102 protein-coding genes and 1 riboswitch (2 of these 103 running past the window's edge) are annotated in these 115,343 nt (G+C 56.9%); of the genes, 65 read left to right on the plus strand and 37 right to left on the minus strand.

Annotation, left to right across the window (positions count from 1 at the left end; genetic code table 11):
- The 10 genes from RVM24_RS20660 to RVM24_RS20705 form a co-directional block, all read left to right on the plus strand.
- Positions 1–20: the 3' end of a GspE/PulE family protein gene (locus RVM24_RS20660; protein ID WP_286921624.1), read on the plus strand. Its footprint begins 1,747 nt before the window's first position; the window shows 20 of its 1,767 coding nt (coding positions 1,748–1,767); its start codon lies beyond the left edge, outside the window; the stop codon is at positions 18–20.
- The gene (locus tag RVM24_RS20665; protein WP_058090017.1) at positions 20–1,249 is read left to right on the plus strand and encodes a type II secretion system F family protein; all 1,230 of its coding nucleotides are present in this window, start codon (positions 20–22) and stop codon (positions 1,247–1,249) included. The genes RVM24_RS20660 and RVM24_RS20665 overlap by 1 nt, the downstream gene beginning before the upstream one ends.
- Positions 1,249–1,830, plus strand: a complete 582-nt coding sequence (locus tag RVM24_RS20670; protein WP_374787329.1) for a hypothetical protein — start codon at positions 1,249–1,251, stop codon at positions 1,828–1,830. Before RVM24_RS20665 ends, RVM24_RS20670 begins: the two co-directional genes overlap by 1 nt.
- A 37-nt stretch (positions 1,831–1,867) precedes the next feature.
- Positions 1,868–2,389 (plus strand): prepilin-type N-terminal cleavage/methylation domain-containing protein, encoded by a 522-nt coding sequence (locus RVM24_RS20675; protein ID WP_431474669.1) that lies wholly within the window; start codon positions 1,868–1,870, stop codon positions 2,387–2,389.
- Positions 2,390–2,436: 47 nt separating this feature from the next.
- A complete protein-coding gene (locus RVM24_RS20680; RefSeq protein WP_431475423.1) occupies positions 2,437–2,883 on the plus strand; it encodes a pilus assembly FimT family protein in 447 nt (148 codons plus the stop codon).
- Between the two features lie 70 nt (positions 2,884–2,953).
- On the plus strand, positions 2,954–3,400 hold the full coding sequence (locus RVM24_RS20685; protein ID WP_431474670.1) for a prepilin-type N-terminal cleavage/methylation domain-containing protein: 447 nt from the start codon (positions 2,954–2,956) through the stop codon (positions 3,398–3,400).
- Positions 3,397–3,915, plus strand: a complete 519-nt coding sequence (locus RVM24_RS20690) for a type IV pilus modification PilV family protein (RefSeq protein WP_286921629.1) — start codon at positions 3,397–3,399, stop codon at positions 3,913–3,915. Before RVM24_RS20685 ends, RVM24_RS20690 begins: the two co-directional genes overlap by 4 nt.
- Positions 3,915–4,700 (plus strand): PulJ/GspJ family protein, encoded by a 786-nt coding sequence (locus RVM24_RS20695; protein ID WP_106693326.1) that lies wholly within the window; start codon positions 3,915–3,917, stop codon positions 4,698–4,700. Before RVM24_RS20690 ends, RVM24_RS20695 begins: the two co-directional genes overlap by 1 nt.
- Positions 4,690–5,106, plus strand: coding sequence for a hypothetical protein (locus tag RVM24_RS20700; protein WP_106693325.1), 417 nt, complete (start codon positions 4,690–4,692; stop codon positions 5,104–5,106). The genes RVM24_RS20695 and RVM24_RS20700 overlap by 11 nt, the downstream gene beginning before the upstream one ends.
- A complete protein-coding gene (locus tag RVM24_RS20705) occupies positions 5,103–8,798 on the plus strand; it encodes a DUF6701 domain-containing protein (RefSeq protein WP_431474671.1) in 3,696 nt (1,231 codons plus the stop codon). The genes RVM24_RS20700 and RVM24_RS20705 overlap by 4 nt, the downstream gene beginning before the upstream one ends.
- A gap of 13 nt (positions 8,799–8,811) precedes the next feature.
- Here the strand turns inward: RVM24_RS20705 and RVM24_RS20710 are convergent, their stop codons facing one another.
- Positions 8,812–9,258: a hypothetical protein gene (locus RVM24_RS20710; RefSeq protein ID WP_072678380.1), complete on the minus strand. Its 447-nt coding sequence runs from the start codon at positions 9,256–9,258 to the stop codon at positions 8,812–8,814.
- Positions 9,259–9,438: 180 nt separating this feature from the next.
- On the opposite strand from RVM24_RS20710, the gene RVM24_RS20715 reads away from it, so the two are divergent.
- From RVM24_RS20715 to RVM24_RS20740, 6 genes are all read left to right on the plus strand, one after another.
- Positions 9,439–10,182 (plus strand): MotA/TolQ/ExbB proton channel family protein, encoded by a 744-nt coding sequence (locus tag RVM24_RS20715; protein ID WP_286253742.1) that lies wholly within the window; start codon positions 9,439–9,441, stop codon positions 10,180–10,182.
- A complete protein-coding gene (locus tag RVM24_RS20720) occupies positions 10,172–10,570 on the plus strand; it encodes an ExbD/TolR family protein (RefSeq protein WP_431474672.1) in 399 nt (132 codons plus the stop codon). Before RVM24_RS20715 ends, RVM24_RS20720 begins: the two co-directional genes overlap by 11 nt.
- Positions 10,567–10,986, plus strand: a complete 420-nt coding sequence (locus RVM24_RS20725) for an ExbD/TolR family protein (RefSeq protein ID WP_431474673.1) — start codon at positions 10,567–10,569, stop codon at positions 10,984–10,986. Before RVM24_RS20720 ends, RVM24_RS20725 begins: the two co-directional genes overlap by 4 nt.
- Positions 10,986–11,795 carry a TonB family protein gene (locus RVM24_RS20730; protein WP_431474674.1) on the plus strand — a complete coding sequence of 270 codons (810 nt, stop codon included), beginning with the start codon at positions 10,986–10,988 and terminating at the stop codon, positions 11,793–11,795. The genes RVM24_RS20725 and RVM24_RS20730 overlap by 1 nt, the downstream gene beginning before the upstream one ends.
- A gap of 141 nt (positions 11,796–11,936) precedes the next feature.
- Complete coding sequence (locus RVM24_RS20735) at positions 11,937–14,051, plus strand: TonB-dependent receptor family protein (protein ID WP_171040092.1); 2,115 nt, start codon at positions 11,937–11,939, stop codon at positions 14,049–14,051.
- A 175-nt stretch (positions 14,052–14,226) separates the two neighbouring features.
- On the plus strand, positions 14,227–14,889 hold the full coding sequence (locus RVM24_RS20740; protein WP_138438189.1) for a response regulator transcription factor: 663 nt from the start codon (positions 14,227–14,229) through the stop codon (positions 14,887–14,889).
- 7 nt (positions 14,890–14,896) lie between these two features.
- Here RVM24_RS20740 and ntrC read toward each other — a convergent pair whose 3' ends face one another.
- The 4 genes from ntrC to glnA all read right to left on the minus strand — a co-directional run bounded on the left by ntrC (position 14,897) and on the right by glnA (position 19,794).
- Positions 14,897–16,330: a nitrogen regulation protein NR(I) gene (gene ntrC, locus RVM24_RS20745; protein WP_286921634.1), complete on the minus strand. Its 1,434-nt coding sequence runs from the start codon at positions 16,328–16,330 to the stop codon at positions 14,897–14,899.
- Positions 16,330–17,427 (minus strand): nitrogen regulation protein NR(II), encoded by a 1,098-nt coding sequence (gene glnL, locus RVM24_RS20750; RefSeq protein ID WP_286921635.1) that lies wholly within the window; start codon positions 17,425–17,427, stop codon positions 16,330–16,332. Before glnL ends, ntrC begins: the two co-directional genes overlap by 1 nt.
- A 240-nt stretch (positions 17,428–17,667) precedes the next feature.
- Positions 17,668–18,192: a DUF4124 domain-containing protein gene (locus RVM24_RS20755; RefSeq protein WP_138438186.1), complete on the minus strand. Its 525-nt coding sequence runs from the start codon at positions 18,190–18,192 to the stop codon at positions 17,668–17,670.
- A 198-nt stretch (positions 18,193–18,390) separates the two neighbouring features.
- Positions 18,391–19,794, minus strand: a complete 1,404-nt coding sequence (glnA, locus tag RVM24_RS20760; RefSeq protein WP_138438185.1) for a glutamate--ammonia ligase — start codon at positions 19,792–19,794, stop codon at positions 18,391–18,393.
- Positions 19,795–20,185: 391 nt separating this feature from the next.
- Between glnA and typA the strand changes: the two genes are divergently transcribed.
- The 5 genes from typA (at position 20,186) to RVM24_RS20785 (ending at position 26,142) form a co-directional block, all read left to right on the plus strand.
- Positions 20,186–21,997 carry a translational GTPase TypA gene (gene typA, locus RVM24_RS20765; RefSeq protein ID WP_072678372.1) on the plus strand — a complete coding sequence of 604 codons (1,812 nt, stop codon included), beginning with the start codon at positions 20,186–20,188 and terminating at the stop codon, positions 21,995–21,997.
- A 153-nt stretch (positions 21,998–22,150) separates the two neighbouring features.
- The gene (gene pip / locus RVM24_RS20770; protein ID WP_431474675.1) at positions 22,151–23,113 is read left to right on the plus strand and encodes a prolyl aminopeptidase; all 963 of its coding nucleotides are present in this window, start codon (positions 22,151–22,153) and stop codon (positions 23,111–23,113) included.
- 106 nt (positions 23,114–23,219) lie between these two features.
- Positions 23,220–23,675, plus strand: coding sequence for a D-aminoacyl-tRNA deacylase (gene dtd / locus RVM24_RS20775; protein ID WP_431474676.1), 456 nt, complete (start codon positions 23,220–23,222; stop codon positions 23,673–23,675).
- A 492-nt stretch (positions 23,676–24,167) separates the two neighbouring features.
- Positions 24,168–25,190: a porin gene (locus tag RVM24_RS20780; protein ID WP_431474677.1), complete on the plus strand. Its 1,023-nt coding sequence runs from the start codon at positions 24,168–24,170 to the stop codon at positions 25,188–25,190.
- 94 nt (positions 25,191–25,284) lie between these two features.
- Complete coding sequence (locus tag RVM24_RS20785) at positions 25,285–26,142, plus strand: CYTH domain-containing protein (protein WP_431474678.1); 858 nt, start codon at positions 25,285–25,287, stop codon at positions 26,140–26,142.
- A 76-nt stretch (positions 26,143–26,218) separates the two neighbouring features.
- Here RVM24_RS20785 and RVM24_RS20790 read toward each other — a convergent pair whose 3' ends face one another.
- The 3 genes from RVM24_RS20790 to RVM24_RS20800 all read right to left on the minus strand — a co-directional run bounded on the left by RVM24_RS20790 (position 26,219) and on the right by RVM24_RS20800 (position 29,676).
- On the minus strand, positions 26,219–26,947 hold the full coding sequence (locus RVM24_RS20790; RefSeq protein WP_431474679.1) for a TorF family putative porin: 729 nt from the start codon (positions 26,945–26,947) through the stop codon (positions 26,219–26,221).
- A gap of 195 nt (positions 26,948–27,142) precedes the next feature.
- Positions 27,143–28,498, minus strand: a complete 1,356-nt coding sequence (mgtE, locus tag RVM24_RS20795; RefSeq protein ID WP_431474680.1) for a magnesium transporter — start codon at positions 28,496–28,498, stop codon at positions 27,143–27,145.
- Between the two features lie 8 nt (positions 28,499–28,506).
- Positions 28,507–29,676, minus strand: coding sequence for a potassium channel protein (locus RVM24_RS20800; RefSeq protein ID WP_374787311.1), 1,170 nt, complete (start codon positions 29,674–29,676; stop codon positions 28,507–28,509).
- Between the two features lie 80 nt (positions 29,677–29,756).
- Here RVM24_RS20800 and glnE point away from each other — a divergent pair, with 80 nt between their 5' ends.
- The 3 genes from glnE to RVM24_RS20815 all read left to right on the plus strand — a co-directional run bounded on the left by glnE (position 29,757) and on the right by RVM24_RS20815 (position 34,494).
- Positions 29,757–32,663: a bifunctional [glutamate--ammonia ligase]-adenylyl-L-tyrosine phosphorylase/[glutamate--ammonia-ligase] adenylyltransferase gene (gene glnE / locus RVM24_RS20805; RefSeq protein ID WP_431474681.1), complete on the plus strand. Its 2,907-nt coding sequence runs from the start codon at positions 29,757–29,759 to the stop codon at positions 32,661–32,663.
- 76 nt (positions 32,664–32,739) lie between these two features.
- Complete coding sequence (locus tag RVM24_RS20810) at positions 32,740–33,663, plus strand: branched-chain amino acid transaminase (protein WP_072678366.1); 924 nt, start codon at positions 32,740–32,742, stop codon at positions 33,661–33,663.
- Positions 33,664–33,738: 75 nt separating this feature from the next.
- Positions 33,739–34,494, plus strand: coding sequence for a 3-deoxy-D-manno-octulosonic acid kinase (locus tag RVM24_RS20815; protein WP_431474682.1), 756 nt, complete (start codon positions 33,739–33,741; stop codon positions 34,492–34,494).
- Here the strand turns inward: RVM24_RS20815 and RVM24_RS20820 are convergent.
- The 8 genes from RVM24_RS20820 to RVM24_RS20855 form a co-directional block, all read right to left on the minus strand.
- Positions 34,482–35,744 carry an O-antigen ligase family protein gene (locus tag RVM24_RS20820; protein WP_431474683.1) on the minus strand — a complete coding sequence of 421 codons (1,263 nt, stop codon included), beginning with the start codon at positions 35,742–35,744 and terminating at the stop codon, positions 34,482–34,484. The genes RVM24_RS20815 and RVM24_RS20820 overlap by 13 nt on opposite strands.
- A 26-nt stretch (positions 35,745–35,770) precedes the next feature.
- On the minus strand, positions 35,771–36,781 hold the full coding sequence (locus RVM24_RS20825; RefSeq protein WP_431474684.1) for a WavE lipopolysaccharide synthesis family protein: 1,011 nt from the start codon (positions 36,779–36,781) through the stop codon (positions 35,771–35,773).
- A 20-nt stretch (positions 36,782–36,801) separates the two neighbouring features.
- Positions 36,802–37,791, minus strand: a complete 990-nt coding sequence (locus tag RVM24_RS20830; RefSeq protein WP_228715488.1) for a hypothetical protein — start codon at positions 37,789–37,791, stop codon at positions 36,802–36,804.
- An 87-nt stretch (positions 37,792–37,878) separates the two neighbouring features.
- Positions 37,879–38,742, minus strand: coding sequence for an aminoglycoside phosphotransferase family protein (locus tag RVM24_RS20835; protein ID WP_152437283.1), 864 nt, complete (start codon positions 38,740–38,742; stop codon positions 37,879–37,881).
- Between the two features lie 40 nt (positions 38,743–38,782).
- Positions 38,783–39,337 (minus strand): D-glycero-beta-D-manno-heptose 1,7-bisphosphate 7-phosphatase, encoded by a 555-nt coding sequence (gmhB, locus tag RVM24_RS20840; protein WP_431474685.1) that lies wholly within the window; start codon positions 39,335–39,337, stop codon positions 38,783–38,785.
- Positions 39,334–40,377: a glycosyltransferase family 9 protein gene (locus tag RVM24_RS20845; RefSeq protein WP_431474686.1), complete on the minus strand. Its 1,044-nt coding sequence runs from the start codon at positions 40,375–40,377 to the stop codon at positions 39,334–39,336. Before RVM24_RS20845 ends, gmhB begins: the two co-directional genes overlap by 4 nt.
- 1 nt (position 40,378) lies before the next feature.
- Positions 40,379–41,827 carry a bifunctional D-glycero-beta-D-manno-heptose-7-phosphate kinase/D-glycero-beta-D-manno-heptose 1-phosphate adenylyltransferase HldE gene (hldE, locus tag RVM24_RS20850; protein ID WP_431475424.1) on the minus strand — a complete coding sequence of 483 codons (1,449 nt, stop codon included), beginning with the start codon at positions 41,825–41,827 and terminating at the stop codon, positions 40,379–40,381.
- On the minus strand, positions 41,824–42,408 hold the full coding sequence (locus tag RVM24_RS20855; protein WP_286253784.1) for a D-sedoheptulose-7-phosphate isomerase: 585 nt from the start codon (positions 42,406–42,408) through the stop codon (positions 41,824–41,826). Before RVM24_RS20855 ends, hldE begins: the two co-directional genes overlap by 4 nt.
- 262 nt (positions 42,409–42,670) lie before the next feature.
- Here RVM24_RS20855 and rfaD point away from each other — a divergent pair, with 262 nt between their 5' ends.
- From rfaD to RVM24_RS20870, 3 genes are read left to right on the plus strand one after another with little or no spacing between them, the layout of a single operon-like run.
- Positions 42,671–43,612: an ADP-glyceromanno-heptose 6-epimerase gene (gene rfaD / locus RVM24_RS20860; protein WP_286253786.1), complete on the plus strand. Its 942-nt coding sequence runs from the start codon at positions 42,671–42,673 to the stop codon at positions 43,610–43,612.
- The gene (gene waaF, locus RVM24_RS20865) at positions 43,609–44,616 is read left to right on the plus strand and encodes a lipopolysaccharide heptosyltransferase II (protein WP_286253788.1); all 1,008 of its coding nucleotides are present in this window, start codon (positions 43,609–43,611) and stop codon (positions 44,614–44,616) included. The genes rfaD and waaF overlap by 4 nt, the downstream gene beginning before the upstream one ends.
- On the plus strand, positions 44,613–45,362 hold the full coding sequence (locus tag RVM24_RS20870) for a glycosyltransferase family 2 protein (RefSeq protein ID WP_374815284.1): 750 nt from the start codon (positions 44,613–44,615) through the stop codon (positions 45,360–45,362). Before waaF ends, RVM24_RS20870 begins: the two co-directional genes overlap by 4 nt.
- On the opposite strand, the gene RVM24_RS20875 is transcribed toward RVM24_RS20870, so the two are convergent.
- Positions 45,346–46,440 carry a glycosyltransferase family 4 protein gene (locus tag RVM24_RS20875; RefSeq protein WP_431474687.1) on the minus strand — a complete coding sequence of 365 codons (1,095 nt, stop codon included), beginning with the start codon at positions 46,438–46,440 and terminating at the stop codon, positions 45,346–45,348. The genes RVM24_RS20870 and RVM24_RS20875 overlap by 17 nt on opposite strands.
- A 70-nt stretch (positions 46,441–46,510) precedes the next feature.
- Here RVM24_RS20875 and RVM24_RS20880 point away from each other — a divergent pair, with 70 nt between their 5' ends.
- On the plus strand, positions 46,511–47,539 hold the full coding sequence (locus RVM24_RS20880; protein ID WP_431474688.1) for a glycosyltransferase family 4 protein: 1,029 nt from the start codon (positions 46,511–46,513) through the stop codon (positions 47,537–47,539).
- Positions 47,540–47,562: 23 nt separating this feature from the next.
- On the opposite strand, the gene RVM24_RS20885 is transcribed toward RVM24_RS20880, so the two are convergent.
- Together RVM24_RS20885 and RVM24_RS20890 are read right to left on the minus strand one after the other, a co-directional pair.
- On the minus strand, positions 47,563–48,471 hold the full coding sequence (locus RVM24_RS20885; protein ID WP_420195140.1) for a lysophospholipid acyltransferase family protein: 909 nt from the start codon (positions 48,469–48,471) through the stop codon (positions 47,563–47,565).
- Positions 48,468–49,886 carry a mannose-1-phosphate guanylyltransferase/mannose-6-phosphate isomerase gene (locus RVM24_RS20890; protein ID WP_138438165.1) on the minus strand — a complete coding sequence of 473 codons (1,419 nt, stop codon included), beginning with the start codon at positions 49,884–49,886 and terminating at the stop codon, positions 48,468–48,470. The genes RVM24_RS20885 and RVM24_RS20890 overlap by 4 nt, the downstream gene beginning before the upstream one ends.
- Positions 49,887–50,008: 122 nt before the next feature.
- Here RVM24_RS20890 and RVM24_RS20895 point away from each other — a divergent pair, with 122 nt between their 5' ends.
- Positions 50,009–50,809, plus strand: coding sequence for a glycosyltransferase family 2 protein (locus tag RVM24_RS20895; RefSeq protein WP_230714962.1), 801 nt, complete (start codon positions 50,009–50,011; stop codon positions 50,807–50,809).
- Positions 50,810–50,825: 16 nt separating this feature from the next.
- Here RVM24_RS20895 and RVM24_RS20900 read toward each other — a convergent pair whose 3' ends face one another.
- Genes RVM24_RS20900 through lpxL form a run of 4 tightly spaced genes read right to left on the minus strand, consistent with a single transcriptional unit; the run spans position 50,826 to position 54,858 of the window.
- On the minus strand, positions 50,826–51,785 hold the full coding sequence (locus RVM24_RS20900; protein WP_431474689.1) for a glycosyltransferase: 960 nt from the start codon (positions 51,783–51,785) through the stop codon (positions 50,826–50,828).
- A gap of 44 nt (positions 51,786–51,829) precedes the next feature.
- Positions 51,830–52,939, minus strand: a complete 1,110-nt coding sequence (locus tag RVM24_RS20905; RefSeq protein WP_431474690.1) for a glycosyltransferase family 4 protein — start codon at positions 52,937–52,939, stop codon at positions 51,830–51,832.
- The gene (locus RVM24_RS20910) at positions 52,936–53,898 is read right to left on the minus strand and encodes a mitochondrial fission ELM1 family protein (RefSeq protein ID WP_431474691.1); all 963 of its coding nucleotides are present in this window, start codon (positions 53,896–53,898) and stop codon (positions 52,936–52,938) included. The genes RVM24_RS20905 and RVM24_RS20910 overlap by 4 nt, the downstream gene beginning before the upstream one ends.
- A gap of 3 nt (positions 53,899–53,901) precedes the next feature.
- Positions 53,902–54,858, minus strand: coding sequence for an LpxL/LpxP family Kdo(2)-lipid IV(A) lauroyl/palmitoleoyl acyltransferase (lpxL, locus tag RVM24_RS20915; RefSeq protein WP_286253805.1), 957 nt, complete (start codon positions 54,856–54,858; stop codon positions 53,902–53,904).
- Positions 54,859–54,960: 102 nt separating this feature from the next.
- Here lpxL and waaA point away from each other — a divergent pair, with 102 nt between their 5' ends.
- The gene (gene waaA, locus RVM24_RS20920; protein WP_431474692.1) at positions 54,961–56,214 is read left to right on the plus strand and encodes a lipid IV(A) 3-deoxy-D-manno-octulosonic acid transferase; all 1,254 of its coding nucleotides are present in this window, start codon (positions 54,961–54,963) and stop codon (positions 56,212–56,214) included.
- Positions 56,215–56,257: 43 nt separating this feature from the next.
- Here the strand turns inward: waaA and RVM24_RS20925 are convergent, their stop codons facing one another.
- The gene (locus tag RVM24_RS20925) at positions 56,258–57,661 is read right to left on the minus strand and encodes a TolC family outer membrane protein (RefSeq protein ID WP_431474693.1); all 1,404 of its coding nucleotides are present in this window, start codon (positions 57,659–57,661) and stop codon (positions 56,258–56,260) included.
- Positions 57,662–57,799: 138 nt separating this feature from the next.
- Positions 57,800–57,913: riboswitch (TPP riboswitch) on the plus strand.
- Positions 57,914–57,994: 81 nt separating this feature from the next.
- On the opposite strand from RVM24_RS20925, the gene thiC reads away from it, so the two are divergent.
- The 6 genes from thiC (at position 57,995) to RVM24_RS20955 (ending at position 64,174) form a co-directional block, all read left to right on the plus strand.
- Positions 57,995–59,872, plus strand: a complete 1,878-nt coding sequence (thiC, locus tag RVM24_RS20930) for a phosphomethylpyrimidine synthase ThiC (protein ID WP_431474694.1) — start codon at positions 57,995–57,997, stop codon at positions 59,870–59,872.
- 458 nt (positions 59,873–60,330) lie between these two features.
- Positions 60,331–60,951 (plus strand): NUDIX domain-containing protein, encoded by a 621-nt coding sequence (locus RVM24_RS20935; RefSeq protein ID WP_152437301.1) that lies wholly within the window; start codon positions 60,331–60,333, stop codon positions 60,949–60,951.
- Positions 60,948–61,433: a DUF1249 domain-containing protein gene (locus RVM24_RS20940; protein WP_152437302.1), complete on the plus strand. Its 486-nt coding sequence runs from the start codon at positions 60,948–60,950 to the stop codon at positions 61,431–61,433. The genes RVM24_RS20935 and RVM24_RS20940 overlap by 4 nt, the downstream gene beginning before the upstream one ends.
- 214 nt (positions 61,434–61,647) lie before the next feature.
- Positions 61,648–62,454 (plus strand): 3',5'-cyclic-AMP phosphodiesterase, encoded by an 807-nt coding sequence (gene cpdA / locus RVM24_RS20945; RefSeq protein ID WP_152437303.1) that lies wholly within the window; start codon positions 61,648–61,650, stop codon positions 62,452–62,454.
- 224 nt (positions 62,455–62,678) lie between these two features.
- The gene (locus RVM24_RS20950) at positions 62,679–62,942 is read left to right on the plus strand and encodes a helix-turn-helix domain-containing protein (protein WP_152437304.1); all 264 of its coding nucleotides are present in this window, start codon (positions 62,679–62,681) and stop codon (positions 62,940–62,942) included.
- Positions 62,939–64,174 (plus strand): type II toxin-antitoxin system HipA family toxin, encoded by a 1,236-nt coding sequence (locus RVM24_RS20955; protein ID WP_431474695.1) that lies wholly within the window; start codon positions 62,939–62,941, stop codon positions 64,172–64,174. The genes RVM24_RS20950 and RVM24_RS20955 overlap by 4 nt, the downstream gene beginning before the upstream one ends.
- Before the next feature lie 16 nt (positions 64,175–64,190).
- On the opposite strand, the gene metE is transcribed toward RVM24_RS20955, so the two are convergent.
- Positions 64,191–66,461: a 5-methyltetrahydropteroyltriglutamate--homocysteine S-methyltransferase gene (gene metE / locus RVM24_RS20960; protein WP_431474696.1), complete on the minus strand. Its 2,271-nt coding sequence runs from the start codon at positions 66,459–66,461 to the stop codon at positions 64,191–64,193.
- Between the two features lie 114 nt (positions 66,462–66,575).
- Between metE and RVM24_RS20965 the strand changes: the two genes are divergently transcribed.
- The 3 genes from RVM24_RS20965 (at position 66,576) to RVM24_RS20975 (ending at position 69,281) form a co-directional block, all read left to right on the plus strand.
- Positions 66,576–67,466: a LysR family transcriptional regulator gene (locus RVM24_RS20965; protein WP_431474697.1), complete on the plus strand. Its 891-nt coding sequence runs from the start codon at positions 66,576–66,578 to the stop codon at positions 67,464–67,466.
- A 48-nt stretch (positions 67,467–67,514) separates the two neighbouring features.
- Positions 67,515–67,907: a glycine cleavage system protein GcvH gene (gene gcvH, locus RVM24_RS20970; protein WP_072678341.1), complete on the plus strand. Its 393-nt coding sequence runs from the start codon at positions 67,515–67,517 to the stop codon at positions 67,905–67,907.
- A gap of 177 nt (positions 67,908–68,084) precedes the next feature.
- Positions 68,085–69,281 (plus strand): class I SAM-dependent rRNA methyltransferase, encoded by a 1,197-nt coding sequence (locus RVM24_RS20975; RefSeq protein ID WP_152437308.1) that lies wholly within the window; start codon positions 68,085–68,087, stop codon positions 69,279–69,281.
- Positions 69,282–69,437: 156 nt separating this feature from the next.
- On the opposite strand, the gene RVM24_RS20980 is transcribed toward RVM24_RS20975, so the two are convergent.
- Complete coding sequence (locus RVM24_RS20980; protein WP_152437309.1) at positions 69,438–70,094, minus strand: HAD family hydrolase; 657 nt, start codon at positions 70,092–70,094, stop codon at positions 69,438–69,440.
- Between the two features lie 170 nt (positions 70,095–70,264).
- Here RVM24_RS20980 and RVM24_RS20985 point away from each other — a divergent pair, with 170 nt between their 5' ends.
- From RVM24_RS20985 to RVM24_RS20995, 3 genes are all read left to right on the plus strand, one after another.
- On the plus strand, positions 70,265–70,795 hold the full coding sequence (locus RVM24_RS20985) for an RNA pyrophosphohydrolase (protein ID WP_061332397.1): 531 nt from the start codon (positions 70,265–70,267) through the stop codon (positions 70,793–70,795).
- A gap of 12 nt (positions 70,796–70,807) precedes the next feature.
- The gene (gene ptsP / locus RVM24_RS20990; protein ID WP_058090072.1) at positions 70,808–73,114 is read left to right on the plus strand and encodes a phosphoenolpyruvate--protein phosphotransferase; all 2,307 of its coding nucleotides are present in this window, start codon (positions 70,808–70,810) and stop codon (positions 73,112–73,114) included.
- Between the two features lie 90 nt (positions 73,115–73,204).
- A complete protein-coding gene (locus RVM24_RS20995) occupies positions 73,205–74,446 on the plus strand; it encodes a patatin-like phospholipase family protein (protein ID WP_431474698.1) in 1,242 nt (413 codons plus the stop codon).
- A gap of 44 nt (positions 74,447–74,490) precedes the next feature.
- Here the strand turns inward: RVM24_RS20995 and RVM24_RS21000 are convergent, their stop codons facing one another.
- From RVM24_RS21000 to RVM24_RS21025, 6 genes are all read right to left on the minus strand, one after another.
- Positions 74,491–75,696 (minus strand): Fic family protein, encoded by a 1,206-nt coding sequence (locus tag RVM24_RS21000; RefSeq protein ID WP_431474699.1) that lies wholly within the window; start codon positions 75,694–75,696, stop codon positions 74,491–74,493.
- A 248-nt stretch (positions 75,697–75,944) separates the two neighbouring features.
- On the minus strand, positions 75,945–77,276 hold the full coding sequence (hslU, locus tag RVM24_RS21005; RefSeq protein WP_431474700.1) for an HslU--HslV peptidase ATPase subunit: 1,332 nt from the start codon (positions 77,274–77,276) through the stop codon (positions 75,945–75,947).
- A gap of 11 nt (positions 77,277–77,287) precedes the next feature.
- Positions 77,288–77,818 carry an ATP-dependent protease subunit HslV gene (hslV, locus tag RVM24_RS21010; RefSeq protein WP_058090075.1) on the minus strand — a complete coding sequence of 177 codons (531 nt, stop codon included), beginning with the start codon at positions 77,816–77,818 and terminating at the stop codon, positions 77,288–77,290.
- Positions 77,819–78,058: 240 nt separating this feature from the next.
- Positions 78,059–78,706 (minus strand): SPOR domain-containing protein, encoded by a 648-nt coding sequence (locus RVM24_RS21015; protein WP_286920901.1) that lies wholly within the window; start codon positions 78,704–78,706, stop codon positions 78,059–78,061.
- A 7-nt stretch (positions 78,707–78,713) separates the two neighbouring features.
- Positions 78,714–80,399 carry an arginine--tRNA ligase gene (argS, locus tag RVM24_RS21020; protein WP_431474701.1) on the minus strand — a complete coding sequence of 562 codons (1,686 nt, stop codon included), beginning with the start codon at positions 80,397–80,399 and terminating at the stop codon, positions 78,714–78,716.
- Positions 80,400–80,519: 120 nt separating this feature from the next.
- Positions 80,520–82,685: a primosomal protein N' gene (locus tag RVM24_RS21025; protein ID WP_431474702.1), complete on the minus strand. Its 2,166-nt coding sequence runs from the start codon at positions 82,683–82,685 to the stop codon at positions 80,520–80,522.
- A 233-nt stretch (positions 82,686–82,918) separates the two neighbouring features.
- Between RVM24_RS21025 and rpmE the strand changes: the two genes are divergently transcribed.
- On the plus strand, positions 82,919–83,140 hold the full coding sequence (gene rpmE, locus RVM24_RS21030; protein ID WP_058090079.1) for a 50S ribosomal protein L31: 222 nt from the start codon (positions 82,919–82,921) through the stop codon (positions 83,138–83,140).
- A 217-nt stretch (positions 83,141–83,357) separates the two neighbouring features.
- On the plus strand, positions 83,358–84,623 hold the full coding sequence (locus RVM24_RS21035) for a malic enzyme-like NAD(P)-binding protein (protein WP_061332389.1): 1,266 nt from the start codon (positions 83,358–83,360) through the stop codon (positions 84,621–84,623).
- A 92-nt stretch (positions 84,624–84,715) separates the two neighbouring features.
- Here RVM24_RS21035 and RVM24_RS21040 read toward each other — a convergent pair whose 3' ends face one another.
- Entirely contained in the window at positions 84,716–87,244 is a 2,529-nt protein-coding gene (locus tag RVM24_RS21040) for a penicillin-binding protein 1A (RefSeq protein WP_374787275.1), read from the minus strand.
- A 238-nt stretch (positions 87,245–87,482) separates the two neighbouring features.
- Between RVM24_RS21040 and RVM24_RS21045 the strand changes: the two genes are divergently transcribed.
- From RVM24_RS21045 to RVM24_RS21100, 12 genes are all read left to right on the plus strand, one after another.
- Entirely contained in the window at positions 87,483–88,547 is a 1,065-nt protein-coding gene (locus RVM24_RS21045) for a pilus assembly protein PilM (RefSeq protein WP_431474703.1), read from the plus strand.
- Positions 88,547–89,110 (plus strand): PilN domain-containing protein, encoded by a 564-nt coding sequence (locus RVM24_RS21050; RefSeq protein WP_431474704.1) that lies wholly within the window; start codon positions 88,547–88,549, stop codon positions 89,108–89,110. The genes RVM24_RS21045 and RVM24_RS21050 overlap by 1 nt, the downstream gene beginning before the upstream one ends.
- Entirely contained in the window at positions 89,110–89,721 is a 612-nt protein-coding gene (locus RVM24_RS21055; RefSeq protein ID WP_431474705.1) for a type 4a pilus biogenesis protein PilO, read from the plus strand. Before RVM24_RS21050 ends, RVM24_RS21055 begins: the two co-directional genes overlap by 1 nt.
- 2 nt (positions 89,722–89,723) lie before the next feature.
- Entirely contained in the window at positions 89,724–90,266 is a 543-nt protein-coding gene (locus RVM24_RS21060; RefSeq protein ID WP_058090085.1) for a pilus assembly protein PilP, read from the plus strand.
- An 18-nt stretch (positions 90,267–90,284) separates the two neighbouring features.
- A complete protein-coding gene (gene pilQ, locus RVM24_RS21065; RefSeq protein WP_374787272.1) occupies positions 90,285–92,387 on the plus strand; it encodes a type IV pilus secretin PilQ in 2,103 nt (700 codons plus the stop codon).
- A gap of 123 nt (positions 92,388–92,510) precedes the next feature.
- A complete protein-coding gene (gene aroK / locus RVM24_RS21070; RefSeq protein ID WP_374787609.1) occupies positions 92,511–93,095 on the plus strand; it encodes a shikimate kinase AroK in 585 nt (194 codons plus the stop codon).
- A complete protein-coding gene (aroB, locus tag RVM24_RS21075) occupies positions 93,070–94,158 on the plus strand; it encodes a 3-dehydroquinate synthase (RefSeq protein WP_374787610.1) in 1,089 nt (362 codons plus the stop codon). The genes aroK and aroB overlap by 26 nt, the downstream gene beginning before the upstream one ends.
- Positions 94,159–94,201: 43 nt before the next feature.
- The gene (locus RVM24_RS21080; RefSeq protein WP_431474706.1) at positions 94,202–95,605 is read left to right on the plus strand and encodes an AAA family ATPase; all 1,404 of its coding nucleotides are present in this window, start codon (positions 94,202–94,204) and stop codon (positions 95,603–95,605) included.
- A gap of 178 nt (positions 95,606–95,783) precedes the next feature.
- On the plus strand, positions 95,784–100,232 hold the full coding sequence (gene gltB, locus RVM24_RS21085; RefSeq protein WP_431474707.1) for a glutamate synthase large subunit: 4,449 nt from the start codon (positions 95,784–95,786) through the stop codon (positions 100,230–100,232).
- A 78-nt stretch (positions 100,233–100,310) separates the two neighbouring features.
- Positions 100,311–101,729: an FAD-dependent oxidoreductase gene (locus RVM24_RS21090; RefSeq protein ID WP_431474708.1), complete on the plus strand. Its 1,419-nt coding sequence runs from the start codon at positions 100,311–100,313 to the stop codon at positions 101,727–101,729.
- A 125-nt stretch (positions 101,730–101,854) separates the two neighbouring features.
- Positions 101,855–102,919 (plus strand): uroporphyrinogen decarboxylase, encoded by a 1,065-nt coding sequence (gene hemE / locus RVM24_RS21095; RefSeq protein WP_431474709.1) that lies wholly within the window; start codon positions 101,855–101,857, stop codon positions 102,917–102,919.
- Positions 102,920–103,205: 286 nt separating this feature from the next.
- Positions 103,206–103,574 carry a PilZ domain-containing protein gene (locus RVM24_RS21100; protein WP_072678321.1) on the plus strand — a complete coding sequence of 123 codons (369 nt, stop codon included), beginning with the start codon at positions 103,206–103,208 and terminating at the stop codon, positions 103,572–103,574.
- A 197-nt stretch (positions 103,575–103,771) separates the two neighbouring features.
- Here the strand turns inward: RVM24_RS21100 and radA are convergent, their stop codons facing one another.
- Both radA and ettA read right to left on the minus strand, forming a co-directional pair.
- Complete coding sequence (gene radA, locus RVM24_RS21105) at positions 103,772–105,148, minus strand: DNA repair protein RadA (protein ID WP_072678320.1); 1,377 nt, start codon at positions 105,146–105,148, stop codon at positions 103,772–103,774.
- 69 nt (positions 105,149–105,217) lie between these two features.
- Positions 105,218–106,879 carry an energy-dependent translational throttle protein EttA gene (gene ettA, locus RVM24_RS21110; RefSeq protein WP_342631849.1) on the minus strand — a complete coding sequence of 554 codons (1,662 nt, stop codon included), beginning with the start codon at positions 106,877–106,879 and terminating at the stop codon, positions 105,218–105,220.
- 396 nt (positions 106,880–107,275) lie between these two features.
- Between ettA and glyA the strand changes: the two genes are divergently transcribed.
- The 8 genes from glyA to RVM24_RS21150 all read left to right on the plus strand — a co-directional run bounded on the left by glyA (position 107,276) and on the right by RVM24_RS21150 (position 113,891).
- Positions 107,276–108,529 (plus strand): serine hydroxymethyltransferase, encoded by a 1,254-nt coding sequence (glyA, locus tag RVM24_RS21115; protein ID WP_431474710.1) that lies wholly within the window; start codon positions 107,276–107,278, stop codon positions 108,527–108,529.
- A gap of 73 nt (positions 108,530–108,602) precedes the next feature.
- Positions 108,603–109,121, plus strand: coding sequence for a transcriptional regulator NrdR (gene nrdR, locus RVM24_RS21120; RefSeq protein ID WP_058091276.1), 519 nt, complete (start codon positions 108,603–108,605; stop codon positions 109,119–109,121).
- Entirely contained in the window at positions 109,118–110,233 is a 1,116-nt protein-coding gene (ribD, locus tag RVM24_RS21125; protein ID WP_152437326.1) for a bifunctional diaminohydroxyphosphoribosylaminopyrimidine deaminase/5-amino-6-(5-phosphoribosylamino)uracil reductase RibD, read from the plus strand. Before nrdR ends, ribD begins: the two co-directional genes overlap by 4 nt.
- A 63-nt stretch (positions 110,234–110,296) precedes the next feature.
- Positions 110,297–111,412: a bifunctional 3,4-dihydroxy-2-butanone-4-phosphate synthase/GTP cyclohydrolase II gene (ribBA, locus tag RVM24_RS21130; RefSeq protein WP_072678407.1), complete on the plus strand. Its 1,116-nt coding sequence runs from the start codon at positions 110,297–110,299 to the stop codon at positions 111,410–111,412.
- 48 nt (positions 111,413–111,460) lie between these two features.
- Positions 111,461–111,937, plus strand: coding sequence for a 6,7-dimethyl-8-ribityllumazine synthase (gene ribH, locus RVM24_RS21135; protein ID WP_431474711.1), 477 nt, complete (start codon positions 111,461–111,463; stop codon positions 111,935–111,937).
- The gene (gene nusB / locus RVM24_RS21140) at positions 111,937–112,413 is read left to right on the plus strand and encodes a transcription antitermination factor NusB (protein ID WP_072678316.1); all 477 of its coding nucleotides are present in this window, start codon (positions 111,937–111,939) and stop codon (positions 112,411–112,413) included. The genes ribH and nusB overlap by 1 nt, the downstream gene beginning before the upstream one ends.
- 3 nt (positions 112,414–112,416) lie before the next feature.
- A complete protein-coding gene (thiL, locus tag RVM24_RS21145) occupies positions 112,417–113,367 on the plus strand; it encodes a thiamine-phosphate kinase (RefSeq protein ID WP_061332372.1) in 951 nt (316 codons plus the stop codon).
- A 14-nt stretch (positions 113,368–113,381) separates the two neighbouring features.
- Positions 113,382–113,891: a phosphatidylglycerophosphatase A family protein gene (locus RVM24_RS21150; RefSeq protein WP_061332431.1), complete on the plus strand. Its 510-nt coding sequence runs from the start codon at positions 113,382–113,384 to the stop codon at positions 113,889–113,891.
- A 49-nt stretch (positions 113,892–113,940) separates the two neighbouring features.
- On the opposite strand, the gene RVM24_RS21155 is transcribed toward RVM24_RS21150, so the two are convergent.
- Positions 113,941–114,144, minus strand: coding sequence for a DUF6316 family protein (locus RVM24_RS21155; protein WP_431474712.1), 204 nt, complete (start codon positions 114,142–114,144; stop codon positions 113,941–113,943).
- A gap of 262 nt (positions 114,145–114,406) precedes the next feature.
- Between RVM24_RS21155 and RVM24_RS21160 the strand changes: the two genes are divergently transcribed.
- The gene (locus tag RVM24_RS21160) at positions 114,407–115,057 is read left to right on the plus strand and encodes a DUF2057 family protein (protein WP_431474713.1); all 651 of its coding nucleotides are present in this window, start codon (positions 114,407–114,409) and stop codon (positions 115,055–115,057) included.
- A gap of 39 nt (positions 115,058–115,096) precedes the next feature.
- On the opposite strand, the gene RVM24_RS21165 is transcribed toward RVM24_RS21160, so the two are convergent.
- Positions 115,097–115,343, minus strand: partial view of a WS/DGAT/MGAT family O-acyltransferase gene (locus tag RVM24_RS21165; protein ID WP_431474714.1) — the end only. Its footprint extends 1,280 nt past the window's final position; only the last 247 of its 1,527 coding nucleotides appear in the window; the start codon falls outside the window, past its right edge; the stop codon is at positions 115,097–115,099.

The following is a 115,343-nucleotide window of genomic DNA, read 5'->3' on the forward strand; positions in this document are numbered from 1 at the left end:
CCATAGGGGTAGATGACTGATGCAGTTCAGCTACCGGGGTAAAGACAACCGTGGTGTTGTCCAGCAAGGTTCACTGACCGCCGCCAATGTGGATGCGGCGGCCAGTGAACTGATGCGCCGCGGTATTACCCCGCTGGCCATTCAGGAACAGGTGCAAACGCAATCCGGCATGGACCGGGTAAACAACCTGGCCATCTTCCGCAAAAAAGTAACGCTGGATGAACTGATTGTGTTCTGCCGGCAAATGCACGCGCTCACCAAAGCGGGCATCCCGCTGATCCGCACCATGCGCGGGTTGGCGGAAACCTCCCGTTCACCGGTGCTGGCGGAGGTACTGGAAGATATCACCAATCGCCTCGAAGGCGGTAACACCATGGCAACGGCCATGCAGGCGCACCCGAAAGTATTCTCCGACCTGTTCATCGCCATGATCCACGTGGGCGAAAATACGGGCATGCTGGATGACGCGTTCAAGCGCCTGTCGGAAATCCTGGAACTGGAACGGGACACCAAACGCCGGGTAAAACAGGCTCTGCGATACCCCACCTTTGTGGTGGTGGCCCTGCTGGCGGCCCTGATGGTGGTGAACTTTCTGGTTATTCCCAGGTTTGCCTCGGTGTTCAGCCGCATGGGGGCCGACTTGCCCTTCCTTACCCAGGTCTTGGTGGGCACGTCTAATTTTCTGCTCAATTACTGGTATGTGATGTTGTTTGGTTTCGCCGCTGCCGGTGTGCTCGTGCGCCAGTGGAAGCAGACAGAACAGGGGCGGGAAATCTGGGACCGCTACAAACTGAAGCTCCCGATTATCGGCCCCCTGCTGGAGCTGATTACCCTCAGCCGGTTTGCCCGGAACTTCGCCACCATGTTGAAAGCCGGTATGCCGGTGACCCATGCCTTGACCGTGGTCGCCGATGCCACAGACAACGCCTGGATAGCGCACCACATCAAGGATATGCGCCTGGGCATCGAGCGCGGCGAAAGCCTGCTGCGCACCGCCCGCGCCAGCGAAATGTTCACCCCGCTGATTTTGCAGATGATCGCCGTGGGCGAGGAAACCGGCTCGGTGGATGACATGCTCAACAACGTGGCGGATTTCTACGACGAAGACGTGGACTACGGCCTGAAACGGCTGGCGGAATCCATAGAGCCGATTCTGATTGTGGCCATGGGCATCCTGGTACTGATATTGGCGCTGGGCGTGTTCCTGCCCATATGGGACCTGGGAGCCGCCGCCATGGGGCGCGGCTAGTGCGCGAGCCGCTCTGGTCTGCCGCCAGTGGGCTGGCTAGCGCCCGGCGCATGCGGCTGTTTGTTGCCCTGCTGGTGCTGTTCACCCTCTGGTGGGTGTTGCTGGGCAAACTGGAAGGCGAGCTGCAGCGGGCGGAACAACAGAGCGTGAACATGGTGTTGAGCCAATTACGGGCGGCATTGGTGGTGAAAGGGGCCGAAACCATGCTGAGCCGGCAGGGCAGTCTGGAAGAACTGGAAGGGCGTAACCCCTTTGACTGGCTGGACCACCAATGGCCCATGTACTCGGGCGAATGCAGCGAAGGGGAGCCGAAGCAAGGTGGCTGGTGCTTTCGCCCCGGGCAACAAAAAGAAACAGGCGAAGATGGCAAGGGTTGGTTGATTTATAACCCAAAGCAGCCGATAACCATTGAAGGGCAGCTCGCAGAACCCGGCCACCCCTTCGCCTGGACAGTGACAACCGAATTTGCAAACCGCAGCCGGAACAACCTGCGGGTGCAAGCACAGCGGCCAACCGGCCTGAAACTGGCACCGGTGCCGTTGACAGAAACCACAGTGAGCGGGCAGGACGCCAGCCGCTGACGGGATAACACGACAGATCACAGGCAAGAGGCTACGAATGATGCAGTACAACAGCAAGCAAAAACAAAAGGGTTTTACCCTGATCGAGCTGGTGGTGGTGATTGCCATCCTGGCGATACTGGCGGCGTTTGCGCTGCCGAGGTTTGCGCAGCTTTCGGAGCAGGCGCATCAGGCGAGTATCAAAGGTACCGCTGGTGCGTTGAGCGCGGGTGTGGCCTTGGCTAAGGCTCAGTGGGTGGCGAATGGTCAGACTGGAGCCGTGAGTGCTGTTGATGGTTTTGGCGACGGCGATGTAGCAGTTAATGAAGATGGTTGGGCCACCTCAACTGACGGAACGACCACTGCACCAAACCAGGCGCGCTGCGTACAGATCTGGCGAGGTCTGATGCAGTCCAACGCTCCGACCATCGACCAGCGCTCGGCCGCTAACGCCAACGCGGAGTACTGGGCCGCTGTGTCCAACACAACCGCATGTGAGTACGAGTACCAGCTTGATGGCCAGAACAGCACGATCACCTACGACACCGCTGACGGCTCCATAGTGACCGTCATCAACTGATATCGAAAAACGAGTTTGAGTAGACCCCAGAAGAGGTAATGACAATGATGAATGCAATTCAGACAAGAAAGCAGAAAGGTTTCACCCTGATCGAACTGGTTATGGTGATTGTGATTTTGGGTATTCTGGCGGCGTTTGCTTTGCCGCGGTTTGCGGATTTGGGTGGGGATGCTCGGGCTGCGGTATTCCAGGGTGCCGTAGGTTCAGCAAGATCCTCGATCAGTATTGTTCGGTCAACTGCATTGGCGCGTGGAGTTGCGAACGAGGCAACCTCAAGCGTTGCGATTGATGGTGAGCCAACACTTGCCATCGCATATGGTTTCCCAACTTTGGCGTCCTTACCTGTCGCAGCTCAGTTTGATGGAGACGAAATCGTCTACGATGATACTGCTGGGACCATAACCGTAGGAACATGCGTTGCAACTTACACGGAAGCAACAGCTTCAGCTGCGGCATCACTCACTGTGACGACGGCACCTAGTCCGGGTTGCTAATGGGTTTGCTATAAGCGCAGAGTCGCTACTTCAGTAATAAGGCCCAATTTCTTCCGAAAGAGTAAGCTTTATGTGGGTGGCTAGAGCAACGACAGGGTTTACCTTAGTCGAGTTAATTATGGTGATTCTCCTGGTAGGCGTTCTATCTGTGTTGGGAGTCGGCCTATTCACCAGAAGTTCAGCCTTCTCCCCGTTGCTAGCCACCCAACAAGCAGCGCTGGCGGGCAATCCCTCCAATTCCGTAACCATCCGCCAAACCTCGAATGCTTTTGAGTTCGAGGCGGCGGATTCCCTGTTTTCCATCCGCCGTGAGGGCGCCAGTGTGGCGTATCAGGTAGCCGGTCAATCCGGGCTCACTCCGATTCCTGGCGGCGGGTTTACCATCAACTTTGACCGAATGGGGCGCCTGGCGGCACCGTTCAGCGGTCAAAGTCTCCAATTCCAGATCTCAGGAGACAGTGACTTTACCCTGTGTCTGAGCTCCCTTGGCGCCGTGTATCAGGGGCCTTGTTCATGAGGTCTTGCCGGCGCCCCGGTGTTCGCCAGCAGGGCGCAACCTTGGTGGAGCTGGTGATGACCATTGTCATTATCAGTATTGCCATCGCCGGCGTTGTTGGTGCCTTTGCCTTGATCACCGGCCGAAGCGCTGATCCCTTGAATCAGACCCGTGCGGTGGCATTGTCGCAACTCTACATGGACGAAATCCTCTCCAAATCCTTTGCCCATGATTCCCCTGTGGGCGGCGGAGCGGTGGATGCCGGCGACGCGGATTGCAACAACCTTGGGCCGGATGGCGAAACACGGCGTACCTTCAACGATGTGGACGATTATCACACTCTGAATAACGCGCCGCCCGAGAACAGCGAGGAGGAATCGTTATCGGGCTACAACAATTTTCAGGTGTCTATTTCGGTGGCCTGTGCCGGCACCGAAGTGGGCCTGAGCAATCATGAAGCCAAACGCATCGATATCACCGTTACCGACCCGTCCGGCAATGCCTACCTGTTCAGCGCCTACCGGGGGAATTTCTGATGCGCCGGCAACAGGGGTTCACCCTGGTCGAGCTGGTGATGGTCATCGTGCTGTTGGGCATTGTGGCCACCATCTCGGTGCAGTTTGTTGCCCTGTCCACGCGTGGTGCGCTGGACGTTAGCGAACGGCAACAGCGTGCGCTGCAAGGCGTGGTGATCAGTGAGCAAATCACCCGGGAGGTGCGCGAAGCGTTTCCCCTGTCCGTTCGCGAGAACGGCGAATGTCTGGAATGGCTGCCGGTAATCGCCGGCACCGGCTATGAATCCCTGACAACAGGCCCAGGCTTTGATGAAGTGAGCATAGTACCCTTCGGCCGAGCAGTCCCCGCCGGTGCCCGGCTGGTGGTGTACGGCTACGGCTCGGCCCAGTCCAATCTCTACGGCACCTCCAATCCTGGGCCGGTTTCACCGGCCATTAATGCGGTCGCGGATAGTGATACAACCATTGAACTGTCCGCCAGTCATCGTTTTCGCGAGCGCTCACCGGAAAAACGCGTTTACGCCATCACTAGCCCGGTCAGTGTCTGTCAGGTTGGGCAATGGCTTTATCGATTCAGCGGGTACTCTCCAGGCTCTACTCAGCCTTCTGCTGCTGCCCTGAACGGAGCCGGTGGAACTCGGGAGGTTATGAGTGCCAACCTGGTCGGCGGTTCGTTCAATCTAAAAGTAACGCCACCCTCGTTGCAACGGGCGGCGGTTGTGAATTTTGAATTTGAGTTGGCAAACCTGAATGGTGACGAGACCACTCGAATGAGCCAGGAGGTGCAAATTCGCAATGTACCCTGAGCAATCGATTCACAATCAGGCCGGTGCCGGTTTGCCGGTCGCACTGTTTGTTATCACCGTGCTGGCGCTGCTGGTCATCGGGATGGCTCAGTTGCAACAAAGTTCCAGCAACGCTGTAAGTCTGCAAATCCAGTCTCAGCGTGCCTTTTTCTCCGCAGAAAGCGGTGCTCAGCTCGCGGTTGCTGACGTCCTCTATGGAGGGCGGTCCTGTCCGGCTTCCTGGGTGCTGAATTTCACCGAGGCATCCCTTTCAAGCTGCTCGGCGTTGCTGGCTTGTTCCGCAGAGGATCCATCCGGGGGTACGGGGGGCAGCGGCGGGGACACGCTCTACACAATCACGAGCAGGGGTGTCTGTGGTTCAGGCGCGGATGCCGCGGAACGAGTCCTGGAGGTTAGAGTACGATGAGGTCCCCCCACTTCTCCTGGGCCATGCTGGCAGTACTCTTCGTGTTGTTCATGGCAGCGCCGCCAGCTTGGGCGGCCCAATGTTCTGATGTGTTCGGTGCTCCCAGTGGTGTCAACAGCAACCTGCAGGCTTCCGGAAATACCTTGGACCTTTCGGGGGTGCCCTGGGCCAACAATCCATGGCCAGTATCAGGCACGACACTGGCCGCCGGAGACTATTATTTCGGTAGTGCGAACCTTGGTAATGGGTACCAATTGAATGTCGCAGACGGTGCCCAGGTAAGGATTTTTATCAATGGTTCGCAAGCCTTTGGGAATAACATTGCAATCAATGCGGGCGGTGATCCGGGCCAGTTGTTATTGGTGACCAGAGGTAGCCTGACCTTGGGGAACAACGCCCAGGTCAATGGGCTACTCTACGCCGCCGGGTCGATCAGCGTTGGCAATAATGCTGTGATCACGGGTGGCCTGGCAGCCGGTGGCGGCATCAGCACCGGCAATACCGGCCCGGTGGCAGACTACAGCGGCATTGAGCAGGGCTTGTTGGCCGGACTGTGTGCCAGACGTGTGGAGCTTTCCGCCAATGGTGACAGTGTTGGACCGGTTGCAGTGGAAGTTGGGAACGCTGTGTCCCTGGCTGTCAGGGGGGAGGGGTGTTCAGACGTTGAGTCTACCTTTAACCAGAGGTGGAATGATCGGTGGTTGGTTAACGGTGTATTGGTCCAGTCATCCACTAGTACGCCGACATTATGCGAGCGTTCACCGGTAACTCAAACGGTCACATTTGATCAACCGGGTGATTACATAGTGCGGTTTGAATCTCGCTATCAGAACTGCTTTCTGTTTTTCTGCGGAGGCGAACAGCCGTTTGGCGAGGATGAGATACTGATCAGGGTTACAGACCCAAATGACGGCCTGACCTGTTTTGTCGATGACTTCGACGGCGGAAGCCTGTCTGCGGACGATTGGGTTACTTCTGTGGCCAGTGGAAGCTTCACCCCATCGGTCGTCAACAATCGATTAAGAATGACCCAAGCCGTCAGTAATCAGTCGACAGCAGCGACGCTGCAGCGAGAGATCCCGGGCGCAGACAATCTGGTGATTCTCGAGTTCGACTATTTTGCTTACGGTGGCAGTGGTGCAGATGGGCTGGCGATTGTGTTGTCAGATTCTGCAATAACGCCGCAGCCAGGCAGCTTCGGTGGTTCACTGGGGTATGCCCAGCGAGATAATGGCGACCCCGGGTTTGCAGGCGGTTGGCTCGGGATCGGGCTGGATGAGTTTGGGAATTTCTCCAATCCCACCGAGGGGCGGCAGGGAGGCCCTGGTTCCCGGGCAGACGCCGTTGCCATTCGCGGCGCCTATCAGGGCAATTATCGTTACCTGAGAGGCACCAACACGCTTTCGCCGGGCATCGATCAGGCCGGTACTAACCCCACGGCCCAGCGCTATCGAATCACCGTTGATTCCAGGCTGGCGGGCCAGGCCATCGTGTCGGTAGAGCGGGATACTTCCGGAAGTGGTAACAATTTCCAGACGCTTATTGCTCCGTTCAATGCGCTGGCGGAGCCCGGCCAGCCTGCGGTGCCGGAAAATTTTCTGCTCTCCTTGACGGGCTCCACTGGTGGCTCCACCAACATCCATGAGCTGGGAAACATTGAACTGTGCGCCTTAAAGTTGAATCCCGTAGGGCAACAGGTAGACCATTTCGAGATCATTCATGACGGCGTTGCCCTGACGTGTCAACCCGAGACGGTACAGGTTCGAGCATGCGGCAACGCTGATTGTTCTGAGCTATTCACCGACCCGGTACAGGCGACACTGGCCCCCGCCAACGGTTGGCAAGGTGGAAACGTGGTGTCGTTGGTAAATGGCTTCGGGGAGGCGACGTTGCAGAACACGTCGCCCGGAACCGTGAGGCTCGATGTTGTTGGATCAAATCCTTCAACACGCCCCCAGGCCGTGACACTTTGCCAGATAGGTGGATCCTTGTCGGCGTCAAATTGCGACCTGCCCTTCTTTGAATCGGGCCTGGCGTTTGACCTTCCCGATCTGATTTCACACCGACCCTCCGGCCCTGTTCAAGTGCGGGCGGTCCGTCAGGACGATGTCACTCAGCAATGTGTGCCGGCGTTTGCAAACCAAACCAAAACTGTGGAGTTTTGGTCCGAATATGTAGACCCTGGCCCGGGCGGCCGTGACGTCAGTCGAGCGGTGTCTGTGAATGGGGCGCCGGTTGGCATAGACGCTTCCGCACCAGCTGGAATTGATTTGTCATTTGATGGTGATGGCGTTGCGGAGATCGATGTGATCTATCCGGATGCAGGGCAGATGCAGCTCAACGCACTGTATCGGGGCAGCGAGGCAACCGAAGATGCCGGCCTGCTGATGCCCGGCGCGGACAGCTTTGTCAGCGTGCCCGCCGGTTTTTGTGTTTCCGCGGCAGTGTCCTGTTCCCAGGGTGATGAGACCTGCCCGCAGTTCCGCAGGGCAGGGGAATCCTTTGACCTGAGCATTACCGCAGCAGGTTGGCAGAGTGACACAGATGTGGATTTCTGTGCTGGTAATCCGGTCACGCCAAACTTCGAACTGCCGGGTATTCCTTTACAGGTGGAGTTGGTGGCCCCTGCCGGTGGCGAGACCGGTGAGGTTTCTCCTGGTAGTTACGATCATGCTCGAGCCGCTGATGCGCAAACCACGGTAGCTGTAAATCAGTCCGAAGTGGGGGTATTCCGCTTTCTCACAAGCCCCGCGCCCAGGGCTTATCTTGGGCGGGATCTGCCGCAGGGCCGGAGTGCTCCGGTCGGGCGCTTCTATCCTGACCGCTTCCGGGTCACGGTGGACCCAGGCGCCTTTGAAGCGGAGTGCGGGGCAGGGCAGTTCACTTACACGGGACAACCGTTCGGTTGGTTGATGGCGCCCACCGCGCTGCTTGAGCCGTTGTCTGTACAGGGCGGGCGAACCCGAAACTACACGTTCGACGGCTTCAGGCGCCTATCGGTGGCCGGCGTCTCAACACTTGTTCCCATTGAGGACCTTGCTGCAACCGATGCCAATGGCGACCCAATGGCGTTTTCTGTCACTCAGGAGGCGGCCGCACTCAGCGTACAGGAACCCGGACTTATATTGTTCTCGTTCAACCCGAACGATCAGTTCGAGTATCCGAAGAGCCCGGTCACGCGTATAGAGCCATTCTTGCCACAGTTAGAATTTACCGTCACATCGGTTCAGGATACCGACGGTGTTCAGGCCGAGGCGGCCCCCTATGACTTCGAACCGGAGGCCTCTTTTGAGATCCGCTACGGTCGGCTGATCATGGAGAACGTTTACGGCCCGGAAACGGTGGAGGCCTTGTTTATGCCGTTCAGGGTAGAGTCTTTTGAGGGCGGGCGGTTTGTTACCCATGATGCGGACAGTTGCACCACATGGACAACGACCGATATTGATTCGGCCGAAACTCACCATGCGCTGCTGGCGGATTCCGGGGTTTTCGACCAGGGCACAGCCGGGCCATTGCGCCTGGAACCGCTTGGTACCCAGGGCACCGATCTGCTGACCTGGGATGTTCCGGAGTGGCTGGAAGATGATTGGAACAACGATGGGGTGTTAGCAGACCCCTCCGCCACCGCCACCTTCGGCGTCTACCGAGGCAACGACCGCATCATCTACTGGCGGGAAGTACCCGCCAACTGAGCCACCGGCGTTATCAATAAATGCGTATGCTGCCGGTCATTCCTGCCTCCTGATGACCGGCTACCGGGCAGGTCAGGTCGTTGAACTCTCCGGTTTGTACCGGCACAAACCACCAATCCGCCTTGTGGCCTGGAAATACCTCAATTTCATGGATGTGCCCTTTGATTTCGGCTGTGCGCTGGCCGTCGGGTGCGTAGGTTTGTGCCTTGCGGGTAAATACCGAACGTGCCATACCATTGGAGGAAAAATAGTGTGGCTGGGGGCTGTTGTTGATCAGCACCAGCCGGTAGAGCTTACCAGTCTCAAATTCGAGGTGTGATGGGCTGAATCGCATCTCACCCTCGGTCGTGCCCAGTTCGACTTCCACTACGATGGGCGTTTGTCTGGTCAGGTCGCCTTCACTGTGAGCCTGAAAGGGCAGTGTGATGCCAGCCACCAGTAGCGTTATCCAGAATTTCATCGCGTTGTTCTCCTCATCCACTCGTTTCGACAGTATCAGCGGACAAGTCGGGATACCTAGCGTCTTTCCGTAGTACAACCAAAGTTGGGGAAGTGGCGACCAAAGGGCGGTTCAGGCGGTCCTGGCATTGTGTCAGGCTCAGGTTGAATCAGTGCCATTTGCGCGGGATTGGGTGACGTGATGTCTGAGTGGTTGAGTCCGTTGGTGGAAATGGGTGTGTTGACGCCCGGGTTGGTGGAATTGCTGGGTATTGGCGGGCCGGTGGTGGCGATCTTGTTGGTATTCTCCATGGTTGCCGTCACGTTGATTATTGGCAAATCCCTGCAGTTGTTTTTGGCCACCTGGCAATCCAAAACCAAAGTTTCGGACAGTCTGTCTTTGTGGCGGGATGGCCAAGTGCGTGACGCCCACAGTCTCTTGATGACGTGCCAGCAGCCGGTGCCGGCATTGGTGGCCAGTGCCATGGCCTCGGTGATGCGCCATGGTGACGCGCCGCTGGTTCGGGAGGAGCTGGCCCGCCAGGCGTCCCGGCACTTGGCGTCGCTCAAGTGCTATCTGAAGCCGCTGGAAGTCATTGCCACATTAAGCCCATTGCTGGGCCTTCTGGGTACGGTAATGGGGATGATTTTGGCGTTCCAGCAGATGGAAGCGGCGGGTAACCAGGTGGACCCGTCGGTGCTATCGGGAGGGATATGGCAGGCGCTGCTGACGACAGCTGCGGGCCTGATTGTGGCCATTCCCGTGGTCATGTTGCACAGCTACCTTGAGCGTAAAACGGACCGCCTGGTGGATGAGATGGAAGATGCGCTGACCGCGGTGTTTACCGGACCCTTGGTTGGCAATACTTCCGGCGCGGTGAATGTGTCTGAGCCGGCGGCTAATCCTCTTAACGCCAGTGATGAGCGGCGGGGCCATGCAGCTTGATCGCCCCGCGGCACCCTCCCGAAAGCTGATTGGTCTGACACCACTGATTGATGTGGTGTTCATTCTGCTGCTGTTTTTCATGCTGACCTCCTCGTTTATCCAGTGGCAAAGTCTCGACTTGATGGTGTCGACGGGCGAGGGCTCAGAGGTCTCCGATGAGCCCCCATTGATGCTGGGCATGACGCCGGATGGCCGACCAATCCTGCCGGATGAGCCGCTCGTGCTCCTGGACGATAACCGCCTGAGTGACCTGCTCGCAGGAGGCGACCGATCCGTGATCCTCACACCCCATCCAGCGAGTTCAATACAACAGGTGGTCTGGTTGCTCGATCAGGTAGGGGGATTGGGGGCAGCCAGCGTCTCGGTGAACACCGGGTCGGCACTATGAAAATCAAACGTGGCAGCGCTCCGGCAGCCAGTAATGACGATCATCTGATACCGCTGATCAATGTGGTCTTTCTGATGCTGATCTTCTTCATGCTGGCCGGTCAGATTCGGGCGTCAGATGGTTTGCCGTTTATTCCGCCAGCCATGGATTCCGGTGGACCAGAGGTGTCAGCGCAGGTCGAGATTGTGATGGCGGAAGATGGCGGGGTCTTTCTCAATGGAGTCCCGGTCCAGCACAACGAGCTCTCGCGGGCATGGGCGGAAGGCTGGGGTGTGGATGGAGCGGTGCGCTCCCAATTCCCGGTCCTGGTCAAGATTGATCAGGCGTTAACGGCAGAGCAATGGCAGCCGGTGTTGGCCTGGGTGTCGGAAGCAGGGTTTGAATCGGTGCACCTGTCCACGCGGCGGAGCCCGTGATGGGGTTGAAGCGTCGGTATCTGTTTGCGGGTGCGCTCTGTGCACTGGCGTTTCATGCCGGAGCCTTTCTGATCGTGCAGGGTGTATTGGCGCAACAGCCGGTGCCGGATGTGGCCTCGGATGAAGGGACCGATGGTGTTTTTGTGACGCTGGCGAGTGCTGATGCGTCGCCTGCTGAAAGTCCCTCTGACAGGGATCCGGAGCCGGTACAGGCCACCCCGAAAGAGGAGCCCCAGCAGAAGCCTGCCCCCGTGCAGACCCCCATGCCCGCGCCGTCGCCAGAAACAAAGCCAGAATCCCTGCCAGAACCAGAGCCCAAGCCACAACCAACGCCAGAGCATGAGCCTGAGCCCGTCGAGCCAGTATCGACAACGTCAGAACCCGATAGGGACGTAGTGGCGCAGGAGGTGCCCGAAGCCAGTGGCGCCGACCCGGCACCCACCGCAGAGCCGAACTTAGCCGCCGCCGAAGATGCCTCGGCAACCCCCGCCACACAGGCAGATACCGGTGGTGTGGTGAACGAGGAAGCCCGTTACCTGCAGGCGTTACTGGGCCACCTGAACCGCTATAAACGTTACCCCGATTCTGCCCGCCGCATGCGTCGGGAAGGTGTGGTCGAGGTGACCTTTACGGTTAACCGGCAAGGCCAGGTGGCAGACGCCCGGGTGGTAAAGAGTGCGGGCTTCCGCCCTCTGGATGACGAGGTGCGGGATATGTTGTCCAGGGCGGTACCGTTACCCGGAGTGCCTGCGGATTATCGCCGGCCCGAGTTGACGGTGACCTTGCCCGTCGCCTTCTCCCTGCGGTAACGCCCGGCTTTAGCGGGAAAATGTCCCGACCCAAAGTAGGCCTCCTCAGGTTCCATGGTTCAGTTCTCCCGAATCGTTCCCCACTCTAAGGTTACTCCAACAGCAATAAAAACCTGTGCTAAGGGGAATACGATGAGTTTGATGTTGAAACCAATAATCCGCGCGGTGCGTTTCGCCGTTCTGGCTTCCGTTCCGGGCATTGTGATGGCCCAGCAGACAGGCGAGGCAGTGTATCTGCCAGCACTGGATGTGCGTAGCCTGGTGCCCACGTCTGTTGAGGGCATGCCGGGTGCCGCGAGTGTGCTGACCCGTGACCAGATCGATGTGTATAAGCCCTACACCCTGCATGATGCCCTGGACTTTGTGCCGGGCGTGCGCACCATCGATGACGATGTCCTGGGCCGGCGCTCCGGTATTGGTGTTCGTGGTGCACCGCCGCGCCGTTCCCGTAAGGTCCTCTTGCTCGAAGACGGCACGCCGATCAACAACAGTGCTTACCTCGATTCCGGTGCGCATTACACCCCGCCGCTGGAGCGTCTGGAGCGCGTTGAGGTATACAAGGGCGCCGGGCAGATTGTCCACGGCCCTCTGAACAACCACGGCATCATCAATTTCCGCAACCTGAAACCTACCCTGGTGCCGGAAACCGTCATCGAAGTGGGCGTGGGCAACCAGGACACCGTCCAGCAGCATATTCACCATCGCCGCACTGAAGGCGATGTCGGCATGGTGTTTTCCTACACCGGCAAGCGTGCTGACGGAACCTTTGATGTGGAAGAGCATCAGTACGACGATTTCTACACTGGCCTGGAATGGCAGGTCAATGAACGCAACCAGCTTGCGGCGTCTGTGACCTACTTGCGTGAGCGCAGCGATGGTTACGACGAAGCGAATCTTTCTCTGCAGGAGTATCGTGACGCGCCCCGCAACAAGAGCCGTTTCGATGAGGGGCGCGAAGATAACAACATTTCGGTGAACTACCTGAAGTACGACCTGACCCATAACCTGCAGGTGACGGACGATGTCAGCGTGTCCAGTAAAGTCTTCTTTACAGACCTGGACCGCCCGCGTTTCCAGACTCGCGGCACGGCACCTGCAGACGGCGGCGTGATGGAAGGCCGGGATCGCCGTTATGAGAACCTGGGGGTTGAGAGCCGACTGGAGTGGGCCAACATTGAAGCGCTTGGGCTGACCCATCGTATCCAGACCGGCGTACGCTACGAAAACCATAACTTTGAGGACCGCCGCCCTGTTGGCCTGCCGGGTGAGAAGCTGGATGAGGGCAACCGCGGCCGTTTGTTGGCTGTCTCTGGCGAGGACGGTTACACCCGTGACGGGCGCCTGGTGGAATACGATGCCGAGGCGGTTTCCGGATATATCCAGAATAGCATGAGCTTTGGTGATTGGACGGTGACCCCGGGCCTTCGTTATGAAACCTACAACCAATACAAAGACACGGTGTTTCGCCCTGGTAGCAGTGACGAAGGTGTTCGGGAAAAGGATTCCAACTCATTGTTCCTGCCTGGGATCAGCCTGCTTTACACAGGGTTTGCGCAATCAGAGATCTACGCCGGCATCCATCGCGGTTATGCGCCTGCCTCGGCTCGCTCGGATGAGTTTCCGCTCACCCCGGAAACCGGCGTGAACAGCCAGTTGGGTGTCCGTACCAGCGCAATCAAAGGCGTCAGCCTCGATGCAGCTGTGTTCCACAATCGCATCAAGGACACGTTGATTCGTGATGATGTGGACGAATTCGGCGATGCGTTGTTTGTAAACGCAGCGGATTCGCGCATTACCGGCGTCGATGTCGGCGCCAGAATCGATTCCTCTGCCTTCTATCTGGCGGATTACAACCTGTTCGCCGAAGCTGCGCTGAATTACACCGATGCCCGTTTCACCACCGGACCCCTGGACGACAATCGGGTACCTGAAATCCCGACCCGGGCAGGCAGCTTCACCGTTGGGATGGATCACATGGCCGGCTGGCACTTGAGCGCCACTGTCAGCCATCTGGGGTCCTTCTACAGTGATATCGAAAATACCCGTGAGCTGACCTCCGACGGCGAGGCGGGCAAGGTGCCGAGCCGTACCCTGTTCTCGGCACGGGCAAGCTACAAGTTGCCAACCACCACGGATGCAACCTTGTGGGTTCAGGGGCGCAACCTGTCAGACAAGCTGTATATCTCGGATGTGCAGGACGGCATCCGCCCCGGCGCTCCGAGAACGGTTGTTGCTGGCGCAACAGTGAGGTTTTGATATGACCCTCGGTTAGTCATATCGCTTGGCCGGGTTTCCTTCCTTTTCCCGGCATTTTTCTTCCGATGCTCCGGCCGCTCTGCGGCCGGAGCTTTTTTCGTGTCAGGGGGGAACAAACGCCCGAGGGGGTTGTGATAATCTTGGCGGGTGAATACCAACAACAAAAGAGTCCGAGATGAAAATTCTGATTGCGGATGATCATGCGGTGGTGCGACAGGGTTATGTCAGCCTGTTATCGATGGCCTTGGAACCCTGCGAAATTATGGAGGCTGCATCTGGGGAGGAAGCCTGCGACTTCAGCAGGAGGCATCAGCCGGATCTGATTATTATGGACGTAGGCTTGCCGGGCATCAGCGGCATAGAAGCAGCGGCCCGTATTCTGGAAGATCAGAAAGACGCGCGTATCCTGTTTTTCAGCATGTACAACGAAGTTCCCATCGTTAAGCGCGCTCTTCAGGTGGGCGCCATGGGTTACATTACCAAGTCCTGCGAGACCGACACCCTGATCAAGGCCGTTCAGCGAGTTGCCGAAGGTGAAATTTTTGTTGAATACGATCTGATCATGAAATCGTCTTTCAATGATCAGGCGTCTGAGTCCTCAAAACTGCAGCAGTTGACGCGCCGCCAGTTTGAAGTGTTTTCCATGCTGGCTCGCGGGTTAAGCAATGATGAAATTGCCCATGCCCTGGCAATCGAAAAGAAAACCGTGGCCAATACGGTGACCGCCATTAAGAGCAGCCTTGGAATCGAGTCGATGGCGAAGCTGGTCTTCTTCGCCATCGATGCCGGGCTGGTTCAGATCTGCACGCAGCCAGCGGCGTCCGTCTCTCAGGATTAACGGCTGCTTAGTCTTCCGAGTCCTCAGCAGAATCGATTTTCAGTTCGTTAATCTTCCGGGTCAGCGTATTCCTGCCCCAGCCCAGCAGCACGGACGCATCCCGGCGGCGCCCGCCGGTATGTTTAAGTGCCACCTCAATCATGATCTTCTCGAATTCTGGCACGGCGGTGTCCAGGATCGATTTCTTGCCGCGCTTCAGTTCCTGTTCTGCCCAGTTTTTCAGGCCTTCCTGCCAGGTCTGGCCAGTGGCGTTGTGCTCGCTTTCCGCCTGGTGTAACAGCTCCGGTGGCAGGTCATCGACATGAATCTCGCGCCCACTGGCCATCACGGTCAGCCAGCGGCAGGTGTTTTCCAGCTGGCGGACGTTGCCGGGCCACGGCAGGGTGGTCAGGTACTCTTCGGCATCCGGGCGCAACAACTTGGGCTCAACCGCCAGTTCCTTGGCGGCCCGCTTCAGGAAGTGCTGCATCAGGCGGGGAATATCTTCGCGCCGTTCCGCCAGCTTGGGCAGGTGCACGCGGATGACGTTCAGGCGGTGGAATAAATCTTCACGGAAGCTACCTGCCTGAACCAGTTTTTCCAGGTCTTGATGAGTGGCGGCGATGATACGCACATCCACTTTAATCGGGGTGGTGCCGCCTACCCGATAGAATTCGCCATCGGCCAATACTCGCAGCAGGCGGGTCTGGGTGTCGGCTGGCATATCACCTATTTCATCCAGAAACAGGGTGCCGCCGTTAGCCTGTTCGAATCGCCCCTGGCGGGCTGCACCGGCACCGGTGAAAGCACCCTTTTCATGGCCGAACAGCTCAGACTCAATCAGGTCTTTCGGGATGGCAGCCATGTTCAGGGCGATGAACGGGTTGCGGGCCCGGGGACTGTGGTTGTGCAGAGCCTGGGCCACCAGCTCCTTACCGGTGCCGCTCTCACCGTTAATCAATACCGTGATGTTGGAGTGGGACAGGCGGCCGATGGCCCTGAACACTTCCTGCATGGCCGGGGCTTCACCGATGATCTCGGTGTTGCGCTGGGCACTGTCGGCCAGGGGTTCGCTCGCAGCCCGCTTTTCATGACTATGGGCCACAGCGCGTTTCACCAGGGCCACGGCATCGTCTACATCAAAGGGTTTGGGCAGGTATTCGAAGGCACCGGTCTGATAACTGGTGACCGCACTCTCCAGGTCCGAATGGGCGGTCATGATGATCACCGGTACATCTGGATGCTTGTCGACAATCTGTGAAAGCAGGGTGATGCCGTCTACTCCGGGCATGCGGATATCGCTGACGATGGCATCGGGCTGTTCGTGCTCCAGCCTCATCATGATGCTTTCGCCGCTGTCGAAAACCCGCGGCTGCATACCGGCCTGGTTCAGGGCGCGTTCCAGCACCCAGCGAATGCTCTTGTCGTCGTCGATAATCCAGACGTTTGCCGGTTGGCTCATTAGTTGTCCTCCAGAGGCAGGAAGATGATGAAATCGGTTCTTCCGGGCTCGCTCTCACACTCCACCAGCCCTCGGTGCTGGCCGATGATGCTTTGGGTAATAGAAAGGCCAAGGCCGGTTCCTGAGGCCCGGCCACTGATCATGGGATAAAAGATGTTCTGTAGAAGATCCGCCGGAATACCCGGGCCGTTATCGATGATGTCGGCCCGGCACACCAGCCGGTGACGACGGTGTCCGATGGTGAACTGGCGAAGCGCACGGGTACGGAAAGTGATGGTCGGCGCTACATCGGAAGGCGTGGCGACCTCGTTCTCGAAGGCGGCTTCCATCGCGTTGCGGGCGATGTTCAGGAATGCCTGGATCAGTTGTTCCTTGTCGCCCGGGAACTCGGGGATGCTGGGGTCGTAATCCCGTTTCAGGCGGACCCGGCCTTTGCTCTCTGCCTCAACCAGAGTACGAACCCGTTCCAGCACCTCGTGGATATTGGTGGGGGCAATCTTCAACGCCTTGTTGGGGCCGAGCATACGATCGACCAGGCTACGCAGGCGGTCCGCCTCGTCAATGATTACCCGGGTATATTCGCGCTGGTCTTCGTCGTTCAGCTCCCGGTCAAGCAGTTGAGCCGCGCCGCGAATGCCGCCCAATGGGTTCTTGATTTCGTGGGCCATGCCGCGAACCAGGATCCGGGTGGTCTCCTGTTGGGAGATAATGTCTTCCTCGCGGCTGATGCGCATAAGCCGGTCCCGGGGCTGGATCTCGATCAACAGCTCCATGGGCTCAAGGCTGATGGGGGTAACCGAGTAGTCTACGGTCAGCCGTGAACCACTGAGTAACGCGAATTCTGCCTCCCGCCGGGTGTAGGACTGGCCGTTGCCTGCCGCTGCATGAAGGGTTTTCAGAGCATCTTCGGAGTCAAGTAGCACGTCTTTCAGGGGCAGGCCCTGGCTCCGCGTCATGCTGGTTTCAAACAGACTTTCGGCGGCGGGGTTCAGGTAACGGATGGTCAGGTCGTTTCCCAGCACCAGGACGGCCGTGGTCAGGCTGTCCAGAATGCTCTTGTAACCGCTTCCTAGCGAATTGGATGGTTGGAACGACATGCTTGGTTTCCGTGTTGAGCTCATGGTGGTTACCCGGGTTTTGCAAAAACCGAACCAGTTTTGTCTGCTGAGATAAGACGATGGTCTAAGTGCGGGCACAGCAGGGCCCGGAGGGCATCCGGATGCTGTAGGTTGGTGCAGATGGGGAGCTAGTTGCTACAGGCAGCCGGGATTGTGCCCCTTCGCTGCCCAAAGTATGGCTTTATGGTGGTGCAAATGCACTAAATCGGTGCGCAAATATCAGTTTAGCCGAGAGGGACGGTGGATGGTAAAGGTAATTGGCTGGCCAGTTTTCACTTGTATGCCGTCGCGATCAACAATGTGAACGCCCGCTTGGTGCGTGCCTCGGTCAACGTTACGGACAGTAATGGAGCCTGATGAACTCTGGCCAACGGGCTGGCCATCCAGTGTAACCTCATAACGATGACCTCGCCGCAGACTCGGGGTACTGCGCACTTCGAAGGTGACATCGCCATTGCCGCTGTGGAAGGCTTGATCATGTTCAGGGTAAACCAGTTCAACCCGTTCGTAGGCAGCGCCCTCGCGCTCCACTTCCTCAAGCAGTTGATCGGTTTCTCTCACCGCTTCAGGCCGTGGCAGTGTGATGGTGGTTACCGGTTTAACCTCGATTTCTTCACCACCCTGCATGGGCTCGTCCGAGAAGGTTACATTGCCCTGGGCATCCACATGGCGGTAAACCTCTGCGTGGGCAGACGCGGTGGCCAAGAGTAAAAAACCGGTTGCGAGCGTAAGTGGTGCTTTCATGACAATAACCTGCGGTAGTGGACTGTTTTGATTATCGGCGGCGGCTTCGGGCATTTCAACGCCGGAGGGCAGTCCCTTGGTTACATATCGTTAAGGGCGCGGGATGTTTGGCGGGATTTGAGAAAAACGGCACAAAAAAGCCCCGCACGGGGCGGGGCTTTCAGGCTTAAATGTTCTGCACCTTATTGGTGCGTTGCATTAGCAGGAGTAGTACAGATCGAACTCAACCGGGTGAGTGGTCATGTTCAGCTTCTCAACTTCACCGCGTTTCAGGTCAATGTAGCCTGCGATCATGTCTTCGGTGAATACACCGCCACGGGTCAGGAACTCGTGGTCTGCTTCCAGGCAATCCAGGGCTTCAGACAGAGTTTCCGCAACCTTCGGAATGTTCAGGGCTTCTTCCTTCGGCAGGTCATACAGATCCTTATCCATGGCATCGCCAGGGTGGATCTTGTTCTGGATACCGTCCAGGCCAGCCATCATCAGCGCAGCGAAGGCCAGGTACGGGTTGGCAGACGGGTCAGGGAAGCGAACCTCGATACGACGCGCTTTCGGGCTATTGACGTAAGGAATACGGATAGAGGCCGAGCGGTTACGGGCAGAGTAAGCCAGCATAACCGGAGCTTCAAAGCCCGGAACCAGACGCTTGTAGGAGTTGGTAGAGCTGTTAGTGAAGGCGTTGATGGCCTTGGCGTGCTTGATCACACCGCCAATGTAGTAAAGAGCGGCCTCGCTCAGACCGGCATAGCTGTCGCCAGCGAACAGGTTCTTGCCGTCTTTGCTCAGGGACATGTGCACGTGCATGCCGGAACCGTTGTCACCCACAACCGGCTTGGGCATGAAGGTGGCGGTTTTGCCGTAGGCGTGGGCCACGTTGTGTACGCAGTACTTCAGGATCTGAACTTCGTCAGCCTTGCGGGTCAGAGTGTTGGCGCCAACGCCAATTTCACACTGGCCGGCGGTACCCACTTCGTGATGGTGTACTTCGATGTCCAGGCCCATGGATTCCATGGCGGCACACATAGCGCCACGCAGGTCGTGCAGGCTGTCGACCGGCGGAACCGGGAAGTAGCCGCCTTTCACGCCCGGGCGGTGGCCGATGTTGTTACGATCGAAGTCTTCGCCGGAAACCCAGGCAGCTTCCTCAGAATGGATGTGGTAGGACGCACCTTGCATGTCCACATTCCATTTTACGGAATCGAACACGAAGAACTCCGGCTCCGGGCCAAACAGCGCGCCATCGGCGATGCCGGTAGACTTCAGGTATTCTTCGGCGCGACGGGCAACAGAACGGGGGTCACGCTCATAACCCTGCATGGTAGAAGGCTCTACGATGTTGCAGGTGATGTTGACCGTTGTTTCTTCGGTGAACGGGTCCAGCACGGCGGTTTCGTCATCCGGCATCAGGATCATGTCGGATTCGTTGATGCCTTTCCAGCCAGCAATCGAGGAGCCGTCAAACATCTTGCCGTCAGCAAAGAAATCGTCATCTACCTCAGTGGCGGGCAGGGTGACGTGCTGCTCTTTACCGCGGCTGTCGGTGAAGCGCAGGTCAATCCACTTCACTTCGTGTTCTTTGATCAAATCAATCGTCTTGGACATTGTGCATGCTCCGTAGTGATGTCGTGTTCGTTATGCCGGATCGTTCAGCGGGCTGAAGCCCGATCTTTTTCAGGTCAGGGCAGCTTAACAGAAGCTGTTGGCTCTTACCTTTCAATTACGGCTGCACAAGGTTAAGCAAGGGGCTTGCCAGTTTTTCGGTTTTGCGCCAGAAAAGCGCAGCGGCAAGGCTTTGGGGCGATTCTGGCGCACCAGAGTGCAGCTTACAGGTGCTGTTTGTACTGAATGCGCGCACTTTATTGGTGCATTGATTCTTATCCTGCCTGATAACGGTGCATTAGCCGATTGGTTACATATTAGGCACTATTCTTCATATTATCGACATGGACTTTTCTATATACTGCTCGCCGCTAAATTCTGCAGGATACCCGTTGTGATTGATAAGCTTAGAAACGTTGCCATTATTGCCCACGTTGACCACGGTAAAACCACCCTGGTTGACCAATTGTTGCGCCAGTCCGGAACCCTGGACCGTAAAGAGCTCGAAAACGAGCGCGTTATGGATTCCAACGACCAGGAAAAAGAGCGTGGCATCACCATTCTGGCGAAGAATACCGCGCTGAAATGGAAAGACTACGACATCAACATCGTGGACACCCCGGGGCACGCGGATTTTGGTGGCGAAGTTGAGCGAGTCATGAGCATGGTAGACAGTGTGCTGTTGGTGGTGGATTCCATTGATGGCCCGATGCCGCAGACCCGCTTTGTAACCCAGAAGGCGTTTGCCGCTGGCCTGCGCCCGATCGTGGTGGTTAACAAGATTGATCGCCCCGGCGCGCGCCCTGACTGGGTTGTAGATCAGGTATTTGATCTGTTCGATAACCTTGGTGCCACCGACGAGCAGTTGGACTTCCCGATTGTTTACGCCAGTGCTCTGAACGGCATTGCAGGCATGGAGCATGAAAACCTGGACGACAACATGGACGCCGTATTCCAGGCGATTGTCGACCATGTGCCCGCGCCTTCCGTAGATCTGGACGGCCCGTTCCAGATGCAGATTTCCCAGCTGGACTACAACAGCTTCCTGGGCGTGATCGGTATCGGCCGCATTATGCGTGGCAAGGTCAGAACCAACACTCCGGTGGTGGCTGTCGGTGCCGATGGCAAGAAGCGTAATGGTCGTATCCTGAAAATCATGGGCCACTCCGGTCTGCAGCGTGTGGAAGTTGAAGAAGCGCAGGCTGGCGACATTGTGTGCGTGAGTGGTCTGGATCAGCTGTACATCTCTGATACCTTATGCGATCCCGCCAATGTTGAGGCCCTGCCGGCGCTGACCGTTGACGAACCCACGGTGTCCATGACCTTCCAGGTCAACGATTCACCGTTTGCCGGTAAAGAAGGCAAGTACGTGACCAGCCGCAACATCAAGGAACGTCTGGAAAAAGAATTGCTGCACAACGTGGCGCTGCGGGTAGAAGAAGGGGACTCTGCCGACAAGTTCAAGGTCTCCGGCCGGGGTGAGCTGCACCTGTCCGTATTGATCGAGAACATGCGCCGTGAGAACTTCGAGTTGGCCGTGGGCCGCCCGGAGGTTGTGATCAAGGAGATCGACGGCGTCAAGCAGGAGCCGTACGAGAACGTGATCATTGACATTGAAGAGCAGCACCAGGGTTCCATTATGGAACAGATGGGACTGCGCAAGGGCGACATGACCAACATGATCCCGGATGGCAAGGGTCGTATCCGCCTGGAATACACCATTCCCGCCCGTGGCCTGATTGGTTTCCGGAATACCTTCCTGACCATGACATCAGGCACCGGCATTCTGACGTCTACCTTCAGCCACTACGGCCCGATCAAACTGGGTGACGTAACCAGCCGCCAGAATGGTGTGATTGTCTCCATGGCCACGGGCACAGCGCTGACCTACTCGCTGGAAACCCTGCAGAGCCGTGGCAAGCTGTTCCTCGACCCGGGCCAGGAGATCTATGAAGGCCAGCTGTGTGGTATTCACAGTCGCGACAACGACCTGGTGGTTAACCCCACCAAGGGCAAGAAACTGGACAACATGCGTGCCTCCGGCAAAGACGAAGTGATCGGCCTGGTGCCGCCCATCAAGTTCACTCTGGAGCAGGCGCTGGAGTTCATTGATGACGACGAACTGGTAGAGGTAACGCCCAAGTCGATCCGTCTGCGCAAGAAACTGCTGACCGAGAACGAGCGTAAGCGCGCGGGTAAGAAGTAAGCGACTTTTTGCCACGGAAGAACACGGAAGACACGGAAAAATAGAAACGAAGTTTTCCGTGTTTTTCCGTGGATTCCGTGGCAAACCAATCCTTCCTTTATTGTCCCTGTCCATCTCAGCTAGACTGCCGTTATCCCTGAAACGGAGTTCGTCATGCTGAACCTCTACCCCGAAATTGAACCCAATGCCCGTCACCGCCTTGCGGTGGACGAACCCCATGAGTTGTACCTGGAAGAATCCGGCAATCCGGATGGCATTCCTGTGCTTGTGGTTCACGGTGGCCCGGGTGGTGGGTGTGAGGATTACCATCGGCGGTTTTTCGATGCCGAGCGCTTCCGGATTATCCTGATGGACCAGCGCGGCGCTGGCCGTTCCACGCCGCTGGCGGAGTTGGAAGGCAACAGCACCGACACCCTCGTGCAGGACATGGAAACCATTCGCCAGTTTCTGGGCATTGACCGCTGGTTGCTGTTTGGTGGCAGCTGGGGCTCCACGCTCAGCCTGGTGTATGCCGAAGCCTATCCGGAGCGGGTTCTCGGGCTGGTGTTGCGGGGCATTTTCCTGTGCCGGCCGCGAGATATTCAGTGGTTTTATCAGGAAGGCGCCAGCCGCGTGTTTCCGGACTACTGGCAGGATTTCGTGTCCCCCATCCCCGAAGTGGAACGTGATGGCCTGGTGTCGGCATACTACCGCAGGCTGACCAGCCCCAACGAGCTAGAGCAGATTCAGGCGGCCAAGGCCTGGTCAGTCTGGGAAGGGCGTTGCGCCACCTTGCATCCCAACCCCCGGGTGGTTGAACGTTTCGCGCATCCCCATGTTGCGATTGCTTTGGCAAGGATTGAATGCCATTACTTTGTGAACCAGGCGTTTTTGGCGCCAGACCAGATCGTGCGAAATGCCGCGCGGCTTTCCGGAATACCCGGCGTGATTGTGCACGGCCGCTACGATATGGTGTGCCCGCTGGATAACGCCTTGGAGCTCAGTCTGGCCTGGCCAGAAGCAGACCTGCGTATTATCCGCGATGCAGGGCATTCCGCGTCTGAACCTGCCATTGTCGATGCACTGATTCGGGCCGTAGAGGATGTGGTGTCACAAACCGACTCGCCCGCCGGGTGACTGAATTATCTTTTCTTGATTTAAGGGGTTGCGGCCCGTGTTGCGCGCCGATACAGTCTCGACGTTTCTGATTTTTAACCCTCGAAGTAGTTGCTCAAGGGATTGAATGAAAGGACTTATCCAGCGAGTATCGGAAGCTAGCGTAACGGTGGACGGCCGGAAAATTGCCAGCATTGGCAAAGGGCTTCTGTTGCTGCTGGGCATTGAAAGGGACGACTCACCGAGTGAGGCAAAGGAACTGTGCCGAAAAATTCTTTCCTACCGGGTTTTTCCGGACGAGCAAGGCCGCATGAACGTTAATGTTCAAGACGCCGCTGGCTCTATCCTTGTTGTTCCCCAATTCACTCTCGCTGCCGATACCCGTTCAGGTACCCGCCCGGGATTTTCCCTGGCCGCTGCACCGGAACTGGCTGTTTCGTTGTATCGCGAGTTCCTGATCAGTGCCCGTAACCAAATGGGGTGCGAGCGTGTGGAAGAAGGGGAGTTTGGAGCGGACATGAAAGTCGCGCTTATCAATGACGGGCCAGTCACCTTTTTGCTGGAGGTTGCGCAGAAACGTTAATGCCCCGAAATGTTGCGCGTACCCTTTGTGTGCGCGTTTCTGGTGCCGCAATGTCGGGCATATGATTTGACGAAGATGTTGTGAAACGGCTTGGCATGGTTTAACTGTATGTTTTAGATTGGAAAAGCCTGTTCTGGCCTCGAATTTGAGTGATCTGCATATCGGAAAGCTGGCAAACTTTTGGGCATAAAGGGTTGCCTTGCAGGCACCAAAAAGGCTAAAAACCGGTTGTTAAAAATTTGCAAAAATACATTCATTGTATTAAAGCAGGGTCATCACTAAGAGCTTTAAGAAAAGCTGTTAAGTGGTTGAGATGTAAGGCTCAGCTTGATGGCTTGAGTCATATAAAAAGAAAAAATGTCGTGTCCCGCAGGATATAAATGGGAGGCGATCAGGAGTCCGGCAAGTTCAGCCCCAGGTTGTCTTTGCCAGCAAAAATCGGGATCTAGAACCCGTCGAAAACCTGAGTTAACTCAAAAAGGAAGACGCAACATGAAAAAAACTATCCTTGCTTCTGCTATCGCAGCTGCAACCTTCTCTGGCGCTGCTCTGGCCCAGGAAAGTAATCTGCCGACAGTTTACGGTAATATCCAGTATGCTATTGCTCATGATAATGTTGATGGCGGCAACTCCAGTATTAATCATTTCGACAACGGCTCAACTTTGGGCGTGTTGCACGACCACGAAGTTGCTCCTGGCCTGACCGGTTTCTTCAAAATCGAAATCGATCGCCTGGGCGCAGACGACATCAATAGTGCGAACGATCCAGAAGGTCGTTTCCGTATTGATGAAGCGTACATCGGTGTTAAGGGTGAGAGCTTCGGCCAGCTCTGGGTTGGTACCGACGACACAATTTACGAGCTAGCCGTAACAGAGATTTCAGAATTTTATGAAGTCGCATTGCTGATGAACCAGGCGGTGAGTTATGACACAGGTGAGGGTGACATGGTTCAATACCTGTCTCCTAATTTCGGTGGATTGACTATCGGCGCCGCTGTCCAGATCAACGGTGACGGCGATGGCCAGGTAAGCAAAAAGTCCTACCCGTGGCAGCTGGCTGCTATGTATGAGGTTGATGCCCTTGAGCTGGCGTTCGCTGTTGACTCAAACGACGGTGGCCGCGCTTATAATGGCATAAGCACCGTTCCCAGCGTGAACAATGAGAATACCTACGGTCTGCGTGCCAGCTACAACCTGGACAATCTGCGTCTGACCGGCGAATTCCACACCCGTAAAGATGTGGCCGACACCTTTGGCGTGATGGGTATTTATACTCTTGGTAAGAACCAGTTTGCTCTTTCTTATGAGCTGACTCAGTACGACGACAATTTCAGCGACGCACAGTTTGCTGACAAAGATATCGACACTGTTACACTGCAAGCTCTGCATAACTTGTCTGATCACATGTACGTATACTTCGAGGGCTACCTCGGTGGCGGCGATGACGGCGTATATGGCGTTGCCGACAAGAGCGAGCGTTCAATCGCTTCTGTTGGTGCTGTTTACTACTTCTGATCAGCTAACCAGCTAATCAAGTAGTCTCAAAAGCCGGTGACTCAGGTCACCGGCTTTTGTGTTTATACTGTCCTGACTTTTTGTGGAGCGTGCCATGGCCGTCGAACTTGAAATCAAACTGACCCTATCGGAGCGGGCGCAGGCGCAAGCCCTGGAGTGGTTGCTTGCGCAGCCTGAGGCCAAGCCTGGTGGTCAAAAACTCCTGGTGAATCGCTATTACGATACGCCGGATGCGGCACTGAATCAGGCGAAAGCGGCTTTGCGGGTACGACAGGCAGGTGATCGGTATATCCAGACCCTGAAAACCCAGGGTGAATTTGTCGATGGTGCGCATCGCCGGCAGGAGTGGGAGTGGCCTCTGCCGGGGCCCGAGCTTGACCTGTCGTTGCTCGAAGACACGCCATTAAAGCAAAGGCTGGATATGGAGAAGTTCCAAGTGGCCTTCGAAACCAACTTCACTAGGCAGGTGGTGATGCTTGAAACTGCTGACGCACTTGTAGAAGTGGCCGTCGATTGCGGCGAGGTTGTCGGCGGTGGGAGGTCTCACCCGCTGTGCGAGGTGGAGTTTGAGCTGAAGTCTGGAAGCCCTTCGTTGCTGTTCAGCTGGGCCAAGGCGCTTGCTGTCGAAGTGCCGGTTTTGGTAAACCTGATCAGCAAGGCGGAGCATGGCTATTATCTAGCGGGTATCACCGGCAGAGAAGCACGGGTAGCAGAAGACGGGGAGTGTGTGAACGGGTTCCTGCGGGCGTTGAGTGACTCTTGGCTTACAGGGGCTGTGCTGGTATTGCCGGAAGACTGTTTCAGAAAGCTAACTCAGAAATCCACGGAGTCAGGATGTCATGCTACATGGCGCGAGGTAGAGGGCTTTCTGAAATCGGGATGCAACACCCGAGATCTGCTTGATCATGTGCCGCGCCTGGGTTTCCTCCAGTTGGCCTTGGCGGAAGGCTGACGGTGCACAGAAAAAAGGGGCCGGATAACCGACCCCTCTCTGCACTACTGCCTGTGTTATCCGGGCAGATAACGTTTCAGAACGATTTGGTCCAGCCTACCCAAACCTGCGGTTTGTCAGCGCGTGGGCTGCCGAAGGGAGAATCGCTTTTGCTGATGTCCGCGTAATCGACGTTAAGGCTGAACTCGCCCAATTCGCTCGCATCCTTTGCAAGGCTGGCTGAGTAGTGTACGTAACTGGCATCTTCAAAGCCGGCCTTACCATCAACATCGAAATCATAGTAGCCAACGGTGAAAGACGCTGCGAAATCGTTCGCCAGTGGGAGCGAGGCAGAGCCGTAGTAGTAGATGTCGCCCTCATCGAAAACGTCGTCCTGGTTTTCACTATGAGCAGTGTATGCTACACCGACGGCAAAGTTACCCAGCCCGATCTCGCCATAAATTTCACCGAAATCGATGTTTTCCGGGGCATCGGTGTAGGCGTAGTAGATGTAGCCGACATCATACGCGATGCCCTCCACTTCTCCCGCGAAACCCAGGTAGAGATCCAGTTCGTGCGTGGCCTCGTCGCCAAAGTCTATCGTGGAAACCCATGTTCCGGCGTAAAGCCCGCTTGCGTCTTCGTAGTCAACGCCGCCCTGAATGGCGGAGGCACCTTCTGTCTGGGTGAGGCCCCGGAACATGTAGTTGCTCACGGCACCAATATTTGCAGACAATTCTGCGTGGGCGATACTTGGCACGGCCAGCGTCCCGAGCAGGGAAGCAGTGAGTACCGAAGCAGTTAGGTTGTATGCGTTGCGTCTCATAGGATACCTCTTGGATCGATTGATTAACTCACGGTTGACAAAGCACAGTCGATGCCAATAAATGAAACTGCATATAAATCAAAAGCGTGCGTGAAGCCTCCGTTGTTGGGGTTGCTGAGTTATCCCAATGCGCACTAACTCGGGGCGTCAGCTTTTTGCGGCTGCACCAGATTGTATCACGGAGTGGTGCGTCAGCTATGACAGGCTCAGAAGCGCTGTTGCCACGCTGAAGTAAATCAGCACGCCGCTGACGTCGGCAATGGTTGTTATCAGTGGCGTACTTGCCGTTGCCGGGTCGAACTTCAGCTTATCCAGCAGGAAAGGCAGCAGCATACCAATGAGGCTGCCCACCATCACCACAGCGATCATGGTAACCGCCACCACAAAGGCAATCTCCGGCCCGGCCCGCATAAAGCCAACCACCATTACGGCGGCAGCCATGGTGATCCCCAGGGCACTGGCTACCAGGGTTTCTTTGCCTAGCAGTTTGCCCCAGTCGGCTACCGTGACATCGCCGGTGGCCATACCCCGTACCATCAGCGTGGCGGACTGCGCCCCGGCATTACCGGCGCTGGCGACCAGAAGCGGCATGAAGAACAGCAACGCAATGTGTTCGGAAATAATGTCTTCAAAATAGGCAATGCCGGCCCCGGTAAAGATGTTGGCAAATACCAGAATTACCAACCATTGCACCCGCGAGCGGTAGAGCGAGAACGGCGTTGCATCCCTCAGGCCGGTTTCCAGTTTGCCTACAGTGGCGCCTTTGTGGATGTCTTCGGTGGCTTCTTCTTCGGCAACATCCATGGCGTCATCGTAGGTGACGATGCCCACCAGCCGTTCGTCCTGATCCAGAATTGGCAGTGCCAGCAAGTCGTAGCGTGATATCAGTCGGGCCACTTCTTCCTGGGGAGTGTCGGTGCTGGCGGTCACCAGACCAGTAGCAATCAGGTCATCCACCGGCGTGCCGGGCATCGCGGTAATCAGGTTCCGAAGGGAAACTGCACCCACCAGTTTGTGCTGGTTATCGATCACGTACGCCTGGTAGATGGTTTCTTTATCCGGCGCGGTGTTTCTGAGCAGGTTAATCGCCGCGCTGGCGGACATGCCGGTGCTGATCACCGCGTATTCCGAGCTCATCAGTGCGCCGGCGGTGCCTTCCTCAAAGCTTGCCAGGCGCCGAAGGTCTTCCCGTTCTTTGCTGGCGAGGGACTGGAACAGGGCGTGCTGGCGGTTCTCATCCAGCAGGTTGAAGAAGTCGGCCCGTTCGTCCGAGGGCATGGCGGTTACCAGCTCAGCTAGGTCTTGGGTGGGCAAGAGCTCCGCGATCAACGTTTGGGTGTTGGGGCCGATATAACCGAATACCTTGGCGCTTTGCTCTGTTGTCAGGGCCCGGAGAAGGCGGATGCCTTCCTCGTTATCCGGGTTTTCTTCAACAAACTCCGCGAGGTCGGCGGCATTGAAGGTGGCCGCCGCGGCCTGAATCTGCGCCTCGTCACGGGTGGCGATGGCCTCAAATAGGGGCTGGTAGAATTCGGAGTCCAAGTATGACATTAGTTACCTTACTCTTTCGGAGTCATCGCTTCGGCTTTCTGCTCGTTGTCACTGTGCAGGTCTCGCCACTGCTTGAGGAATTCCCGGTACCGGTCCAGGGCCTCCTCAACCACAGAGACTGATGGGGTGTCTGTTGATCGGACCAGCACAATCAGTCCCTTGCCCTCGACCTCTTCATTGGTGGGAGGGTGGCAAATCACTTCATTGTCGTGATCGATATACGCCAGGGCAGTGCCTATGCCGTGGCGCACGAGTGCGCTGACAATGTCTGCCCAGACCAGGTCGTCCAACTCCAGATCATAGCGGTGAGGATGGTCGCGTTCGTAATTGAACATGTCTTCCAGCACCTTCTCGGAACCCGGCGCCACCACGGCGCGAACCATGATCTCCGGGTAGGTGCGAACTGGACGGATCGTGGTGCGCACCCCAAGTGTTTTGAAACGGTCGCGATTGTGATCACTCACGCATTCCACGGTGGTTCGCCCGCCCAGGTTGGATTCTACCAATCTGTGGGCGATATCGAAGGTCAGGCTGTCCGAGAATGGATCGGATTCGTCTGCGGCGAGCACAATGATGTGTTTGGCGCTGCCGGCATGCACCGCTTTCAGGGCTTCTGGATCGTTACCCGCGCCATGAAAATGGACCATTCCGCAGTCGGACAGTTCTGCAGGTAATCCGCCCGGGAACTGACGGGTCAGCAGCATGATGGGTACCGTGTGGTACTCGGGCACGGATCGGATCTGGGAGGCGAAGCGCATGAAGTACTGCTCGCCGCCACTGCGAGGGGTGTTAATGATTACGATGTGATCTTTCATGTTGTAAATCCAGCGTCCGGTCAGGATTCGTTCACGGCGGTAGAACCGGTATTCAATATAGTCGCTGACGATCAACGTCAGCAGCGTGATGGCACTGATAAACATCAGCAGGATGGTGCTCAGGCGGCCAACGGTGGTTTCTGGTGCGAAATCGCCGTAGCCCACGGTGACCAGAGTGGTCATGGTCATCCACGCTGCCTCGAACAGCGTCAGAGGCTCTGCCGCCCAGATAATCAGTATCTGGGTGATGAGCAAGCAGCCCAGTATGACAAAGAGCCGCCGCATACGATTGCGGATCAGGCCGCCCATGGGCAGGTGAGACTGCGTATGTTCGGGATTCAGCGGGCGGCGATTGCGCATCATAGAGTTGGCGTGCCTGTTCAGTCCTTGGCGAGTTCGTTATACAGTACCGGAAATATATCAGAGAGACAGGGGTTTGCGTTATGTCTGAGCCTTGGGGTTCATTGCCAGCGGAACTGGCCAACGATGTGTCAGGTTGTTGGGCTTCGATATTCCCGGACGGGATTCCAGGCTGGTTGACCGATGACGCAGACCTGACGGAAGCCGATATTGCCGAAGCCTTTGCCCGAAGCCTGTTCTTGCGGCAAACCATAGAGCGACATTCTGAGCAGATTCGCTCGGCGGTACAGGTACGGCCACTGCAAGAACCCACCACCGAATCCTGGCTGGCGGAGCGCTGGGCGTCTTTCCGGGGCTCGGTGGATTCTGAACCGGCGTTGCACGCCGCACTCAGGCAATTCCGGCGGGAGATCCAGTTCCGGATTATCTGGCGGGACCTCCTTAAATGGGCCGACCTTCAGGAAACCATCGCCGCCACCAGTGCGTTCGCCGATACCTGTATTGATGGCGCGCTGGATTGGCTGTACGAACAGGCTTGTGAAGAGTCCGGCACGCCCTGGGGCAAAGACCCGGTAACCGGTGAGGAAGCTCCCCAGAAAATGGTGGTGCTGGGCATGGGCAAACTCGGCGGCCGTGAACTGAACGTCTCTTCTGATATTGATCTTATCTTCGCCTTCCCGGGCAAGGGCGAAACGCGCGGTGGTCGGCGAGCCCTGGATAACCAGCAGTTCTTTATTCGTCTGGGGCAAAAACTGATCCAGGCGCTGGACCAGATCACCGCCGATGGCTTTGTGTTCCGTGTGGATATGCGCCTGCGCCCCTACGGCCAGAGCGGCGCCCTGGCCCTGAGTTTCGCAGCGCTGGAAACCTACTATCAGGACCAGGGCCGTGACTGGGAACGCTACGCGATGGTGAAAGCCCGGGTAGTGGCGGGCGACCAGCGGGCAGGGGAGGTGCTGATGAGTAGCCTCCGGCCCTTCGTTTACCGGAAGTACATTGATTTCAGTGCCTTTGAGTCGCTGCGCAATATGAAGGCAATGATCAGCCGGGAAGTGCGCCGCAAGGGGCTGGAAAACAACATCAAGCTGGGCAGCGGCGGCATCCGTGAAATCGAGTTTGTGGTGCAGGCGTTTCAGCTGATTCGGGGCGGCAGGGACCGGGAGCTGCAGCAGCGGGAACTACAGGTGATCCTTAAAGAGCTGGAGGAGCTGGAACTACTGCCCTCCACCGTGGTTCGGGAGCTTCGGGATGCCTATGTGTTCCTGAGAAACCTGGAACATGCCCTTCAAGGCATGGAAGACAAGCAGACTCAGGAGCTGCCCGACGATGCACTTTCTCTGGCTCGGATATCACGGATCATGGGTTACGAGGATTGGTCCGCCTGCCAGAAGGCCCTGACAGAGCATCGTGAGCGTGTGGCCACACATTTTTCCAATATCATTGCCTCGGAGGAAGAGGAGCAGGAGGGCGAAGCCGGCATTGAGGATGGCTGGTTCGAGCTTTGGCTGGCGGAAATGGAAGCGCCTGCTGCCGTGGAGTGGCTCTCTGAGCAGGGGTTCGAGCGCCCTGAAGACAGCGTCCAGAAACTGACGGACTTACGGGACAGCCGCACCGTGCAAACGCTGCAGACCCAGGGTCGAAGACGACTGAATGAATTCATGCCACTGCTGCTAAGCGCCCTGACAGGTGTAGAGAATCCCTCAGAAACACTTGAGCGGGTGCTTCAGCTTGTTGAGGCCATTCTTCGCCGCACCGCGTACATGGTGCTGTTGTTGGAGAATCCAGGCGCCCTGACCCAGTTGGTACGCCTGTGCAGCGATAGCCCCTGGATCGCCAGCCTGCTGGCGGAAACCCCGCTGTTGCTGGACGAGTTGCTGAACGCCGAAAGCCTGTACACGCCCCCCGCCAAGGAAGAATTGCAGGATGACCTGCGCCAGCAAATGCTGCGGATTCCCTATGAAGACCTGGAAGAGCAGATGGAATCGCTGCGGTATTTCAAAAAGGCCCATGTGCTGCGGGTAGCTGCCTCTGAGATCAAAGGCACCCTGCCGTTGATGAAGGTGAGTGATTACCTCACCTGGATAGCCGAGGTGGTGCTGGACCACGTGGTGGATGTGGCGTTCGCAAACCTGGTGAGCCGGCACGGCTATCCGCGCCGGGCTGATGGCTCCGCCTGTGATACCGACTTCGCTATCATCGGCTATGGCAAGCTCGGCGGCATCGAATTGGGTTACACCTCAGATCTGGATCTGGTGTTTGTGCACCAGGCAGACCCGGAACTGGCCACCGACGGCGACAAGCCCATCGACAATGCCGTGTTCTATACCCGCCTCGGCCAGCGCATCGTCCACATCCTCAGCACTCAGACCCCGTCCGGCCAGTTGTACGAAGTGGATATGCGTCTGCGCCCTTCGGGCAATTCAGGGTTGCTGGTCAGCACCTTGCAGGCGTTTGAAAAATACCAGCAGAACGATGCCTGGACCTGGGAACACCAGGCCCTGGCGCGGGCCCGTGGGGTGGCGGGTTGCCCGGATACCCTGAAAGCCTTTGAAACCATTCGCCACAACATTCTTTGCCAGCCACGAGACAAACAGGCACTGCGCAAAGAGGTGGTGGAAATGCGGGAAAAAATGCGTGCCAATCTCGGTACGCCCGAGGCCAGGCGGGCAGAGGTGTTCCACATAAAGCACGACAACGGCGGTATTGTCGATATCGAGTTTCTGGTGCAATACCTGATGCTGGCCTGGAGCGCCGAGCACCCTGAACTGACCCAGTGGAGTGACAACATCCGGCAGATGGAAGAGCTGGGTCGTGCCGGCGTGATGGTGGTGGAAGATACCGAAAAGCTCAGGGAGGTGTTCATCACCCTGAGATCCACCATCCACCGGCGGGCGTTGCAGAACCTGAATAGCCAGGTGGAAGGGGATGCGTTTCCGGATGAACGGGCTTACATACGATCCATGTGGCAAAAAGTGATGCTCGCCGATTAAGCAACATTCAATTCCGGCAGAGAATCCTGCTAGAATGCCGGTTCCCCGAAAACCGCTTTTTTAGGAGCAGAACAGAATGTCGATGGCTGACCGCGATGGCGTTATCTGGCTGGACGGAGAAATGGTTCCCTGGCGTGACGCCAAAACCCACGTCCTCACTCACACCCTGCATTACGGTCTTGGCTGTTTTGAAGGCGTGCGTGCGTACAACACCGCGAACGGCCCGGCGATTTTCCGCCTGAAAGAGCACACCGACCGCCTGTTCCGCTCCGCTCACATCCTGAACATGAAAATGCCGTTCAGCAAGGATGAGATCAACGAAGCCCAGCGTGCCGCGGTTCGTGAAAACAATCTCGATGAAGCCTACCTGCGCCCCATGGCGTTCCTGGGCTCCGAAGGCATGGGACTGCGTGCCGACAACCTGAAAGTGCACGTGATGGTTGCCGCCTGGAGCTGGCCGTCCTACATGTCGCCGGAAGCCAAAGAATTGGGTATCAAGGTGCGCACCTCGTCCTACACCCGCCACCACGTGAACATCACCATGTGTAAGGCAAAGGCCAACGGCAACTACATCAACTCCATGCTGGCCCTGAACGAAGCCATCTCCGGCGGTGCCGAAGAAGCTCTGCTGCTGGATAACGAAGGCTACGTGGCTGAAGGCTCCGGCGAGAACATCTTTATCGTGCGTGACGGCGTGCTGCACACGCCGGAACTGACCTCCTGCCTGGAAGGCATCACTCGCGCCACCATCATCGACTTCGCCAAAGACCTGGGCCTGCAGGTGAAAGAGCGCCGCATCACCCGTGACGAAGTCTACGTGGCCGAAGAAGCCTTCTTCACCGGCACCGCCGCTGAAGTACTGCCGATCCGTGAGCTGGATGGCCGTCAGATTGGTGAAGGCAAGCGTGGGCCGATTACCGAGAAGCTGCAGAGCATGTATTTTGATGCGGTTAAGGGGAAGCTTGCTGCGCATCAGGAGTGGCTGACGGCAGTTCGCTAACCCGGAAATCGTGTTCGATCAGTGTAGAAGCCGCCCCAAGTTTCCCGTGGGGCGGCTTTTTTATTAGAGTTGTTGGTGAATGGCCTTTTGAGAGGTTCGGTGGTGGGCTCAGATACGGAAGTACACATAAGTCGCGATGGCATCAACGCACTGGTGGTGCCTGAGTGGGCAGAACAGTTCGACCCTGATTGGTTTGACCCTGATTATTGGGGTGAGCGCGCGGTACCGGTTTCTTCGGGGGGGCGTGGGAGTGCTTGGTTTGTTGAGCGCCCGGAGCAGGATTGGGTGCTTAGGCACTATCGGCGGGGAGGGTTGATAGCGAGAGTGAGTGAAAGCGCATACGTTTTTCTTGGCGAAAACAAAACCCGATCATTTGCCGAGTTTCGCCTTCTTCAAAAGCTTCACAATCTGGGATTGCCCGTTCCAAAACCAATCTCGGCTGCATACGTTCGCCAAGGCCCCACCTACAGCGCCAGTATTATTATCGAGCGATTAACTGGGGCGGTTGCCTGGGGAGACTGTCTGTCGGGCTCGGCTGACAGCAAAAACTGGGAAATCGTTGGCAGGCTCATCCGGGCGTTTCATGATCAGGGCTTAGATCATGCAGATTTGAATTGCTTTAACGTTCTCCTCAAACACGGCGAGGGATTCCTGATCGATTTCGATCGATCCGTTATCCGCCACAAACCAAGTGCACTAGGCAAGGGGTGGCAGACCAGTAACCTGGAGAGACTGCACAGGTCCTTGGTTAAGGTTGTGGAGCAGGCCGGTGAACCGCTGTCAACAGTGGATAACGGTTGGCCTAAGCTTCTGAGGGCCTATTTTGCTTGATCTGGCGAAGGTTGTTCATCGTCTTTCTCGGATTCGACGCATAGAGCCCACAGCGTAACGAGCAAAAACGCATAGACCATAACCCCACTGTTGTGCTCGAAAAAAGCTTGAGACAAGCTGAATATTATGTAGCTTGTACACATCAATGCGCCTGCAAGGGCCATCGGCCTGGTTTTTGGTCTGCCGTCAGTCAGTTTTTTCATGAAGAAGAACAAAGGAACAAAGTACAGTGCGATCAACGCACCGAGCCCCAGCAGCCCACGCTTCTGCCAGCTATCCAGAAAATCGTTATGGGCGTGACCGTATTTAAGGATTGCTGAGTCAATTCTCCCCGCTTCGGCTAGTTTTGCTTTCTCGATTTCTACCTGAATGCTACCCCATCCCAGAAAAGGTCTTTGATAACCCAGCTTGGCGGCCGCTTTCCACATCTCTAGCCGAGCACCGATGGAGGTTGTGGCATCTGCCTCCGTAAAATACTCCTTTGTTTCATAGAAAACGCGATCCAGACGCTTCTGCACACCGGTATCAGGGGCCATGGAAAGAGCCGCGATAACAGCAATGGATAATGCAATTAAGCCGATACTGCGAGCCGCGGATAGCTGAAACTTGTATGTGTAGAGTGTTAGAACAAGCCCAACCGGGAGAGCAAGCCACCCCCCGCGACTTCCAGAGAGGAACGACGCTGTAATGCCTCCGGCGAATCCGGCCAGCATCAAAATTTTGAGGAAATTGTTTGGGCGAGTGAGCTGCTGAAACCAAAGGAATCCAACGAGGGAAATTAATCCCATCAGCATGGCGATATTTCCGAACTGAATAGCCTGAGTCTCGCCCTGAGCTCTGGACATTCCTTCGAAGAAAACTTGGTGGATGGCCCATCCACCAGCACCAACTGCGCCAACGGCAAAACCTAACCACAAATATTGGGCTTTGGGAGGGTAGTGTGCTAGTAAGGGGATCACGAAGAGCGCGAATATGAACCTGCTAGGGCGATCAAACGACCGTGAACTCAATCCATGCCAAAGGATTTCCGTTGCGGCAGCTACAAAAATAAGGATAAGTATCGTGGCTAGAGGAACGTAATCGCTGCTTGGCCAATTTGGGCGATAACTCGGAATAACGAAGGTAAAAACACTGGCCAAGACCAGTAAGACTGGTCCCCAAGAATAACCTGTAGGTGCGATTAGCGCGAGAAGGCCGAACATCATAACAGAGGCCGATGTAATTCGGTTCGGCCAATTAGCTGAAATCATTTTATGCCCACTGCGTTAAGGAGAGTTTATCTTTGGCGGAGCTTGTCGATCGCCCGATTCCACTTTCTTAGCTTTAATCGGGTTTCAATTCGAGTCGGATAGACATAGATGAGTCTCTGGAGGAAGAGTGCTAAAAGCTCTGATGAAGCAAGGAAAGAGCCCTTCTTGTTTTCACAAAGTTCCCGGTAAGCATTAATCCATTCAATATGCTGCCATTGTGCACATTGCCCCTTGGTTCGGGAGATGCGTGCGGAACCAAGAAACTTTTGGCACAACCCTAACCCCAGCTCTTCTGGCGCAGCTATAACGAGATTGTTTGCGTAAATGGAGCGTGATCGATTAATCGCATCCCCAGACCGGTCCAGCAGGCCAATTAACCCAATATCTGGGTCGAATTTTTGTAATGCAGAAAGCCAGAACATCTGGGTGCAGTCAATAGGAAAGTCGTTTCGTAACGATGCTTCGTTTTCGGATATGGGATCTTGGGCGTCGGGGTATAGGTCCAAGTCCCAGATCATCCTTAAATCGCTTGTTAAGCCAAAGTAGAAAAAATCACTTAAATGGAATGCAACGGGATAACCTTTGGCATATTTGCGCGTAAAAACATTGCTAACGACAACCCGTTCATCAAAGAACTTGTACTGCTGAGAACGAATTGGAAATTTTTTCTGCAGGTCTACAAACTGGCTGCCAGTCAAAAAGTTATCGCTGCGAAGCTTCACCGCGTAACGAGTTGACACATGTTTCAAGCCTTCTCGCGAGGAGACAATCTGCCTGTTATTGTTGAAACGTTGCGGAGTTCCGTCGCGCTTAAAGTAGCGGATATTGGGTCCGGGATCTTCAGAGATGACCAATTCATCGTAATCCAACCCCTCAAGATCTTGGTTTGGCCAAGTGGACAAGATAATCTTACTGCCAGGAAGATGCTGCCGAACTGACTCCAGGCATTTCTGGGTAATGCCTGGTTCTTGTTCACGGTCCTGAAAGCTCTGCACGGGGCCTTGGACAACCACGCTAATGTCAGAAAAGTCGCTCATTCTCATGCTCGTATTAGGTTTCAGATGCCAATATCAAAGCCAATAGACTCTTCAAGCATTTCTTTGAGGTCGTCGCTGTTGCGTTTGATATTTATTGCGTCACAGCTCTTGAAAGGGTTTGTTCGGGCGTAATCATTGATTACGATTCTTCGGCCATGCACCAGGCCAAAAATAATATCGTCGTAAGGAATATTTAGGCGCTCAAGTTGTTTGATGGTCGCTTCCCGAAAGCTTTCCTTCCGCGATGTAGTAATAATTATCTGGACCTTTCCAGATTTGTGAAGTTTGTTCAGGACCTGAATGTTCTTTGTTATGCCATTGGTTTCGCCCCAGTATGGTGAGTTGTACTGGGCCGAGTTCTCTACCAGGGTTCCATCAAGGTCTACGAAAAGCGTAGAGTATTGAGCCTTATATTGATTCCATTCGCGAATCGTTCCCCAGTCACAATAATCTTCACTATGCAGGGCGTTGAACGTATGGCCGTCCAGGAGCATCTGATAAATAATGTTAGAGATGTAAAGGTCGTGCGAGTCGCTGCTTAGCTTTTCATAAATGCTCATAAAGGTTTGGGCTGACTCAAAAACGTAGCCTCCCACACAGAATGTTGAGCTCACGATCTTTTTCTCAACAATATTTTGGACAAAACCATACTCGTCAATGTCTATATAGCTTTTGTTTCGTGCATTAACGGTTTCTAGCTCGTGGAGATCCAGGCAACAGACGTGGTTTCCCTCCTTAACGGGAGCAGAAAACTGGTTGTCAGAGTCTTTAATGAATATTGGACCGGTGATGCCCGCAGCCTTGAGCCCTTGATAAACCGTCTCGGGCTGGTTCCGTGTGCGTTCTTTCAGCATGATAAAACGAAGCTTGTCTCTGTAGCCAATTTCATCAAACTGGGTTTCAATCGCGACTCTCACGGAATGTTTATCTTCATGTTCCTGTAAGCAGATCAGGTTGATACTTTCAAATTTATCCAGGTCCAGTTTTTTGATCGCTTCAACAATCATCATGTGGCCCCTGGGGTGCGTAAGTAGCCATTTGGGTTTCATGTCTGGGAACCGTGATGAGCTGCCAGCAACTGGTAGAATTAGGTGCATTTAGTCCTCCAGAGTCTTCAGGGATGTTTGAATGAAGTTTAAAGTGGTTGTGTCGTTAGCGTACGGCAAAATTCTTAGAACGTTGACAGATTGGAGTAGGTTGTACTCTTTTCCGGAGATTCCGAGAGCTGAAAGCTTACGTTTTGCAAATATATCCAACTGCCGGAGGCCTTGGCAGACTCGAAGATGAGAGAATGGTTTTTTGGATTTGGTGAGAGACCAGCGAAGGTGTGTATCCTGCCGGAGCTTGACTAGGTCCATGATTGGGGAGTCGATGTAGCTGTCCAGGAAATCGAATAGGCCGATGCAATTACCATTGGCAGAAAAAACGATGTTGGACAGGGTAAAATCGCCGTGACACCAACCATGAGGAATATTAATTTCTTTTTTTGTTAATCGGTCTCGCAATTTATTCCCGAAGAGTTGGTCGATCTCTTGTTTTTGAGGCTCCCCTGAAATGTTGCGAGATATTTCATCCAGCTTTACCAAAGCCGATGTATTAACTGTTTGGTAGTCGGTTCGCAGGTTGTGATCGATGAAGCCTTCGATTGCTTTGATACTTTGCATTAACGCAGGCACGGAACAAACGCCAAGGAAGTCGATGAAGTTCAGGTAGGGTAGAAATTCCATTCGTGCGGAATAGAAGGCGGGATTGTCCGCTTCATCATAGAGTTCTGGGACTATTATGGCAGGGTTCTTAAGTGCATGTCGGAAGTTGTCTTGTTTGCGAATTTGTGCCTGGAGACGCGGAATATACGACGGGAGTGCGCATTCCTTTTCAACCATGATTCGCTGGTCATGAGTAAGCAGCCTTACGGTGCATCCCGAATTGCCAGAAATCTCAATTGAAGGCTGATGTGGCATTCCCGTTCCTTACCTTTCTATTTTGTCTTGTGTAATCACACTAGGCCGACGATCTATCGTGGATAATCTGGCCAATATGCGTTAGCAGAGATAGTGAGGCCTCGTTGTTAGGCAACATTACAAGGAGGCTGCCGGTCAACACCCTTACCTTTGTACCGATACCGGCTCGTTCCGCTGCTGCAACGTCACTTGATTTATCTCCGACCATAATGCACTCCGCCGGATCCAGCTCAAACTCCTCAATCCCCCTCAATATCATCCCCGGCTTAGGCTTCCTGCAATCGCAGCCCCGTTCATCTTCGGGCCCAAAATCCGGATGGTGGGGGCAATGATAAACTTTGGTGATGGTTACACCCTGCTCCTTGAATCGTTCTACCATCCAGTCTGTCAGTTCCTGGAATTGAGCTTCTGAGTACATGCCGCGAGCAATGCCGGACTGGTTAGTGACGACAATCAGCAGATAACCCTGTTTCTGGAAGTGCCGGCAGGCCTCGAATATACCATCGACAAACTCGAAATCTTCTTTGCGATAAACATAGCCGTGATCCACGTTGATCACGCCATCCCGGTCCAGAAATACGGCTTTGTTGGTCATAGGTTCTGTTCCTGAATACAGCGGTCCAACATGTCGATAACGTGTTCCGTCGTGATGTTCTCCATCAGTTCTTCGCCCTTGAGCCTCTGGCCCCAGCGGCTTTGTTCCGGCGTTTCCCCTCGCATCTGTTTCAGGGCGGGGGTATAGGCGTCTACCACGTAGTTTTGCCAAAGGTAGGGACCGGTACGTTTCGGGTTACTGTGAGCGTAGAGGCCAATAACGGGTATGCCGGCGGCAACGGCCATGTGGGCCGGGCCGGTGTCTGGGGCTAGCACAAGGCTGGCTTCGCCAATCAGGGCGAACAGTTGCTTAAGGTTCGATTGCCCAACGAGGTTATGCAGTGAGTGCCTGGCGTGCGCCTGAATGCTGGCGGCCAATTCCTTTTCATGATCGGCCGGGCCGCCACACAGATACACGGAAAAACCCTGACTGGCGGCGTAGTCAGCCACGGCCGCGTATCGCTCGGGCAGCCAGTTGCGCTCGGCGTTAGAGGCGGCGGGGGTGATAATAAGGTGTTTGCGGGTGCCCGGGTCGAGCTGGGCTTTGGCCCAGTCCCGCTCTTCCGCATTAACCGGAATGTTCCAGTCGGGTGCTTCAAGGGGGATGCCCAGCGTTTTCTGGAACTGTCGGAAATTGTCCAGCACGTGGACCTTGTCCGTTGGCTCAATCCGTTCGTTGATAAACAGGCTGTGCAGCTCTTTGCTCTTGGCTTTGTCGTAGCCAATTCGTCGCTTGGCGGAAACGCACAAGCTGGCGAGGTTCGCTCTCAGGGCGACTTGCATCATTAGAAGGGCGTCAAACCGTTTGCCCTGGAGCTGGCGCCGAAGGTTGCGGTATGCGGCCAAGCCCTGTTTCTTGTCAAACACGACAAAGTTGACGCCGTCCATGCCCGCCATCAGTGCGGCTTCGGCCTTGCCGATCACCCAGGTGATCTCAGCTTCCGGGTAATGTTGCCGGATGGCGTGCACCACTGCAGCGGCGTTGCAGGTGTCGCCAATGGCTGACAGGCGCAGCAGGCAGATGGAGCGTGGCGCAGACAAATCAGCCTCGAACTTTCTTGATCAGCCCGGTGGTGGAACGGCCTTCAACCGTGGGCAGAATGGCAACCTCACCGCCGTTTTCCTGAACAAAGTCCGCGCCGACGATGGTGTCGATTGAGTAGTCGCCGCCTTTGGCGAGCACCTGCGGATTCACCCGTTTGATGAGTTGCTCCGGGGTGTCGTTCTCCTCAGTGTTGTCACCGAAGGGGATGACCCAGTCCACACAGGCCAGGGCGGATAGCACTTCCATCCGGTCTTCCAGCGAGTTCACCGGGCGCTCCTCGCCCTTCAGGCGACGCACGGAGGCATCGGAGTTCAGCCCGACAACCAGTCTGTCACCGAGCGCCCGGGCCTGGGCCAGGTAGCGCACATGGCCGGCGTGCAGGATGTCGAAGCAACCGTTGGTAAAGACAATCCGTTCGCCCTGTTGTCGGGCGTAATCAATGTGCAGCAGGCTCTGCTCGACGCTGGGGTGGTAGCCGCTGGTCTTGGCCGACCACTGGTGGCTGGCGCGGGCAGCCAGTTCCTCCGGGGAAACGGTTGCGGCGCCTAGTTTGGCGACCACAATGCCAGCCGCAAGGTTGGACAGCCAGGCGGCGTCTTTCAGATCAAACCCGGCGCTCAGCAAGGTGCCCAGTGTAGCAATCACAGTGTCACCGGCGCCGGTGACATCGCTTACTTCCAGGACTTCCGCCGGGAAATGGTGGTGCTCCGTCGGGGTGATCAGACTCATGCCTTGCTCGCTACGGGTCAGCAGCATGGTATCGATGCCCGCGTCGGCCAGCATGGCGCGGGCCGAACGCAGCATGGCGTCATCTGAGGAGGCATCTCCGCCGGCGGCCTTGAACTCACTCAGATTTGGGGTAATGACGGTTGCGCCACGATACAGGGAGAAGTCTTTGCTTTTCGGGTCCACCAGCACTTGTTTGCCGGCCTTTCGCGCAGCCTGGATCAAGTCGCCAACACAGGCGAGGGTGCCTTTGGCGTAGTCGCTGATGATGACGGTATTGTATTGCTCAACCAGTTCGCCGTAACGCTGCTTAATGCTTTCGGCCTGGGCGACGGGAAAGGTGTCTTCCATGTCTAGCCGAACCATCTGTTGATGGCGGGAGATAATACGGGTTTTGGATATGGTGCGTGCGTCGTCCAGTTCCAGGAGCTCGGAATGGACCTTTTCCTTGACCAGAAGATCTTTCAGCAAACGACCGTCTGTGTCGTTGCCGATGATGCCAAGAATGGCGGCCTGGCCGTCAAGGTGGGCAATGTTTCTGGCAACGTTGGCGGCACCGCCGGCCCGGTCTTCTGTGTGTGCGACGCGTACCACCGGCACCGGTGCTTCCGGTGAAATGCGGTTGGTGTCACCAATGAAATAGCGGTCGAGCATGACATCGCCAATCACCAGCACAGAGGCGTTCTGAAGCTGGTCCAGCCGGGCCAGATCAAGCATCAGTCAAGGCCTCCGGACAGCACCACCTCATCCATCGCTTCACACAGCCAGTGGCCGATGAACATATGGGCCTCCTGGATGCGGGCGGTTTCGTCACTGTTGATGATGATGGACAGCCTGGCGATGTCTTTTACCTTGCCGCCATCCCGGCCGGTCAGAGCAACGGTTGCGGCGCCCATGTCGTTGGCAGCTTTCAGGGCCCGGTTGATGTTCTCACTCTGGCCGGAGGTGGTCAGGCCGATCACCAGATCTTCAGGCTTTCCCAGGCCCAGAACTTGTCGCTCAAATACGGTCTCGAATTCGTAGTCGTTCGGGTGTGCTGTCAGAATGGACGTGTCTGTGGTCAGGGCGATGGAGGCCAGGGGGCCGCGCTCTTTTTTATAGCGGACCATGAACTCGGCCGCCAAATGCTGCGAATCTGCAGCACTGCCGCCGTTGCCCAAGAAAATGATCTTGCCGCCCCGTTTCAGGCTTTGGCGCGTCAGCTCCAACAGTTGCTCGACGGCTTCCTGGTGTTCTTCCATCACTGCAAAGGTTTTGCGGTGCCGTTCCAGGGTGGCGAGGTAACTGCTTTGCTGGGACATGTGAGCCTCCGGTATGAACAATCCCAAAGTCGACCCGGTGCGGCAGCACCAGTTCCAAGCGCGAAGTGTACCATGGCCGCAACAGGCGTCCCATATGCTTTTTCACAGACTAACCGCCCGTTAATCCAGTGTTCATCATGGTTCTGGCCGATGGAGACTCGGGCTCTGGTTGTTTTAGGCAGGTACAAAAGAGGTTAGTATTACGGCTGAACACAGCGGCCATCTTCTGGCCTGTCCGCACAGAAATTTCAGGAGCCTTACCATGATTGTCGTCACTGGCGGTGCCGGTTTCATTGGAGCCAACATTATTCACGCCCTTAACTCGCGTGGCGAAACCGATATTCTGGTGGTGGACGATCTGACCGACGGTACCCGTTTCCGGAACCTGGCGGAGCTGGATGTCACGGATTACATGGACAAAGGCGAGTTCCTGGAGCGGGTCAAAGCGAATGACCTGCCGGTGGGTATAAGGGCCATCTTCCACGAGGGGGCCTGTTCAGACACCACCGAGTGGGATGGCAAGTTCATGATGGAGAACAACTACACCTACTCCAAGGTGTTGTTGCACTGGTGCCTTGATCGCAAGGTGCCGTTCCTCTATGCGTCCAGTGCCGCCGTCTACGGAGCCAGTGATGAATTTCGCGAAGAGCGCGAGTGCGAGCGACCGCTTAACGTTTACGGTTATTCCAAGTGGCAGTTTGACCAGTACGTGCGCAAGATTCTGCCCTCCGCCCGCAGCCAGGTTGTTGGTTTCCGCTACTTCAACGTGTATGGCCCGAGGGAGCAGCACAAGGGCAAGATGGCGTCCGTGGCCTATCACCTGCATGAACAGATCAAGGCCGGCCAGAACCCCAAGCTGTTCGAGGGGTGGGATGGATACTCTGATGGTGGTCAGCAGCGGGATTTCGTTTACGTGGATGATGTCTGCAAGGTCAACCTCTGGTTCTACGACAACCCCGAACAATCCGGCATTTTCAACCTGGGTACAGGGCGCGCCCAGTCGTTTCTGGATGTGGCAGAGGCTGTTATCCGCTACCACGGCAAGGGCAGTGTTGAGTTCATTCCCTTCCCGGATGAGTTGAAAGGGCGCTATCAGAGCTTTACGCAGGCCGATATTACCGCTTTGCGTGATGTTGGCTACACCGCTGATTTTGCTGATGTGGCCAGCGGTGTTGAGAGCTATCTGGCCTGGCTGGACCGATGAAATACCTGGTGGTAGGGCCGTCCTGGGTGGGTGACATGGTCATGGCCCAGGCGCTGTTCATGTCCCTCAAGCAGCAGGACCTGCAAGCAGAAGTCGATGTGCTGGCTCCCGGGTGGTCGCTCCCGATCATCGCCCGTATGCCTGAGGTCAACACAGGCATTGCGGCACCCTGGAAAAGTGGCGAGCTGGCCCTGAAGGCTCAGTGGCGACTGGCCAGAACGCTGAAAGGGTATGATAAAGCCATTGTCCTGCCGCGTTCGTTCAAGTCCTCTTTGATCCCTTTCTTTGCAGGCATTCCCGAGCGAGTGGGTTTCAGTGGGGAAGGGCGCTCGATTCTACTGACCGATGCCCGGCGCAGACACCCAACTCGAGACGGCTCTACCATCACCGACAAAACCGTGTGGCGCTACATGGGGCTTGGGGCCAGCAAGGCGGATTACGAAACCTATCGGTTTGATGTGCCACAACCGTCACTGACGATTGACAAAGCGAACCTGAACGACGTGATGGGCAAACTGGGCCTGGACCCGGAACGCCCCGCCATTGCCATCTGCCCCGGTGCGGAGTTCGGCCCAGCAAAGCAGTGGCCTCTTGAAAACCACCGGGCGCTCGCTGAAAAACTGGTGCAGCAGGGCTTTCAGGTCTGGGTTATGGGCGGTCCGAAAGATATGGAGCCGGGTGAGCAGATTGCCAATGGTCAGGAGGGCGTGTTCAATCTTTGTGGCAAAACCCGCCTGGAAGATACCGTGGACCTGTTCAGTCATTGCCGCAAAGTGGTCAGTCACGATTCCGGCTTGATGCACGTGGCCGCCGCATCTGGTGCTGATGTGGTTGCCATCTACGGTTCCACCAGCCCGGATTTCACGCCTCCGCTGACGGATAAGGCGACGATTGTCCGGCATCCGGTGGAGTGTAGTCCCTGCTTTGAGCGCACCTGCCGTTTTGGCCATTACAACTGCTTGACCGGTATTTCCGTGCAGCGAGTTCTGGAGGCGTGCCAGTGAAACTCAGCGCGGTACTGATTACCAAAAACGCAGGGCCTGAGTTTGCCAAATGCCTGGAGAGTCTGGCTTTTGCCGATGAGATTGTAGTGCTGGACTCTGGTTCTACGGACGATACGCTGGCCGTCGCCGAGCAATTCGGGGCGCGCATTTTCCAATCGGACGACTGGCCAGGCTTTGGTCCGCAGCGTCAGAGGGCCCAAAGCCACGCGCAGGGCGAGTGGTTGTTCTGGATCGATACCGACGAAGTGGTCACCCCGGAACTGGCCTCCTCCATTCAGCGCGCCATCGAACAGGCTCCGGCGAAGAAGGTGTTTCAGGTAAAGCGGTTGTCGTGGTTTTTTGGCCGTTTCATCCGGCACTCTGGCTGGTATCCCGACAAAGTGGTCCGGTTGTACCGCCGTGAAGAATTCGGTTATGACGATGCGCTGGTGCATGAAAAGGTACACTGCCCAGGCGCCAGCGTGGAGACATTGGGCGGGGATCTACTGCACTATACCGCGACCAATTTCCCTGATTACATGTCGAAATCCGTCCGTTATGCAGAGGATTGGGCCGAGGGGCGGGCCCGCCGTGGCAAGAAAGCCTCACTGTTTTCCGCCTGCACCCACAGTTTAGGCGCATTTGTCCGGAAGTATCTGCTTCAAAGGGGTTTTCTGGACGGCCGGCATGGGTTTTTGCTGGCCGTCACCACCGCCATTTATGCCTTCAACAAATACGCAGCACTCTGGATTAAAACTCGCCGTTGACGGTTTCGCTCAGCACCTTCAAAAGGGCTTCAGACGAATGCTGTACGTGAAAGTGCGAGGCGATTCTATCTCGAGCGCTTTGGCCCATATTTGCGCATAGTTCTGGGGATTCATGCAGCCGCTGAATGCCTGCAGCAATTTCTTCAGCGCTACCGGGCGTTACGCGTATGCCGGAAACGCCATCTTCAATGAGCTCCGCACTTCCTCCGGTATCGCTGACGATTGGTGCAACGCCATAGGCCATAGCTTCAATCACCGTTTTTGGAAGCCCCTCACGTTTGGTCGAAGCCAGCACGGATACCTGGCAGGACGCAATGATGGCTGGCGCGTCTTTTCTGAATCCAGTCAGGTGAATTCTGTCGGCCATCGGGCTGGCCTGGATTAGAGCCTGAACCTCTGGATTGTCCATTCCCCGGCCCACGAGCAATAGGTGGATGTTGCTGTCCGCGGGTAAAAGGTGTGTGGCTTTCAGCAGAATTGGCAGTCCTTTTCTGGGGCGGATATTTGCCACCGACCCAACCACAAAGGCGCCATCCGGTACGCCGAATTGTTTGAGGTCTGCCGGAGTATCCTGGTACCAGTCGAGATCGTGGCCTTTATAGACCGTACAAACTTTGTCTTTGTTGCCCCAGACGTGCTTTTGTAGGTCATCGCGGGTTGCTTTGGAAACGCAGATAATTCGATCCACCCGTGGGCTTAAGTGGGTCAGGTAGCCACTTGGGTCCCAGCGGCTGATATTGCCGGTTTGGCCTCGATAGGTCATAACTTTGACTGGCAGGCCGATTGCCGCAAGGTTGGTGTTAGCGATGGCTTTGTTGTTAAAGCAGTACACGGCGTCAAACTTGCCTTCGATCAGGAGGTGACGAATTCGACGAATGGCTTCAGGCTCTATTTTCTTTCGGGGATGGAAACCGTGTACCTTGATGCCGTTTTCTTCAAATCGGGAGCGGTACTCCGCATCCGGTTGTGTCATCAGCTCAACTTCGACACCCAATTTTGCCAGCCCGATCAGCATTTCGGCTTCTGGCCGAACAGAGTTCCAGGTATCTACATAGGAGCTGATTACAAGTAGCTTCACAGTGTTATGTCCTTTTCATGGTCGATCTCTTACACTGCCGCCATTAAAACATCGACGGGGCCGAGTTGGTATGCACATTTGCCACGTAAATCTGGCCGGAGGTTTTTCCGGTGGTGAGCGACAGACCGTAAACCTGATTCGGGAGCTGGCGAAGCGTGGCATTCAGCAATCGCTGGTGGCCCGGCCGGGGAGTCGTCTATGGGCTGAGCTGGAAAGCATCCAATCGCTCGGTAGGCGAGAGACTGCACATTTTCTGCTGGGCCACGGCAAGGGGGATTGGGACCTCGTTCATTGCCACGACGGTAAATCAGTCTACTGGGCCTGGATCGAGTCCCGCCTGCGTAGAACGCCTTACGTCGTCACACGGCGAGTCGATAATCCCATCGGAACCGGGCGCCTGACGTCTGCGGCCTATGGCGGAGCCGCGACCGTCGTCTGCCTGAGTTCGGCCATTGAATCAGTTGTACAACAGCGACTGGGCCGCGTGGACACTGTCATCATTCCCTCGAGTTTCTCAGGCTTTCCCGCCGCACCAGACGCCGTCGAAGCTATCCGGCAGCAGTATCCCGCCAAACGCCTGGTTGGCCAAGTGGGGCGCCTCCTGAAGCACAAGGGTTATCACATCACGATTGAGGCAGCGCGTTTGCTGGGCAGCCTCAGGCCAGACGTGCAGTTCATTTTCCTGGGAGAAGGGCCAGATGAACAGTGGCTCAAGTCCCAGGCACAGGGTTTGCCCAACGTCAGTTTTCTGGGGCATAAAGATAACGTCGGGGATTGGTTGGCAGCTCTGGATGTCTTCGTGTTCCCCTCACTCTCCGAGGGGCTTGGCTCAACGATTCTTGAGGCCATGCAACATCGTGTGCCGGTGGTTGGGGCCAAAGCCGGAGGCATTCCTGATCTGATCTCCGATAAAGCGAATGGTCTTCTGGTATCTCCGGGTGACCCGGAGGCTTTGGCGTCGACGATTCAGTTTATCCTCGATAACCCAGAGCAGGCCGCCGCTTTCGCAGACGCTGCCCAGGCTGGATTAACAGCGTTCAGCCCTGCATCGGTAGCGGAGCGTTACCTGGGACTCTATTCCGCAACCTTGCAATCCTAAGGGAGTTCCTGGCAGCCGGGCGGTTAGTCGCAAATCTGCCCGGGCTTATAAGGATTCGGGTTCCCCGGCGGCCGGTGCCGCATACGTTTGTACTCCCACTGGTACTGTTCAGGGGCCATTCGCACCACCTTTTCCACGGATTGATTCAAGGCGGTGGCGCCGGCCACTGTATCATCGGCACCAATGCCAGGCTCCGCCCGAGTGACCAGAATCTTGAAGCCTTCGCCGTTGGGCAGGCGCTCGGCGTAGGTCACCAGAACATTGGCCCCGGTTTTCTGTACCAACTTGCCGACCAGGGTCATGGTCATCACGTCCATGCCAAAAAAGGGCGCGTAGGCGTTGGTTTTGCCCCGGGGAGATTGGTCGGGGAGAATGCCGGCTACGCCGCCTTCCTTCAAAATACCCATCAGGCGCATCAGGCCTTTACGGTCGCCGCGCACCAGTTCGGAGCCCAGGCGCCCCCTCACCCGAATCATGTAATCTTCGAATTCCTTGATGTGCGGAGGGCTGTATAGTGCGGCCATTTTATACCGGGAGGAGAAAAACAGGCCGGCCAGCTCCCAGTTGCCAAGGTGGGGCGCGAGCAAGATCAATCCTTTGCCGGTCGCCAGGGCCTCATCAACCAGCTCCAGGCCTTCCGTTTCCTTGATCAACCCGAGGCACTTATCGACGGGCCACTCCCACATCAGCGGGATCTCCAGGGCCGTCATGCCGGTATGGGCCAGCGAGTCTCTGGAAAGGTCCCTGCGCTGCTCTTCGGTGAGTTCCGGCAGGCAGATGTCCAGATTGATGTCGGTGATCTTCTTTGGCCTGCCGCCCAGTTTCCAGGCCAGGAGCCCCAGCCATTTGCCGATGAACTGTGCGGCTCCCAGGGGTAAATAGCTAACCATCCGCAACAGGCCGGCAATCAGGTAATACTTGAATTTGCTCATGATCTGCCGTACCGGTCCTCGAATCGTACAATATCGTCTTCGCCCAGATAGGATCCGGACTGCACTTCAATCAGTTCCAGATCAATAACGCCGGGGTTTTCAAGGCAATGGATCTGGCCGACCGGTATGTAAGTGGACTGGTTTTCGGTCACCAGGTACGACTCCTCGCCATTGGTTACCTTTGCGGTGCCGCTGACGACAATCCAGTGTTCTGCCCGGTGGTGGTGCATCTGGACAGACAGCTTGGCGCCGGGCTTCACGGTGATGCGTTTCACCTGGTAGCGGTGGCCATTATCGATGGAATCATATACACCCCAGGGCCGGTAGACTTCCCGGTGATTCATGTGCTCGTGTCGACCATCATTCTTGATGCGTTCAACCACCTTTTTGACATCCTGGACCTGATCTTTATGGGCGACCAGCAAGGCGTCTTTGGTTTCAATGATCACCAGATCTTTCACGCCAACCGTGGCCACAAGGCGGCTGTCTGCCCGCACCAGAGTGCTCTCTGTGTTATGGGCGATGACATCACCGCTGAATGCGTTTCCGCAGCTGTCTTTCTCGGAAACTTCCCACAAGGCGGACCAGGAGCCGATATCGCTCCAGCCGGCATCGAGCGCTACCACGGCGGCGTTATCGGTCTTTTCCATCACGGCGTAATCGATGGAATCTTCCGGGCACTCGGCGAATACGCTTTCATTCACGCGGGTGAAGTGCAGATCCTCGCTGGCGTCGTCCAGCGCTGCCTGGCAGATGGCGAGAATGTCCGGGCGGTGTTTCTGCAGTTCCTGAAGGTAGGTGCGGGCGCCGAACAGGAACATGCCACTGTTCCAGAGGTAATCACCGGATGCGAGGTATTCTTCCGCGGTAGTCTGGTCGGGCTTCTCTACAAACCGGCTGACACTGAAACTGTCGGCGGCCAATTTCGGGCCTTGCTGGATGTAGCCGTAACCGGTTTCCGCATGGCCGGGTACTATGCCGAAGGTCACCAGCTTATCCTCCTGAGCCAGAGGAATGGCCTTCTGGATGCCGCTCTGGAACGCAGCGATGTCTTTGATCAAGTGGTCTGCGGCCAGAACCAGCATCAGCGGGTTCTGATTTTCATCGATGTTCTTGACCAGTTGCAGGGCTGCCAGAGCGATGGCCGGTGCCGTGTTGCGCCCACAGGGCTCCAGAATAATTCGGGCATCTTTGTAGCCCGCCTGGCGCATTTGCTCGGCCGCCAGAAAACGGTGGTCTTCATTGCAGATCAGGAGTGGATCGGCGGATTCCATCCCATCCAGCCGGGCCACGGTCAGCTGCAGCATGGATAGATGTTGGTCCGTCAGTTTCAGGAACTGCTTGGGGTTCAGTTGCCTGGATAACGGCCAAAGGCGAGAGCCGGTGCCTCCGGCCATAATGACGGGGTGAATCATGTGTTTGCTCCACGCGTAGCTTTCGGTCAGCATTGTCCTTTTCTGATGGCTGAATATTATCACAGGTGCGCTAACTCGGCAGTGTTTGGGGCCGAGCAGGGTCCAGTTTGCGGGTGTTTATGATGAAACTGCCGTTATCGGTTTACTACATCACGTTGAATGAAGAGCAGAGGCTGCCGGAATCTCTTGAGAAGGTGAAGGACTGGGCTGATGAAATCATCGTTGTTGATTCGGGTAGTACAGACCGAACCTGTGAACTAGCAGAGGCCGCGGGCGCCCGGGTGGTTTATCGGGAATGGGAAGGCTTTGCGAGCCAGAAGGCCTATGCCGCCAGCCTGTGTGCGAACGACTGGGTACTTGATCTGGATGCTGATGAAGTGCTTTCCGATACCCTGGTACGAAACATCAAGCAGCTGTTTTCCAAGCCGATCTCTCCGGATATCGCTGGTTATCGTATGCGTTGGGTTTTGTCGTCCCCCAACCCGAGGCACCCTTTTCGGCACGACAAGTCCAAGAAGATCCTGCGGCTCTACAATCGGAAACGGGCTGCGATCCATGCGGAAAAACACAGTAACGATGATCGGCCTAGAGTGCATACAGGTAGCGTGTTGGAGCTCAAAGGCGATGTCTTGCACAGGACATTGATTTCTCTGGAGCAGATGGAGAGAAAGTACATTCAACTGTCCAGTGAGCAGGCCCGGTTCCTCTATGAGAAGGGCAGGCGAATTTCGACCCCGCGTTTGATGGTCGAATTTCCTTTGAAGTTTTTGAAGTATTACCTGATCCACCGTCAGGTATTGAATGGCTGGTTCGGGTTCAGTGTTTCAGTAGTGGCCGCAAACCGTAATTTCATGCGGTTGGCGAAGGCAAGGGAATTGCAGATGCTCGAGATAATCAGTCGTTCCGGTGGCGAGGAGCAGTAAGACGCTCTCACAGGTGCTATTCGGCTTGATACACTCTGACGGTTGCCTCTGCCATGCCCCTGAGCGAGAGGTGTGTCTGCGCATAGTCGAATGCGGATTGCTCAGATTCTTGAAGACCATCCAGGTTGTTCAGTGCGCTGGCGATGACGTCGGCGATAGCCTGCGCGGAAATGTCCCTGGCGAGCGCGTTCTCGGGAAGCAGGTCGACACTGCCGGAAACCGGGGTTGAGACCACCGGCAGTCCGGCCATCAAGGCTTCGATCAAAACGTAAGGAAACCCCTCCCGCCTTGAGCTGAGAACCATCAAGTCTGCATTGGACAATGCCGATGCCAGCGTTGTTTGGTGTCCTGCCATCTTCACCGAGTGTCTCAGGCTTTCATCGCCAATCAGCCGATGCAGGTTTCTGGCTTCAGAGCCGTCACCAAAGATGGTGAGGTGTGCCGTCGGAAAGCGGTCATGGATCATGCTCCATGCCTGGATTAGCATGTCGAACCCCTTTACTGGCTCCAGCCTCCCGGCAGCAATGACGTTCGTTGTTTCGGGGAGTGGATAGTTGCCGGGGGGCGATTCCGGGGTTTCCTTCCGGATTCCATTGTAAATCAGATGACGGGACCGGTGACTAAGGCCCTCGTAGATCGACCCGCTGACGGCAATGACTTTGTCCAGCACAAGGAAAGGGCGAAGGTTTGATTTGCTTCCGTGAATCGTCCCTACGGTTTGCCAGGTCTGACGAGGCAACCTGCCGAGTATGACGGCGGCTTTATTGCCGTGGGCATGAGCAATATCGGGCGAAACCCGCTTCAATATCCGGGAAACACACCAACGAAGCCAGGGGTTGTTTCGGCTCAGCTTCATCGGGCACGGATGAAACTCGGCGAATGGGAAGTGCGAGCGGTAGTCAGGATGGGCGATTATGTGCACCTCATGCCCGAGGCTCGTGAGGGCTTCCGCCAGGTCCGCCACATGTTTTTCCATGCCACCCCAGGCACTACCAGGCGTTGCGAGTATCAGGGCGACCTTCAATCGGGCCTCCCGTTCAGGGCCTGCTGGTATACCCGAAGCGTCGCCTCCGTCTGCGTCCGCAACAAAAACCGCTCCGGCAACTCAATCTCTGGCCGGGGCTTATCCAGCAATCCCAGCACCGCACTGGCGAATGCCCCGGTATCATCCGGCGTCACCAGTCCGTCCCGAAAGCATGCCTGCAGCGTTTCCGCCGCACCGCCCCGGTTGTAGGCCACCACTGGCGTGCCGGATGCCAGGGCTTCGGTCACCGTGCGTCCGAAGGGTTCCGGCTTGGTGGACATGTGGCAAACCACATCAGCGAACAGATACAGGTTGGTCATGTCGTTGCGCTGGCCGAGGAATGTGACTTTATCGGTCAGGCCAAGCCGGCTGCGCTCTTTTTCAAGCTCCTGCAGGAATCGTTCTTTTCCCGGTTCGGCCCCGCCCACGATGATGCCGTGACAGTCCAGCCGCTGGCGGACAATGCGGGCCATGGCTTCAAGGTAGTCCAGTTGGCCTTTCCAGCGGGAAATGCGGCCGGGCATCATAATGATTTTCTTGCCGGCCAGTTGGGGGAAGCGGGACAGGAGGATGTCCAGCCACTGGTCGTTGATGGCGCGGTTGCGGAAGGCGTCGATGTCGACGCCGCGCTGGATCACCGTCAGCTTGTCTTCCGCTACCTCGAAATTCTTCAACACGTAATCCCGCACGCAATTGGAGACGGCAATGATCTGGTCCGCCCTGGTCATGATGGCGCTGTAGGGATTAACGGAATACATGCCGTGAAAGGTCGAGACAACGGCGGGCTGTTGGTCGGCAGGCAGGGTCTTCAGGGCCAGATGGATAATCCAGGCGGGCATGCGTGAGCGCACATGCACGATGTCAGGCCGCAGCTCCTGCAACAGCTTGCGCATGGGCAGAATCTGCCCGAATGACGCGGGCGTTTTCCGGTGGATGGGCATGTGGATGTGGGTTGAGCCCTGGCCGCGCACTTGCTCTGCCATGGGCCCACCGTTGGAGACCACAAAAGACTCATGGCCACGCTTGACCAGCTCGGCGGCGAATTCCACCGTGCCTCTTTCCACGCCACCGCTATAGAGCGCAGGAAGAGCCTGGAGAATCTTCATTGCCTGGCCTCCTTTCCTGATTGCTGAAAAGCAGCCAAATAGTTGCCCGCCACCCATCGGGCAGCCCGGTCGGCCTCCCAGAGGCGTTCATGTCTTTCCGCCTGTTCGGCCATCACGCTGGCATGGTCTGCCCAGTGGGCAATCAGCCCCCGCTCTGCCAGGCGTTTTACTCCGTTCGCCACGCGGCTGTTGGCACGCGCATTCAGGTTCAGCAGGCCGGTGGGAACGCTGGAAGTGGCGGCTTCGCACACCATGGAAATGCTGTCCGGCGTTACCCAGACCGCGCGGGAAGCAGCGAGCTGGTGGCTGAGCCAGTCGTCGTGGGTACGGGTGTGATGCACTACGGAGATTTTCGGGCTCTGCAATTCGGCCAGCCGATCGGTGGTGCTTTCTGGTGTGCGCCGGGAATCGGTGATGGTCCAGCGCCACTGAGGGTAGCGGGCTATCAGGTCACTGACCTGGTTCAGAATGGCATCGTCGTTCCAATCGAAATGTTCCGAACGCCCACCCACCAGGATCAGGGCTTCCGGTTTGCTGGTCAGCCGGGCGAGGGGTGTGATGGTGTTGATCACGCCTTCGGTGTGCAGGATGTTGTTAGCGGGCTTTACCTCATCATGGGTCGGGATAATCGCGCCATCTACCCAGCCCAGTGGGAAGGCCGGTTTCATCAGTACCAGGGTTTTGGCCTTGCCCAGGCGCCGAAGTGCCAGTAATAAACGATGAGTACCGGTGCCTGCGGCCACAATCAGGTCCGGTTTGGGCAGTGCTGTATCCATAGCTGGGGCCACACCCAGCAGGGCCCGCCACAGAGGTACCGGGTATTCTTCGGCACTGATCCAGTAGAGCGCCGCGCCGGTCAGCACCCGCAGGCGATTGCCCAGCCCCTTGAGTTGGTTTTTGTGGCCGGGCTTGTTGTCTGTCAGCAGCCAGACAACCGGTGCTTGCGAGTGATTGCTCACGGGTTATTCCTTGCGCTTGCGCCCGTAAAAGCCGGGGTCTTCGCGGTCAGGGCGGGTTTTGAAGCGCCGGTGCATCCACAGGTATTGGTCTGGCGCTTTGCGAATTTCCTGCTCGATGACGGCGTTGATCCGGGTTGCATCGTCCAGGTCGTCACCGCTTGGGAAGTTCTCAAGGGCGGGGTGGAAATAGATGTCATAGCCGGGCTTGTCATCGCGGCGAAAATGGCTGAAGGGCACGACTTTACAGCCGCTGCGTTCGGCAATTCGCGAGGTGGCTGTGATGGTGCCGGCGGGAATGCCGAAGAAGGGGGCGAACACGATGTCCTTGCGGCCGTAGTCCTGATCTGTCGCGTACCACACGGCGCGATTTTTCTTGAGGCTCCTGAACAGGCCGCGCAGGTCGCGGGCACCTAGTACGTTGCCATAGCGCCGGCCCCGGGCCCTGGTCATTACGGCATTCATCAACGGATTGTTGTGATCACGCTGCATGACGTCGGCTTCTATGTATTCGGTGACCAGGCTGCCACCCAGGTCGAGCGTGCTGTAATGGCCGCCCAATAGCAGCACACCCTTGCCGGCTTCCAGCGCTTTCTCGAAATGTTCGATACCGTGAATGCGGGTCATGCCGGTCAGCTTGGCCGGGTCCCGGAACCAGGCAATGCCGAGCTCCATCAATCCGATACCATTGGCGATAAATGCGTTGCGCACCAGGGCGGTCTGTTGCTGTTCGTTCAGTTCCGGGAAGCACAGCCGGATGTTGACTTCGGTAATGTGCCGCCGGCTTTTAGCTAACTTCCAAACCAGCAACCCGATCACCTTGCCAAGCCACCACTGAACACGGAGGGGAAGCTGTGCTACCAGCCACATCAACCCGATACCCAGCCAGGTTGGCCACCAGCGAGGATGACGGTAAGCTGAATAGTCGGTATTCCTTGGAAGTTTGCGGTACTTCTTTTTCAAAATCGTGAATCCTGCATCGACAAACGTTTAACCCGGGGGCAAGATGCAACCCCTCGACATTTTTCGCCCTATGATAACGCACTGTTTTGCCGGGAGTCCTGCGTGTTCCAGTTTATCTATTCCCTGCTGATTCGCCTGGCTCTGCCGTTTATTCTCATCCGGCTTTGGTGGCAAGGCCGCAAGGCGCCGGCGCTCAGGCAAGACTGGCAGCATCGCCTGGGCCACGTGCCTTCCATACCCGGGCCTGTAATCTGGGTGCATGCGGTCTCCGTGGGCGAGACCATCGCCGCCGGCCCCATGGTGCGTCGACTGTTGGCGCGCAATCTCGGTGCCACCATTCTGATGACCGCCATGACCGACACCGGCCTTGCCCAGGCCCGGAAAATGTTTGGTAACAGGGTAACCTATGCCTACGCGCCGTACGACACACCGGGCGCCATCCGTCGATTTCTTCGGCGGGTCAATCCCCGCATTCTGGTCATCATGGAAACCGAGATCTGGCCCAATATGATCAGCCAGTGCCGCCGCAAAAACGTGCCGGCGTTTCTGATCAACGCCCGGCTGTCGGAGCGCTCGGCCCGGGGCTACGAGCGGGTCAGGGGGCTGGCGGCGCCGATCATGAAAAGCATCACCTGGGTGGCTGCCCAGGCAGAACCTGATGCAGAACGCTTTCGTCGAATTGGGGTTGCGGCAAGCCACGTGGAGGTGACGGGCAGTGTGAAGTTCGATGTCGACATTCCGGAGGATGTCCGGCTTGCCTCTGAACGTTTTCGTACCACACTTGGCCCACGTCCGGTCTGGATCGCCGGAAGCACACACAGTGGCGAGGATGAACAGCTGCTTCAGGCTCACCGATTGGTGCTTGCGAGACACCCTGATGCCCTGTTGATTATTGTACCGCGCCACCCGGAACGCTTTGATACCGTGGCGGTGATGGCGCAGGAGTTGGGTTTTCAGGTGGTACGGCGATCCCTGGCGCAGAGTGCCGAAGGGGCGCAGATTTATCTGGCCGATACCATGGGGGAGCTGATGATGCTCTATGGGGCCAGCGACCTTGCCTTTGTGGGTGGTTCACTGATCGAACGGGGCGGTCACAATCCGCTGGAGCCGGCAGCCTGGGGTATCCCGGTGTTCTCCGGGCCTCATGTGTTCAATTTTGAGACCATCTACGAACGGTTGCTGGCAGACCAGGGTGTGCAGTTGGTTCAAGAGCCAGACGATCTGGCCCGGGCCATCAATCGGTTGTTTGCCAACCTGGCGGAATGCAAGGCCTATGGGGAGCGAGCGCTGGCCGTGGTTAATAAAAACCGGGGCGCGCTGGATAGGGTGGTTGAGGGGATAATCGAAAGGCTGTGATTCCGGGGCGGTCGCCACCGGAATCACACGAACGATGACGCCGTTACTGCGTTGGGTCGTCCAGGGTCAGATCTTCTTCTGCCAGAGCTTCGATGCCTCTGGCGTTGGCGCTGAGCCAGTTGTTCAGTTCAATCAGGTCTTGCGGGCTCAGAGTGCCTGCCGCCTGCTTCAGCTGCAGCGTGTTGATCACGTAGTCGTAGCGGGCATTGGCATAGTCCCTAAGGGCAACGTAATACGCCCGCTCGGCATCCAGCACTTCCACAATGTTCCTGGTTCCCACATCGTAACCGGCACGGGTGGCATCCAGCGCACTGCGGCGGGAGATGATGGTCTGCTCCAGAGCCGAGGCGGTTTCAACGTTATTGTTTACGGTCAGGTACAGGCTGCGTGTATTTACCCGAACATCCCGGCGCGTGGTGTTCAGGTCTTCCTGAGCGGCGGTAACCAGCGAGCGCTGCTGGCGCACGCCGGCTTGTGTGCCACCGCCCATGTAGAGTGGAACATTCAGCTCAAGGCCAATCACGCCTTGTGTGCCTTCCTGCTGAGTATTCTTGGCTCCATCCAGTTCAGACTTGCCATAAGACGCAAACAGGTCAAGCGTGGGGAGGTGGCCGGATTTCGCAACCTTCAGGTTGGCTTCATTGGCATTCAGCTGATACAGCGCAGACTGGATAACCCAGTTCTGCTCGAGCGCGGTGTTTTCCCAGGCGGAAGGGTCCATCGGCTCTGGCCGGCCAAGCGGGAAGTTTTCTCGCAGGTTTTCCAGGTCCTCTGCGTATTCGCCGGTCAGCCGGGCCAGTTGCTCGCGTGCCACGTTCAGTTGGTTCTCCGCAGCAATGCGCTGGCTCTTGCTGTCGTCGTAGCTGGCGCGCGCCTCGTAAACTTCGGTAATGGCGATCAGGCCAACGTCAAAGCGTTCCTGAGCCTGTTCATATTGGCGCTGTATGGCGGCCTCTGTAGCGCGGGCGGTGGTGACCGTATCCTGGGCACGCAGCACGTTGAAGTAGGCAGTGGCCACATCCAGAATCAGCTGCTGTTGGGCCAGGTTGTACTGGGCCTGGGCGGCTTCGGTCTGGAACTGACTGGCATCGTAGCGGAACCAGTCTTGAGCCCGGAACAGTGGCTGGGTCAGCTCGACGCCGTAGCGGTAGGTTCGATAACTGTCTCCCGAGAAGAGTTGCCGCGTCAGCTCATCGGCGTTTGCCCCCCCGGGTATATTCCTGGGCTCGAAACGTGTGTAGCTTGCTGACCCAACCGCCGAGATTTTGGGCAGCAGGGCGCTCTTGCTGACATCGCTGGTTGCCTGCTGTGCCTGGAACTGTGCCATGGCAGAGGCAATGCCGGAGTCATAAGACAGGGCTTTCTCGTAGGTTTCCATCAGATCCAGAGCAAGCGCAGGCTGGGCTGCGAGCAGGGTGATCAATCCTGGAAGTAGACGTTTCTTCATTGTTTCTCCTGAAAAACTAACTCCGGGAATCTGCCCGGCAATGACCCAAAGGTATTGGTTGGCCATTATGGACAATAATCAGTCCGGCCTCTACACTTGCATAGCTCAACCAGTTTGTGAGCAAAACAAAATACTTATCGCGTCTTGACGGGGTGCCGAATCGCCAGAGTGTGGTGATCGGCTGAGATTGCAGCGCAGAACCCGCGACCTGATCCGGATAATACCGGCGTAGGAATTAAGACCATATGAACCGCGTCAACATGCCTTTGGTGGCATCTTGTCGTAACTCCGTCATACGCGACCCGACACCATCAGCCTCAACGGGAGCAGATCATGACGGACTTGCCAGCTTACCTCAGCGACTCCGCGAAAGTGGACTCCGCAGCAATCAAACCATTACCAAGCTCACGAAAAATATACGTGCAGGGTAGCCGACCTGATCTGCGTGTGCCTATGCGGGAAATTACTGTGGGAGACACCCCCACGGAAATGGGCGGCGAAAAGAACCCACCGGTCGTTGTGTACGACACTTCCGGGCCTTACACCGACCCTGAGGCCTCCATTGACCTGAGAAAAGGCCTGCCGCCGGTTCGCGCCAACTGGATTGCCGAGAGGGGCGATGTGGAGCAGCTGGACGGTTATACCTCCGAATTCACCCGTCGCCGGATGAAAGACCCGCAGCTCGACCCGTTGCGCTTTATGGATGAGCGTAAACCCCTGCGGGCGAAGCCGGGTAAAAACGTGTCCCAGATGCACTACGCCCGCCAGGGCATCATCACCCCAGAGATGGAATACGTCGCCATCCGGGAGAACATGAAATTGCAGGAAGCCCGCGAAAATGGCCTGCTGGCGGACCAGCACCCAGGCCAGTCTTTCGGTGCCAATCTGCCACCAGAGATCACCCCCGAGTTTGTTCGCGACGAAGTGGCCCGGGGCCGGGCGATTATTCCCGCCAACATCAACCACCCGGAAACAGAGCCGATGATCATCGGCCGTAACTTCCTGGTGAAGATCAACGGTAATATCGGCAACTCGGCGGTCACCTCGTCCATCGAAGACGAAGTCGAGAAACTGACCTGGGGTATCCGCTGGGGTTCCGACACGGTGATGGACCTGTCCACCGGCAAGAATATCCACGAAACCCGCGAGTGGATCATCCGCAACTCTCCGGTGCCCATTGGCACCGTGCCGATCTACCAGGCCCTGGAGAAAGTGGGCGGCGTGGCCGAAGACCTGACCTGGGAAATCTTCCGGGACACGTTAATTGAACAGGCAGAGCAGGGGGTGGATTACTTCACCATCCACGCCGGTGTGCGCCTGCACCACGTACCGCTGACCGCGAAACGCACCACGGGTATCGTGTCTCGCGGTGGCTCCATCATGGCCAAATGGTGCCTGGCCCACCATAAAGAAAGCTTCCTGTACGAGCACTTCGAAGACATTTGCGAAATCATGAAGGCCTACGACGTGTCCTTCAGCCTCGGCGACGGACTGCGCCCCGGTTCTATCGCGGATGCCAACGACGCCGCCCAGTTCGGCGAACTGGAAACTCTGGGTGAGCTCACCAAAATTGCCTGGAAACACGACGTCCAGTGCATGATCGAAGGCCCGGGCCATGTGCCCATGCACCTGATCAAGGAGAACATGGACAAGCAGCTGGAATGCTGCGACGAAGCCCCGTTTTACACCCTTGGGCCGCTGACCACGGATATTGCCCCTGGCTATGACCACATCACCTCCGGCATCGGCGCGGCCATGATCGGCTGGTACGGCTGTGCCATGCTTTGCTACGTCACCCCGAAGGAGCACCTGGGGCTGCCGAACAAGGATGATGTAAAAACCGGCATCATCACCTACAAAATCGCCGCCCACGCTGCCGATCTGGCCAAGGGCCATCCGGGGGCCCAGATCCGCGATAACGCCTTGTCCAAGGCCCGTTTCGAGTTCCGTTGGGAAGACCAGTTCAACCTCGGCCTGGACCCGGACACCGCCCGCGCTTTCCACGACGAGACCCTGCCCAAGGAATCGGCAAAAGTCGCTCACTTTTGCTCCATGTGCGGGCCGAAGTTCTGTTCCATGAAGATCTCGCAGGAAGTGCGGGATTATGCAGCGGAACACGGCATCGATGAGGTATCGGCGATTGATGCCGGGATGCAGGCCAAATCGCGGGAGTTCGTGGAGTCTGGCTCCAAGCTTTACGACAAGGTTTGAGTTGGGTGTTCGTGATCGCCTAGCCTTCTGGCTGGGTGCTTAGAGCCGGGGTGGTGGCCTTGTTCAGAAAACGACTCGAGACGTCCCTGTGCGTCTCGGGCTCCGCCATCCCTGGCTCCGCACGTTTCTGAACAAGGCCACCACCCCGGCTCTTACTGGCCTTTGCAGTAATCGCTTTACTCATACCCTATGCATTCGTTCTGAGCGGATTGCACAATGTTGGACTGGGCGTGTCGGGTAGGGCCTCCAAAAACTGTGCGGAGCCAGGGATGGCGGAGCCCAAGCGCCCCAGGGATGGGCCGAAGGAGCGTGTTTTTGGAGGCCCTACCCGACACGCCCACCTCCCAAGCTCAGCAGGCTGTGGGCAGAACCGTAATCCAAAGCCAGCCGTAAGACACTTGCACCCAAGCAACCCCTAAGGCTATCGTTCCAAGCCGAACACCAAACCGGAAACACGAATGCCGAAACCGTTCCAGTTCAACGCCAGCGACGTCACCGTCGAAAAACGCGAAACCGTCTTTCAGGGCTTCTTCCGCATGGACAAGCTCTGGCTGACCCACCCGCGCTTTGACGGCCGCGACATGCCTACCTTCACTCGTGAGCTGTTCGTCCGCGGCGACGCCACTTGCGTGCTCCCCTACGACCCGGAACGGGACGAAGTGGTGCTGCTGGAACAGTTCCGCCTCGGCGCGCTCGGCCGTAACCAGTCGCCCTGGTTGCTGGAGCTCGTGGCCGGCATGAACGAAGACGGCGAAAGCCCGGAAGACGTGGCCCAACGCGAAGGGCAGGAAGAAGCCGGGCTGAGTTTCAGTCGGCTTGAGAAAATTTGCGATTACCTGGTCTCTCCTGGCGGCACCACCGAAATGATTCACCTCTACTGTGGCCAGGTCAGTACGGCCGAGGCGGGTGGAGTTTTCGGCGTGGAGCATGAACATGAAGACATTCTCAGCCACGTGGTCAGCGCCGAAGAGTGCTTTGCCATGGTCGCCGACGGCCGTATTAACAACGCCGCCGCCATCATTGCGATACAGTGGCTGCAACTGAACCGTGACAGGCTGCGCCGGGAGTGGCGGGCATGACCGAGTGGGTAAAACGGCCTAAGCCGTATGTGCCGGATCTACGTCAGCTGGGTGCGCTGTGTGATGGCAACTACCAGCGCCTGCGCAAACTGCGCCAGTTGGAGGTTGATGGTAGGCCCGTTTGCGAGTTTGAGCTGCACCGGGAAAGCCAGTATTTGGGCCGGGTGCGCATCGAAGTCCTGCAAACCGCAAAGTTCACTGAAACCCTGCTGCTCGAGCAAGTGCACAACAGTGGCCGGTGGCTGAACAACCCTCAAATAACGGTGCGGGTCTACCATGACGCGCTCATGGCTGAGGTGATCAGTTGCTACCGTCAGCGCCAGATTGCGCCGGTAAACGATTACCCGAACCGGTTTATGCATCATCCTGATGAAAAAGTGCAGGTCAACGGGTTCCTGGCTGATTGGCTGGATTACTGCCTGCGGTTTGGGCACCTGCCTATGGAACACGCCGCCTGGTCTGCGGGCGAAGGCTGCGACTGAATTCGTTGTCTCTGTCATAAACGGCGCCACAGTGCCCTGAAAGTCTGACTTGCTCCCGGCTTTGCCTGTGCCATAGTTGTTAAAAACTGCAAAATCTTTGTGGTAGCGGGCCAGAATGTGACCTACCTACCATTTAAAACTGATAAAACGGAACGCAGCCGTCGTACACTTGTCTGAAATATCAAACGGTTGCACTCAAGACAACAGGCCCTGAATGACCATTGCGCATACTGCTCGCCCCCTGAAGGTATTGCAGCTGACCGACCCGCACCTGATGGCGTCGGCAGATGGCGCGTTACTTGGGGTCAATACCCGGGACAGCCTGGCGGCGGTGATTGATGAAGTATTGCGCAACCATGGCCAGCCGGATCTGATCCTCGCGACCGGTGATCTTACTCAGGATGCGTCATCTGAGGCCTATCGGTATTTTGGCGAGCAGTTGAAAGCGTTTAACTGTCCTTCGCTCTGGATTGCCGGCAATCATGACGACTCCGATTTGTTGGCCTCCATCGCAGCGGAGTTTCAGGCCGAGCAAAAACAGGTTGTGCAGGGTGGCTGGCATTTTGTGATGTTGGACTCTTCCGTGCACGGCAAGGTGTTCGGTGAGCTTTCGCCGCCGGAGCTTGCTTTCCTGGACGAGTCACTGTCGCAGCAACCGGAGTTGCCCACCATGGTGTGCCTGCACCATCACCCGGTGGATATTGGCTCTGACTGGATGGAAAAAATCGGCCTGAAGAACCGTGATGCTTTCTGGCAGGTGATCGACAGGCATCCTCAAGTGAAAGTCGTGCTCTGGGGGCATATTCACCAGGATCTCCAACAGCAGCGCAATAGCGTGCAGCTGCTTGCCACGCCTTCCACTTGCATCCAGTTCGCCACTGGCTCCAGTAAATTTGCCGTAGAGCCGCTGGCGCCCGGATACCGTTGGTTTGAGCTTGAGGCTTCCGGGCAGTACTCCACGGAAGTATGCCGCGCCAATGAGTTCAAGTTTGACCTGGACGAGAAGAGTACCGGTTACTGAGCGAACTCTGGTTGCCCTCCAGAATTCCCTCTTCCCGCTGATATCCGCACATACAGGCCCTTGCCTACCCCCGGCCCGCTGAGCAGATAATGCTGCAACCACACGGATAATGCCCGTAGATACACATTGTTCCGATGTTGGATTGAAATCTAGAATGTCCCTATATGTTCTCATGGTGAAGGTTTTCTGGTATTTTGAGAATATATAGGGTCAGGCGTGGTTGTATGGGAGCGATTACCAGAAAGTTGGGGCAACAGATCAAAGAGCGCCGAAAGGCTTTGGGCTATCAAAGCCAGCAAGCCTTGGCAGATGAAACCGGTGTTCTTCGTAAGCGCATCAGCGAAATGGAAACGGGTCGTTATACCGGACGGATAACAGACTTGCAGAGGGTTTTGGCGACGTTGGGGCTGGAAATGGAATTCAGGGTGAAAAGTCGTCCTACATTGGATGATCTGGATGTTCTTTTCCCTGCTGAGGATGATGAATGACGCGAAAAATCAAAACGCTTGGCGTGTCTGCAGGTGGAAGGCTGGCCGGTGAACTGCGTAAAGAGTCGCAATTTTGCTTTGCTTATGACTCCAACGTCAATGAGGGACAGTGCGTTTCGCTTACCATGCCCGTCAGGCCTCAGGAATACCGCAAATCTGTTCTCCATCCGGTGTTCGAGATGAACCTGCCGGAGGGCTATCTGCGCCAGCGGATCATCGAGCGTTTTCGCAAGCACGCAACGGTGGATGAGATGTTTTTTCTGGCTCTGCAGGGTGACAGCTCTATAGGTCGACTGGGGTTTCAGTCGAAGGAGGTGGAGCGTCAGGCTGTCGTAGGAATGTCTCTGGGCTCTTTGGTTGAAACCGACAACCCCCAGTTGTTTGAGCAATTGGTGGAGCGCTATCTGGGTCAGACAACGATCGCCGGCGTCCAGCCGAAGGTTCTGGTGCCCGAAAATACTGAGCCGAAGTCTTCAGTGGTTTTGCCGGAATTGATTGTAAAGTCCGCCGGCGCCGAATTCCCGGGCCTGACGATCAATGAGTTTGTCTGTATGTCTATTGCAGCAAAGGCAGGGCTTTCAGTACCTGAATTCTACCTGTCTGATGATACTCGAATGTTTATCATGCGCCGTTTTGACATCAGTGAGAGCGGTGAGCGGCTCGGCATGGAGGATATTTGTGGACTGATAGGCCTGGTGGCCAACGACAAGTACAAGCGCAGCTATGAGCAAGTGGCCAAGGCAATCGAAGTTTATTCAGAAGCTCCCAATCGGGATCTGGAGATACTTTTCCGGTCACTATGTGTGTCGGTTCTGGTCGGGAATGGCGATGCGCACCTGAAGAATTTTGCCATGCTGTATCGGGATGCATCCTCAGGCAAAGCGTGGATGTCGCCGGCCTATGACATCGTTAACACCACGGTTTATCTGGAGGCGGATACCCTGGCCCTGAAGCTGGGTGGCACAAAGGACTTTCCAAACCGGGCGACTATGATCCGGTTCGGCCGGGAGCACTGCAACCTCACCGAGAAAATGGCCGAAGCGGTTATTGATGAGTGCATCTCTGCGGTTGAATGGGGTATGCGTGAGTTTGCTGACTATGCAGAATCGGTCGAACTGGAAGGGCGATCGATGCTGGGTGAACTGGGTAAAGGCCTCGGCCGGCTGATGAAACCTGAGCAAAAACAGAAAGTCTGGAAAGGCGAGGTGCGCCTGCCAAAGCGCACCCGCTGATTCCCATAGAGGCTCGTTACGCCCGCAACGCCTGGGCCGCTGCAACCATCGTCTCCAGCGCTGGCGTCACTTCCTCCCATTTACGGGTTTTCAAACCGCAGTCCGGGTTAATCCACAATCGTTCTGCCGGGATGCGTTCTGCCGCCAGGGTCATCAGATTGATGATGTGTTGCTTGTCCGGAATGTTGGGGGAGTGAATATCGTACACGCCCGGGCCGATGTCGTTCGGGTATTCAAAGTTCCGGAAAGCATCCAGTAACTCCATGTCAGACCGCGAGGTCTCGATGGTGATCACGTCGGCATCCATGTGGGCGATGGCCTCAATGATGTCGTTGAACTCCGAATAACACATGTGGGTGTGAATCTGGGTGCAGTCATCCACGCCATTGGCGGCGATGCGGAAGCTGTTAATCGCCCAGTCCAGGTACGTTGCCCAGTCTGACTGGCGCAGGGGCAAGCCTTCCCGCAACGCGGCTTCGTCGATCTGGATGATGTTCACGCCAGCCTTTTCCAGGTCCTGTACCTCTTCACGAATGGCCAGGGCCAGTTGCAGGCAGGAGTCTTTCCTTGGCTGATCGTCCCGCACGAAAGACCAGTTCAGAATCGTCACTGGGCCGGTAAGCATGCCTTTGACCGGTTTTTCGGTCAGGGATTGAGCATAGCGAATCCAGTCCACCGTCATTGCCTGGGGGCGGCGAATGTCCCCAAACAGGATGGGCGGTTTTACACAGCGGGAGCCGTAGGATTGCACCCAGCCGAAGCGGGTAAAGGCATAGCCTTCCAGCTGCTCACCGAAGTATTCCACCATGTCGTTGCGCTCTGGCTCACCATGAACCAGCACATCCAGTCCAAGCTTTTCCTGTTCTTCGATGCATCGGGCGATTTCTGCCTGCATCTGCTCGGTATAGGCTTGCCCGGTCAGTTCGCCTTTACGGAATTGCAACCTTGCCTGGCGGATCTCCGGCGTTTGCGGGAAAGAACCGATGGTGGTGGTCGGGAACGCCGGGAGGTTCAGAATCTGACGCTGCCTGGCAATTCGCTGGGGGTAGGGGCTTTGGCGGTTGCCCAGTTCCTGCGTCACTGCCGCGATGGCACGGCGAACCTCCGGGTTGATAACACGGTCGGAGTTCTGGCGGCTGTCAATGGCCTGCTGGTTTGCCGTCAGCTCTGCGCGAACACTGGCGCGGCCTTCGTTGAGGGCCTTCGCCAGCGTGCTCAGCTCATCAAGTTTCTGCACAGCAAAGGCCAGCCAGCTGCGGATCTCAGTATCCAGCTCCTGCTCACGATCCAGGTCTACCGGCACATGCAGCAGCGAGCAGGACGGCGCCAGCCACAGGCGGTCGGCCAATTTCTCACTCAGCGGCTCCAGCCATTCCAGGATGCTGTTCAGGTCGGATTTCCAGATGTTACGGCCGTTGATGACACCAAGGGAAAGCACCTTGTGGCTGGGCAGCCAATCTGCCACTCGGCTGACTTCAGCAGGGGCGCTCACCGCATCGATGTGCAGCCCGGCCACCGGCAATTCGCAAGCCAGTTGCAGGTTATCCCGGAGCTCTCCGAAATAGGTAGCCAGCAGCAGCTTCGGGCGATTGGCCTTTAACTGATGATAGGCCAGGTTGAACGCATAGCGCCAGTTGGCGTCCAAATCGGTCACCAGGGCCGGTTCATCAATCTGCACCCATTCGGCGCCGGCATCGGCCAGGGCTTCCAGTAGCTGCGAGTAGACTGGCAGCAGGCGCTCCAGCAAATCCAGGCGATGACTGCCATCGGAGGTTTTGCCTAACCACAGGTAAGTAACGGGCCCGATGATCACGGGCTTGGCATTAACGCCCTGTTTTCGTGCTTCAGCCAATTGGGCCAGAAGGCGTTCGGGATTCAGCTCGAACCGGGTTTTGGCATGCAGCTCCGGCACGATGTAGTGGTAGTTGGTATCGAACCACTTGGTCATTTCGCCAGCGGCGGTGGCGCAGCAGGGGCTATCGTTGGCGCCGCGGCCCCGGGCGGCACGGAAGTAGGCGTCCAGTTCCGAGCCTTCTTTGTCTTTGGCCCGTGCTGGCAGGTTGCCGAGGGTGACGGACATATCCAATACCTGGTCGTAAAGGGAGAATTCACCTACCGGTGCATAGTCCAGCCCGGCTTGCTGCTGCCAGTGGCGCCGGCGCAGGTCGGCGGCCGTGATGGCTAATTCTTGCTCGGTCTGCCGGCCAGCCCAGTAGGCTTCCAGTGCGAATTTCAGCTCCCTCTGGCCGCCAATGCGGGGGAAGCCCAGGTTGTGAGTGATTGCCATGATTGAGTCCTTGAATTCCGTGGTTTGTTAAAGGCCTTCAAGGTTAGGTGGGTGATGGCATGAATAAAAATGGTATTATTTCACCTATTCATGAGAATAATTCACGGGTTGGCCATGATTGAACGACATCACCTGGAGATATTGCGAGCGGTGGAGCGCCATGGCTCGTTGACGGCGGCAGCGGAACAGTTGCACCTGACTCAATCCGCGCTGTCCCATGCGGTTCGCAAGTTGGAGCAGCAACTGGGCACGCCGGTCTGGCTGAGGGAGGGCCGGCAACTGAGGTTCACCCAGGCGGGCAGTCAGCTACTGGGGTTGGCAAACCGCCTGTTGCCCCAGTTTGAGCATGCGGAAATGCAGGTTCGACAGATTGCCAGGGGGCAACGCGGGAGTCTGCGGGTGGGGATGGAGTGCCATCCTTGCTATCAATGGCTTCTGAAGGTAGTGGGTCCTTACTTGCAGCATTGGCCGGATGTGGATGTGGATGTAAAGCAAGAGTTCCAGTTCGGTGGTATGGGGGCGCTTTTCGGCCATGACATCGATCTTCTGGTAACGCCAGATCCGCTGCACAAGCCGGGAGTATGTTTTGAGCCGGTGTTCGACTACGAGCAGGTGTTGGTGGTGCCTGAAGGGCATCCGCTGGCGGGCAAGGCGTGGGTAGAGCCCCACCAATTGGAGAAAGAAACCCTGATTACCTACCCGGTGGCGGTGGAGCGGCTGGATATTTTTACCCGGTTTTTCCTGCCGGCCCACTGCGCGCCCGCCCGGCACAAGACCATCGAAACCACTGATATCATGTTGCAGATGGTGGCTGCGGGCCGGGGAGTGAGTGCGTTGCCGCGCTGGCTGGTGGATGAGTACGCCAGAAACCTGCCAATTACTGCGCTGAAGCTGGGTCAAGAGGGTATGCCCAAACAGATTTTTCTGGGCTTCCGGGAGCGGGATGAGTCGGTGGATTATCTTACGGAGTTTGTGAAGTTGGCGCGTGAGGTTCGCTGGGGCTAGGATCTTCGGTTAAACTGCGCGAAAAATTTCAACAGGACACACAAAATCATGAGCGATATTCCTGCAGATCTGAAATACATCGAAACTCATCAGTGGGTTCGGGTGGATGCCGATGGCACAGCCACCGTGGGGATTACCGATTTTGCCCAGGAGCAGTTGGGTGATGTGGTTTATATCGGTGTGCCGGAGGTTGGTGCGACGGTGAATGGTGGTGAGGAGGCCGGTGTGGCCGAGTCGGTTAAGTCGGCTTCGGATGTTTTTAGCCCGGTGACGGGTGAGGTGATTGAGATTAATGAGAAGCTTGAAGACGAGCCGGAGATTGTGAACGAAGATCCTTATGGCGATGGCTGGATGTTCAAGGTGAAGCTGGCGGACCTTGGTGAGCTGGACGGCCTTATGGATGCTGCAGCTTACGGTGAGCACGTCGCTGCTGCCGAGTAATTTTTACAGTGGTGCAAGTCGCGGTTCCGGGGGCGCTTCCCGAAACACGCTGTGAATACGTCCTTGTACGCTCTGCTCCGCCATCCATGGCTCCGCAAGGTTTCGGGAAGCGCCCCCGGAACCGCGCCCCCAACGCTGTGCAAATGGCCCTGCCGACAAAATTCAGGTGATTATTTGATGGATTTCCCGATTCTCTACCTGCGCAAGGGCGCAGAACGCCGTCTCCGTGCCGGCCACTTGTGGGTTTACAGCAATGAGGTGGATACCCAGCGTAGCCCGCTGCCAGGGTTTGAGCCCGGCGCGCAGGTGCAGGTGCGTGCCTCGAACGACAAGCCGATGGGGGTGGCGTTTGTGAACCCTCACGCATTGATTTGCGGCCGGCTGATCAGTCGGGATGCGGACCATGGCATGACGCCTAAGCGGTTGACGGATCGGATGGAGGCGGCGCTGAGTCTTCGGGAGCGTTTGTTTGATAAGCCTTTTTACCGTTGGGTGTTTGGTGACAGTGATGGTTTGTCTGGCCTGGTGGTGGACCGGTTTGGTGATGTCGTGGTGGTGCAGATTTCCACTGCGGGCATGGAGCAGATGAAGGATGCCATTGTGCGTGCCGTTCAGCGGTTGGCTCATTCCCGGGTTATTGTGCTGAAGAACGACGGCAAGATGCGCAAGGTTGAGGGGCTGGACACCTATGTGGAGTTTGCCCATGGGCCGGAAGCGGACACGGTGCTGGTGGAGGAGAACGGTGCTCGCTTTGAGGTGCCGCTGGCCGGTGGTCAGAAGACCGGCTGGTTCTATGATCACCGTATGAATCGGCAACGCCTGCAGGCCTATGCGCCCGGGAAGAAAGTGCTGGATGTGTTCAGTTACGTCGGCGGTTGGGGGATTCAGGCCGCTTGTGCCGGGGCATCCCAGGTGACCTGTGTGGACGCGTCCTCATCGGCGGTGGATGCGGTACATCACAATGCCAAGCTGAACGGGCTGGAGAATGTGGACACAATTGAGGGCGATGCCTTTGATGCCCTGAAAGCCTTGGCGGATGAGAAAGAGAAGTTCGACATTGTGGTACTGGACCCGCCCGCACTGATTCCGCGCCGCCGTGACCAGAAGGCCGGGGAGCAGGCCTATGCCCGGCTGAATCAATTGGGGCTCAGGCTGCTGGAGCGTGATGGATTGCTGGTGTCAGCATCTTGCTCCATGCATCTGTCCCAGGAAAAGCTGATCGACATTATTCGTGGCAGCGGCCGCAAGATTGATCGGTTTGTGCAGCTACTGGAGCAGGGGCACCAGGCGCCGGATCATCCGATTGTGCCGGGGATTCCGGAGACGGACTATATCAAGTCCTGCTTTGTACGGTCGCTGACCGGGTTTTTCTGAGGGTCTGTCCCCGAACGGGGACTGACCCATTTTGGACTCCAATACCATTGTTTAAGGGTCTGTCCCCGAATGGGGACTGACCCATTTTGGACTCCAGCACCATGGTTCGATCTGGTTGCAACAGACGGGCAAAAGTGGGTCAGACCCCGTTCGGGGTCAGACCCTTAACGACATAACCCGCCAACCATTCTCCACAGCCGTCTTCTCCAGCGTCGGGTCCGGATCCACCGCCACCGGGTTCTCCACCTTTCGCAACAGCGGCAAGTCATTGTGTGAGTCGCTGTAGAACCAGGCGCCCTCAAGGCTCTCACCGTGAGCAGCCAGCCAGTCGTTCAGCCGTTCCACTTTGCCTTCCTGAAAACTCGGAGTGCCAGCCACTTCACCGGTGAATTTGCCGTTGACCAGCTCGGGTTCGGTGGCGATCAGGTGCTCAATGCCCATTAGTTCAGCAATTGGCTCGGTAATGAATCGGTTGGTGGCGGTGATAATCATCAGGGTATGGCCCTGTTCGCGGTGGTCGGCCAGTAGCTTCGCCGCCTTATCCTGCATCATGGGCTGTACTTTCTTGGCCATGAAGGCTTCGCGCCAGCGTTCCAGTTCGTCCATGTTGTGCCGGGTCAGTGGTGCCAGGACAAAGCGCTGATAGTGGAATACGTCGAGCTCTCCGTTCAGGTACTCTTCGTAAAAGCGGTCATTGGCGCGCTTGTACTCTTCGGCATCCACCATGCCCTCTTCCACCAGAAATTCACCCCAGGCGTGGTCGCTGTCACCGTTCAGTAAGGTGTTGTCCAGATCAAATATTGCGAGCGTCAAGCCGTTTCCTCCCATTGTGACGGGCTCTGAAGCAGGAGCCACAGTCTACCATGACCTGCCGCTAACGGCTCCGTTTGCCGAAGCCTTGGGATTCTGTAAGAATGAGAGCAACTTGGACAATTTTCGCCGGTTAAAACTTAACCGGTGCCGACTTTTATGAGGACTGTGCCGTGATCGACTCAGACGGTTTCAGACCCAACGTCGGAATCATTCTGGCCAACCACAGGGGAGAGGTTCTCTGGGCAAGGCGAATAGGGCAGGACTCCTGGCAGTTTCCACAAGGTGGTATCAAGCACGACGAATCACCGGAGGATGCGCTTTATCGGGAGCTTGGAGAGGAAATCGGCCTGAGTGCCAGCGATGTGGAAATCATCAGCTGCACCCGGGGCTGGCTGCGTTACCGGCTTCCGAGGAGGATGGTACGCCATAACTCGCACCCCGTTTGTGTGGGGCAAAAACAGAAATGGTTCCTGCTGAGGATGATGTCGCCAGACGCGCATGTGCGCGTGGATGGTACCGATTCACCGGAATTCGACGGGTGGCAGTGGGTAAGCTACTGGTATCCGTTAGGACAAGTAGTTTCATTCAAGAGAGAAGTGTATAGGCGCGCGCTGAGAGAGCTGGCTCCCAGGCTGTTCCATAACATGGAACAGTGGCAACGGAGTGAGCAGAACCGGCGTTTGAAGGAACACCAGAAATGACGGACTGACTCCATGCTGAGCATCCTGCGAAGTCTAGTACAAGAGGTAAACAGCGCCCGCGATCTGCAGGAGGCGCTGGATATCATTGTCTCGCGGGTGCAAAAGGCCATGAATACCGAGGTCTGCTCCGTCTATCTGTTAGATCCGGCGTCCAATCGTTACATCCTGATGGCTACCGAGGGTCTTTACAAAGACTCTGTTGGCAAGGTCAGTCTTGCTTATTCTGAGGGGCTGGTTGGCCTGGTGGGCTCCCGTGAGGAGCCTATCAACCTTGAAGATGCCCCAGCCCATCCCCGCTATCGTTACTTCCCGGAGACGGGTGAGGAACGCTTCCGTTCATTCCTGGGTGTGCCCATCATTCACCACCGCCGGGTGCTGGGCGTGCTGGTGGTTCAGCAGCGGGAGAGCTCCCGCTGTTTTGACGAGGGCGAAGAAGCCTTTCTGGTCACGGTCTCGGCCCAGCTGGCGGGTGTCATTGCCCACAGTGAGGCCACCGGGGTCATCAGTGGCTTGTCGTTGACCGGGGAAGAAACCCAGGATGTCAGCTTCAATGGTGTGCCGGGCTCGCCTGGTGTCGCGATTGGTACTGGTGTGGTGGTGTATCCGTCCGCCGATCTGGACGTGGTGCCGGAGAAGCCGACCGAGAACATCGAGCAGGAACTGGCGCTGTTCCAGTCTGCCGTGCAGGCCGTTCGGGAAGACATCGAGCGGGTAGCGAGCCGTCTGGCCTCGCAACTTCGCCCTGAGGAACAGGCTCTGTTTGACGTTTACCTGCGGATGCTGGATGACGGTGCCCTGCCAGGCGAAGTGGCCATCAAAATTCGGGAAGGCATCTGGGCTCAGGGTGCATTGAAGCAGGTGGTGCAGCAATACATCCGCCATTTCGAGATGATGGATGATCTCTACCTGCAGGAGCGGGTTGTGGATATTCGGGATCTCGGCCGGCGGCTGCTGTCCCATATGCAGGAAGGCGAGCAAAAGCTTCAGGAATACCCGGAGCACACGGTACTGGTCAGTGAAGAACTGACGCCAGCCATGCTGGGCGAAGTGCCGAAAGGGCAACTGGTTGGCCTTGTGTCCGTCAAAGGGTCCAGTAACTCCCATGTGGCCATACTGGCCCGCGCCATGGGTGTGCCCACGGTGATGGGGCTGGTGGATATTCCGGTCAACCAGCTGGATGGCCGAGAACTGGTGGTGGACGGCTTTGAAGGGCAGATTTTTGCCTCGCCGTCATCGGATCTTCGCGCTTTCTACCAGGCCATCTGTGAGGAAGAAGACGAGCTGATCCGTGGGCTTGAGGTGCTGCGGGACAAGCCCTGCGAAACCACCGATGGCCATCGGGTATCACTGCTGGTAAATACCGGCCTGATGACCGATGTGGTGCGCTCGCTGTCTCACGGGGCCGAAGGCATTGGGCTGTATCGCACCGAAGTGCCGTTCATGATCAAGGACCGCTTTCCGTCTGAGCAGGAGCAGCGGGAGTATTACCGGGAACAACTGGAAGCCTTTGCGCCTAATCCGGTGACCATGCGTACTCTGGACATCGGTGGTGACAAAGCCCTGACCTATTTCCCGATTGAGGAGGAAAACCCCTTTCTTGGTTGGCGGGGCATCCGGGTTACCCTGGATCACCCCGAGATCTTTCTTGTTCAGGTGCGGGCCATGCTGAAGGCCAGCGAAGGCTTGAACAACCTGCAGATCATGCTGCCGATGATCAGCAACATTTCCGAGGTGGAGGAATCCCTGCACCTGATTTACCGGGTTTATCACGAAGTGCGCGAAGAAGGCTACGACATCCACATGCCCAAAGTGGGTGTGATGGTGGAAGTGCCGGCTGCCGTTTACCAGATTCGTGAACTGGCTGAGCGCGTGGACTTTCTCTCGGTGGGTTCCAACGACCTGACGCAATACCTGTTGGCGGTAGATCGCAACAACCCGCGGGTGGCCCAGCTTTACCATTCCTATCATCCAGCCGTTTTACAGGCATTGGTGCGAATCGCCCAGGACGCCCACTCCGTAGGTAAGCCGGTGGGCATCTGTGGCGAGCTGGCCGGCGACCCGGGTGGCGCGTTGCTGTTAATGGCGATGGGCTATGATTCCCTGTCGATGAACGCGGCCAGTCTGCCGAAGGTGAAATCCGTTATCCGCAGCATTGATAGGGAGTGGGCTGTCCAGTTGCTGGAAGATGTTCTGCTGCTGGATTCCCCCCACGTGATCAAGAGCTGTGTCGACCTGGCCCTGCGTAATGCCGGGTTTGGCCGGTATTTGCGACCGGTGAAGTCCTCCAGCGCTGCGATGGCAGAGCAGGCGGTTTCCTGACCGACTGTGACAGTAATAGGGTGCGTACTCTAAAATCCGTTGATAGGTTAGTAACGTAATTCTTACTGCAGTACCTACGAAGGACAGGCTATGACCAAAGCGACCGAGCTCAAGCCAGCACCGCGCATTGGCCTCGCCCTTGGGGGCGGTGGGCCACTGGGTGGCATTTATGAGATCGGAGCGCTAAGGGCGCTGGACGAAGCCCTGGATGGCCTGGATTTCAATAACATCGATGTTTATGTCGGGGTTAACTCTGGCTCCTTTGTGGCGGCTAACCTGGCCAATCAGATGACCACGGCCCAGTTGTGTCGTATCTTCGTGCGTAATGAAGCCGAGGTTCACCCGTTTCACCCGGAAGTATTCTATCGCCCTGCATTCCGGGAGATCGGTAGTCGCTTGCTGGCGGTCCCCGGTTTGTTGTCTTCCGCTGTCAGCCGTTTTATCAACAACCCCTACGACCAGAGCCTGCTGGAAGCCTTGACCATTCTGGCCCAGGCCGCGCCAGCCGGGTTGTTTGATAATGAGGGGCTGCACGAATACCTGCGGCGGGCGTTTACCATGCTTGGCCGCACCAACGATTTTCGTCAGCTAAAGCGTAGCCTGTACGTGGTAGCTGCGGATGTGGAGAGCACGGAAGCGGTGTGCTTTGGTGCCCCGGGGTATGACCACGTGCCCATTTCCAAGGCGGTCCAGGCCAGCACGGCTTCGCCGGGGCTGTATGTGCCGGTCGACATCGATGGGCGTTACTATGTAGACGGCACCTTGCGTAAGGGGCTGCATGCCTCGGTTGCCTTCGAAGACGGCGCCGATCTGGTGCTGGCGGTGAACCCCCAGGTGCCTATTGATGCCAGTGCAGCGGTGCGTGCAGGCACCATGAAGCCGGGCGACCTCACACGTTCCGGCATGCCCAACCTGTTGTCCCAGACGTACCGCACCATGGTTTACTCACGGATGCAGTCCGGCATTGCCCAGTACGGCCGTGACTACCCGGACAAAGACATCCTGCTGTTCGAGCCCACCCGGGACGACGCCAAACTGTTCTTCTCCAACGTGTTCAGCTTCCAGAGCCGGCGGATGGTGTGTGAGCACGCCTATCAGATGACCCGCCGAGACCTGCTGAACCGGGCCGATGAGCTGGAGCCAAAGCTGCTCAAGTATGGCATTAAGCTGCGCCGGGATCGCCTGGAAGATGAACAACGCACCATCAGTACCAGCCTGTACGGTGAAATGCTGCCGTTGTATGTAGCCAAGGGGCGCAAGAAGCAGGCGGAGAAGGGCACGCTGGCAGCCAGCATCAGTAACGTGACCCACCTGTTTTCGAAAGTCCAGTAATGCAGGGCGAGCCCGGTGCGCTATGGGTGACCGGTGATCAATAGTCAGATGCCGGGAGCAAGCTGAGGAAAGTAGTAAGGCTCTGCATGCTCTGGTATTTCCCATTTAAGAGGGGATCTGGAGCTTGTCTCGCTCAGCAGCCCGTCGTCTTTCAATTGCTTGATCAGTCTCCTTGAAGTCCGGCTTTCCGAAGTACCGGTCATGGCCAGTGCGCTGGACCGCTCAAGCGTGCCTTGAATAAAAGCCTGAAACAGAATTTGCGTAGCCTCCGGCTTCAGGCCGCTTTCAGCTCCCGGAACGCGACCTTCATTTCTGGCCTGAACATAACTCTGAATTCGTTTCTGCATTCCCCCAAGGTCCAGGAGGCTGGCTATGTAAGCCACTTGATCCTTCGCAGCTTCAAGCATAAACCGGACAAACAGGGCCAATTCTGTTTCACTGAGGTGCCCGCGACCATCCTGGTTTCCTTGTCGCGGGAAGTCGGCTCGCGCTAGCTTTGCCTTGTAATGGCCTGATTGTCTGGCCAGGCCACGGCTCAGACACCATACGCCGATGCTCTCCAGGCCAGCGGCTCTCCAAACGGCATCAGTCCAGAGCCTGACAACCCTGCCATTTCCGTCCAGAAAGGGGTGGATCCACAACAGGCGATGGTGAGCGCAGGCCAGGGCAATGAAGCGTTTATCTCCGGCATAGAGTCTGCTGGAGTAGTGTTCAAGGGCTTGAGAAACGAGTTGTTCTATATGTTCTGCTGCTGGAGGGATGTGTCGTCCAACGGCGACCGGCTGTTTTCTGAATTCCCCTGGCTCGACCAGAAACTCTTCTCCCGTTTCAGTCTTCATACGCCGCAGCGAGTCTGGCAAATCCCGATAAAAGCGCTCATGCAGAGCCAGCAGAAACTCCGGAGAACACACGCGAGCCAGCTCCGGGTTCTGCTCTTGTATCCAGTTCTGGGCTGAGATGTGTGCAACGGATTCCAGCTGATAATCCCTTGCTACCGGGTCGTGACTGAAATCACCACGTTGAGCCTCTCGGATCTCATGGGGCAAAGTCCGATTGCCTTCGATCAGGTTCGAGTAGTAGGAATTTATAACCGCCATGTGCTTGCGGATCGTTTCTGCAGTCTCACTTGCCAACTTGCCGGTCAGCTTGGCCGCTTCACGATTAAGTTCGCTGGCTAGGTCCAGAAGTCTGTGCTCGAGCAAAGCGTCTTCCCGGGGCACAAAAGGGGCTAGGTCTAAGAATGATGTCATAAAGCGCCTCTGGCTTATCTGTGCGAGCGAAACTGGGTTGTGTGTCCGGTTTGATGTCCGCTTTTATAATGCCATACAGGGCTTGAATAAAAAGGGTTGTTGGGAGTTTTTTGGGAAATGTTCTCCGTTAAATCGCGGGATAATGTCCGGTTTATTGTCCGGTTAAAGGAACTGACTTTCTTCATCAAGTACAAAAAAGGCCGGATGCGCCAAGCACATCCGGCCATTTCTGTTTCGGGCGAAGCCAGTTACAGGATGTATCGGCTCAGGTCCTCGTCCTCTGACAACTCACCCAGCTTCTCTTCTACGTAATCCGCAGTAATCTCGAAGCCATCCGTTACTTTGTCACCGGCATCGAACGACAGGCTTTCAAGCAGGCGCTCAAGTACCGTATGCAGGCGACGGGCACCGATGTTCTCGGTGGTTTCGTTCACCTTGAAAGCCACCTCTGCAATCCTCGCGATGGCGTCTTCGCTGAAGTTGAGCTTCACGCCCTCGGTGCCCATCAGGGCTTCGTATTGCTGTACCAGAGAGGCATCTGGTTCGGTCAGGATGCGTTTGAAGTCATCCGGTGTCAGTGCCTGGAGTTCAACCCGGATTGGCAAGCGGCCCTGCAGTTCCGGGATCAGGTCTGAAGGCTTGGACAGGTGGAAAGCGCCGGAGGCGATAAACAGAATGTGATCGGTGCGCACCGCGCCATACTTGGTGCTGACGGTGCTGCCTTCAATCAACGGCAGCAAATCCCGCTGCACGCCCTCGCGGGAGACATCCGATGAGGTGTTCTCGGAGCGTTTGGCGACTTTGTCGATTTCATCAATGAACACAATGCCATTCTGCTCAACCGCATCAATGGCCTTGTGCTTGATCTCTTCCTCGTTCACCAGTTTGGCGGCTTCCTCGTCTTTCACCTGCTTCATGGCGTCCGCCACTTTCATCTTGCGGGTCTTACGCTTGTCAGATGACAGGTTGGAGAACATGCTCTGAAGCTGGTTGGTCATCTCCTCCATGCCAGGAGGAGCCATGATTTCAACGCCGGCGCCGCCACTGCGAACATCAATCTCGATTTCCTTGTCATCCAGCTCGCCTTCCCGCAGCTTTTTGCGGAACATCTGGCGAGTGGCGGAATCGTTACTGGCGCGCTGGCTGTCTTCGTTGAAATCCCGGGCTGGTGGCAGCAAGGCATCCAGAATACGGTTCTCGGCGGCATCCAGGGCGCGGTTCTCGTGGCGTTTCATCTCCTTTTCGCGGAGCAGTTTCACCGCCATATCCGCCAGGTCCCGGATAATGGATTCCACATCCCGGCCCACGTAGCCCACCTCGGTGAACTTGGTCGCTTCCACCTTCAGGAAGGGCGCATCCGCCAGCTTGGCCAGGCGTCGGGCAATCTCAGTTTTACCCACGCCGGTGGGGCCAATCATCAAAATATTTTTGGGAGTAATTTCGTCACGCAGACTGCTGTCCAGCTGCATGCGGCGCCAGCGGTTACGCAGGGCAATGGCAACGGCGCGTTTGGCTTCATCCTGACCCACGATGTGTTTATTGAGCTCGTGGACAATCTCACGGGGAGTCATTGCAGACATGGTCGCTCCGGTCAGTCTTTGAAGGACAGCACTTCCAGAGTGCGGTTCTGATTGGTGTAGATGCAGATATCACCGGCAATCTCGAGCGCCTTTTCGGCGATTTCGTGCGCACTCAGGTCGGTATTCTCAAGCAGCGCACGCGCCGAGGCCTGGGCAAATGGGCCGCCGGAGCCAATGGCAATCAGCCCTTGTTCAGGCTCGATGACATCCCCATTACCGGTAATGATCAGCGAGGCGGTTTTGTCGGCCACGGCCAGCAAGGCCTCGAGCTTTCGCAGGGCGCGATCGGTACGCCAGTCTTTGGCCAGCTCTACCGCAGCCCGGGTCAGATTGCCCTGATGCTTCTCCAGCTGGGCTTCAAAGCGTTCAAACAGGGTAAACGCATCAGCGGTGCCGCCGGCAAACCCGGCAATCACCTGGCCGTTATAGAGCCTGCGAACTTTACGGGCATTGCCTTTCATGACGGTGTTGCCCAGAGAAACCTGGCCATCGCCGCCCATGGCGACTTCATCGTCCCGACGGACGGAAACTATGGTAGTCATTTTGGCTCCAGTTGCCTGATGTAAAAGTGTCTTGGAGCTTTATGGAGGCTTGCGGCAGGATTTCAAGGTAGAGTTTGACCCCTCGGGGGCAGAAGGTGGTGCAAGAGTTCGGGGCAGGGTTGGGAGAAGGCTTTCCAAAAATTTGCGGAGCCATGGATGGCGGAGCAGAAGCGCCACAAGGATGTGCCGTAAGGAGCGGTTTTTGGAAAGTCTTCTCCCAACCCTGCCTGGCACCCAAAGTTATCCTTCTTTCGGTATCTTCCGAACCAAAGGCTGAATACTAATCGAAACCAGCTTATCCACCGCCGCATTCATCTGGCTGCGAGACTCAAACGGCCCCACATTCACCCGATACCACACGCTGCCACTTTCCAGATCAATGCGCTGAACCTGGGCTCGCAAACCTTGGAACGCTATCTGAGCCCGCTGCCGTTCAGCATCCTCCTGGCTGCGGAAGGAGCCAGATTGAACAATATAGTTGAAGTCCTGCTGCGCAGGGTTAGGGGCGTATTCCTGAACAGTGGGGGGCACCACTTCTGATTCCGGCAACATATCGTAGAACCGGAAATTCTGCTCCCGTGGCCGGCTTGGCTCCTGCTTGGCCGTGCTGGGCGCGGGTGTTTTGGGCTGGGCAGACTGCTGTGCGGGTTGGCTCGGCCTGGCGGATTCCTGGCCCGTAGGCAGTGTGTTGAGATACACGATAAAGCCGACAAAACCACCCACCGCAGCCAGAGACAGAATCCATTTGAACGACAGCGCCCCGTGCTGGGAGTGCGATGGCGCACTCCGCTTGGCGGGGGAAGCTTTACGGGGCTTCGGCGCGGGCTTTCTGGACGAGGCCGCTCCTTTTCCCGCAGGCCGGTCTTTCTTGGCGTAGTCTCTGGCCATGGTCTTCTTACATCTCCTCTGGCGCACTAACGCCCAGCAAATCCAGGCCGTTGGCAATCACCTGGCGCACGGCCAGATAAAGGCTGACACGGGCATCCCGCAGGGCGGTGTCTTCAATCAACACCTTGTGGGCGTTGTAATAGGTGTGGAACTGGCCGGCCAGCTCACGCAGGTAATGGGTGAGGTGGTGCGGCTCCCGCTGGGCGGCGGAGTTGGCAATCAGCTCCGGATACTTGGCCAGCTGATTGGCCAGTTCTTTCTCTTCGTCCAGGGTTAACAGGCTCAGGTCGCCAACACATTCGTTCATGCCCCGTTGTACACCCTCGGCTGCGAGCTTACGCAGCACGCTGCAAATACGGGCATGGGCATACTGGATGTAATACACCGGGTTTTCATTGGTCTGGGAGCGGGCCAGGTCGATATCGAAGGTCAACTGGGAATCCACGCGGCGCGCCGCCAGGAAGAAACGGGTAGCATCGCGGCCCACTTCGTCGATCAGGTCCCGAACGGTAACGTAGCTGCCGGCACGCTTGGAGATTTTTACCTCCTGGCCGGAGCGGGTCACCATCACCATCTGGTGCAGAACGTAGTCCGGCCAGCCCTGGGGGATGTCGGCTTTCAGTGCCTGCAGGCCGGCGCGAACGCGGGTCACGGTGGAGTGATGGTCCGCGCCCTGTTCGTTGATCACGGTGGTAAAACCGCGCTGCCATTTATCCAGGTGGTAGGCCACATCCGGCAGGAAGTAAGTGTAGCCACCGTCTTTCTTGCGCATCACGCGGTCTTTGTCGTCGCCGAACTCGGTGGTTTTCAGCCACATGGCGCCGTCTTGCTCATAGGTGTAGCCGTTGGCTTTCAGGCGCTCAACGGTGGCTTCCACTTTGCCATCTTCGTAAAGGGACGATTCCAGGAAATACACATCGAACTGAACGCCAAAGGCTTTCAGGTCCAGGTCCTGTTCCCGGCGCAGGTAAGCCACGGCGAATTCGCGGATGGCGTCCTGGTCGTCCGGGTCGGCCTTGGCGGTTACTTCCCGGTCGTCGGCAATTACGGTTTCGCCGGCCATATAGGCGTTGGCCACGTCGACAATGTAGTCGCCCCGGTAGCCGTCTTCCGGCCAGTTTTCGTCTTCTGGCGTCAGGCCTTTAACGCGGGACTGAACTGACAGGGCCAGGTTGTTGATCTGGGCACCGGCGTCGTTGTAGTAGAACTCACGGGTAACATCGTAACCGTTGGCTTCCAGCAGGCGGCACAGGCAGTCGCCAATAGCGGCACCGCGGCCATGGCCCACGTGCAGGGGGCCGGTGGGGTTGGCAGACACAAACTCCACCTGAACCTTCTCGCCCTGGCCGGTGTTGTTACGGCCAAACTGTTCCGCTTCATCCAGAATGCTGTTCACAATGCCGAACGCGCTGGCGGTGCTCATGAAAAAGTTAATAAAGCCCGGCCCGGCAATCTCTACCTTCTCCACGGCCGCGCTTTCCGGCAACGCTGCCACCAGTGCCTCGGCCAGCTTTCGCGGCGGGCAGCCAGCCGCCTTGGCGGCCATCAGGGCAATGTTGCAGGCGTAGTCGCCATGGGACTTGTCCTTGGTGTTGCCCACCTGAGGGGTAAAGGCCTGGTCAGCCGGCAGGGTGCCTTCGGATTGCAGGGCGGCCAGTGCAGACTGGAGAAGCTCGGATACGGTCTCTTTCATGCGTCAGATGACTCGGTTTTCAGGAGAATGGTTACAGGGCAGGGCGCCCGTTGAAATCAGAAGAGGCGTATTATCGCGGAAAGTTTGGGTGTAAGCAAAAAGCCAGCCTGCGTGAATTGATCAGCCGGTTTCCTGGGGATCTACATCAACCACCCATCGGGTGCTGGAAGGCAATCTGGTTTGGTCCAGATATTGACAGAGCTGTGTCAGCACGCGGTTGAGGTGGCCTCGGCTGTCGCTGCACAGGATCAGTTGGGCCCGGTGACGGTCGGCTTTGCGGGCGATGACCGCCGGTAGCGGGCCCCAGATTTCGATGCCGGGGCTTTGCGCCATGGGTTTCAGGGTGTCCAGAAGTTGCAGGCTGTTCTGCATGGTGTCGGCTTCTGCGCGCACAATCGCCATGGGGCGGAAGGGTGGCAAGGCGCCGGTTTTGCGTTCCGCCAGAAGCTGGTCGGCGATGGCGGCATAATTGCCTTTGCACAATGCGGAGAGCAGCGGGTGGTCGCTGTGGCAGGTCTGGATCAGCACTTTTCCCGGTTTGTCCCCCCGGCCGGCGCGTCCACTAACTTGTAGCAGAGTCTGGATCATCTGTTCCGGCGCCCGGAAATCAACACTGAACAGGCCGCCGTCGGCGTTTACCACGCATACCAGGGTGACGTTGGGGAAGTCGTGGCCCTTGGCCAGCATCTGGGTGCCGACAAGAATGCAGGGTTCACCGGTGTTTACCCGTTTCAGGATGGCCTGGATGCTGCCTTTGCGCTGGGTGCTGTCACGGTCTACCCGAACGATGGGGGTGTCAGGAAATTGCTCGGCGAGAGTGTCCTCGGTGCGTTCGGTGCCCTGGCCAACCGGTTTGTAGTTCTCGCTATGACATTTTGGGCAGGTGTGGCTGGCCGCCATCTGGAAGTCACAGTGGTGGCAGCGCATGGCGTGGTCGCGGCGGTGGTAGGTCAGTCGGGTGTCGCAGCGTGGGCATTCTTCCAGGTGGCCGCAATCAAAGCACATCATTACCGGGGCAAATCCCCGTCTGTTGACGAAGACCAGTGCCTGCTCGCCCCGGCCGAGTGTTTCTTTGATCGAATTCAGGGTCGGGCGGGACAACCCTGCTTCAAGTGGCCGGCTTCGGATGTCCAGTAATTCAAGCTGGGGTGGCTTTGCGTTGCCGGCCCTTTCCTCCAGTCGAACCAGTTGGTACTTGCCCTGTTGCGCGTTGTGCCAGGATTCCAGGGAGGGCGTGGCCGAGCCGAGAATTACCGGGCACTGGTTCAGGTGGGCGCGGTAGACGGCAACGTCCCGCCCGGAATACCGGAAACCTTCGCCCTGTTTGTAGGAGCTGTCGTGCTCTTCATCGACGATGATGGTGCGAAGATGGTTAAAAGGAAGTAGCACTGCCGAGCGGGTGCCGATCAGGATCACCGGTTCGCCATTGCGGATTTTCAGCCAGGTGCTAAGGCGCTCACCATCGTTCAGGGCGGAGTGCCATACCTGAATACGGTCGCCGAAGTATCGGCGGAAGCGAGCGAGCGTTTGTGGTGTCAGGTTGATCTCGGGCACCAGTACCAGTGCCTGCTCGTTCGCGTTGAGGTGCGTTTTTAAATAATGAAGGTAAAGTTCGGTTTTACCGCTACCGGTTATTCCATAGAGCAGGGTGGCAGAGAATTCGTGTGTGTGCTCCGGCATCTGAGCTGACGCTGCCTGTTGGGCGGCCGACAGTGTCGGGGCCGGTAGGTCCTTGGTGGCCGGCGCAGTTATGGCTTTGGCGCCCTCGGTGATCAACTCTTTTTGTTGCAGGTTACGAATCTGGGCCCGGCTGAAGCCGGATTTCACCAGCGCGCTGGAGCTAATGCCAGGTGATTCCTTGATGGCATTGAACAGGGCGACCTGCCGATGCGCGTTGGCTGGTAAGACAGCCTCTGTTACCGTCGGGTGCCAGCTTTCATCCGCTTTCTCCTGAGCGGGGCGACCTCTTCGCAAGGCTGGGGGGAGAGCAGTGAACAGGCATTCCCCCAATGGATGCTGGTAATAATCGCTGGCCCAGGTCAGCAGTTTGAAGGTGTTCTCTGGCAGGGTTGGCCAGGCTTCCAGTGTGCCTTTGATGGCCTTCAAGGTAACGCCAGGTGGGGGCTCAACGCCGATCTCTACTACCAGGCCAGTCAAAGTCTGGCGCCCGAAAGGCACGGTAACCCGCTGGCCAGGTGCGAGCGCCAGGCTGTCGGGAATCAGGTAGTCAAACAGTCGCCGCAGGGGGCGGTTCAGGGCGATGCGGGCGATGGCTGGCCGTGTCACGGTATCTGCGTATCCTGATGGCGGGCCGTTTGGCGCCGGGCGTTGTGTTCTGGAGTCTTTCGAGGAGTCAAGATACTTGCCTGTGGCCGGGTTTGTCAGTAAGATTCGCAGTCTGTTTATGGCCGGGCATGATTGTGCACGGTCTTTCCAATTGATTCAAACATGCGGTGCCTGGCATGTAGGCCGTTTCTCGGCGGGTGATCAGGTAGCGGCATGACCGACAGAGGTTCGCCATGAAAGAAGGTATTCACCCGAAGTACGAAGACATTACCGCCACCTGTTCTTGCGGTAACGTGATCAAGACCCGTTCCACCGTGGGTAACGATCTGCAGCTGGACGTATGCTCCCAGTGCCACCCGTTCTACACCGGTAAGCAGAAGGTTATGGACACCGGCGGTCGTATCGATCGGTTCCAGAAGCGTTTCGGTAGCCGTATCGGTGGCAAGAAAGCCTGATCTGCACCGAAATGTTGCAAAAAAAGCGCCTGAGGGCGCTTTTTTTGTCTCCGGACGTCGGTTTTTTCGATGACTTATACGCAAAATGCACTATTGACAGGTCATAAAATATTCGGTTTTGGCTTGTCGTTTCGGGGCGGTCGCGCCATAATGTCGCGCTCCGTTGGGCGAGCCCCGGCGGTTATTACCTTTAAACGTGACAAACGGAACAGTGGCAATGTCTCAAGATCTGAAAGAAGCAGCCCTTGAATATCACGCCAAACCGCGGCCGGGTAAGCTGAGTGTTGAAATCACCAAGCCAACCCAGACTTCCCGCGACCTTTCCCTGGCGTACAGCCCCGGGGTTGCCGAACCGGTCCGCGAGATCGCGAAGGACCCCGAGAACGCATACAAGTACACGGCCAAGGGCAACCTGGTAGCTGTGATTTCTGACGGTACTGCGATCCTGGGTCTGGGTAATCTCGGCCCCCTGGCAAGCAAGCCGGTAATGGAAGGCAAGGGCGTACTGTTCAAGCGCTTTGCTGGTATTGACGTGTTCGATATCGAAGTCAATTCCGAAAGCCCGCAAGCGTTTATTGAAACTGTAGAGCGTATCGCAGATACCTTCGGTGGTATCAACCTCGAAGACATCAAAGCACCGGAGTGCTTCGAGATTGAGCGTGCGCTGATTGAAAAGTGCAACGTGCCCATCTTCCATGATGACCAGCACGGTACTGCCATCGTGACTGCAGCTGGCATGATCAATGCCCTTGAGCTGCAGGGTAAGAAAATTGAAGAGGCAAAGGTGGTTTGTCTGGGCGCCGGTGCGGCTGCCATTGCCTGCATGAAGTTGTTGATCAGCTGCGGTATTCGCTCTGAAAACATTTTCATGCTCGACCGCAAGGGTGTGATCCACTCTGGTCGTGACGATCTGAACCAGTACAAAGCGATGTTCGCCAACGAAACCGACAAGCGCACACTGGATGACGCCATTGACGGTGCTGACGTGTTCCTGGGTCTTTCTGGTCCGGACTTGCTTAGCGCTGAGCAGCTGGCGAAGATGGCTCCGAACCCGATCGTATTCGCGTGCTCCAACCCGGATCCGGAAATCAGTCCGGAAGTGGCTCTGGCTACCCGCGATGATCTGATCATGGCAACCGGCCGTTCGGACTATCCGAACCAGGTGAACAACGTTCTGGGCTTCCCGTTCATTTTCCGTGGCGCGCTGGACGTTCGTGCAACCGCCATCAACGAGGAAATGAAAGTGGCAGCGGTTCATGCTATTCGTGAACTGGCTAAAGAGCCCGTGCCCCAGGAAATCTGCGCCGCTTACGGTGTCGACAGCCTGGAGTTCGGTAAGGAATACATTATTCCCAAGCCGATGGACGTTCGTCTGCTTGACGTAGTGCCTGCTGCGGTTGCCCGTGCTGCCGTAGACTCTGGTGTGGCGCGCAATCCTTACCCGGCGCACTACCCGCTGAAGTCCATGGACGACATCATCTGATCTGGATGTAGTTGTTGGGCCTCAAAAAAAACCGGCGGAGATCCCGCCGGTTTTTTTTGTGTCTGCCCATTGCTGGGCTCGGCTGCGTCGGATCAGAAAATCTGTCCGGGCAGGCTGTCAGAGTCGTTGGCGCCAGACCCGTTGCCGTTGGTGTCCTGTGATAGCGGCGCTGGGGCGTCTTCCTCTTTGAAGATTTCAAAGGTGCCATCCTCTCCAGGGCGTGCCCGTTCGCCGGTTCTGGGGTTGATGCGAATGCTCACAATCCCGTTGGGCCTTGCCATGGTTGATTCCGGTGCGCCTTGCATGGCGGTTTTCATGTAGTCAACCCAGATTGGCAGAGCTGTGCTTGCGCCAAATTCCCGACGGCCGAGGGGGGCTGGCTGGTCGAAGCCCACCCATACGGTTGTTGCCACGTCGTGATTGAAGCCGGCAAACCAGGTGTCTTTCTGTTCGTTTGTGGTGCCGGTTTTACCGGCCAGGTCTTTGCGGTTCAGTGCCAGTGCGCGGCGACCAGTGCCGCGACGGACCACGTCCTGAAGAATCGTGTGCATGATATAAACCGAGCGTTCGTCGGCCAGGCGTTTCATCACGCGTTTTTCCGCAGACTGCTGAGCGCTTGCCGGCAACAGAATGCCATCCGTTTCCGGTGTGTCGCTGTTGCTCTCTGTGAGTGGGCCTTCACTGGCGTTATCTGTCAGTTGCTGTTCGCAGTCGCTGTCGCAAAGTACGGTTTCAGGTGCCTCGTAGACAACGGTGCCATCCGGTTCCTGGATGGTTTTAATCAGATACGGTTCCACGTCATAGCCGCCGTTGGCGATAACGGCGAAGCCGCGCGCCAGCTCCATTGGCGTGAGCTGGCCTGCCCCCAGGGAGAGAGACAAGTTGGCTGGCATGTTGGCGGTCGGGATCTTCAATTGATCCAGATAGTTCAGTGTTTGGCGAATGCCCAGATCTCTCAGCAGCCGGATTGAAACCAGGTTGCGCGAGCGATAGAGGCCTTCCCTGAGTGTCGTTGGGCCATAAAACTGGCCCGATGAATTCTGGGGGCGCCAGGCGCCTTCGAGTTCTGAGTCTTCGAAAACGATGGGGGCGTCATTATAGATGGTGGCGGGTGTTCTGCCGCTCTCCAGTGCCGAGAGATACAGGAATGGCTTGAATGTGGACCCCGGTTGGCGGTTCGCCTGGGTTGCCCGGTTGTATTTACTCTGGCTGAAGCTGTAGCCGCCGGCAAGGGCCTCAATGGCGCCGGTTTTCGCCGACAGGGAAATCACTGCGCCTTCCACTCTTGGGGCCTGAGAGAGCGCAACCTGCAGTTCAAGCCGAGGCTCGTTGCCGTCGGTTTCAGGGGTTTGCTCCTGAATTTGCGGCAGTTGCGTTACCTTCACATAGACCACGTCGCCGACATTAACGACATCGGATGGCTTCTCCGGGGCTGGTCCTGTCAGGTTCTCTGTGCGGTATCGCTTAGCCCAGGTCATGGTTTCGAAGTCCATTTTTCCCGGGCCGAGGTGGCGGGTGTGAACCCTTGCTGCGCCCTCATCATCGTTGACTGAGGTGATCACTGCAGGGATGAGGCCTTCTACCCTCGGGTAGTTGAGTAGCTGATTGGACAGCTCTGCTGTAGACATACCGGCAACGTCAAACTGGCCGATGGGGCCACGGAAGCCGTGACGCCGATCGTAGTTTTCAAGGCCGGTGCGAAGGGCTTCCGTTGCCGCCTGTTGTTTGGTTCCATCGACGGTGAGTGTCACGCTGTAGCCGTCGTTGTAGGCGGCTTCACCAAAGCGACGCACCATCTCGGTTCGAGCCATTTCGGCGACGTAATCCGCATCTACCTCTGCCTCACGCATATTATAGGTGGCGGTGAGGGGGGCATTGGTTGCTTCGGACCAGGCTTCCTGTGTGATGTAGCCGAGATCCCGCATTCTTCCAAGAATCCAGTTACGACGTATCATTGCTCGCTCAGGGTTCGCCAGAGGGTTGTAGGCAGAGGGCGCCTTTGGCAGTCCAGCCAGCATGGCCATCTGGGCAAGGGTGAGCTCGTTGACGGGTTTGTCGTAATAGACCTGGGCGGCGGCGGCGATACCGTATGCGCGATTGCCCAGGTAGATCTTATTCAGGTACAGCTCCAGGATCTTGTCTTTATCAAGTTCACGTTCGATCTGAAGAGCCAGAAGTATCTCGTTGAACTTACGAATAAAGGTGCGGTCGCGTGACAAAAAGTAATTTTTTGCAACCTGCATGGTGATCGTACTGCCGCCGGACTGGATGCTGCCGGTGGACACCAGTTCGATGGCAGCCCGCGTCAACCCTTTGATGTCGACTCCGAAATGGTCGTGGAAACGGGCGTCTTCCGCGGCCAGAAAGGCTTGTAACTGAATTGTAGGGATCTGTTCGATTGTGATCGGTGCCCTTCTCTTTTCGCCGAATTCTGCTATTAATCTGTTGTCTGCACTGTATACCCGAAGCGGCGTCTGAAGTTTTACGTCCAGCAGCTGGTGAACAGGAGGCAGGCCGGGCCGAAGGTATAAATAGAAGGCCGAGGCGATAATAATGGCGACACTCAGGCCGGTGAGCAGGAACCAGGCGAAAACACGAGATGTGCGCAGCAAATGAGACATTTTTTTCTGACAACAGTTGGATATAGGTCTATTATTTGAGAAATTGCTTTAGGAAGGTTGAGTTGCTTCCCTGAATGCAAGATCTCTTGAATAACAAAGAGCCTGCATTGTAGACGGAAAACTTGAAGAATTCTCTTACATAAAAAACACATAAAGCGTCTCTGTCATGATTGCCGTATGAGGGATTGGTTCAGAGGCGCCTTAGCCGGGTGCATTAAACCAGGTATAGGGTGAGCGCGTGTTCGGATTGCTAGGAAAAAAATCCAGTGCGGTGCTGGGTGTGGATATCAGCTCCAGCTCGGTCAAACTTCTGGAACTGTCAAGGCATGGCGACCGTTACAAGGTTGAAAGCTATGCGGTTGAGCCGTTACCGGCCAACGCAGTTGTCGAGAAAAACATCACTGATGTAGAAGCGGTGGGTGAGGTGCTCAAGCGAGTGGCCTCTAAATCCCGTACCAGCGTCAAGCAGGTTGCCGTGGCTGTGTCCGGTTCTGCGGTTATCACCAAGGTCATCCAGATGGATGGCGGCCTCAACGAATTCGAGATGGAAGACCAGATCGCCCTTGAGGCTGATCAGTACATCCCGTATCCGTTGGATGAGGTAGCCATCGATTTTGAGGTGCAGGGCCCGTCTGAGACGAATCCGGACCAGGTCGACGTGCTGCTGGCTGCGTGCAGAAAAGAGAACGTGGATATCCGTGAGGACGCTCTCGAGATTGCCGGCCTGACCACCAAGATTGTCGATGTCGAGGCCTATGCACTGGAAAGGGCGTACAAACTGATCGAGCCCCAGTTGGAGTCCCAGGGCGAAGAGCTGGTGGTTGCCATCGTCGATATCGGCGCAACCATGACCACGCTGAGTGTGCTGGCTGAGGGTAAGACAGTTTATACCCGAGAGCAGATTTTCGGGGGCAAGCAGCTTACCGAGGAAATTCAGCGCCGCTACGGCTTATCACTTGAAGAAGCCGGTCTCGCGAAGAAACAGGGCGGGCTTCCGGACGACTATGAGCCGGAGGTCCTTACCCCCTTCCGTGAAGCGGTTGTGCAGCAAGTTGCACGCGCCCTCCAGTTCTTCTTTGGTGCCAGCCAGTACAACGCCGTTGATTACGTCGTTCTTGCAGGCGGTACGGCATCCATTCAGGGCCTGACCGAGATGGTGGAGGAGAAGACCGGTACGCCAACCCTGGTTGCGAATCCATTCGCCGACATGGCCGTGGGTTCCAGGGTGAATGCATCAGCCCTGAGCAATGATGCTCCATCGTTGATGATTGCCTGCGGCCTGGCAATGAGGAGTTTCGACTGATGGCAAAGATTAACCTCAGACCATGGCGTGAGGAACTGCGAGCAGAGAAGCAGAAGCAGTTTGTGGTCATGATACTTGGCACAGCCATTGTCGCTGCCGGCCTGGCGTTTCTCTGGAAATCCGATCTTGACAGCCGGATTGCCTATCAGCAGTCCAGGAATGCCTATATCGAAACTGCTACAAAACAGCTTGATCAGCAGATTAAGGAAATCGAGAACCTCAAGCGCCAGCGCGATGAGCTGCTGGCGAGAATGCAGGTGATCCAGGATCTGCAGGGTACTCGCCCGGTCATCGTTCGGGTATTTGATGAGCTGGTACGTACCTTGCCGGACGGCCTCTTCTACACCGATCTTAAGCGGACGGGAGAACGCATAGAGATCGTGGGTATGGCAGAGTCGAACAGCCGCATTTCCGATTTGATGCGCCAGTTTGAAGACTCGGACTGGTTCACCAACCCCAATCTCACCAATGTGGCTGCAGCCGACGCTCGTCGTGCAGGTTACAGCCAGTTCAACCTGTCTGTTCAGCAGCAGACACCAGAGCCCGAAGGGGAGGATAATTAATGAGCCTCGCGGACTCACTCAAGAGCTTGAACGAATTTGATATCAACGACCTCGATATCAATAATGCCGGTATCTGGCCTGCACCGATAAAAGCCATTGTTGCTCTGATTATCTTTGGCCTGATTCTTGGCGGCGGATACTGGTTCTTTATCAAAGATCAGTATGCTCAGTTGGAAAGGGCCGAGCGCACCGAGCAGGAACTCAAGCAGCAATATGAGCGTAAGGCCTATCAGGTGGCCAACCTTGATGTGTTCAAGGCCCAAATGGCTGAGATGGAAGAGACGTTTGGCGCGCTGGTGCGCCAGTTGCCCAGCGAGACTGAGGTGCCAGGCCTGCTGGAAGACATCACCAATACCGCATTGGGTAGTGGTCTGTCTCTGCAACAAGTAGCGCTACAGCCTGAACAGCGGCGGGATTTCTACTCGGAGCTGCCGATCAATATCCGGGTATCCGGTTCGTATCACGAGCTGGCGACGTTTGTTAGTAGTGTGGCAAGTCTGCCGCGGATTGTGACGCTGCACGATTTAACCATAAAACCAATTGGCGGTGATGGCGAACAGCTTGATATGCAAGTTGTTGCGCGTACCTACCGCTACCGGGCTGGAGAGTGAGCATGACAGGAAAGCATGCGGGAAAAGCCTGGCTGGGTGTGTGTCTGGCGTCTTTGCTGACGGCTTGTTCCCAGGGCAACGGTTTCTCGGATCTGGACAAGTTCATGGCCGATACCCGGGCCAAGCCCCGGGGGCACGTAGAGCCCCTGCCAGAGTTCAAGGCTTATGAGGCGTTCAGTTATTCAGCAGCCGATCGTCGTGCCCCCTTTGAGCCGCCTGTTGACGTTCAGTTGACCATGGTGGACGACGAACCGGTCAGTGACGTCGAGCCAGATCTGGACCGGCCGAGAGAAGTGCTTGAGAACTTTGATCTTAAGTCGCTGACCATGGTCGGCACGCTGCAGGGTGTCGACGGCGGCCTGTTTGCGCTTATCCGGGATGGTAACAACGGCATTCACCGGGTACGAAACGGAAATTATATGGGGCAGAACTACGGTCGGATTGTCGGCATCAGTGAAACCCGCATTGAATTGATTGAAATCGTTCCAAATGGCCGGGGTGGCTGGGTCGAGCGCCCACGTTCCCTGTCTTTGGATGAAGGATAAGGCCGGGAGCGATAAAGGATGAACGAAAAAAACATGCACGAACAAAATGGTTTAAGGTCGAGGCTAGCGATGTTCAAAAAACTCAATGTCTGCGTGGGCGTGATCGCCATCGGGTTATGGACCAGCCTGGCCAGCGCGGTCACGCTGGAAGACGTGTCGTTTTCGTCGCTGCCGGGAGAGCGCCTGGAAGTGACCATGAAATTCGACGGACCGCCGCCAGAGCCAACCGGTTACACGATTGAGCGCCCGGCGCGCATCGCTGTGGACCTCAAGGACACCACCAGTGGGCTTAACCAGCGGAGTATTCCGCTTGGGTCCGGCAATGCGCAAAGCGTGACCGTGGTGGAAACCAAAGATCGCACTCGGCTGATCTTCAATCTGGTGGAATTGACTCCCCACGAGACAGTTCGTCAAAACAATTCGCTGGTCATGACTATTGGCGGCGCCAGTGGAGCTACGGCCACTGCGGCAGCTTCCCAGCAGCGCCAGTCAGGATCGACGGCCGCTGCCTCCTCCAATGCCCTTGCAGGCGTGGACTTCCGCCGGAGCAAGGAAGGCGAGGGGCGCGTCATCGTTGATCTTGGAAGTGCCTCTGCGGCGGTGAATCTGTCTGAGCAGGCTGGTCGCATCCGGCTGACCATGCCGGGGCTGGATGTCCCTTCAGATCTTCGTCGTCGTCTTGATGTTACAGACTTTGCCACTCCTGTTACCCGGATCGATACTTTCGTTGAGGACGGCAATGCGGTGGTTGAGATTCGCCCTGAAGGCAATTATGACTATATCGCCTATCAGTCAGGTCGTGAATTTACGGTTAGTGTCGAGCAACTCACTGAAGAAGAGGCGGAGACCCGTCGCGAAGAGAAGTTCCCATACACCGGCGACAAGCTCTCACTTAACTTCCAGGACATTGAAGTCCGCTCGGTGCTCCAGTTGATTGCCGACTTTACCGGACTGAATCTGGTGGCCAGTGACACAGTGGGCGGTAGCATTACCCTGCGCCTGCAGAATGTGCCTTGGGATCAGGCGCTTGACCTTATTCTGAAGACCAAGGGGCTGGACAAGCGTCAAATTGGCAACGTTCTGCTGGTGGCTCCGGCAGAGGAAATCGCCGCCCGCGAAAAGCTTGAGCTCGAGACCAGCAAGCAAATCGCCGAACTGGCGCCGGTGCGCCTGGATATTATTCAGGTGAACTACGCGAAAGCGGCAGATATTGTGGCGCTGATTCGTGCGGATGAAGAGTTGATATCCTCTCGTGGCTTTGTCTCTTCAGACGTCCGCACCAACACGATTAGCGTTCGTGAGACGCAGCAGAAGCTGGAAGAGATTCGTCGACTTGTAAGCACTTGGGATGTGCCAGTCCGTCAAGTATCCATTGAGGCCCGTATTGTTCGTGCCCAGACCAATATTGCAGAGGATCTTGGTGTACGCTGGGGCGCTGAAGGACGTGGAGGTGTGAATGGTGGTGACAACAACCTCGTCGTTGGAGGTTCGAGAGGTGGGCTCCCTTCGATCACTAATCCTTCTCTAAGTCTGCCTTCCGACCTAAATGTTGATTTGGGTGTAAGTCGTGCAGGTAGTTCTTCAATTGCCTTCGGCTACATAGGAACTGATTTCCTGATCGATCTTGAGCTTACTGCATTCGAAAGTGATGGCCGAGCAGAAGTAGTCTCTCAGCCAAGGGTCGTGACAGCTGACCGTCAGACTGCCTCAATCAAGTCTGGTGAGGAAATCCCATACCAGGAAGCTACTTCCAGCGGTGCGACTAATATTGAGTTTAAAGAAGCGGTACTGTCATTGGAGGTAACTCCTCAAATTACCCCAGATGACAAGATTATTATGGATCTCCAGGTCAACCAAGACTCCAGAGGTGAGGTTACGGAGGGGATCCCTTCCATCAACACCAACTCGGTCACTACGCAGGTTCTCGTTGCTAACGGCGAAACAGTTGTATTGGGCGGTATCTTCCAGTCGGAAGTGGCAACACAAACCACCAAGACGCCGTTCCTAGGGGATATTCCCTACCTCGGTCGCCTGTTCAAGCGCACGGAGCACATTGACGAGCGCAGCGAGTTGCTGATCTTCATCACACCCAAGATCATCAAAAACGATCTGATTCAGTAATCGCTCCGCACATAAAAAGCCGCCGCTAACCCCGGCGGCTTTTTTCTTTGTATCGGCCTCCGGCTTATGGAATGTCTTGCCCTGTGCTATTCTCACGCGCTTGAACCCTGTTGAGCGGAAATTATGTCTTTGCCCGAACGTGTTGTCCTGGTCGGCCCGATGGGAGCCGGAAAAAGTACGATTGGCCGTATGCTCGCCAAAGAGCTGGGCTATCGTTTTCTTGATTCAGACCGGATAATCGAAGAGCGTTGCGGAGCCAATATTCCCTGGATATTCGATGTCGAGGGAGAAGACGGATTCCGGCAGCGCGAAACCGCTATGCTGGATGAGCTTTCACAAGTGCAGGGAACGGTATTGGCGACCGGAGGTGGTGCGGTCATGCGCCCGGAAAACCACGCATTATTGCGGAAAAATGCCGTGGTGATCTATCTCAAAACGTCGATCGAGCAGCAGGTAGAGCGCACTCGAAAAGACCGAAATCGCCCCTTACTTCAGAACGATGACCCCGAGGGTGTGTTGAGACGGCTGTTCGCAGTCCGGGATCCGCTATACACCAAGCTCGCTGATATCGTGATGTTCACCGATCGAAAGAGTCCACGATTGGTGGTGCGCCAGCTGGTAAATCGAATCAATCCGAAAACCCCAAGACATAAACGGCAGAGACGGAAAGAAGGTCGTCAACATGTACCAGGTACTCAAAGAGCTTAAAGTAGAGCTGGGTGACCGCAGCTATCCCATCGTTATTGGTCAGGGGTTGCTGGGGGGCTATGATCTGACACCCTGGGTCTCCGGCAGTCAGGTGATGATTGTCACCAACGAGACGGTTGCACCTTTATACCTTGAGCGTGCAAAGGCTTGCTTCCCCGGAAAATCGGTTGATGTGGTCACGCTACCGGATGGCGAGAAGTTCAAAGATTGGCAGACCCTTAACCTGATATTCGATCGGCTGCTGGAGTGCCGGCACTCCAGGAAAACAACGCTTGCTGCCCTGGGCGGTGGCGTTGTCGGCGATATGGCAGGGTTTGCAGCGGCCTGTTATCAGCGGGGCGTGCCGTTTATCCAGATGCCCACGACTCTGCTTTCGCAGGTAGATTCATCCGTTGGTGGTAAAACCGGAATCAATCATCCTTTGGGCAAAAACATGGTTGGCGCATTCCATCAGCCCAACATTGTCCTGATTGATACCGATTCCCTGACCACGCTTCCTCCCAGGGAAGTGTCGGCTGGGCTTGCGGAGGTTATCAAGTACGGCCTGATTCGCGATGTACCCTTTCTGGAGTGGCTGGAAATCAACATCGATGCGTTGGTCAGGCTGGAGCCCGAAGCAATAGGAGAGGCCATTTTTCGTTCCTGCCAATGCAAGGCAGACGTTGTGGCCGCCGATGAGAGGGAAGGGGGGTTGAGGGCCATCCTGAATCTTGGTCATACCTTTGGCCATGCGATCGAAACCTACGCGGGTTATGGCAACTGGCTCCATGGCGAGGCGGTTGGAACCGGGATGATGATGGCATCTGACTTGTCTTTGAGAGAGGGTATGATCAGTGCGGCGGATCATCAGAGAGCGGTAGAGTTGATTCGCCGGGCGGGATTGCCTGACCGGGCCCCGAAAGGCATGACGCCCGATGATTTCATGTCCCTGATGGCCGTTGATAAGAAGAATGTGGATGGCAACCTCCGGTTGGTATTGATGCGAGCCTTGGGGGATGCCTTTGTAACCGCTGATACCCAGCCGGATAACCTCAGGAAGACCTTGTTGGAATTTATCGATTAATCATCGAATCACGCGGTGATTGAGCAACGGGCAGGGATGAGTTGTGACCCAGGATAACCTGAATGCGATAGACAGTGGTGGATTGTTTCCCCGCCTCCAGCAACGCTACGGCTTGCGGGATAATCCGCTGGAGATGGAGACGCCTTTCTTCCCGGACGCCATGCGCCACCATGCACTGGAGTCATTGCGTCACCTCTGCGGTTTCGGGGATATGGCGCTGCTGGTAACGGGAGCGCCAGGTGCTGGCAAAACGCGGATACTCACGGAGTTGGTTCGCAGTGAATCAGCCCGGCTCGATTTTCATCGTATCCCCACGGCAGCTTTGACGAGCGCCCAGGCACTGGCCAGGGATCTCCGGAAAATCGCCCGTTCAGGTGTACCTGCGGATTCGGAGCCTCGGGAGCTGGTTTACCAGTTTTTCCGGTGGTCCCAGGCGCGTGCTCAACGTGGGCAGCGGCTGGTGTTGATTCTGGATGATGCCGATCGGGTAGCTCCGGAGTTATTGAATCTTTTACTCTCCGGATTTCTTGCGGCTGACCGGTCGCTGGCCGCTGCTTTGGTATTCTCTGGTGCCGAAGGGTTGCAGGATCAGTTCCGGGCGGAAGATCTTGCCGTTCACATCCACCACATCAGTCTTCCCCCGTTAAGTCGAAACGAGATTTTCGCCTTCCTTGAGCCCCGGGTTCACCGCGCTGGTGGCCGAAAGGAAGAGTTGCTTTCTTCATCACGGCTAAAGCAGCTTCATGCTTTGAGTCAGGGCAGTTTCGGCCGACTGAAACGCGTTGCACCGGGTATCTGGCTCGACATGGTTGCACCACAGAGCCGCGCTGCAGCCCGTAGCTGGCCTCCCCTTGCTTCACTGCGTTGGCCCGCCTTGGCACTGGTGATATTACTGGTGTCATGGTGGTTCGTGGCACGACAATACGATGAATCGGTCGCTGGCTCAGGTGGATTGGAGACTCCGAAAGAAACTGTTCGAAGGAGTATTACCATAGGGCCCGAAGCGGCGCGAGACGCGGGTGAAGCACTTCCCGCTGATGCACTACGTCCGCCAGAGTTACCGCGCCAGCAGGAACCGGAAAACCTGGCGTTGACAGACGTCAGTGCAGCGGCCGAAACTGAGCCAGAGCCAGAGCCAGAGCCAGAGCCAGCGTTCACTCCTGCAAGACCGAAGAACTTTGTGCCGTTGGCGCAGTTGCAACAACGTGAAGGCTGGACTCTCCAGCTTGTCGCTGGTCATCAGGAGCGCACAATTCTGAATGTTCTTGATCGCCAGCCAGACAACCCCAATTTGAGCTATACCCTCGGAGAGCGTCAGGGTCAGCCCTGGTTTATGTTGGTATATGGTGAGTATCCAGGTCGAGAATCCGCCCGGGAAGCTTCTGGACGGTTGCCCTCTGCTTTGGGAATTGCAGAACCCTGGGTGCGATCCTTCGAAAGTTACTAGGTGCACCGTTACGGTGCATTTTTGTCCTGTTCTAGCGGTAAAACAGCGAAAAAAATTGTATACGTAGTTTCACGTGTGTAAAATCGCTTCCCCCTTTTTTTCGGTGTCAGTACGTTTTGCGCACTAATTTGGTGCGCTTCGGGCTGGCGAGAAAGCATTTACACGCGAGAGAACGCTTATGACAACAGGCTTGTATCATCCCGATGAGTTCAGGGACAACTGTGGTTTTGGCCTGATTGCCCACATGAAGGGCGAGGCGAGCCATAAGCTGTTGCAAACGGCCATCGAGTCATTGACTTGCATGACCCACCGTGGAGGCATCGCAGCCGATGGCAAAACCGGTGATGGTTGTGGGCTTCTTATTCAAAGTCCCAAGGCCTTCCTCTACAAAGCTGCTCAGGCGGCGTTCGGGAAAAAACCTGGAGACTTATTTGCAGTCGGCCAGGTTTTTTTAGCCCGGGACGAAAGCCAGGCAGCATCCGGTCGCGCTGCGGTTGAGAAAAATCTCGTCGATCAGGGGCTGGAAATCATGGGCTGGCGAGAAGTGCCCGTGGACGACAGTTGCCTGGGGCCGATGGCCCTGGATTGTCTGCCCAGGATTGAGCAGGTTTTTGTTGAGCCGGGCGGAAAAACCGAGCAGGAGTTTGCCGTTGCGCTGTTTGTTGGTCGCCGCCATGCTGAGCGGGAGATGGCGGAAGACTCTGAGTTTTACATCTGCAGCTTGTCGCATCGCACCCTGGCCTACAAAGGCCTGATGATGCCGGCGGATCTCGCCAACTTTTATAAGGATCTGGGTGATCCGGATCTGCAAACCGCCATCTGTGTGTTCCACCAGCGGTTTTCCACCAACACCATGCCCAAATGGCCGTTGGCCCAGCCGTTCCGGTTCCTGGCTCATAACGGTGAGATCAACACCATCGACGGCAACCGTAACTGGGCGATCGCCCGTGCGGCCAAGTTCAGTTCACCGAACCTGCCAGACCTGCAAACCCTGCAGCCGCTGGTTAACCTGACCGGCTCGGATTCATCCAGCATGGATAACATGCTGGAGATATTGCTGGCTGGTGGTGTTGACCTGTTCCGTGCCGTTCGGATGATGATCCCACCGGCCTGGCAGAATGTAGACACCATGGATTCCCAGTTGCGGGCGTTCTATGAATACAACTCCATGCACATGGAGCCTTGGGACGGCCCTGCAGGCCTGGTTATGTCTGATGGTCGTTACGCTCTGTGTATGCTAGACCGTAACGGCTTGCGCCCGGCTCGCTGGGTCATCACCAAGGACGACTTTATTACCCTGGCATCAGAAGTGGGCACCTACGGCTACACGCCGGATGATGTGGTTGCCAAGGGCCGTGTGGGCCCGGGCCAGATGCTGGCGATTGATACCGAGTCTGGTGAGGTGCTGCACACTGCAGACATCGACCAGCGCCTGAAAACCGCGCAGCCCTACAAGCGTTGGTTGAAAGACAACGCCCTGCGGGTGGAAACCACGCTGAACCAGGCCACCCCTGAGTTCAAACTGATGGAGCCGGACGAACTGCTGGTTCATCAGAAGATGTTCAATATCTCCTTTGAAGAGCGCGACCAGGTGTTGCGCCCGCTGGCTGAAAGCGCGCAAGAAGCTGTGGGCTCCATGGGTGACGATACGCCGATGGCGGTGCTGTCCAGCAAGGTGCGGCATGTGGCGGATTATTTCCGCCAGAAGTTTGCCCAGGTCACCAACCCGCCTATCGACCCGCTGCGCGAAACCATCGTGATGTCGCTGGAAACCTGCTTGGGTGCGGAGCAAAACGTCTTTGAGGAGACCCCTGAACACGCCAACCGGATTATTCTGACAACCCCGGTGTTGTCGCCGGCCAAGTTCCTCAAGCTCAGCAATAACGATCGCCCGGGCTTTGAAGTGGCCAGAATTGCCATGAGCTACCGACCGGAGGAGGGCCTTCACGAAGCGGTTCGCCGGATGTGCGATGAGGCTGAAAAGTCGGTCCGCGACGGTAAGGTACTGCTGATTCTGAGCGACAAAGACCTGGTGGAAGGCGAGTTGCCTGTGAACGCCATGATGGTGACCGGTGCTGTGCACCACCACCTGGTGGAGCGGGGCCTGCGCTGCGATTCCAACATCATTGTGGAAACTGGCTGGGCCCGGGATCCCCATCACTTCGCCGTACTGTTCGGCTTTGGTGCCACTGCGGTTTATCCGTACCTGGCCTACCAGGTGCTTAACGATCTGATTCGCACCGGCGAATTGCTGATGGATCCGATTGAAGCCAAGAACAACTACCGTAAAGGCATCAACAAGGGCCTGTTGAAGATCCTGTCGAAAATGGGAATCTCCACCATCACCTCCTATCGCGGTGCTCAGCTGTTTGAAGCCATCGGTCTGGCCGATAAGGTTGTGGATCTGTGCTTCAAGGGGGTGCCCAGCCGTATTCAGGGCGCGGACTTCTTTGACTTCCAGCAGGATCAGGAACAGCTAGCAGCCGTGGCCTGGAAACCCCGCAAGCCCCTTTCCCAGGGTGGTTTGCTCAAGTACGTTCACGGCCAGGAGTACCATGCGTTCAACCCGGATGTGGTTGCCAAGCTCCAGGATGCCGTGATCAGTGGCGATTACGGCCACTATCAGGAATACGCCGGCCTGGTGAACGAGCGCCCGGTGGCTACCCTGCGTGACTTGCTGGTATTCAAGAAGGATATCAAGCCGATTGATCTCTCCGAGGTTGAGCCTGTAGAGAATATTTTCCCTCGGTTTGATTCCGCGGCGATGTCCCTGGGTGCTTTGTCTCCGGAGGCCCATGAAGCGCTCGCGGTGGCCATGAACACCCTGGGTGGCCGTTCTAACTCTGGTGAGGGTGGTGAAGACCCTGCCCGCCATGGCACCAATCGCCGTTCGAAGATCAAGCAGGTTGCCTCTGGCCGATTCGGTGTAACCGCAGAATACCTGCGAAGCGCCGATGTCATGCAGATTAAAGTCGCCCAGGGTGCCAAGCCCGGTGAGGGTGGCCAGTTGCCTGGTGGCAAGGTGAATGATCTGATCGCTCGCCTGCGTTATTCCGTGCCGGGTGTGACCCTGATTTCGCCACCACCGCACCACGATATCTATTCTATCGAGGATCTGGCGCAGCTGATTTTCGATCTGAAGCAGGTGAACCCGGAAGCTCTGGTATCGGTGAAACTGGTGTCTGAGCCTGGTGTAGGGACCATCGCCGCCGGTGTGGCAAAGGCCTATGCCGACCTGATTACCGTATCCGGTTACGATGGCGGTACCGCGGCCAGCCCGTTGACGTCGATTCGCTACGCCGGCTCGCCGTGGGAGCTGGGCCTGACCGAAACCCAGCAGGCCCTGAGGGCAAATGACCTGCGGGGCAAGATTCGCCTGCAGACTGATGGTGGTATCAAGACTGGGTTGGATGTTGTTAAAGCAGCCATTCTGGGCGCTGAAAGCTTCGGCTTCGGCACTACGCCGATGGTGGCCCTGGGTTGTAAATACCTGCGGATCTGTCACCTGAACAACTGTGCCACCGGTGTTGCTACCCAGAACGATTACCTGCGGGAAGAGCACTTCAAGGGCACCGTTGAGATGGCCATGAACTTCTTCCGTTTTGTCGCGGAAGAAACTCGCGAGTGGATGGCCAAACTGGGTGTTCGCAGTCTTGAGGAATTGGTTGGCCGTGTCGATCTGCTTGAGCGCCTGCCGGGCAATACCGAGCGCCAGAAAAAGCTGGATCTGACCCGTCTGCTGCAGAATGATCACATCCCGGCGGACAAGCCCCAGACTTGTCAGGTTGAGCGTAACCATCCGTTCGACGAAGGCCGCCTGGCGGAGCAGATGGTGAAAGACACCGCTGCAGCTATCGCCGAGAAGTCCGGCGGCGCCTGGAGCTACAAGGTTACCAACTGCGATCGCTCCATTGGTGCGCGGCTGTCTGGCGAAATTGCAGCGCAGTACGGTAACCAGGGAATGGTGGATGCGCCGATCACCCTGGATCTTACCGGGACCGCAGGCCAGAGCTTTGGTGTGTGGAACGTGGGTGGTCTGAACCTGATTCTTGAAGGCGATGCCAACGACTACGCGGGCAAGGGCATGACTGGCGGCAAGCTGGTTGTTAAACCGCCCCGCGGCAGCGACTTCAAAACCCAGGAAACATCCATCGTGGGTAATACCTGCCTGTACGGCGCGACAGGGGGCAAGCTGTTTGCCGCTGGCACAGCCGGTGAACGCTTTGCGGTTCGTAACTCTGGTGCCCATGCGGTGGTAGAAGGGGCCGGGGACCACTGTTGTGAATACATGACCGGCGGCCTGGTGACCGTACTGGGGTCCACCGGCTACAACTTCGGAGCCGGCATGACCGGCGGCTTCGCCTATGTACTGGACCTGGATAACACCTTCGTGGACAAGTACAACCACGAACTGGTTGAGATCCAGCGCATTTCGCGGGAAGACATGGAAGCCTACCGGAATCACCTGCGTGGTGTGATTCGGGAGCATATTTCCGAAACCGGAAGCGCCTGGGCGGAGCACCTACTTGAAGATTTCGACGATTACATCGGCCGCTTCTGGCTGGTGAAGCCAAAGGCTGCGAACCTGCGCAGCCTGCTGGCCAGCACCCGTGCCCGCCCGGAATAAGGCTGGGCAACGCAAAGGTTGATGGGCTGCGCCAACGGGCGCAGCCCCCGTCGAAATTGAGCTGATGAGAGTAGCAACATGAAAGAACGTCTCAACAATGACTTTCAGTTTGTGGAAGTTGGGCGGGTAGACCCGAAGAAGGTGCCTGCCAAAAAGCGGAAGAAAGAATTCGGTGAGATCTACCACCCGTTTACCGAAACCCATGCGGCGTCTCAGTCTCACCGCTGCCTGGCTTGCGGTAACCCCTATTGCGAGTGGAAATGCCCGGTACACAACTATATTCCGAACTGGCTGAAGCTGGTGTCTGAAGGCAACATCATGAAGGCCGTGGAGTTGTGCCACCAGACCAACTCCCTGCCGGAAGTGTGCGGCCGGGTGTGCCCACAGGATCGCCTGTGTGAAGGTGCCTGTACCCTGAACGATGGCTACGGCGCGGTAACCATCGGTTCGGTGGAAAAATACATTACCGACACGGCCTTCGCGCTGGGTTGGAAGCCTGATATGTCCAATGTGAAATGGACAGATAAAAAAGTGGCCGTTATCGGCGCCGGGCCCGCAGGCCTCGGCTGTGCCGATATCCTGGTGCGTAATGGCGTCAAGGCGGTGGTTTTCGATCGTTACCCTGAAATTGGCGGTCTGCTGACCTTCGGTATTCCCGAGTTCAAGCTGGAAAAGTCCGTGATGTCCCGGCGCCGTAAGGTGTTCGAGGAGATGGGCGTGGAATTCCGTCTGAACACTGAGGTGGGTAAAGACGTCCAGTTGAAGAGCATCATGGAGGAATTCGATGCGGTGTTCATGGGTATGGGCACCTACACCTACATGAAGGGCGGCTTCCCGGGAGAGGAACTGCCGGGTGTTTATGATGCTCTGCCGTTCCTTATTTCCAACGTGAATCGCCGTCTGGGGTTCGAGAAAAAAGCGACAGACTTCATTGATATGAAGGGCAAGCGCGTGGTGGTTCTGGGTGGTGGTGATACCGCCATGGACTGCAACCGCACCTCCATTCGTCAGCAGGCGGAGAGCGTCACCTGTGCCTACCGTCGGGATGAAGCCAATATGCCGGGTTCGCGCCGGGAAGTCGCAAACGCCAAGGAAGAAGGCGTGAAGTTCCTGTTCAACCGGCAACCTATCGCCATCATCGGTGAAGACCGTGTTGAGGGCGTTAAGGTTGTGTCTACCCAGTTGGGGGAGCCGGACGAAAACGGCCGTCGCCGCCCTGAGGTCGTGCCGGGCAGTGAGGAAGTCATTCCTGCCGATGCGGTGCTGGTGGCGTTTGGTTTCCGGCCGAGCCCCGCTGACTGGTTTGGTGAACACGAGGTGAACACCGATGATTCCGGTCGCGTTGCAGCGCCGGAGGAAGCCGAGTTCCCGTTCCAGACCAGCAACCCCAAGATCTTCGCCGGTGGTGATATGGTGCGCGGCTCAGATCTGGTGGTCACTGCCATCTGGGAAGGTCGCCAGGCTGCGGAAGGCATTCTGGACTACCTCGACGTATAACTCTGAGTTGATCAGAGTCAGAAGGGCGGCTTGCTACGGGTAAGCCGCCCTTTTTTATTCGTATAAACGGGGTATCATTGCTCCCCATTATCTCTGACCATTTACCGACGAGAACGGGATACGTTATGACCGAGCTGAAGAATGACCGCTTCCTGCGCGCCCTGATGCGCCAGCCTGTAGACCGCACCCCGGTGTGGATGATGCGCCAGGCGGGCCGCTACCTGCCGGAGTACCGCGCAACCCGGGCAAAAGCCGGTGATTTTCTCAGCCTGTGCAAGAACACGCCGCTGGCCTGTGAAGTTACCCTGCAGCCGCTGGAGCGCTATCCGCTGGACGCTGCCATCCTGTTCTCCGATATTCTGACCATTCCTGATGCCCTGGGCCTGGGTCTGTATTTCGAAACCGGCGAAGGTCCGAAATTCCGCAAGGTGATTCGCTCCGAAGCCGACGTCGACGCCCTGCCGAAGATGAATGCCGAGTCGGATCTGGACTATGTGATGAACGCAGTCTCCACCATCCGCCGCGAACTCAACGGCCGGGTACCGCTGATCGGTTTCTCCGGCAGCCCCTGGACCCTGGCCACGTACATGATTGAAGGGGGCTCCTCCAAGACCTTCTCTGAAGCCAAGAAACTGATGTACGGCCAGCCGGAAGTGATGCACCGCTTGCTGGACCATCTGGCCGATTCGGTGATCGACTATCTCAACGGCCAGATTAAGGCCGGTGCCCAGGCGGTACAGATTTTTGATACCTGGGGTGGCGTGCTGAGCAGCTGGGCCTACGAGGAATTTTCCCTGCGTTACATGACGAAGATTGTTGATGGTCTGATTCGCGAGAGCGAAGGCCGCAGGGTGCCGGTGATTGTGTTCACCAAGAATGGTGGTCAGTGGCTGGAGTCCATTGCTGATTGTGGCGCCGACGCCGTGGGCCTGGATTGGACGACGGACATTGGCAATGCCCGCGCTCGCGTGGGCGATAAAGTTGCCCTGCAGGGCAATATGGACCCGGCCATGTTGTATGCGCCGAAGGCGCGGATTCGCCAGGAAGTGGCGGATATCCTGAAGCGGTATGGCTCGGGGTCTGGGCATATCTTCAACCTGGGGCATGGGATAACGCCGGATGTGGATCCGGAGCATGCTGGGGCGTTTATAGAGGCGGTTGTTGAGCTTAGCGGGCAGTATCACCAATAGGTTCGAGTTTGTGCTTTGTTTACTCCTAGCCTGCGGGCTGTGGAGTAGGCAGGGTGGCGATAGGGCCTCCAAAAAAACGCTACGAGCTCATCCCTGAGCGCTTCGCTCCGGCCATCCATGGCCTCCGAGATTTTTTGGAGGCCCTATCGCCACCCCGCAGTCCAACGTTTCGGGAATATCTTAAGCCTTCGGGAGCGAAGCTCTCGCTAACCACTCCACGCTGTACTCCCTTTTATGTCCGGTCTATAGTCATAGAGGTTGATGACCATCGAGCCGGAGCTGCCCCTTGTCTACCAAATCATCCGAAAAACGCCGTTTCCATCGAATCAGTTTCGATGCGCCCTGTGAGCTGCATTGTCAGGATCAGGTGTGGTCAACCGAGGTGTTGGATATTTCCCTGAAGGGCGTTTTGGTCCAGCGGCCGGAAGGTTGGAAGGTTCCGCTGAACAAGCCTTGTGAGGTGGTGATTCACCTGAATGAACATGAAGCTGCGATTGTGATGGCGGTGGAGTTGAAGCACGTGGAGGATCATCGGCTGGGATTTCGGTGTCAGTATATTGATCTTGAAAGTGCCACGCATTTGAAGCGGCTGGTTGAGTTAAATCTTGGGGATCAGGCGCTGTTGGAGCGGGAGTTTGCGCATCTGATTGACTGACGAGGGCGCGCTGAGGCTTTTCGTTTGAGGTGCGGATTGCACTGAGGATAGAGAGGGCAGTGTTGGAGCGCCTTTCAAAAAATCTCGGAGGCCATGGATGGCCGGAGCGAAGCGCACATGGATGTGCTCGTAGCGTTTTTTTGAAAGGCGCTCCAACACTGCCCTAACTCTGGAGCCATAAGGCTCGGGGCCGTTAACTAAAGCTCTTCCAAAGCCGAAAGGGCATCAGAAAGCTTGGTCACCGGAATGACCTTCATGCCTTCCACAGGCTTGCGCGGAACGTTAGCCTTGGGAACCAAAGCCCGAGTGAAGCCGTGCTTGGCTGCCTCGTAAATCCGCTCCTGACCATTCGGCACCGGCCGGATCTCGCCGGACAGGCCCACTTCTCCGAAAATCACCAGATCCTGCGGCAGCGCCCGATTCCTGAACGATGACACCACCGCCGACAACAGAGCAAGGTCCGCGCTGGTTTCGTTGACCTTCACACCTGCCACCACGTTCACGAACACATCCTGATCCGCCACATGCATGCCACCATGGCGGTGCAGAACGGCCAGAAGCATCGCCAGGCGGTTCTGGTCGGTGCCCACGGCCACACGACGTGGGTAGCTGCCCTGGGCCATGTCCACCAGTGCCTGGATTTCCACCAGCATGGGCCGGGTGCCTTCCCAGACCACCATCACCACACTGCCGGGAGCGGCCTCTTCGCCCCGGTTCAGGAAAATGGCGCTGGGGTTTTTCACTTCCTTCAGGCCTTGTTCCAGCATCGCAAACACGCCTAGCTCGTTTACCGCGCCGAAACGGTTCTTGATGCCCCGCAGGGTGCGGTAGCGGCTGTCGCTGGAGCCTTCCAGTAGGATGGAGCAATCGATCATGTGCTCCAGCACCTTCGGTCCGGCCAGGCTGCCGTCTTTGGTAACGTGGCCAACCAATAGCAGGATGGTGCCTGTTTGCTTGGCAAAGCGGGTGAGGAAGGCAGCGCTCTCCCGCACCTGGGAGACTGAGCCCGGGGCGGATTCGATATCGGCCACGTGCATCACCTGGATACTGTCGATCACCAGAATGCGGGGCTTCTCCATTTCCGCCACCTGCATCAAACGCTCCACGGACGTTTCCGAGAGCATTTTCAGGTCTTTGGTGGGCAACCCCAGCCGCTTGGCGCGCATGGCCACCTGTTGCAGGGATTCCTCACCGGTGACGTAAAGCGCCGGGTGCTGCTCGGCCAGTTGGCAAACCGCCTGCAGCAGCAGGGTGCTTTTGCCCGCGCCGGGGTGGCCGCCCATCAATACCGCGGAACCCTCCACCAAGCCGCCGCCCAGCACCCGGTCGAACTCCTGCATGCCGGTGCTGATGCGGGCCTGCTCGGCCAAGCTGACTTCGTCCAGGCTTTTGACCTCGGATAGGCTGCCCGCGTAGCCCTCAAACCGGGCGCTGCGTGCACCCTTGCCGGGGCCGGAAACGCCGCGTACTTCGCTGATGGTGTTCCAGGCCTGGCAGGCCGTGCACTGGCCCTGCCACTTGGAGTAATCCGCACCGCACTCGGTGCATACAAAGGCGGTTTTGGCTTTGGCCATGGCAGAATTCCGTATCGGGCAAATCGGGGCGGGAGGAGCGAGCCGGCAAACGCCGGCTCAGTACCACAGTTACGCCAGCTTCTTGTACTTCATGCGCTTGGGCTGCATGGCAGATTCCCCTTTGCGCTTCTTGAAGTCGGCGTCGTAATCGGTGAAGTTGCCTTCAAAGTACACCACCTCACCGTCATCCTCGAACGCCAGAATGTGGCTGGCCACACGGTCCAGGAACCAGCGATCGTGCGAGATGATCAGAGCGGAGCCGGGGAAGTTCAGAATGGCTTCTTCCAGTGCGCGCAGGGTTTCCACGTCCAGATCGTTGGTAGGTTCGTCCAGCAGCAACACGTTGCCGCCTTGCTTTAGGAGCTTGGCCAGGTGCAGGCGGTTACGCTCACCACCGGAGAGATCGCCTACCCGCTTTTGCTGGTCGGTGCCCTTGAAATTGAAGCGGCCCACATAAGCGCGGGAAGGTGTTTCGTAGTTGCCAACCTTGATGATGTCGTTGCCGTCGGACAGCTCTTCCCACACGGTTTTACTGCCGTCCAGGTCGCGCATCTGATCCACGTAAGCGAGCTCAACGGTTTCGCCCACGGTGATAGTGCCGGAGTTTGGTTGGTCCATGCCAGCAATCATCTTGAACAGCGTGGATTTACCGGCACCGTTACCACCGATGATGCCGACAATGGCGCCCGGCGGTACGCTGAAAGACACGTTTTCATATAGCAGGCGATCATCGAAGGCCTTGCTGATGCCCTCCACTTCGATCACCTTGCCACCCAGGCGTGGTCCGGGCGGGATGTACAGTTCGTTGGTCTCGTTACGTTTCTGGAACTCCTGAGAGCTCATCTCCTCAAAGCGGGCCAGACGGGCCTTGCTCTTGGACTGGCGGCCTTTGGCGTTGGAGCGCACCCACTCAAGCTCCTGCTTGATGGCTTTCTGGTGCGAGGCTTCCTGCTTGGCTTCCATTTCCAGGCGTTTTTCTTTGTTCTCCAGCCACTGGCTGTAATTGCCCTCGAACGGGATGCCGTGGCCCCGGTCCAGCTCCAGAATCCAGCCGGCGACGTTGTCGAGGAAGTAACGGTCGTGGGTGATGGCGACCACCGTGCCGTCGTAATCGTGCAGGAAGCGCTCCAGCCAGGCCACGGACTCCGCGTCCAGGTGGTTGGTCGGCTCGTCCAGGAGCAGCATGTCCGGGCCAGACAGCAGCAGGCGGCACAGGGCCACACGGCGGCGCTCGCCACCGGACAGCACTTTGACTTTCTGATCCCAGGCTGGCAGGCGCAGCGCATCGGCGGCCACTTCCATCTTGCGTTCGATATCGTGCCCGTCAGTGGCCTGGATGATGGCTTCCAGTTCGCCCTGTTTCTTGGCCAGGGCGTCGAAATCGGCATCCGGCTCTGCGTACGCGGCGTATACCTGGTCCAGTTCGGCCAGGGCGTTGTGCACGTGGGCAACGGACTCGTCGACGATTTCCTTGACGGTTTTTTCTTCGTCCAGCTCCGGCTCCTGGGGCAGGTAGCCGACATTGATGCCGGGCTGGGGCCGGGCTTCGCCGATGTAATCCTGGTCGACACCCGCCATAATACGGAGCAGGGTGGATTTACCGGAGCCGTTCAGGCCCAGTACGCCGATTTTGGCGCCCGGGAAGAAGCTCAGGGAAATGTCTTTCAGAATCTCCCGCTTGGGTGGTACCACCTTGCCCACGCGGTTCATGGTGTATACGTACTGGGCCATATTGGCAGAATCCTTATCCGAAATTCGCGTAGATAACAGAAAACACGACAGGTGTCTGGCTAAGGCCTTCGGGGTGGGCGATTCGGGATCCTCAAAAACAGGGATGTTTTTGCGGAGCGTACAGGGACGTATTCACAGCGTATCCCGAATCGCCCACCCCGAAGGCCGTCACTGCCAAAGTAGACACCATTGAATGTTGATCGGCTAAGGTATCTAAACCTATCCGGGATAGCAATTGAGTGAAAATCGGGATCCTCGGTGTGCCGGTATCTGCGGACGGCATAAAGGATGATTTTTAACCCGCTTTCGGGATAGAATAGCGGCCCAATTTTTCAGGGGTTACGGCATGCAAAGAGGCAGCGCCGGGCCAGCCATACAGACAGGGGCAGCACATCCATGTTTAATCGTGATATGAAAATCGCCGGTTTCGATGACGAACTTTGGAACGCCATGCAGGCGGAAGAGAAGCGTCAGGAAGCGCACATCGAACTGATCGCGTCTGAAAACTACACCAGCCCGCGGGTGATGGAAGCCCAGGGCAGTGTGCTGACCAACAAGTACGCCGAAGGTTATCCCGGCAAGCGTTACTACGGCGGCTGTGAGTTTGTCGACATTGCTGAAGACCTGGCCATCGCCCGTGCCAAGGAACTGTTCGGTGCTGCCTACGCCAACGTTCAGCCCCACTCCGGCTCCCAGGCCAACTCTGCCGTGTTCATGGCCCTGCTCAAGCCCGGCGATACCGTTCTGGGTATGAGCCTGGCCCACGGTGGTCACCTGACCCACGGTGCCAGCGTCAACTTCTCTGGCAAGATCTATAACGCCGTTCAGTACGGTATCAACACCGACACCGGCTTGCTGGACTACGACGAAATCGAGGCGCTGGCGGTTGAGCACAAGCCGAAGATGATCATTGCCGGCTTCTCAGCCTACTCCCAGGAGCTGGACTTTGCCCGCTTCCGTGCCATCGCCGACAAGGTTGGCGCCTACCTGTTTGTGGACATGGCTCATGTGGCTGGCCTGGTTGCTGCTGGCGTGTATCCGGACCCGGTGCCACACGCCCACGTGGTTGCAACCACCACTCACAAAACCCTGCGCGGCCCCCGCGGTGGCCTGATCCTGGCCTGTGATGATGAAGATCTGCAGAAGAAACTGAACTCTGCCGTCTTCCCCGGCGGTCAGGGTGGCCCGCTGATGCACGTGATTGCAGCCAAGGCCGTGTGCTTCAAGGAAGCCATGAGCGACGAGTTCAAGGCTTACCAGCAGCAAGTGGTGAAGAACGCTGCGGCCATGGCCGAAGTGTTTGTTGCGCGTGGCTTTGACGTGGTGTCCGGCGGTACCAAGAACCATCTGTTCCTGGTCAGCCTGATCAAGCAGGACATCACCGGTAAAGACGCCGATGCCGCTCTGGGCAAGGCGCACATCACCGTGAACAAGAACGCTGTCCCGAACGACCCGCGTTCACCGTTTGTGACCTCAGGCCTGCGCATCGGTACCCCGGCCGTTACCACTCGTGGTTTCAAGGAAACCGAGTGCCGTGATCTGGCTGGCTGGATGTGTGACATCCTGGACAACCTTGAAGACGAAGCAACCATCAGCCGTGTGCGTGAGCAGGTAGAAGCGGTGTGTGCCCGCTTCCCGGTCTACGGCTGAGCGATAGCGTAACAAGACTGCCCGGGCGCTCCTGAGGGAGCCCCGGGTTCTTCCTTTCCGGAGCATCTGAATTATGCATTGTCCTTTCTGTGGTGAAGCCGATACCAAGGTGATTGATTCGCGCCTGGTGGCTGAAGGTGATCAGGTTCGCCGCCGCAGGGAGTGTTTGTCCTGCCGGGAGCGGTTCACTACGTTTGAAAACGCTGAGCTGGTGATGCCGCGCGTGGTCAAGCAGGATGGCACCCGGCAGCCATTCGATGAAGAAAAGCTTCGGGCAGGCCTGATGAAGGCGCTGGAAAAGCGGCCGGTCAGCATCGAGGAAATCGACGCTGCCCTGAACCGTATCAAGTACCGCCTGCGTTCCACCGGTGAGCGTGAAGTAAAGTCTATGCAGCTCGGTGAGGAAGTGATGACCGAGTTGCGTCAGCTCGACAAAGTGGCCTACGTTCGCTTTGCCTCTGTTTATCGCAGCTTTCAGGACATCAACGAGTTCAAGGAAGAGATTGAGCGATTGTCTCAGGGTAATGGTGAAACCGCGGCTGATGTGGCAAGGGCGTTGGCCGACAAGCAGTCCGGAAAAGGCAAGGCATGATTGCAGACCGTGACCGGGCGATGATGGCCCGGGCCATTCAGTTGGCCTGGCGTGGCCGCTATTCTACCCACCCCAACCCCCGGGTTGGCTGTGTGATCGCCAAGGGCAACCGCATCGTCGGAGAAGGCTGGCACGAACGTGCCGGAGAGGCTCACGCAGAAGTTCGCGCTCTGAGCCAGGCCGGCCAGGATGCCCGTGGGGCGACTGCGTATGTCACGCTAGAGCCCTGCAGCCATTATGGCCGAACGCCGCCCTGTGCCAGAGCGTTGATTGACGCTGGCGTGGCGCAGGTATTTGCCGCGACTAAAGATCCTAATCCGTCAGTGTCTGGCCGGGGGCTGGACATGCTCCGGGATGCCGGCATCAAGGTGACCGAGGGGTTGATGGCTGATGAAGCGGTTCGCTTGAACCCCGGCTTTATGAAACGCATGAATACTGGCCGGCCCTGGGTTCGCCTGAAAATGGCCGCCAGCCTGGATGGCCGCACCGCCATGGCCTCTGGCGAAAGCCAGTGGATCACCGGGCCCGAAGCCCGGAGGGACGTGCAGCGGCTGCGCGCCATCAGCGATGCTATCCTGACGGGAGTAGGCACGGTTCTGGCGGATGACCCATCGTTGACGGTGCGTCGGGATGAAATGGGGGAGATTGGTGATGCCACGGATCCCTCACGCCAGCCTCTGCGGGTTATTGCCGACCGGGACGCCCGTACACCGGCGACGGCGCGTATTCTCCAGGGGGGCAATGTTCAGGTGTTCTGCGCCAGTTCGGCACTGGCATCGGCGCCGGCGCAGGATCTGGCCGCGCTGGGCGTTAGCCTGACCGGTGTGGCCTGGAAAGATAATGGTGTTGACCTTGCTGAGCTGCTGGATGCCCTGGGCGAACTTGGCATCAACGAATTATTGGTAGAGGCGGGGCCAACCTTGGCCGGAACGTTCATTCGGGAAAACCTTGTGGATGAACTCTGGTTGTATCAGGCGCCGGTATTTCTGGGCAGCACCGGGCGACCAACCGCTCATCTGCCGCTTGAAACAATGGCTGATAAAGTGCAATGGAAAGTGCTGGATCGGCGTCAGGTGGGTGAGGATCAGAGGCTGATCCTGGCCCGCAGCTAATCATTCAATTCATTCCCTTCGGTCGCAGCAAGATGCGGCCAGGGTGACAGGGTGCAGAACCGTATGGCACTGAACAGCATTGAAGACATCATCGAAGACATCCGCCAGGGCAAAATGGTGATCCTGATGGACGATGAGGATCGCGAGAACGAGGGCGATCTGGTAATGGCTGCAGAACATTGCACGCCGGAAGCGATCAATTTCATGGCTCGCTTTGGCCGGGGCCTGATCTGTATGCCGATGACCCGAGACCGGTGCGAACAGCTGGGCTTGCCGTTGATGGTGCAGCAGAATGCTTCCGGCTTCGGCACCAAGTTCACGCTGTCTATCGAGGCGCGTGAAGGCGTGACCACCGGTATCTCTGCGGCTGATCGCGCCCGCACGGTACAAGCGGCGGTTGCCCGCAATGCCAAGGCGTCAGACCTGGTTCAGCCGGGCCATATTTTCCCCTTGATGTCTGATCCTGGTGGGGTGTTGAGCCGGGCCGGGCACACCGAAGCCTCCTGTGACCTGGCGGCTCTTGCCGGTTGCGAGCCTGCCGGTGTGATCTGTGAAATCATGAATGACGACGGTTCCATGGCGCGCCGTGAAGACCTGGAAAGATTCGCAGAAGAGCATGACCTGAAAATCGGCACCATCGCCGACCTGATCCACTACCGCACCATGAATGAAAAAACCGTGGAGTGCGTGGAAGAGCACGACCTGGATACCGAGTATGGTCTTTTCAAGTTACGTACCTACCGAGACAACATTCAGGGTGCCACCCACCTGGCCATGGTGATGGGAGATATTGCCCCTGAAGAGCCTGTGTTTGTGCGTGTACACATCACCGATACCCTTCGGGATCTGTTGGGTGCACGTCGTAAGGACTCGCGCAGTTGGCCATTGCATCATGCCCTTGAGAAAGTGGCTGAGGAAGGGCGTGGCGTTGTGGTTCTACTGAACAGCGCTGAAGACAGCTATAACCTGGAAGATCGAATCCAGGAATTCTACGACGAGGGCACAGCATCTGCCGGGAAAGGCAGTTCTGGCGTGTACTTCACCGTCGGAACCGGTTCTCAGATTCTGCGGGATATCGGCGTAGGTAAAATGCGCTTGTTGAGCCCGCCGGTAAAATTCTCTGCCATTTCCGGTTTCGATCTGGAAGTTGTGGAATACGTACCCTACACCCCCGAATGATAAACCCGGCTGCGGCTCTGAGTGCCGCAGCTCGCGAAGGAGCCCAAGATGGCAGATATCAAAGTAATTGAAGGTGATTTCACCCAGTGCGGCGGCCGTTACGCCCTGGTGGTTGGCCGGTTTAATGGTTTTGTGGTTGAAAGTCTTGTAGATGGGGCTGTAGATACCCTGTTGCGCCACGGTATTTCCAAAGACGACATCACCATCATCCGGGTACCGGGTGCCTATGAAATGCCGCTGGCAGTCAAGCGCGTAGCCGAAACCTCCGACTACGATGCCATCATCGCCCTGGGCGCGGTTATTCGTGGTGGCACGCCGCACTTCGAATACGTCGCCGGCGAAGCCTCCAGTGGTTTGGGCGCGGTCAGCCTGGAAACCGACGTTCCGGTTACCTTTGGCGTATTGACCGTCGATTCGATCGAACAGGCCATTGAGCGCTCAGGCACCAAGGCCGGCAACAAAGGCGCGGAAGCGGCCATTACTGCCCTGGAAATGGTCAGTCTGTTCAAAAAGTTGGGTGAGTAATGAACGAAGCGGGTGATACCTCCCCCCAGCCGGGGAAAACCGGCCAGCCCAAGGCTGGTGATCGGCGCAGGGCACGGGCCCTTGCCATGCAGGGCCTGTACCAGCGGCACTTCAGCAAAACGCCGATCTCTGACATTGAAGCGGAGTTCATGGTCGATAATGACATGAGCAAAGTAGACATCATGTATTTCCGGGATTTGTTGCGGGGCATCCATCGGGAACAGGCCGAGCTGGATAAACTGATCGAGCCTTTCCTTGATCGGCCCCTGAAAGAGGTGGATCCGGTTGAGCTGGCGATTGTCCGCCTGGGCACCTATGAGCTGAAGCATCGGATTGATGTGCCCTACAAGGTGGTGATTAACGAAGGCATCGAGATGGCCAAGCGTTTTGGCGGTACCGAAGGCCACAAGTTTGTGAACAGTATTCTGGATAAACTGAGCCAGCGCCTGCGCCTGGCAGAGACTCGCCCGCGTTGATTCATGGGTGAATTCGAGCTGATCCGTCGCTTCTTTGTGCCCCTGGCCAACAAGGCCATGACAGATCAGCTTGTGCTCGGCCCCGGGGATGATTGCGCTATCCAGCGTGTTCCCGAGGGTCGGGATCTGGTCTTCTCAGTCGATACGCTGGTTGAAGGCGTTCATTTTCCTGCTAACTATTCCCCTTTCTGTCTGGGATGGCGAGCGCTGGCGGTAGCCACCAGTGATTTGGCTGCCATGGGCGCTACACCTGTTTGCTTTACCCTTGCACTGACATTGCCTGAGGCGCAGCCTGAATGGTTGGCGGATTTTGCCCAAGGGCTTGCTAAGGCCAGTGATAATTTCGGAATTGCTCTGGCCGGTGGCGATACTACCCGGGGGCCGTTGGCGGTCTCCATCCAGGTACACGGTACGGTGACACAAGGCTCTGCTATCCGGCGCTCTGGCGCCCGCCCGGGTGATCTTATCTGCGTGTCCGGACCATTGGGTGCCGCCGGCGCCGCACTCGAATTTCTGGAGGCAACCGCCCCAGCTTCCGACGAGAAAGCCGTGCTGGCTCGCTACCATTTTCCTGAGCCCAGGCTGGCGCTTGGCCAACAGCTGATTGGCAGGGCTTCAGCGGCGATCGATATCTCCGATGGCTTGCTGGCGGATCTTGAGCACATTCTCGAGCAGTCCGGTGTGGGTGCTGAGCTGGACGCCAATAGCATTCCAATGTTGCCGGAGTTGCGCCGACTTAAAGGGGTTGCGGCGCTCAGTCTGGCGTTGACCGCAGGCGACGACTATGAATTGTGCGTGGCCATCGCGCCTGATCAATACGCTGCCCTGGCACCGGAGGTGCAGGGTGGGTTGATTATTATAGGGCGTATTCAGCAGGCGTCGGGGCTGCGCGTTACGGGAGCGGACATGACGGAATCACCCGCCGGATTTGATCATTTTGGGAGATCGGTTTGAAGGACGAAGATCTGATGCATGAACCAGACAGTCCAACGGCTATACTGCCACCGGGCTTTTTGCGACACCCAGTGCATTTTCTGGCCTTTGGCTTCGGCAGTGGCGCCATGCCAAAGGCGCCCGGCACCTGGGGGAGCCTGGCGGCGATACCGGTATGGTACACCTTCGCCTGGTTGCCCCCGGTTGCCTATTGGCTGGTGGTTCTGGCGGCTTTCCTGGTGGGTATCTGGTTGTGTGGGAAAACCGCAGACGCGCTCAAGGTGCATGACCATGGAGGTATCGTCTGGGACGAGTTTGTAGGCATGTGGATAGCCCTTGGCCTGTTCCCGGACCAGATCTACGGTGTATTGATGGCGTTTCTGCTGTTCCGGCTGTTCGATGTAGTCAAGCCCTGGCCCATCAGTTGGCTGGATGCCCGGATGCCAGGAGGGCTGGGGATCATGGTGGATGATGTGGTGGCCGGATTCATGGCCCTGGTCTGCTTGTGGGGTATCGATGTTTGGGTAATGCCCTTCATCATCTGAAGAACATTACCCGGCGGATGGGCCAGCCGGAGCTTCCGTTCGGCCAGGTTTAATGGAGTTGCTGTTCTTCCGGTAGCATCCTGACCACGTGCAGAAATCGCTTGAGGCCGATCTCTGCACGTTCCCGGGACGCAAAGGGACCGCTGTCAAAGCCTTCCCGCGTGGTGAAATACCATTTGCTGCCTACACAGAAAAAACGACTGCTGCGAAAGGGTGCCGGGCCGTTTTCTCCGGTCCTGCGCTGAGTGTCCATGGTTGCTCCTGAGCCCGCTTATTCTTTTCTTCTCGGGCAACGCGTTTTGTTTGCCGACCTGATTAAAATTAATCCAATTGCGGCTTAATTCAACAAATTTTTACATTCTTGTGATCGGCGTTATATGAGCCCGGTAAAAATCACCAGTGCTTGGCGCCCGCTTATCAAAGCTTTGCTTGCTCCTCGGGGCCTGGATGGTCAGAATGCGAGAGCGTGTGATCCCGTCATGGCCGCCCAGGCCTCTCAAGGAAAAGGAGATGAAATGAGTATGTGTCACGTTTCCAGGGTTTTCAAGTTGGTTGTCCTGATGCTGAGCGTTACCTTGTTTGGTTGTGCGTCATCACTGACGCGAGTGGATGCCTGGCAGGGCGACCCCGAGGGGGCGGCGAACCCGGCAGTATTGAAGGCCCCGGGCGAAATTCAGGTGGCCGCCATCAATGGCACAAACATGACCCGCTTCATGCTGGACGATCTGGCTCTGGACTACGGCTTATTGCCCGGCGAAACCGAGGTCGTCTTTACCTACAAGACCATATGGGCCCGAACTGGGGTGGTGCGTGATGGTGAATCCAAAGTGCACACGGTGGAGAGCGACCAACAAGTGGTGCGCTTCGATGCCCAGCCGGGCGCAGAGTATCGCTTCCGTTTTGACAAGCCTTCGTCGCGGCAGCAGGCGGAAGCCATGATGGCAGACTTTTCTGTATCCATCACTGACAGTAACGGGACGCTGGTGGCGGAATCCAGCAAGTGGGATGGGGCGTCACAGTACAGTGGTTATCGCACGCCTTTGGCAGCATCTGGCGGTAGCGCCAGCAGCGAACCGGGCTCGACCACGCTGGAACGCCTGAAAGCTCTGTGGGAACACGCTACCGAGGAAGAGAAGCGAACCTTCCTGCGCTGGGCGTTTGAGTAATAATGTCGGCGGGCCGGGCGTTTTGGTGCCCGGCCCAAGTTATCGACGAAAGCGTTGAAGCCCGCCCCTAATCATGTTTTCAAGCGCCCCTAATATCTCATCGGTCAGGTTTTGGCCGCTGCCGTGCGGAGTCTCCAGGCCCTGATCAGGGCCGAGGTCATGCAGACACTCCTCAATCCCGGTCAGGCTATCCTCAATCAGGTCTTGCAGGCTGTCTCCATCGGGAACCACGTCCGGGCACAGGGTAAAGTTCAGAGTCAGTTGTCCTTGATAGCTCACGGCCACA

Source organism: Marinobacter sp. KM021, from assembly GCF_050707965.1.
Lineage (GTDB): Bacteria > Pseudomonadota > Gammaproteobacteria > Pseudomonadales > Oleiphilaceae > Marinobacter > Marinobacter shengliensis.

Excerpts from the sequence above, each read along its gene's own strand:
- RVM24_RS20940 (WP_152437302.1), top strand. The coding sequence starts at position 60,948 with ATGACCGAGTGGGTAAAACGGCCTAAGCCGTATGTGCCGGATCTACGT.
- RVM24_RS20925 (WP_431474693.1), bottom strand. The coding sequence starts at position 57,661 with ATGAAGAAACGTCTACTTCCAGGATTGATCACCCTGCTCGCAGCCCAG.
- RVM24_RS20810 (WP_072678366.1), top strand. The coding sequence starts at position 32,740 with ATGTCGATGGCTGACCGCGATGGCGTTATCTGGCTGGACGGAGAAATG.
- glyA (WP_431474710.1), top strand. The coding sequence starts at position 107,276 with ATGTTTAATCGTGATATGAAAATCGCCGGTTTCGATGACGAACTTTGG.
- RVM24_RS20725 (WP_431474673.1), top strand. The coding sequence starts at position 10,567 with ATGAAAATCAAACGTGGCAGCGCTCCGGCAGCCAGTAATGACGATCAT.
- RVM24_RS20835 (WP_152437283.1), bottom strand. The coding sequence starts at position 38,742 with ATGCCACATCAGCCTTCAATTGAGATTTCTGGCAATTCGGGATGCACC.
- RVM24_RS20685 (WP_431474670.1), top strand. The coding sequence starts at position 2,954 with ATGTGGGTGGCTAGAGCAACGACAGGGTTTACCTTAGTCGAGTTAATT.
- cpdA (WP_152437303.1), top strand. The coding sequence starts at position 61,648 with ATGACCATTGCGCATACTGCTCGCCCCCTGAAGGTATTGCAGCTGACC.
- RVM24_RS20965 (WP_431474697.1), top strand. The coding sequence starts at position 66,576 with ATGATTGAACGACATCACCTGGAGATATTGCGAGCGGTGGAGCGCCAT.
- RVM24_RS20880 (WP_431474688.1), top strand. The coding sequence starts at position 46,511 with ATGCACATTTGCCACGTAAATCTGGCCGGAGGTTTTTCCGGTGGTGAG.
- RVM24_RS20905 (WP_431474690.1), bottom strand. The coding sequence starts at position 52,939 with ATGAAGATTCTCCAGGCTCTTCCTGCGCTCTATAGCGGTGGCGTGGAA.
- RVM24_RS21050 (WP_431474704.1), top strand. The coding sequence starts at position 88,547 with ATGGCAAAGATTAACCTCAGACCATGGCGTGAGGAACTGCGAGCAGAG.
- RVM24_RS20935 (WP_152437301.1), top strand. The coding sequence starts at position 60,331 with ATGCCGAAACCGTTCCAGTTCAACGCCAGCGACGTCACCGTCGAAAAA.
- gmhB (WP_431474685.1), bottom strand. The coding sequence starts at position 39,337 with ATGACCAACAAAGCCGTATTTCTGGACCGGGATGGCGTGATCAACGTG.
- hslU (WP_431474700.1), bottom strand. The coding sequence starts at position 77,276 with ATGTCTGCAATGACTCCCCGTGAGATTGTCCACGAGCTCAATAAACAC.
- RVM24_RS20975 (WP_152437308.1), top strand. The coding sequence starts at position 68,085 with ATGGATTTCCCGATTCTCTACCTGCGCAAGGGCGCAGAACGCCGTCTC.
- RVM24_RS20780 (WP_431474677.1), top strand. The coding sequence starts at position 24,168 with ATGAAAAAAACTATCCTTGCTTCTGCTATCGCAGCTGCAACCTTCTCT.
- RVM24_RS20700 (WP_106693325.1), top strand. The coding sequence starts at position 4,690 with ATGTACCCTGAGCAATCGATTCACAATCAGGCCGGTGCCGGTTTGCCG.
- argS (WP_431474701.1), bottom strand. The coding sequence starts at position 80,399 with ATGAAAGAGACCGTATCCGAGCTTCTCCAGTCTGCACTGGCCGCCCTG.
- pip (WP_431474675.1), top strand. The coding sequence starts at position 22,151 with ATGCTGAACCTCTACCCCGAAATTGAACCCAATGCCCGTCACCGCCTT.
- ntrC (WP_286921634.1), bottom strand. The coding sequence starts at position 16,330 with ATGAGCCAACCGGCAAACGTCTGGATTATCGACGACGACAAGAGCATT.
- glnL (WP_286921635.1), bottom strand. The coding sequence starts at position 17,427 with ATGTCGTTCCAACCATCCAATTCGCTAGGAAGCGGTTACAAGAGCATT.
- RVM24_RS20680 (WP_431475423.1), top strand. The coding sequence starts at position 2,437 with ATGAATGCAATTCAGACAAGAAAGCAGAAAGGTTTCACCCTGATCGAA.
- glnE (WP_431474681.1), top strand. The coding sequence starts at position 29,757 with ATGTCTGAGCCTTGGGGTTCATTGCCAGCGGAACTGGCCAACGATGTG.
- ettA (WP_342631849.1), bottom strand. The coding sequence starts at position 106,879 with ATGGCCCAGTACGTATACACCATGAACCGCGTGGGCAAGGTGGTACCA.
- RVM24_RS20665 (WP_058090017.1), top strand. The coding sequence starts at position 20 with ATGCAGTTCAGCTACCGGGGTAAAGACAACCGTGGTGTTGTCCAGCAA.
- RVM24_RS20690 (WP_286921629.1), top strand. The coding sequence starts at position 3,397 with ATGAGGTCTTGCCGGCGCCCCGGTGTTCGCCAGCAGGGCGCAACCTTG.
- RVM24_RS21090 (WP_431474708.1), top strand. The coding sequence starts at position 100,311 with ATGAAAGAACGTCTCAACAATGACTTTCAGTTTGTGGAAGTTGGGCGG.
- RVM24_RS20735 (WP_171040092.1), top strand. The coding sequence starts at position 11,937 with ATGTTGAAACCAATAATCCGCGCGGTGCGTTTCGCCGTTCTGGCTTCC.
- thiC (WP_431474694.1), top strand. The coding sequence starts at position 57,995 with ATGACGGACTTGCCAGCTTACCTCAGCGACTCCGCGAAAGTGGACTCC.
- RVM24_RS21160 (WP_431474713.1), top strand. The coding sequence starts at position 114,407 with ATGAGTATGTGTCACGTTTCCAGGGTTTTCAAGTTGGTTGTCCTGATG.
- RVM24_RS20790 (WP_431474679.1), bottom strand. The coding sequence starts at position 26,947 with ATGAGACGCAACGCATACAACCTAACTGCTTCGGTACTCACTGCTTCC.
- dtd (WP_431474676.1), top strand. The coding sequence starts at position 23,220 with ATGAAAGGACTTATCCAGCGAGTATCGGAAGCTAGCGTAACGGTGGAC.
- pilQ (WP_374787272.1), top strand. The coding sequence starts at position 90,285 with ATGAACGAAAAAAACATGCACGAACAAAATGGTTTAAGGTCGAGGCTA.
- RVM24_RS20855 (WP_286253784.1), bottom strand. The coding sequence starts at position 42,408 with ATGTCCCAGCAAAGCAGTTACCTCGCCACCCTGGAACGGCACCGCAAA.
- radA (WP_072678320.1), bottom strand. The coding sequence starts at position 105,148 with ATGGCCAAAGCCAAAACCGCCTTTGTATGCACCGAGTGCGGTGCGGAT.
- RVM24_RS20705 (WP_431474671.1), top strand. The coding sequence starts at position 5,103 with ATGAGGTCCCCCCACTTCTCCTGGGCCATGCTGGCAGTACTCTTCGTG.
- gcvH (WP_072678341.1), top strand. The coding sequence starts at position 67,515 with ATGAGCGATATTCCTGCAGATCTGAAATACATCGAAACTCATCAGTGG.
- nrdR (WP_058091276.1), top strand. The coding sequence starts at position 108,603 with ATGCATTGTCCTTTCTGTGGTGAAGCCGATACCAAGGTGATTGATTCG.
- RVM24_RS21000 (WP_431474699.1), bottom strand. The coding sequence starts at position 75,696 with ATGACATCATTCTTAGACCTAGCCCCTTTTGTGCCCCGGGAAGACGCT.
- RVM24_RS20825 (WP_431474684.1), bottom strand. The coding sequence starts at position 36,781 with ATGAGCGACTTTTCTGACATTAGCGTGGTTGTCCAAGGCCCCGTGCAG.
- ptsP (WP_058090072.1), top strand. The coding sequence starts at position 70,808 with ATGCTGAGCATCCTGCGAAGTCTAGTACAAGAGGTAAACAGCGCCCGC.
- rfaD (WP_286253786.1), top strand. The coding sequence starts at position 42,671 with ATGATTGTCGTCACTGGCGGTGCCGGTTTCATTGGAGCCAACATTATT.
- RVM24_RS20950 (WP_152437304.1), top strand. The coding sequence starts at position 62,679 with ATGGGAGCGATTACCAGAAAGTTGGGGCAACAGATCAAAGAGCGCCGA.
- hemE (WP_431474709.1), top strand. The coding sequence starts at position 101,855 with ATGACCGAGCTGAAGAATGACCGCTTCCTGCGCGCCCTGATGCGCCAG.
- RVM24_RS21035 (WP_061332389.1), top strand. The coding sequence starts at position 83,358 with ATGTCTCAAGATCTGAAAGAAGCAGCCCTTGAATATCACGCCAAACCG.
- rpmE (WP_058090079.1), top strand. The coding sequence starts at position 82,919 with ATGAAAGAAGGTATTCACCCGAAGTACGAAGACATTACCGCCACCTGT.
- RVM24_RS20890 (WP_138438165.1), bottom strand. The coding sequence starts at position 49,886 with ATGATTCACCCCGTCATTATGGCCGGAGGCACCGGCTCTCGCCTTTGG.
- RVM24_RS20720 (WP_431474672.1), top strand. The coding sequence starts at position 10,172 with ATGCAGCTTGATCGCCCCGCGGCACCCTCCCGAAAGCTGATTGGTCTG.
- RVM24_RS20885 (WP_420195140.1), bottom strand. The coding sequence starts at position 48,471 with ATGAGCAAATTCAAGTATTACCTGATTGCCGGCCTGTTGCGGATGGTT.
- RVM24_RS20895 (WP_230714962.1), top strand. The coding sequence starts at position 50,009 with ATGAAACTGCCGTTATCGGTTTACTACATCACGTTGAATGAAGAGCAG.
- aroK (WP_374787609.1), top strand. The coding sequence starts at position 92,511 with ATGTCTTTGCCCGAACGTGTTGTCCTGGTCGGCCCGATGGGAGCCGGA.
- RVM24_RS20800 (WP_374787311.1), bottom strand. The coding sequence starts at position 29,676 with ATGATGCGCAATCGCCGCCCGCTGAATCCCGAACATACGCAGTCTCAC.
- RVM24_RS20900 (WP_431474689.1), bottom strand. The coding sequence starts at position 51,785 with ATGGAAAAACATGTGGCGGACCTGGCGGAAGCCCTCACGAGCCTCGGG.
- RVM24_RS21055 (WP_431474705.1), top strand. The coding sequence starts at position 89,110 with ATGAGCCTCGCGGACTCACTCAAGAGCTTGAACGAATTTGATATCAAC.
- RVM24_RS20710 (WP_072678380.1), bottom strand. The coding sequence starts at position 9,258 with ATGAAATTCTGGATAACGCTACTGGTGGCTGGCATCACACTGCCCTTT.
- RVM24_RS20740 (WP_138438189.1), top strand. The coding sequence starts at position 14,227 with ATGAAAATTCTGATTGCGGATGATCATGCGGTGGTGCGACAGGGTTAT.
- RVM24_RS21015 (WP_286920901.1), bottom strand. The coding sequence starts at position 78,706 with ATGGCCAGAGACTACGCCAAGAAAGACCGGCCTGCGGGAAAAGGAGCG.
- RVM24_RS21150 (WP_061332431.1), top strand. The coding sequence starts at position 113,382 with ATGCATGAACCAGACAGTCCAACGGCTATACTGCCACCGGGCTTTTTG.
- gltB (WP_431474707.1), top strand. The coding sequence starts at position 95,784 with ATGACAACAGGCTTGTATCATCCCGATGAGTTCAGGGACAACTGTGGT.
- RVM24_RS20955 (WP_431474695.1), top strand. The coding sequence starts at position 62,939 with ATGACGCGAAAAATCAAAACGCTTGGCGTGTCTGCAGGTGGAAGGCTG.
- ribBA (WP_072678407.1), top strand. The coding sequence starts at position 110,297 with ATGGCACTGAACAGCATTGAAGACATCATCGAAGACATCCGCCAGGGC.
- glnA (WP_138438185.1), bottom strand. The coding sequence starts at position 19,794 with ATGTCCAAGACGATTGATTTGATCAAAGAACACGAAGTGAAGTGGATT.
- ribH (WP_431474711.1), top strand. The coding sequence starts at position 111,461 with ATGGCAGATATCAAAGTAATTGAAGGTGATTTCACCCAGTGCGGCGGC.
- RVM24_RS20755 (WP_138438186.1), bottom strand. The coding sequence starts at position 18,192 with ATGAAAGCACCACTTACGCTCGCAACCGGTTTTTTACTCTTGGCCACC.
- RVM24_RS20785 (WP_431474678.1), top strand. The coding sequence starts at position 25,285 with ATGGCCGTCGAACTTGAAATCAAACTGACCCTATCGGAGCGGGCGCAG.
- hslV (WP_058090075.1), bottom strand. The coding sequence starts at position 77,818 with ATGACTACCATAGTTTCCGTCCGTCGGGACGATGAAGTCGCCATGGGC.
- nusB (WP_072678316.1), top strand. The coding sequence starts at position 111,937 with ATGAACGAAGCGGGTGATACCTCCCCCCAGCCGGGGAAAACCGGCCAG.
- mgtE (WP_431474680.1), bottom strand. The coding sequence starts at position 28,498 with ATGTCATACTTGGACTCCGAATTCTACCAGCCCCTATTTGAGGCCATC.
- RVM24_RS20995 (WP_431474698.1), top strand. The coding sequence starts at position 73,205 with ATGACCAAAGCGACCGAGCTCAAGCCAGCACCGCGCATTGGCCTCGCC.
- RVM24_RS20830 (WP_228715488.1), bottom strand. The coding sequence starts at position 37,791 with ATGATGATTGTTGAAGCGATCAAAAAACTGGACCTGGATAAATTTGAA.
- RVM24_RS20730 (WP_431474674.1), top strand. The coding sequence starts at position 10,986 with ATGGGGTTGAAGCGTCGGTATCTGTTTGCGGGTGCGCTCTGTGCACTG.
- metE (WP_431474696.1), bottom strand. The coding sequence starts at position 66,461 with ATGGCAATCACTCACAACCTGGGCTTCCCCCGCATTGGCGGCCAGAGG.
- ribD (WP_152437326.1), top strand. The coding sequence starts at position 109,118 with ATGATTGCAGACCGTGACCGGGCGATGATGGCCCGGGCCATTCAGTTG.
- aroB (WP_374787610.1), top strand. The coding sequence starts at position 93,070 with ATGTACCAGGTACTCAAAGAGCTTAAAGTAGAGCTGGGTGACCGCAGC.
- thiL (WP_061332372.1), top strand. The coding sequence starts at position 112,417 with ATGGGTGAATTCGAGCTGATCCGTCGCTTCTTTGTGCCCCTGGCCAAC.
- RVM24_RS21060 (WP_058090085.1), top strand. The coding sequence starts at position 89,724 with ATGACAGGAAAGCATGCGGGAAAAGCCTGGCTGGGTGTGTGTCTGGCG.
- RVM24_RS20715 (WP_286253742.1), top strand. The coding sequence starts at position 9,439 with ATGTCTGAGTGGTTGAGTCCGTTGGTGGAAATGGGTGTGTTGACGCCC.
- RVM24_RS20675 (WP_431474669.1), top strand. The coding sequence starts at position 1,868 with ATGATGCAGTACAACAGCAAGCAAAAACAAAAGGGTTTTACCCTGATC.
- waaF (WP_286253788.1), top strand. The coding sequence starts at position 43,609 with ATGAAATACCTGGTGGTAGGGCCGTCCTGGGTGGGTGACATGGTCATG.
- RVM24_RS20695 (WP_106693326.1), top strand. The coding sequence starts at position 3,915 with ATGCGCCGGCAACAGGGGTTCACCCTGGTCGAGCTGGTGATGGTCATC.
- RVM24_RS21040 (WP_374787275.1), bottom strand. The coding sequence starts at position 87,244 with ATGTCTCATTTGCTGCGCACATCTCGTGTTTTCGCCTGGTTCCTGCTC.
- RVM24_RS20820 (WP_431474683.1), bottom strand. The coding sequence starts at position 35,744 with ATGATTTCAGCTAATTGGCCGAACCGAATTACATCGGCCTCTGTTATG.
- RVM24_RS21155 (WP_431474712.1), bottom strand. The coding sequence starts at position 114,144 with ATGGACACTCAGCGCAGGACCGGAGAAAACGGCCCGGCACCCTTTCGC.